Here is a 111,744-nt window from a genome sequence, read left to right as displayed (position 1 = left end):
GCCGCAGGTTCAAATCCTGCCCCCGCAACCAAATCAGAAATAGCCCCGTCTCCGACGGGGCTTTTTGCGTTTAAAGCAAACCAAATCTAAAGCCCACTAATCAATAAAAAACCGCTAGCACGAAACGGATCTTAAACCGAATACTGAAAATCATGTGGGAGGGAAAAGGGTCAACTCCAAGCCCCCCATGTAACAAAGGTTACTGTCTCTAGAGCGCCAGATGCCAAAATATCAACGCCGACAATGATGGCAGTCCGAGGAAACAGGTCCCCGCCACCATAAAGAAAAGCCCCGGCAACAATTGTTGGCCGGGGCTAAGCTATTGGAAACCTGCATAGGGCAAGTCCAGGAGGCGACGTTAAAGGGCGATAAAACTAAACGGTTTCGGTGACTTTGCTGAGATTCATAGGCTTATCGGGATCAAAGCCGCGGGCTAGTGCAACGCGTTCAATCAAACCGTAATAAGCCCCTAGACCTACAAGCGGATCAATCAAACCCTGTCCCGTTGGCGTGATCCCGATAGCTTTATGTTGAGCGCTTCGAGCGCCAATCGCTATAACATCAGCACCAAGACCAACCAGGCGGTCGACTGCCTGTTTGCTGGCGCTGAATGCTTCGTCTTCATTCAAAAATGCCAAGACTGGAAAGCCGCTGTGAACCAGACGAATGGGGCCATGCATAACTTCGGCCAACGAAAAAGCCTCTGCGTGAATGCCACAGGTCTCCTTGGCCTTAAGGGCAGCTTCCAATGCGACTGCAAACCCAGTGCCTCGTCCGACGACATACATTCCTTCAATTGAGGCGAGTTTTGTAATCAATGCTTCATCGATTGGAGCACTCGTCGTTGCGTCCAATGCCTGCGGCAGTCTGGTGAGCGCCGCTTGCAACGCACTGTCGTCGCTGATTGCTGCTGTGATGGCGGCAAGTGCGGTAGCGCCCGCGATGCAGGATTTGGTTGCAGCTACGCTCTGTTCTTTGCCTGCGTGTAACCCCAGCACAATATCGGCCTGTTGCGCCAAAGGACTGTCGGTTACGTTGACGAGAGCCACGGTAATCGCTCCGCCCTGTTTGGCCGCCCTCTGCAACGCAACAATGTCGGGGCTGGCGCCGGACTGCGAAACCGTAAAGTGCAACCCATCCTGCAGCTGCAAGCGGCTGTTATAAACCGATGTCACCGAAGGACCTATTGAAGTCACCGGCAAGCCAACGCTGATCTCGAACAGATATTTGAAGAAGGATGCAGCGTGATCGGATGAGCCGCGGGCAGCCGTCGTAATCACACGTGGCTTACGCTCTGCATAGAGACGTTTGATTGCCGCGATCGTTGCGGCTTCTTCAGTCAGCAAACGCGAAACAACGGCCGAGGCCTCAATTGTCTCTTTGCGCATAAATGATGTCGTGACCATGAAAGACCCCGTGCTGAAATAGTTGAGTGATTTTCTGCCAGCTTAACTCTGCAGGATGGAAGCCCCACCTGCGGCCTGAACCGCCAGGCTACCGCTTTTGACACCCGCAGCCAGACAGTCGGCCGGACTACATCCGTCAATCCATGAGTCGATGAAACCAGCATTGAAAGCATCGCCTGCACCGGTCGTGTCTATAACGTCTACCTTGTCAGCAGGAATATGCATCTCCATCGACCCGGTGCTCAGCCATGCTCCTTCTTCGCCCGCCTTCAGAGCGACGATTGGAAAGCGCTTCGATAGAACACCGATTGCTTTGCGGGGATCTCGATCTCCGGTAATGGCTTCCGCTTCCTCGCTGTTAGGCAGGAAGATATCCACGCCTTCACAGCTTTTCAGAAAGTCCTGGCTATAGATGAGGGTTTCATCCCAACTTGGATCCAGTGAAACGGTCAGCCCGGCAGCTTTAGCTTTAGCAATCAAATCCGGTATTTCGTGCAATGTCGCATATTCTGCGATGTGGAGATGTTTCGCATTGTTCCATGTCAAAGCGTCATCAAGGGTGGATGGCCGTGCGGAGCCCGCACGGCGCGAAAGAAACGCGCGGTCGTTGCCGATAACACTGGCCACAGTCACTTGAGGCCCAGCCTCAGTTGAAGTTTCCAGAAAGCGTAGATCAAGACCATCGATGGCCAAGTCCTTAGAAATGCCCTTTGAGAGGCTGTCCGTTCCAAGTCGTGCGACCAACGCCACTGAGCGGCCAACATGAGCAAAATGGGCGGCGGAAATAAAGGCGCCGCCGCCGGCTACGATTTTCATGTCGCCTGCAAAAACTTCTCTGCCTGGCTGCGGTAAAGCATCAAGGCCAGTGAAAATCAGGTCGCAATAAATCCGTCCTATGCTAAGGACCGCAGGGGTTTTGAATTGTTTTGACATTATAGGCGACCGAGGCTCTTTTCTGTCTTGGCATCAAACAGATACAGGCTACCAGCAGGCGCAAAGACGCTCAGTGTCGTGCCAGACTTTGGAACGGTTTTGCCCGGTGCTGTCGCAATAACAGCATCACCATTTACATCAAGATGAACCAGAGTTTCTGCTCCGAGCGGCTCAACCGCCGTTACCACACCTTGCAGCGATATACCGCCTTCAGTGCCGGTTTCACCGACGGTCAATTCATGTGGGCGAATACCGATCAACATGTCGCCATCAGCACCGAACTCGACCGTATCGCCTTTGCGGCGGCCTTTGAGCAGGTTCATCGACGGGCTTCCGATAAAGCGTGCTGTAAACACATCCACCGGATGCTCATAAAGCTCGGTCGGCGTGCCGGTTTGCAAAATATTACCATCGCGCATCACCACAATACGGTCGGCCATAGTCATGGCTTCAACCTGATCATGGGTCACGTAAACTGTGGTTGTCTTGAGGCTCTGGTGCAGGCGTTTGATTTCAATGCGCATCTGTGCGCGCAATTGCGCGTCAAGGTTCGACAATGGTTCATCAAACAAGAACGCTGAAGGATTACGAACCATTGCACGGCCAATTGCCACACGCTGACGCTGCCCACCGGACAGAGCCGCAGGACGACGATCAAGATAGGGTGTCAGCCCCAATGATGCACCAACATCCTCAATCCGCTTGGCCTTTTCCGCCTTTGAAAGTTTTGAGGTGTAAAGGCCGAAACCAATATTCTGGCGTACGCTCATATGCGGATAAATCGCATAATTCTGGAATACCATTGCAATATTGCGCTGTTTCGGATCGCGTTCGTTGACGACTTCGCCACCGATTTTCAACTGTCCCCCGGAAATATCTTCCAGACCGGCAATCATACGCAGAGTTGTCGACTTACCGCAGCCGGAAGGGCCAACGAAAACGACAAATTCTCCGTCTTCGATCTGCAGATCGATTGCGCGAACTGCTTCGACCTTGCCGTAACGTTTGACAAGTTTTTCGAGTTCAATGGTTGCCATTAACGTGTCTCCGCAAGTGCGCTGAATTTTTCATTAAGTTCTTGATTGGCTTTAGCTTCATAAGCTTCGTGCTCTGCAGCGCGTGCTGTTAAACCCGCAACGTTTGTTCGGTAACGCGCGAGGGCCTCGCGCATTGGCTCTGGTGCCGGACCGCCTAAACGGCCACGCACAGCAACGAAATGCTGCGGCGAAACCAGTTCTTCAAATTTGACCTGATCGAAGGATGGTTCGCGTCCGGTTGCTTCATGGAATGCTGCAAGGAAAGGCGCAAAGCCATCTTGCTCAAGCCCGCCACCTTGAGCCACCACCGCGCGTGCTACGGTCGCTGCAATCTCATGCGCCTGACGGAACGACAGGCCTTCAATACGCACCAGTGAATCGGCAAGTTCCGTGATCGTAATGCACGAACGACGGATATTTTCAGCAACTCGTGCCGGATCGATACGAATGGCTTCGATGAAGGCCGCCAGCAGATCAAGCACACGACCGGCAGAGGCAAAAGCCTCATAGCCCATTTGCTGGGTTTCGCCTTCACTGTCATTCATATCGGTGAAAGGCGTATTGTGCATCACATCCAGCACAGTGCGGGCACGCCCCATTGTCTGGCTCGACAAATGACGCATATGTTCAATCGGCACCGGATTGCGCTTTTGCGGCATGATTGAAGAAATCTGCACAAAGGCATTCGGCACATAAATCTGGCCAACTTCAAAGCTCGTCCAGAACTGGAAGTCCTGAATGAGCCTTCCTAGATGAATGAACATCAGTTCCAGCGCGGAATAGGTCGAGGTGATGTAATCCACCGCTGCGATACAGCTGTAGGAATTGTTTAAGGGGGCAGCAAAGCCCAACAGCTCCGAGACGCGCTTGCGGTCAATCGGAAAGCCGGAGGTGGTGATGGCTGCTGCCCCCATCGGGGACTGGTTTACAATCGCGCGGGCGGCTTCAAGGCGTTCGATATCCCTGATTAGTACTTCCGTAGCCGCAGCGAGATAATGCCCGAATGTGGTCGGCTGTGCCGGTTGCCCATGGGTATAGGCAACGATCAATGTTGCCTGTTCACGTTCAACAGCTGCAACCAGCACATCAAGCATGTGCCGTGACTTGGCCAGCAACGCATCAATGTGCTTTTTTAGGCCAAGTTTGAACAGCGTGTGGTCAATATCATTACGCGAACGAGCAGTATGCAAGCGCCCCGCAACATCGGCACCGATACGGGCCTTAAGTTCCTTCTCGATGAGGAAGAAGAAGTCTTCTACCTCACCGGTATAGGTCAGCTCTGCCGGATTGATTTCCTGATCAATTGCTTCAAGCGCGCAGGCAATCTGTGCCGCCTGTTCGCGATCCAGAATACCGGTTTCAACCAGCATCACCAGATGAGCGCGGTCAATGCGACGGAAACCATCAACATGGTGTGTCTTGGCACCATCAAACAGCGGACGAAGCACGGTTTCTTTATAAACCGGATTTGGAAACACGCTGTTGTCGGACAATTTTGGGTCGAGATCAGACATGGTTCAACCTTTCAGACCTGCCAGCATAACACCGCGTACGATGTAGCGCTGAAGCAGCATGAAAACGATAAGCGTAGGCAATGTAGCGATCGCTGCGCCGGTCATGATCATTTCCCACTGGATCGATTGCTCAACTGCAAAGCTCGATAGTCCCACCGGCAGCGTATAAAGCTCCGGACTGGTTGAAACGATCAGTGGCCAGAAGAAAGCGGTCCAGTTACCGAGGAAGGTAAAGATCGCCAGCGCCGACAGAGCCGGGGTGACCAATGGCATGGCAATTTTCCACCAGATCTGGAACTCGTTAAGCCCGTCTACACGTGCGGCTTCGAGGAAATCATTTGGCACGCCTTCAAAGAACTGTTTCATCAGGAAGGTACCAAAAGCAGTCATCATACCGGGGAACATGATGCCCCAATAGCTGTCCAGCCAGCCGAGCTTGCTCGACATCAGATACCAAGGAATAACCAGCATTTCGGTCGGGATCATCAGGGTCGAGAGGATCGCGAGGAAGATGAAATAGCGGCCTCGGAACTGGAATTTTGCCAACGTATAACCGACCAGACTGTCGAAAAATACGTTCGACAAGGTTACGACCACGGCCACGATCATCGAATTCATGAACCAGCGCAGAAAGCGCCCGTCAGCAAGAATGGTGGCATAGTTTTGAAGCGTGGGCTCCGTGGGAATGAGCCTCAAATCATAGACCTGACTTGCAGTTTTCAACGAGGTTGAAAACATGAAAACAAGTGGCGTGATCATGATCAGACCGCCGATGAACAGCAAAGTCCATGTGATGACGCGGCCGGGCTTCAGATTCTGGAACGGGAGGGATTTGGTTTGTGCAGGCGCGGTCATTTCTTTTCCCTCAGAATCCAGAGCTGTAACAGGGAGACGCAAAGCAGAATGATGAAGAGAATGATCGTTTGCGCAGCCGCATAGCCCATTGCATAGGACGAAAACGCCGTCTGATAGATCATCAGTACCAGTGGTTTTGTCGAACCCAGCGGACCACCCGGATCGTTGGTGGTCATGTTGTAGACCTGATCGAAGATGCGCAGGAAACCGATTGAGGAAAACACCACCAGAAACACAGTTGTTGGCTTTAGCAACGGGATGGTGATTTTGCGCAGAATGGCCCATTCGCCGAGGCCATCAATGCGCGCCGCCTCATAAAATGTGCCGGGAACCGCGCGCAAACCCGCCATGAAGATGATGATCTGAAAGCCAAGTCCTGCCCAGATTGAGGTTGCCATGATGGCATAAAGCCCCTGATCAACCGAGCGCAGAAAACCTTGTTGCGGCAAGCCAAGGGAACTCAGAATATTATTGATGAAGCCGATTGGTGCAGGCTGGTAAAACCAGCGCCATACCCATGCCATTGCTGCCGCTGTGGTCAGATAAGGCAGGAAATACAAGGCTCGAATGAAACCGTGCATAAGCCTGACACGGTCCAGATAGTAAGCGATGACAAAAGCCAGAACCAGACTGATGGGCGTGCCGACCAACAGGTAGATGAAAGTGTTTTTGAACACTTTCCAGAATTCAGGATCGGCAAAAAGCTTCTGATAGTTGGCGATACCGATAAATTCCGGCGGGCTCATCAGATCCCAGTTGGTGAAAGACAACCAGAATGCTTCAATCGTCGGATAAAAGCGGATGACGCTATAGAAAAGGATGGGCAGAGCCAGAAAGCTCCACACCCAAATCAATCTTCTGGTTTTCATCGACAGGCGATCTGTCAGTCGCGAGCCGAAAGGTCTGCGCGCTGTATGACCGGGTTCAGCCGTCATTGTCATAATAAAAATCCTTCGGCCAGCCGATGCGTTGCAGGGCAGCCACGGTCGGAAACGATTGCTTCCAAAACAGAGCCGTATTGTTCAAAGCAGCACGAAAGCTGCTGAAAATCGGAAGCGGGCGGTCCGCGAGAACCGCCCAACCGAACGCAGTTCTACTTCGCAGTGTCCAGAATGGCTTGTTCAGCCTTGGCAGCTTCATCAAGGGATTCCTTGACTGGCTGGTTCTGCAGGATCACGCGGTTAGACATATCGACGACGATCTGGCGCTGCTTCAGCTCATCGGTGAACATGGTTGTGTGGGCATATTCCAGACCTTTGAGGAATGGTCCATAAACCGGATCAGCCAGATTAGTTTCCGTCAAAGCCGCCGAACGGCGCGCAGGCAGTTCGCCTACACCCTTCAGCCAGATTTCCATGGCTTCAGGTGACGTAATGTAGTTCAGGAACTTTGAAGCCGCTTCCAGCTTTTCGCCCTTTGCCGATGCACTGATGCCGTTGGCAAAATAGCTGGCATAGTTTGAACGCACGCCCTCAGCATTAGCTGGCAACTCAGTCACGCCCCACTCGAAGTCCTTGATGGTGTTAAAAGCGGCGAGACGGAATGTTCCATCCACAGTCATTGCCGCCTTACCGGAACGGAATGCTGCATGGCCTTCATCCATGAACTTCACTTCGCCGACCTTATATTTGGTCTGCAGGTCGGTGTAGAACTGCAATGCCTTTTCGCCGGCAGCGTCGTCATAGGCAACCTTGCGATAATCATCGCTATATGGCTTGCCGCCGAACTGGCGAACCAGCACTTCGCGCCACCAATGCAGATCTTGACCCGGCATATCCAACGTGATGCCTTCGCTCAACAGATTGCCGGAAGCATCGCGCTTAGTCGCTTTCTCGGCATAAGCCAGCAGTTCTTCGAGATTTTTCGGCGGATTGTTCGGGTCAAGGCCAGCTTCTTCGAAAAGCTTCTTGTTGTAGAACAGCGCCAGAGAACGCACAGCAGTGGGCAAGCCGTAATATTCATCGCCGCGCTTCATAGCGCTTACGATTGGGAAGAATTCGCTTTCGATCTTGTCGTGCGGAAAAGCCTCCTGTGGCAGCGGCTGCAAAATGCCACCGGCAGCGAATTTATCAAGCCAGCCGTAGAACAGCTGCATCACGTCCGGGCTTTTTCCCGCCATCTTCGCCGCAATAACGCGGGTCTGATAATCGTCATAAGGGAACGTGACCTGCTTGACCTTGATATCAGGATTGGCTTTTTCGAAATTGTCGATCAGCTTGTCCATCGTCTTGACACGCGATTCAAAGACATACTGCCAATATTCGATTTCAACTGCTTGTGCAGCGTTGATTGCGATAGAGCTCAGACCGGCCACAAGACCCGCAAGCAGCAACTTACCCATTTTCATAAGACCTCCCCGTTGCTCAGCCCCTCTGGTGCCCGAGCAAGGTATGTGCAGGTCAATGACCTGCCGGTTCCACCATTGCTGCACTTTTCGTGCAGCATCCTCACCGTCAGCATGTTCGGCCAGGCGCCGTTCGAATACCGACAGGGCAATTATTTGCCCCTTCATAGGCTTCAATTTTGTAAGTCATTTGTCAATAAGATAATTTAGTTGAATTAATATATTGCTGTTAAAAGTCGCGTGCGCTATCTAATTTGAGGCATTTGGGAGAGGGCATGAAATCGAAGGCGGCGAACTCACGAACCATGGCGCATCCGGACACGCAACCGATCACTTTGGGTAAAAATCCTGAGCGAATTCGGGATCATAACCGCCGTGTGGTGTTAGATGTTGTTCGCCGTCATGGCCCGGTGGGTCGTATGCATATTGCCCGTTTGACGCATCTGACGGCGCAGGCTATCGCCAATATTGTTGATGAGCTGGTTGCTGAAAATCTTCTGATGCAGCTTGGCAGATTAAAGACCGGGCGCGGCCAGCCGCCGATTCAATTTGCTGTTAATCCGTCTGGTGCGATGACAATCGGAATTGAAATGGGTTCGACCCATATGGTGACGACGGTTCTTGACCTTTCTGGCGTCCCACGCAAGCAACAGGTGCATCTGGTAAGCGACACGCGGCCCGAGGCGCTTTGCGCCCAGCTTCGCATCGAGATCGACAAGATCAGGTCTGAGTTTGATGCGCGTCTTCTTGGGATAGGTGTTGTGATGCCGGGTCCGTTTGGCATCGAAGGCATGACCTCGGTCGGCCCGACGACACTGCCGGGTTGGGCTGGCATTGACGCCGCGGCTGTTCTAAGTGCTGCCTTTGGTGAACCTGTCATCGTCGAAAATGATGCAAATGCTGCGGCAGTGGGCGAGCGATTGTTCGGGGCCGGGCGTGCTATTTCAAACTTTGCGATGATCTATTTCGGTGCCGGTATCGGTCTCGGTATGATCCAGGATGGCTCGCCGTTTCGCGGTGCTTTCGGCAATGCGGGTGAAATCGGGCATATCTCGATTGTACCAGGAGGGCGGCTCTGCTCCTGCGGTCAGCATGGTTGTCTGGAAACTTATTCATCAGTTCATGTTCTCAAAGAGAAATTAGTGAATGCGGGGCTTTTCGATGTCAGCTTCGAGAAGCTTGAAGAGCTGCTGCAGGACAGAAATCCCGTGGTCTTGGATTGGGTGGCGGACGCTGCAAAACACCTTGCGCAAATGATTGCGATTATCGAAAACATTCTTGATCCTGAGACCGTGGTTCTTGGAGGAATGCTGCCAAATCCCGTCATCGACGCGCTGATTTCGCATATGGATGAGCTGCCGATATCGGTCGCAAACAGAAGTGCACGCACGCTTGCCCGTGTGCTTCGCGGACAGACGGGTCAGTTTACGGCGGCTCTGGGGGCGGCCTCGCTGCCCATGTTTGAGGTCATGACACCCAAGCTTGATATGAGTCTATAGTCCGCCAAAGTATCTTGAATGATGCGAGTTGTAGGCCCTGAATTCAGTGTCCGGATTGTCTTGCGAGCGTTTTGTTAAGCCGTGATCACAAAGTCGTCGTGATATTCGCACCCTAATTGCTCGTCGTTTATCCCAAGAAATATATAATTATTACAATATGTTATGATTATTACGGTTGATGCGCACTGTCGCTGATGCTGGATGGATTTTTATACCCTGAAGTGAATTTTGACAAAAGACGATGATTGCTAATCAAATGTAAAATCCGCGTATTGACATATGTCGATCAATAAGTGATTTTTGTCGTGCGTGGTCAAGGAGGATACCGTGCAGACGCTATTGAAAGTAGAGAGCCTGAAAAAATCGTTCGGCGGTGTTGCGGCACTTCGCGATGGCCAGCTGGAACTGCGTGCAGGCTCGGTCCATGCCCTGTGTGGCGGCAATGGCGCAGGCAAATCCACATTTCTCTCCATTTTGATGGGTATTCAGCAGCGCGACGGCGGCAAGATATGGCTGCGTGGTGAAGAGGTTCAATATTCGACGCCTGCGGAAGCGCTTAAATCCGGTATCGCGATTATCGAGCAGGAGCTAAGCCCAGTTCCGCATATGAGTGTTGCAGAGAATATCTTTCTCGGTCGCGAACCTTCAACGCGATTTGGCGGCATTGATTTCAAGAAGATGAACAGTGAAGCGCAGGCGCTTCTGGATCGTCTGGAGTTCGACATTCGTGCCACCCAGGTGATGAGCCAGTTGTCGGTTGCGCAGATGCAGCTCGTGGAAATCGCCAAAGCGTTCAGCCACAATGCCGATGTGATCTTCATGGACGAGCCGACATCGGCCATCGGTGAAAAGGAAGCGCAGCATCTGTTCAAGGCGGTTGAGCGCCTCAAGGCTGAGGGCAAGGGCATTGTCTATGTCTCGCATCGCCTGTCCGAGATTTTCCAGATTGCAGATTCCTATACGGTTTTCCGTGATGGCGGTTATGTCGGTTCGGGCGCGCTGAGCGATATCGACCGTCCCGAACTGATCCGCTTGATCGTTGGGCGCGAGCTTGGCGAAGAATTCATCAAGACCAACGAGCCGACAGATGAGATCGGTTTCGAGGTTTCCGATCTCGAACTGCCTGGCAAGATCGAAGACATTTCCTTCTCGGTCCGCAAAGGCGAAATCTTTGGCATTTACGGCCTGATGGGTTCTGGTCGCTCTGAGATATTCAACTGTGTTTTCGGCCTCGACAAGGCGAGCAAGGGTGACATTCGTCTTGAAGGCCGCCAGCTGAAAGTTGGCAAGCCCGCCGATGCGATGGCTGAAGGCATTGCCTTTGTGACAGAAGACCGCAAGCTGACCGGGCTTAACCTCACAGACAGCGTGCGCGCCAATATCTGCCTTGCAAGCTTGCCTGAAATGAGCCCGGCATTTGCCATGCGTCAGCGCGAAGAAGCTGAAGCAAGCGCTAAGATGATCAAGCATTTCGGCATCAAGGCAGCGCGCGATACGATGCCGGTTTCCGGTCTTTCGGGCGGCAACCAGCAGAAAGTCGTGCTCGGCAAGTGGTTTCTGCGCAATCCGCGCCTGTTGTTGCTCGATGAGCCGACACGCGGTGTGGATGTGGGCGCAAAACGCGAAATCTATCGCATCATCTGCGAATTCACTGCGTCAGGCGGCACCGTCGTAATGATTTCATCTGAAATCGACGAGGTTCTGGGCATGTCCGACCGTATCCTCGTGATGCGGCAGGGTCGGTCGGCTGGCGTCTATGACAGGGCCGACACTGACGCACAAAAGCTGGTGCATCTGTCAACCTGATGGCTAGGCGTTGATCTAAGCGCATCCCAAAAAGCGGGAACCGGTTTTCGGGATGCGCGTAATGCAATGCTCTGCACGCTTGATTGAGATTAGGCCTGACACTGGCAGGCTGGGAAGAGGCTGGAAAACGTGAGCAATATCGAGAAAACACAAACGAACAGCTGGTTCGCTTCCGAGAAGCGCCGGTTGATCATTCAGGAATACGGCATTTTCCTAGCCTTTCTGCTTCTGGTCTTCATTCTGTCGGTGTCGAATCCATACTTCCTGACAACGGGCAATATTTCAAACGTCCTCCTGCAGACCTCGATCAACGGTGTACTGGCGATCGGTATGACGTTTGTTATTCTGACGCGGGGCATTGACCTATCTGTCGGCTCAGTTGCAGCGCTCACAGGTATTGTTGCAGCGAGCCTCGCCACGACATCTGCCGCTGCAAGCGTTGCGGGCGGCCCTTATCCGGCAATCGTCGCCATTGCTGCCGGTCTTGCAGTCGGTTGTGCCTGCGGCGCACTGGTTGGCTGGATTGTTTCGCGTTTCTCGGTGCCTGCATTCGTTGCAACGCTCGGTATGCTCTCGGCTGCACGCGGCATGACGCTTATCTATGGTGGCGGTAAGCCTGTGCCTGCACTGATCCCGGATTTCCGCTGGATCGGAACTGCCAAGATCATGGGCATCCCGATGCCTGTCATTATTCTGGCGATCGTCTTCATTGGCGCATGGTGGGTTCTCACCCGCACGCGCTTTGGCCGCTATGTCTATGCCGTTGGCGGTAACCCGCATGCAGCAAAGACATCGGGTATCAATGTCACCCGCGTCCGCTTCTCTGTCTATGTCATCTCCGGCGCACTTTCCGGTCTTGCAGGCATGATGCTTGCTGCCCGCACCGGTTCCGCGCTGCCACAGGCCGGTATTGCCTACGAACTGGATGCAATTGCTGCGGTTGTTATCGGCGGCACCAGTCTTTCTGGCGGCGTAGGCCGTGTCACGGGAACGCTGATTGGCGCGCTCATCATCGGCGTCATGAACAATGGTCTCGATCTGATGGGCATCGAATCTTACTACCAGCAGGTTCTTAAAGGCGCGTTGATCGTCGGTGCAGTCATGCTCGATCAGAAACGTAACCAGAGCGCCTGATTTCTAGAAGTTTCCAATTGCCAGTCACATGGCGCAACCAAAGCCGCACATTCAATAATTGCGGATAATGTGGAGGAGAATACCGATGAAGAAATTGCTGATTGCCCTGGCATCGGCTACGGCCTTACTCGCAGGCGCTGCAAATGCTCAGGAAAAGCTGAAGATTGGCGCAGCCCCTTACGGCCTTAATGCTGAATTCATGCAGATATGGTCTGAAGCGCTGAAGGAGCACCCAGCGGTCAAGAGCGGTGAAGTTTCGCTGACGGTTTTCGACGGGCGCTATGATGCGCTCGTTCAGCAAGAACAATTCAATACCATGATCACCCAGCAGTTCGACGCGATCATTTTCGTGCCGATCGATGTTGAAGCCGGTGCGACCGCTGTTCAGGCAGCCGCAGATGCAAACATCCCGGTTGTGGGTTCCAACACCCGCGTAAACTCTGATCTTCTGGCTTCTTATGTCGGTTCTGATGATGCGGTTTCCGGCTACATGGAAGCCAAGACCGTTCTCGACAAGATTGGCTGCAAGGGCAATGTCGTCATCATCGAAGGCCCGATTGGTCAGTCGTCGCAGGTTTCGCGCCTCGAAGGCAACAAGAAGGCGCTTGCTGAATGCCCGGACGTGAAGGTTCTTGAACAGCAGACCGCAAACTGGTCGCGCGCTGAAGCACAGACGCTGATGGAGAACTGGTTGACCGCACACAAGGGCGAAATCAACGGTGTGATCGGCCAGAACGACGAAATGGCTCTCGGCGCGATTGAAGCCATCAAGTCGGCAGGCCTCAAGGTTGACGACTTTGCTATCGCAGGTATCGACGGTGTGACCGACGCTCTTAACGCAGTTAAGGCTGGCACGATGACGTCGATTCTGCAGGATGCGCGCGCTCAGGCGCAGGGAGCTATGGACCTTGCAATCTTCCATGCGAAGAAAGGCGATTACAAGCCACAGTCCGATATCTGGGCTCAGTATCCTGATATGCCGTTCAACGACGGCAAGGACAAGGAATACAATGTTCCTTGGACGCCAGTAACTGCCGACAATGTCGATAAGTTGCTGGAAACACGTAAGTAATAGAGAACTGCGGGATGGGCATCCGGCTCATCCCGCAACCCAAACATTCCGCTACCCTCAACACCGAGGATCAAACCATGTCCGACCAATCTCCCCAAATCGACCTGAACTTCCCACTTGACGGTAAAGTTGCTCTGGTAACTGGTGCTGCATCCGGTATTGGCGCGGCTGTGGCTGAGGCCTTTGCTGCGAAAGGTGCAAAGGTTGCGGTGCTTGATATCAATGCTGATCAGGCGCGCGCCAAGGCTGAAGCGCTTGGAGATGCTGCAAAGCCTTTTGTCTGTGATGTATCTGATCCTGGTTCGGTAAAGGCCGCGGTGTCAGGTGTGGTCGAGACATTCGGACAGATTGATATTGCTGTAAACAGTGCAGGAGTTGTTTTTCTCGCTCCTGCTGAAGATCTGACTATTTCCGATTGGGATCGCACGATTGCAATCAATCTCAAGGGTAGCTTCCTCGTCACGCAGGAAGTGGGCCGCGCCATGATCTCTGCGGGCAAGGGTGGCAAGATCGTCAATCTTGCTTCGCAGGCTGGCACTGTAGCCATTGAAGACCACGTTGCTTATTGCGCGTCGAAGTTCGGCGTCATCGGTATGTCCAAAACCTTTGCTGCCGAATGGGGCAAATACGGCATCACCGTCAACACGATCTCGCCGACCATTGTTCTCACGGAACTTGGCAAGAAGGCCTGGAATGGTGAAAAGGGCGAAGCTGCCAAGAAGCGCATTCCAACCGGACGCTTCGCGTTTCCCGAAGAAATTGCAGCCGCCGCAGTCTTTCTGGCATCAAGCGGCGCGAACATGATAAATGGTGCCGACCTTCTGATCGATGGTGGCTACACAATTCTTTAACAAAGCGAACGGTCTGACGATTGTTCGGGGCCGAAAATACGGCTTTAAAATTACAGAGCGGGAACTCATCTCTCGCCTTCGATAGGTGCAAAATGCAAAGATTTATCAATAACCCGGATGAAGTCGTCGAAGACACCGTCAAGGGTTTCATCAAAGCTCATAACGATCTCGTGCGGCTATCGACGGAAAACCCTCGCGTGGTTGTAGCGAAAGACGCACCTGTCGAAGGGAAAGTCGGCGTTATCACCGGGGGTGGCTCGGGCCACGAGCCTGCGTTCATCGGCTATACCGGCAAGAACCTGCTCGATGCTGTTGCTGTTGGCGAGCTCTTCTCTTCGCCGACCGCCAAGAGTTTTTACGATGCCGCGCGTGAAGCAAATGGTGGCAAGGGTGTTGTCTGTCTCTATGGAAATTATGCCGGAGACAACATGAATGTGAAAATGGCAGTGAAGCTCGCCGCCAAAGTCGGAATTGAAGTTCTGACCGTAGTTGCCAATGACGACGTCTGCTCGGCTCCCATCGAAGAACGTGAAAAGCGCCGCGGCGTTGCTGGCGAAATCTTCATGTGGAAAGTTGGTGGCGCAAAGGCTGCTTCGGGTGCAAACCTTCATGAAGTACAGGCAACCGCACAGAAGGCTATCGACAATTGCCGTTCCATCGGTGTGGGTCTTGGTCCGTGCACGCTGCCATCGGTTGGTCATCCAAACTTCACTATTGAACCGGGCACGATGGAAGTCGGTATCGGCCATCATGGAGAACCAGGCGTTCGCGTTGAGCCGCTAAAGCGTGCCGACGAAGTTGCCAAGGACATGACCAAGATCGTTCTCGACGACCATGATCTTTCAGAAGGCACTGAAGTGGCTGTTCTGGTGTCTGGTTTGGGTGCAACACCGCTCAACGAACTCTATATCCTCAATGATACAATTGAGCAGGAAATCACTGGGCGTGGTCTTAAGATTTACCGCACCTATGTGGGCAACTACTTTACCTCACTCGAAATGGTTGGAGCCACGCTGACTGTCATGGCGCTTGATGACGAGCTCAAGACGCTGCTGGATGTCGAAGCCCGCTGCACGACAGTTTTGTAAGAAAGAGGTGTATCATGCAGACATTCAAGAATGCAGGATCGGGTGAGATCGTACTTTCGCTTGCGGAGCGGATCATCGAAAACAAAGCCTATCTGAGCGAGATCGACGGCAAGATCGGCGATGGCGATCACGGCGTGAATATGGCCAAGGGTTTCGGCCTTGCAGCAGAACGCCTGAGAGGCAAGGATGTGTCTCTTGCAGAAGGTCTCGACACACTCGGAACAGTTCTGCTCACCGAAATTGGCGGTTCCATGGGCCCGCTTTATGGCGTGATGTTCAACGAGTTCGCGGAGAAGCTGGAAGGCATCGAGAATATCGACGCAGCCACTTTCAGCACGATGCTCCATGCCGGTCTGGAAGGCATCCAGTCAATTGGCTCGGCAAAGCTCGGTGACAAGACACTGCTCGACGCGCTAATCCCGGCCATCAATGCTTTTGACGAGGCAAACGGCAAAGGTCAGCCCTTTGCTGAAAGTCTGGATGCTCTATCGGCTGCAGCCGAAACAGGCCGTGACTCAACGCTCAATCTGGTTGCAAAGATTGGCCGGGCAAGTCGCCTTGGCGAGCGCTCGCTGGGCGTACTTGATGCAGGCGCAACATCTTGCGCGCTGATTCTGACAGACCTTTCGGCACAGGCAAAGAGCCGCTTGCAGTAAGCTCTTTGCTTTGATTTTGAATTTGGCGTCTGAAAACTGTGTGGGCCCACACGTTCAGGCGCCAAATTCGATTGATCGTGTTGCAATTGCGTTCGACTGCTTTCATGTTTGCGGGTGGAACAGAGGCAACAGAAAATCGCATGACGCTTAAGCCCAACACATCGCGCAAGGCTGGCAAGCCGAAGGCCAATTCCAGCGAAAATTCGCTTGCGATTCCCATGCGTTATGGTGACGATCCCTACGTATGGGCCTGCTGGCTTTATTACGAAGACGGTCTGACGCAGAGCGAGATTGCCGATGTCATGGGCATTTCACGCGCGACCGTAAACAGCTATCTGGCCGAAGCACGTGAAAAGGGTATCGTCAATATTTCCATTGAAGGTGGGCGCCTTGAATCGCTGTCTATTGCTCAAGAACTAAAGCGCCATTTCGGGCTGACTGACTGCCTTATCATTCCCCACGACGACAATGCTCGGCCTTTGATCGATCGGCTGGGTGGAGCTGGTGCTCATGCGCTTAACAAGATCCTGAAATCAGGTGACACACTAGCTGTCGCCTGGGGCCGTACTGTGCTTTCGGTGGGTGAGCAGACCGCCATCGGTACTTTGCAGGATATGACGGTTGTGCAAGCGACGGGTGGGACGACTGCATCATTTCCTTATACGCCTGAACGTTGTGCGACCGTTCTTGCGGAAGCAGTCTCGGCGCGCTGCGTCAACATCATGGCGCCTGCGATGGTTCGTTCGCAGCAGACGCGGGATGTGATGCTGGATGAGCCATTGTTGCAGGAACAATTCGCCACGCTTGAGAATGCCAATCGTATTCTGTTTGGCGTCTCATCGCTTCGCTCCAATTCTACCATTCACACAAGCGGCTTTTTTGAATCCGTATCTCTGCAACAATATCTCGCAGCAGGTGCGGTCGGTGTCGTGGCAGGTCGTTTTATCGACGAGCGTGGGAAGCCGGTTGCGGGGCCACTTGATGAGCGGACCATAGGCATCTCGCTCGACAAATTACGCCAGATCCACACGCGTATCGCGGTTGCGGGTGGATTTGACAAAGTGCCAGCGCTTCTGGCAGCCCTCCGCGGCGGTTTCATCAATGTGCTGGTCACAGATGCTGCGACGGGGCTTGGTATTTTGCGCGCTGATGGCGTTATTGACCTTGATGCGCGGCTTTCGCAGAAGCCTAAGACAAACCAGATTCCGGCAGCCTTTCGCGTGCGTGTAAAGAAACTTCTCAACAACCCCAATGAGGTGGTTGAGGAAATGCTTGATGGCGTTGTCCGCGCGCATGGAAAATTTCTGCGACCGATCGGCGGCTCCAATCGTGCGCTGGTCGCATGTGATGGCCCACGTCCCGGGAAGGTCGGCTTGGTGATTGGCGGAGGAGCAGGGCATGAGCCATGTTTCCTTGGCTATGTTGGTAAGGGACTGGCAGATGCAGTTGCTGTGGGTAACGTCTTCTCGTCTCCTCCACCAGATCCGATTGTTCAGTGCGCGCTTGCCGCTTCCAATGGCGAGGGCGTGCTCTTCGTCTATGGTAACTACGCAGGCGACGTCATGAACTTCGAGATGGCGGCCGAAATGGCCGAGGAGAAGGGCATCCGGATCAGGACCGTTCTGACCACCGACGATATTGCCTCATCGCCGATAGATGACAAGGACGGGCGGCGTGGTGTGGCAGGCAACTTCTTTGTCTTTAAAGTGGCAGGCGCTGCCTGCGACAAAGGACTTTCACTCGAAGCCTGCGAGATCGCGACACGCAAAGCCAATGCGCGCACTTACACCATAGGTGTGGCGCTGGAACCGGGCTCATTGCCGCAAACTGGTCGGCACAATTTCGAGATTGGTCCCGAAGACATGGAAATAGGCGTCGGCATTCATGGCGAGCCGGGCGTTTCGCGTGACCGCATCCGACAGGCTGATGAAATCGTCGACAGCATCATGGACAGGATTTTCAATGAAATGAAGGCTGTATCAGGTGATCGCGTCGCAGTCTTGGTCAATTCATTCGGAGCGACGCCGTTGATGGAACTCTATGTTCTTTATAGGCGCGTGGCACAGCGGCTTGAAGCGAAGAATATTCACATTGAAGCCAACTGGATCGGACACTATTGCACGTCTCTGGATATGGTTGGGGCGTCGATATCCATCATGCACCTTGATCAGGAATTGACGGATTTGTTGCTGCATCCTTGTGAAACGGCGAGCCTCAAAATCAGCTAAACGCTGTGTTTGAGTTCTATCGTTTCACTCTGCCTGAAAGTAAATTAGCATACGCCTTATGATGAGCGACGCGCGTTGCAGTTGTAAGGTTTGAGGAGAAAATCCATGTCGGAAACTGCTGCTCGTCGTCTTGCCCATATGTTTGATGCTGTTTCTGCAGCTATAGAAGCTGACCGTGATCGGCTGTCTGAACTCGACGGTGCAATCGGCGACGGCGATCATGGAACGACAATGGCACTGGGCTTTCAAACTGTGCGGAGCGAGTTGTCCAAGCTCAATCTGGATGACACAGATATTTCGACAGTTCTCAATACGGCAGCAACGGCCTTCATCAATGCGGTCGGCGCATCGACGGGGCCGCTTTATGCCACGGGTTTTCGTCGTGCAGCGCGAGCAACAGCAGGCCATAATGATCTCGATCTTGCCACTTCTGCGGCCATTATTGAAGCTATCGGGGTGGGTATTCGCGAGCGTGGTCACGGTCAACGTGGTGACAAGACAATGCTTGACGCTTGGTTGCCAGCCGCTGAGGCCGCTCAAGCGGCAGTCGCCGAAAATAGAAGTTCTACTGAATTCTGGGACAAGGTTGTGGCAGCTGCCACGGCTGGCGCCAATACGACCCGCTCGATGATTGCCACCAAGGGCCGTGCCGCGCGCTTGCGCGAACGCTCGCTCGGTCACATGGACCCCGGTGCGGCATCGACGGTCATCATTTTGCAGGCAATGGCCAGATCAGCAAAAAACTGATGACAGTTTTAAAGTTGAAAAAGCAGGCATGTGCTCGTCGAGCATCGTTCCGGCCTTTTGAACCTTATCAGTATCTGTTCGACGAGTGCCTCGATAAAAACCTGTCGAGTTCCCTTTGCTGTGGTGTTTGGCCGGTGAAGGCTTCTACATAATGTGGAATGCGCGCGAGACGCACCTCAGTTTCTTCCTGCGTCCGCATTGAAATAAAGCCGATCTGCACGAGATAGATCGTGCGTGCGCGAACATCTGCGATAGCTTTATCAAACCCGAAACGCTCAAACATGCGGGTCAGACCTTCAAGCCGAGAGGCGTCGGCTTCGCGCACCTCCTCCTCGACGTGTACAGATTGTAGAGCCCAGCTTCTAATGGCAAATTCGAACGCTGTATCAAACAAATCGCGGTTCAGCCAACAGTCAAAGACGTTCAAAACAGCTTCTTCGATGGTTTCCGCATAGGCGTCAGTCTGGCGCAAAAGGGCGCCCGTATTTTTATCGCGCCAGCGTGCGATGAGAGCGTCGAGCAGCTCTTCGCGATCTTTGAAGAACCAATAAAAACTCGTGCGCGAAATATCGAGTGTCTTTGCAAGCGGTAGAATGCGGACAGCGTCAACGCCGTTTTCAATCAGCGCATCATAGGCTGCCTGAAGCCATAAATCCGGCGAGCCGCGCCATCCTGCATCACTCGTTGTGACCTGTTCCATTGTTGAGTTCTTACCAGACAACACTGGTTTGGCAAGAGCAATGTACATCTATGATTATTAAATTGACAGTTATGTACATTTATACTTAGCTCATAAAAAATCATAAAATGGGAACTTTTGATATGTCAGTCGATCCGCTGCTGCAGCCGCTTCAGATCAAGCATCTGACGCTTCGCAATCGCATCATGCTTACCTCTCATGAACCAGCCTATGCCGAAGATGGCATGCCCAAGGAGCGTTATCGTGCCTATCATGTCGAGCGTGCCAAAGCTGGCATCGCGTTGACGATGACGGCCGGTTCGGCAGCCGTTTCAAGGGATAGTCCGCCGGCGTTTAACAACGTGCTTGCTTATAAGGATGAGGTGGTGCCGTGGCTGCGCGATCTCGCTGATGAGTGCCATGAGCATGGCGCGGCAGTAATGATCCAGTTCACCCATCTTGGTCGTCGCACGCGTTGGGATAAGGGTGATTGGTTGCCTTCACTTTCCGCGACAAGCAAGCATGAGCCGGCTCATCGTGCCTATCCCAAGAAGGCCGAGGATTGGGATATTGAGCGTATTATCGGCAACTATGCCGACGCCGCAGAACGGATGAAGGCTGCGGGTCTCGATGGGCTGGAACTCGAAGCCTATGGTCATTTGCTGGACCAGTTCTGGTCGCCACTAACCAATGAGCTTGATGGCGATTATGGTGGCTCGCTAGATAATCGTATGCGCTTTTCGTTACAGGTATTGAATGCCATTCGGGAGCGTGTTGGTCCTGATTTTTTGATCGGCATTCGCTATGTTGCCGATGAAGTTCTCGAGGGTGGGCTGACGAAATCCGATGGTCTTGAGATATCGCGCAAGTTGAAGGAAAGCGGCCTTGTCGATTTTCTCAACGTTATTCGCGGGCATATCGAAACCGATGCCGGATTGACGGATGTTATCCCCATTCAGGGAATGCCAAGTGCACCACATCTTGATTTCGCGGGCGAAATTCGCGCAAGCACTGGAATGGCAACCTTTCATGCTGCGAAAATTCAGGATGTAGCTACAGCCCGTCATGCGATTGCATCTGGCAAGCTCGACATGGTGGGTATGACGCGGGCGCATATGACCGACCCGCATATCGTGCGCAAGATTATCGAAAAGCGGGAAGAGGAAATTCGCCCCTGTGTGGGTGCCAATTATTGTCTGGATCGCATCTATCAGGGTGGTTCTGCCTATTGCATTCATAATCCGTCGACAGGGCGTGAACTGACCATGCCGCATTTGGTGCAGAAAGCGGATCAAAGCCGTCGTGTCATCGTTGTTGGTGCTGGGCCAGCGGGTTTGGAAGTGGCTCGCGTGAGCGCTGAACGCGGTCACAGGGTTACGGTGTTTGAGGCTGCAAACCATCCTGGCGGACAGGTGCGACTAACGGCTCAAAGCCCGCGTCGTCGTGAAATGATGGGCATTATCGACTGGCGCATGGCTCAATGCGAAAAACTTGGCGTCGAATTCCATTTCAATACATGGGCAGAAGCCGATGTCGTACTGGGTGAAACACCCGATGTGGCCGTTATCGCCACAGGTGGCATGCCTGATGTGCAAATCCTGTGTGAGGGTAACGAATTAGCGGTTTCTGCCTGGGACATAATCTCAGGAGATGTGCGGCCGGGCGTAAATGTGCTGGTATTCGATGAAGCAGGTGATCATGCCGGGCTACAGGCTTCCGAGTTCATCGCGAACTCAGGTGGGAAAGTAGAGATCATGACCGCAGATCGCACCTTTGCGCCAGAGGTAATGGGCATGAATCTCGTGCCCTATATGCGCAGCCTGCAGAAAAAGAATGTGATATTTACTGTGGCCTATCGTCTGGAGGCAATCCGTCGAGACAATAACAGGTTGATGGCTCAGATTGGCAGCGACTATGGCGGTGTCAGTTTTGAGCGCGAATTTGACCAGATCGTTGTCAATGACGGTACAAGACCGATGGATGATCTGTATTTTGACCTTAAACCGCTTTCCCGGAACATGGGTGCAGTAGACTACGACGCGCTTATAGATAGAAGGTCGCAAAAACTGGTCAGAAACCCGGAAAGTGCCTTTGAACTCTATCGGATTGGTGATGCAGTTTCTGCGCGCAATACACATGCAGCAATTTATGACGGATTGCGGCTTGGCCAAGTGCTGTAGCCTGACATAAGGCGGCATTACTTCAGGTTATGACTGTGCGGATATTTTTTGTATTTGTAATCTGTTGGGTCGGAACTATCGTGACTAACCAAGGGAACACTGACGGCAAAAAAATATGAAACAGCCGTTAGAACAATAAATACTTCAGCACCTGCTGCAGGAATTCGAAATCTGCACGTCGCGGAATGATGGGACAATCGTGATGAACGATCAAAATGGGGAGTTTTCTTGTTGAACGCAATGCGGCCGACACTGGTGTCTGACACGGCGACTTCGACCGCTCTCTCACCAAAACTTATTCGCCTTGAAGGGCTTAGAAAGCATTTCGGCGCACATCGCGTTCTCGAAAATATCGATCTGGATGTTGCACAGGGCGAGGTCCTTGCAATCATCGGTCCCAGCGGTTCAGGCAAAAGTACGTTGTTGCGCTGCATCAATTATCTGGAGCAGCCAGACGGCGGCTTGATTACGGTTGGCAAGGTGAAGCTTGATGCCACGCAACAGCCACGTAAGGCCCAGCTGAAAGAGTTGCGTAACACGGTTGGGATGGTGTTCCAGTCGTTCAACTTATTTCCGCATATGAGCGTTCTACGCAATGTCAGCTTGCCGCAGGAGCGCGTGTTGGGACGTAGCCGTGCCGAGGCTGAAGAAAGGGCGCTTCAACTGCTGGAGCGTGTCGGACTTGCCGATAAAGCAACTCAATATCCGGGGCGTTGTTCTGGCGGACAGCAGCAGCGTATCGCGATTGCGCGCTCGCTGGCGCTTGATCCGCAGGTGATGCTGTTCGATGAGCCGACTTCCGCACTTGATCCTGAACTCGGCCTCGAAGTTTTGGCCGTGATGCGTGAATTGGCTGAAAGCGGCATGACCATGCTGGTTGTCACGCATGAAATGGGTTTTGCCGAAAATGTTTCGGACACTGTCATGATCATGGCCGACGGTAAGATCATAGAAAAAGGTGCGTCGAAAGAAATTATGCGCAATCCGCAAGAGGAGCGCACGAAGCGATTTCTTCGTGCGGTGCATGACAGATGACGGCAGACAATGTTCTTCTCATCCTGAGTGGCTTGCCCTGGACACTTGCTTTAACGCTAGGTTCGTTTGGGATCGGCTGTATTCTCGGTGTGCCATTACTGGCTGCACGCAGAGCCAGCTTCGCACCTATACGCTGGATTGCGGCGTTTCTCATTCAGATCGTGCGCGCTCTTCCGCCCATTCTGTGGCTCTTCATTATTTTCTTCGGCATCGGTATGGGCATCATGCCGATCAATCCTTTTGTCGCGGCGTTGATCGGCCTTGGCCTGATTGCATCAGCCAATATGGCTGAAATCTATCGCGGTGCGCTGACGTCACTCCATCATGGTCAGTGGGAGGCGGCAACGGCTCTCAATCTCGGCACCAGATTTACGCTGATCGACGTAGTGGCTCCGCAGGCATTTCGGGTCGCTCTGCCTTCGGCTGCGAGCTATCTGATAGGGCTGATGAAGGAAACGGCTGTCGCATCGACCATCGGCGTTGCTGATCTGGCTTTTCGCGGTAATCAGGTATCGCAGCTTACCTTCAAGGGCATTGAAGTTTTCGCGCTAGTTGGCCTGTTCTACATTTTCCTGAGCCTTCCGGTTGCGTGGTTGTCGCGTTCTGCTGACAGCTATTTGAGAGCAAAGGTGGCACGCTGATGTTTCCCACCCTGGATGAGTTTTACGAATGGATGCCAGCGCTTCTTGGTGGCCTGAAAATCAGTCTGCAGGTTGCCGCTTTAAGTCTCGCTATCGGCATTCCGCTTGGACTTGGTTTGGCGCTCGGTGTTGGTGCCAAGTTTCGTGCTGCGCGTTATGTAAGCCTGTTTCTGGTTGAAATTGGCCGTGGCGCGCCCGCATTGGTTCTTCTGCAGTTCATGTATTTCGGCCTGCCCTCAACAGGACTGACAATGACGTCTTTTGCGGCGGCGGTTGTAGCTCTGGCCTGGAATACCGGCGCCTATACGAGTGAAATCATCCGCGCCAGCCTGCAATCGATCCATCATGGTCAGCGGGAAGCGGCTGAAGCAATGGGTTTCAGTATGCTGGATGAGTTGCGCTTTGTTTTATTGCCACAGGCCCTGCGAGTAGCGCTGCCTGCGCTGTTGGGCTTTGCCATTCTGATCTTTCAGAGCACCTCGCTCTGTTTCACCATCGCGCTGCCAGAACTCGTGAGCAATGCCTATGAAATTGGCGCCAACACATTCCGCTATATGCCCGCGCTGATGTTGGCAGGGTTGCTCTATGCCACGATCTGCGTTCCGGCGGCATGGATCGTATCTTACGTGGAGAAGCGGTCATCCGCTTATGCCGCGCGATAATTCACAATGACAAAAGGGGAGTCGCACATGAATAACGGGATCATTCGCAAAAGTATTATCAGTGTTGCCATTCTGATGGGGCTGTCAGCAACAGCCTTAGCGCAGGATTGTAAGCCGAAGCATGAGTTCAAAACCATTACGCCAGGAACATTGACGATTGCCGTCACTACCTATGCGCCGCATTCATTCATGGATGAAAGCGGCAAAATGAGTGGGCTGGATGGCGACATCGCGACAGAATTCGCCAAACGCGAATGTCTGACATTGAAGCCTGTTGCGGTCGATCCGGCTGCGGCAATTCAGTATGTGCTGTCTGGTCAGGCCGATATTACCACCGGTGACTGGTATCGCACAGCCGAGCGCGCCAAGGTGATGAACCTTTCCTATCCGCTTTATAAGGATCAGATGGGCCTTTATTCCAAGGATGGGATCAAGACCGTCGAAGAACTGGTTGGCAAGAATGTCGGCACTGTTCAGGGCTATCTCTGGGTGACAGATGCCAAAAAACTGCTGGGTGCCAATCTTCGGCTTTATCCGAATTCGGTGAACATGCACCAGGATCTTGCCTCCGGTCGTATTGATGTCGGTATCGACGGTTATTCGACAGGTGCTTATGCTGCCAAGAATGGCAACTTGAAAGACATCAAAGTTGAGATTGCGCAGCCTGATGATCGCATTCGAGCCACTAAGGAAGCGGCGCAAGCAAGCTTGCCTTACGCCAAAAGTGCAACGGATTTTGGCGCTGCGCTCGATGCGAATATCGAAGAGATGCACAAGGATGGCACGATTGCCAAAATCCTGAAATCCTATGGTCTTGATGAAAGCATTGGGGACACTGGCGCTCCGAAGCTTATCGAATAGTCGATAAGATTACGACTTCATGCAGCGGATTGCCGCTGCATCCACCTCAACCAAATTCATATCGGAGACTGCAACGATGACTGTTTACGCGGTCAGCCGAAACAGCCAGTCGTGGTATGGGGAACAGGTCGGCATCCTCATTCTGGATGCCGCCTATCCCTGCGTGCCCGGCAATGTCGGCAATGCGACTACATATAAATACCCGGTGCGTTATCAGGAGGTGCGCGGCGCGTCCATTGATCGTCTGCTGAACCAGCGTGATCCGGCGCTGCGCGAAGCTTTCGTGGAAGCGGCACTTGAGCTGCAAGGACGCGGTGTCAAAGCCATTACAGGTGCCTGTGGGTTCATGGCATATTTTCAGGAAGAGGTTGCCGAAGCTGTCGATATTCCGGTCTTTCTGTCGAGCCTGATGCAGATCCCATTCATGCATGCAGTGGCGCGTGGCACTGTAGGCGTTATTACTGCCAATGCAGAACGCCTGACACCCCGCCATTTCGCTGCGAGTGGCATCCCGGATACGATCCCGGTTGTGTTGGCTGGAATGGAAGATCAGGCCGAGTTTCGCGAAGCGATCCTTGAAGAAAAAGGAACTCTTGATTCAGCAGCAATCGAACACGAAGTTTGTGAAGTTGCCAAAAAACTGGTTCGCGATAATCCGGAAGTACGCTCCATTCTGCTCGAATGCAGTGATCTGCCACCCTATGCACATGCCGTGCAGAAGGTGACGGGTAGGCCAGTTTTCGATTTTATCTCAATGATCAATTATGTCCAGCAGACTGTTGCTTGTCGTCCCTATCAAGGCTTCATGTAATCCGCTTGATAAAGAGGAGCTTCCCGATGTCGCTTGATCACTATTTCCTCCTTGGCCGATCCGGGCTGCGCGTAAGCCGTCTTGCGCTCGGCGCGATGACGTTTGGCAATGGGGGCGTGAGAGGGATCGGCGGCTCTTGGGGCACAGATGAAGACAATGCCCGCACCATCTTCAATCGCTATCTGGAGGTGGGTGGCAATTTCATCGATACTGCGGACTCCTATGGCGCGGGTCTCAGCGAAACTCTGGTTGGCAAGTTCGTCACGGAAACTGCAAATCGTGATCAGGTAGTGATTGCGACCAAATATTCGAACAATCTGCAGCCCGGCAATGCCAATGCGGGTGGCAATAGTCGCAAGAACATGATGCGTGCTGTTGACCAGTCGCTGAAACGTCTGAAGACCGATTACATTGATCTTTATATGGTACACACATGGGACGGTATGACCCCTGTGGAAGAAGTGATGCGCGGCTTCGATGATCTGATACGCGCTGGTAAAATCCGTTATTGTGGCCTGTCCGATGTGCCGTCCTGGTATGCGGCGCGGGCGCAAACATGGGCGGAAGCACATGCACTTTCGCAACCGATCAGCCTGCAGCTGCCGTATTCGCTGGTCGAACGCAGCATTGAACAGGAATTTGTACCACTCGGACAGAATCTTGGAATGGGCATTACCGCCTGGAGTCCATTGGCTATGGGGCTTCTGTCTGGCAAATACCGTGCGGGCGGTGAGGGGCGTCTCAATCGCAATAATGCTGAGGGGTTAGGGCTCTTCACTGAGCGCAATATGCGTATCGTAGCTGCACTTTCTGAAGCGTCCGACGCTATGGGAAAATCAATGGCTCAGATCGCACTTAACTGGGTCGTCACTCAGCCCGGTATTGGCGCCGCTATCATCGGCGCAAGCAAGCTTACCCAGCTGGATGATAATCTCGGTGCGCTTGCGTTTACGATCCCCGACGAACTGCGCATGAAGTTGGATGAGGCAAGTGCGATCCAACCGACTTATCCGTACTCACTGTTTGTCCCAGATTATCAGGCGGGTATCCTCAATACGGGTGTTTCAGTTGGCGATAAGCCGCACGGTTATATGCCTTCGAAATTCGTACCCAAGGTCGGTGACTACGCTTTCGGCAAATCCACCAAAGACTCTTGAAATTTCAGAAAGAACAATCATGAATGACATGCCAGTCAAGGTGCGACCCGTGGCCTGCATCGATCCTACACTTTTTGTTCTGACGCTGGATTGTGATGACAAGCCTGGTATCGTGGCGGCAATCACAACGGAACTTGCCGCAGTGGGGGGCAATATTGCCGAAAGCAATCAGTTCCGTGACAAGCTGACCAACCGCTTTTTCATGCGCATCGCTTTCACTGCTCCGCTTGGCATGTCACGCGATGCCATAGAGCACGCATTGAAGCCGGCCGGCGAACGATTTGGTATGAAATTCACGGTTGCTGACGCGAACCGCAAACCAAAGATCGTGCTTATGGTGTCGAAGTTCGACCATGCCATGTTGCATCTTCTCTATCAGATCAGGGTGGGTTGGCTGAATGCCGAGATTGTCGCGGTGGTGTCCAACCACGAAGATAGTCGAGAGACTGCCGAAAGCGCTCAAATTCCATATCATTATTGGGCCGTGAATAAAGATAACAAAGCTGAGCAAGAGGCGCGGTTGCTTGATCTCGTGCGGGAAAGCCAGGCTGATCTCGTTGTGCTCGCCCGCTATATGCAGGTGCTCTCAGATAATCTTTCGAACCGTCTGTTCGGCAAAATCATCAATATCCATCATTCGTTTTTGCCGTCCTTCAAGGGTGCCAAGCCGTATCATCAGGCATTCGAACGCGGCGTGAAACTGATTGGTGCGACCGCGCATTATGTAACACCAGACCTTGATGAAGGCCCTATCATCGAACAGGAAACCGAGCGGGTGACGCACTCCATGAGTGCTGAGGATTTTGTGGCAACGGGTCGCGATATCGAGAGTCGTGTTCTGGCGCGCGCGGTAAAGATGCATGCAGAAAACCGCGTTATGCTGAATGGGCATAAAACCGTTGTGTTTGCACAATAACCAAAGCGTTCCCAGCAAAAGTTCGAAGCGATTTTCGGGATAGGTTTTAAATGCCAAATTCGGCATCTGCGCCTTGTTCCAGCAACCAGTCGCGAAACAGTTCAGCGCCTCGTTTTGGTGGGCGCTGGGCTGGCATGACAAGATGAATAATATCGCCGGATCGGTTGAAAATATCGATTGCGGGGACGAGACGACCGGCCGCGATGTGGTCACGAACGAGATGCTTCCAGCCAAGTGCGATGCCCTGTCCAAATACTGCAGCTTCAATGGAACTAAGCGCGTCGGTGAAGACAAAGTCTTGCTCTATACGCGGGTTGGGCACACCGCTTCGTTCAAGCCATTCCCGCCATCCAAGCCGCGACCGATGCCGTTCCTCGAAATGCAATAATGTGTGGTTGAGGAGATCCTGCGGGGATTTGATTGCTCCGTGTTCTTCCAGATAGGACGGGCTGCAAACAAGCCATACTTCTTCGGTCACAAAAGGCCATGAATGGATGCCGGGCCACTTACCATTCCCTAGCCGGGCCGAAACGTCGATGTCTTCTTCAAGCATATCCTGATCGTCACGGCTGCTTTCCTCGATGCGAAGGGCCACATCGGGATGTTTTTCCTTGAAGCTTTTCAAACGCGGCAGCAACCAGAGCTGCACAAAAGACGACGAGAACGACACCCGAATAATGTCGCGCGAATGCTTCTTGCGCATGGAAGAGATGACCATGTGCAGATGATCGAACGCTTCCTGCGTTTCGCGATAAAGCCTTTGCCCCTCAGCTGTCAGCTCCAGACGACTGCGGTCGCGCCTGAAAAGCTTCAGACCGGTCGCTTCCTCTAACAATTTGATGGTCTTGCTCACCGCAGGCTGGCTGACGTTCAGCTCTTCTGCCGCCGCCGTGAAGCTTAGACGGCGAGCCGCCGCCTCAAACACGAAAAGATAGTTGGCAGAGGGGATCAGAGAGCGGAGTCTATGCATAATCTGAAGTTATACCTATGCGGATTTTTTATCAAGCTCACAGCGTCGAGAACCCTCTGTAATGTAATGCCAAACGGGACTGTCTGGCTGCTCAGTCTGATCGCTGGTCATCCCCACAAAATATGACATGGAAGGGAACTTGGAATGCAGACTCATGCACGCGCGGTGGTCATCGGGGGAGGGTGCGTTGGTGCCTCAATTCTATATGGTCTGGCAAAAAGAGGTTGGTCAGACGTCGTTCTGTTGGAACGTACCCAGCTTACCGCCGGTTCGACATGGCACGCCGCGGGCCTGATCCCTTCTTATGCACGTAACATCAATATCGGTCGAATGATCAACAAGTCGATCGAGATTTATGAAGGGTTGGAAGCTGAGACAGGACAACATGTTGGCTGGCACAAATGCGGACAGCTGCGCATTGCCAACACGCGTGACCGGCTTGACGAATATAAAAGCTATATGAGTGTCGCCGAGGTGCAGGGCATTCGGGCAGAACTCGTGTCTCCGACTCGTGCTCGTGAGTTATGGCCTTTGCTTGAAAACAATCCTGATATGCTTGGCGCGCTCTATCATCCTGACGATGGCCATATCGCGCCTGCTGACGTGACCATGGCGCTTGCCAAGGGTGCACGCGACAATGGTGCCAAGATTTACCTCAACACACAGGTAAATGGCTTCGAGCGTCTGCCGAGCGGCGAGTGGAAGGTGAAAACCAATAATGGTGACATCATCTGCGAGCACATCATTTCAGCCACCGGTAACTATGCTCGTCAGACCGGCGCGATGCTTGGGCTTGATATTCCGGCAATTCCGATTGTCCATCAGTACTGGATCACCGATGCCGTACCCGAAGTGATTGAGCGCAAGCGTCAGGGCTTGCCGGAAATGCCGATCCTGCGTGATGAAGGTTTTGAAGGCTACCTGCGCGAAGAGGGCGATGGCCTGATGTTTGGCCCTTATGAAAAGACCGAACATCTGAAGTTGTTTGCTGAAAACGGTGTGCCTGAGTGGTTTGGTGCCGATCTGCTGGAAGAGGATTTTGATTCCGTTTCGTGGAATTGGGAACGGGCGATGGAACTTGTGCCAACGCTTGGCCGCGTTGGCATTAAGGCCAATGTGCGCGGACCATTCCAGATGACAGCCGACGAGTTGCCGCTGGTCGGGCCTGCTTGGGGGTTGGATAATGTCTGGCTCGCAGAAGGTGTACCAGGCGGCATTTTGTGGGGTGGCGCTATCGGCTACTATCTCTCTGAGCGCATCGTTGAAGGAAGCAACAGTATCGATACGAGCGAACTCGACCCGCGCCGCTTCGGTGATTATGCCAACAAGAACTGGACACGTGAAAAGGTGCGAGAAGCATGGGGCACTCATGCGGATCAACAGTATCCGGGTCAGGATATGCCTGCAGCGCGTCCGCAGAAGACTGCCCCGTCCTATGATCGGTTGACGGAACTGGGTGCGGTCTGGGGCTGCCTCAACGGCTGGGAAATGCCGAACTGGTTTGCACCGAAGGGCGTGGAAGCCAAGGATCAGTACAGCTGGCGTTGGACCGAAAAGGGCAAATATGTTGGCGAGGAAGTCGAAGCGGTGCGCAATGCGGTCGGCCTTGTTGAAATGACGCCGATGACCAAGTTTGAAGTCAGTGGTCCGGGCGCAGAAGCGTGGCTTGACAGTATTCTTGCTAATCGACTGCCGAAAGTGGGTCGTGTTAATCTCGCCCATCATCTGACGAAAACGGGCGGAGTGCAGGCAGAATATGTCGTAGCTCGCATGGATGATGACAACTTTTATATGATTTCCACACCGCGTGCCGAACGCTGGAATTTCGATGACCTGTCAAAGCTTCTGCCAAAAGACGGCAGCGTGAGCTTGCGCAACGTCACCAATGATCGTGGCTGTTTCACGATTGTTGGGCCGAAAGCCCGCGAGGTTCTGCAATCGCTGACAGAGATCGATCTGTCCAACGAGGCATTTCCGTGGTTTGGCATCAAGTCGGGAACGGTCGGGCTTGCCAGTGACGTGCGTCTGTTGCGCGTTAATTACGAAGGCGAACTCGGTTGGGAACTCTATCATCCGCTCGCTTATCAGCGGCATTTGCTGGAAGCATTGCTGGTTGCAGGTAAAGAGCATGGCTTGCGTCTCATCGGCCTGCATGCACTGGAGTCGCTGCGTCTCGATAAATCCTATCGTGCGATGTATCGCGACATGAATCCTGAGTTAAGTGCTTGGGAGAGCGGTCTAGAACGCTTTATCCGTCTCGACAAGGGCGATTTCATCGGTAAACAAGCCCTGCTTGCAGAAAAGGAGCGCGGTATCAAACTGCGCTCCGTGACGCTTGCCGTCGAAACAGATGGTGCCAGCACGCTGACCTCGGAAGGCTTGTATCATGACGGCAAGCTCGTCGGCCGTGTTACATCGGGCAGTTATTCGTACACTTTCAAACATGATATCGCGCTGGCGCTGCTACCTTTGGAACTGGGTGTGCCGGGAACTGAACTTGAGATCCCGGTTCTGGGTGAAATGCGCAAGGCTCGCGTAATTGAAGATTCGCCTTACGATCCGGAAGCCAAGCGTGCACGCGTTTAACATGCAGATGACGCAAAACCATGTTTCTATTTGAATGAAAGGTTAGCCTTATGAAGGTAGTCGTCGCAGTAAAGCGGGTTGTAGATTACAACGTAAAGATCCGTGTTAAGGGTGATGGTTCGGGCGTTGAGCTATCGAACGTGAAGATGTCGATGAACCCTTTTGACGAGATTGCAGTTGAAGAAGCGATCCGTCTTAAGGAAGCAGGCAAGGTGACGGAAATCATCGCGGTTTCGGTTGGCCCGGCACAGGCACAGGAAACGCTGCGCACGGCGCTTGCCATGGGTGCGGATCGTGCCATTCTGGTCAAGGTTGACGAAGCTGTCGAGCCGCTTGGTGTTGCCAAGGTGCTGAAAGGCGTTGTCGAGGCTGAACAGCCAGACCTCGTGTTCCTGGGCAAGCAGGCGATTGATGACGACGCCAACCAGACTGGTCAGATGCTTTCGGCGCTTCTCAACTGGAGCCAGGCGACTTTTGCATCGAAAGTTGAACTGGGTGACGGTTCGGCCAAGGTGACCCGCGAAGTTGACGGCGGTCTTCAGACCATTGATGTGAAGCTTCCAGCCATTGTGACGGTTGATCTTCGTTTGAACCAGCCGCGTTATGCATCGCTGCCAAACATCATGAAGGCCAAGAAGAAGCCACTTGATGAAAAGTCGCCTGCCGATTTCGGTGCTGATATTGCGCCGCGTCTTAAGGTTTTGAAGACCGAAGAACCGGGTGGCCGCAAGGCGGGCGTCAAGGTCGGTTCGGTTTCCGAACTGGTCGAGAAGCTCAAGGCCGATGGCGTATTGTAAGAAATCGGAAGGGACAAGATAAATGGCTATTCTTCTTATTGCCGAACATGACAATGCAAGCCTTTCCGATCAGACAGCAAAGGCACTGACGGCTGCCGGTAAAATCGGTGGCGATGTGGACGTGCTGGTTGCAGGCAAGGGTGCGAAAGCTGCGGCTGACGCAGCTGCAAAGCTTTCCGGTGTGCGCAAGGTTCTGCTGGCTGAAAGCGATGCGCTGGAAAACCGCCTGGCTGAGCCATTGGCAGCACTCATTGTTGAACTTGCAGGCCAGTACGACACGATCATCGCACCAGCAACCACTTCAGCCAAGAACGTGCTTCCACGCGTTGCAGCACTTCTCGATGTGATGCAGCTGTCTGAAATCATGGAAGTGGTGTCCGCTGATACGTTCAAGCGTCCGATCTATGCAGGCAATGCAATCCAGACTGTGCAGTCAACTGATGCCAAGAAGGTCATCACCGTTCGTACGGCTTCGTTCCAGGCTACCGGCGAAGGTGGTTCGGCTGCGGTTGAAAGCGTGAATGCTGCGAGCGATCCGGCACTGTCGAGCTTTGTTGAGAACGCGCTTTCGGGTGGGGATCGTCCGGAGCTGACCTCTGCCAAGATCATTATCTCGGGCGGTCGTGCACTTGGTTCATCGGAAAAATTCCAGGAAGTGATCCTGCCTGTTGCTGACAAGCTTGGTGCTGCGGTTGGTGCCAGCCGTGCGGCAGTTGATGCGGGCTATGCACCAAACGACTGGCAGGTTGGCCAGACCGGCAAGGTGGTTGCACCTGATCTTTACATCGCAGTTGGTATCTCGGGCGCGATCCAGCATCTTGCAGGCATGAAAGACAGCCGCGTGATCGTTGCGATCAACAAGGACGAGGAAGCTCCGATCTTCCAGGTTGCCGATTACGGCCTCGTCGGGGATCTCTTCACCGTGTTGCCGGAAATGGAAAAGGCTTCATTCTAGATATGCAACAGGTCGCCAGACGTTTAGTCTGGCGACCTGTTTAGCTCAAGCTGTCTCAAAATTGTTCAGAAACGTCGATACTGTCTTCATGCAAAGATCGCGTTCTTCCACATGTGGCATGTGGCTCGATTCCTCAAAAAGCACCCATTCACTACCCGGGACATTGTCGACGTAAGGTTTCACCACCAAAGGGGTAGCCTCGTCATAACGACCGGAGATGACAAGCGTTGGTGCTTGAATTCGGTTGAGACGGTCTTCAATCGTCCAGTCCTTCATCGTGCCAATCACATGGAATTCGGTCGGGCCATTCATGTTGCGATAGACGGTATTGTCTTCATCCATGATGGCGAAGGTTCGCGCGACTTCCTTTGGCCATGGGCTTACGCGGCAGACATGACGATCGTAAAATACCCGCGAAGCGGCGATATATTCAGGATCGGTCAGACTGCCTTCTTCTTCATGTTTCAACAAAGTTTGTTGTACTTCGGAAGGGAGTTCAAGCCGTAAGCGGTTGGCCTCCGCGACCCAAGTTCGCATGTTGGCAGGTGAGTTGGCGATCACCAGTGCTTTGAGGCCAGCCGGTTTTCGCACGGCATGTTCGGCACCCAATATTCCACCCCATGATTGTCCCAGATAGGCATAGCGATCCTGAATGCCGAGATGTGTCAGAAGGTTATCCAGCTCTTCCAGAAACAAATCCACGGTCCAGAAATCGGGGCCTTTATCTGGAAGACGTGTGGAGTTTCCGTTGCCGAGTTGGTCATAGTGAATGACCGCACGATCATCGAGCGATGCAATGTCCTTGAAAGCATCGACATAGTCATGCGTGCAGCCGGGGCCGCCATGAGCGACGACGAGCGGGAGTTTTTCTGAATCTAGTGAGCCGGTAATGCGGTACCAAGTCTGATAATCGCGGAAAGTGGCGAAGCCTTCCGTCTGATTGATTGAAGCCAATTGGTCCTCCATTTGTGCGTTTTTAGAGAACCATAGCGCCGCTTTTGGGGTGGCGGCAGCTATCATAACTTATAGGTCTAGTGGATTGAACCTGACATATGATCGACGTCTGTGTCTTAGGGATGCAAATATCGGAAACAGACCGCCAGGCCGCAATCAGGCATCAAGCAGTCGCGCACGTGTCGCTCGAACAACGGCCTGAGTGCGGTTCTTTGCCCCCAGTTTTTTGGCGGCGGCGTTGAGATGCATCACAACTGTCGGAACAGACCTGTCGATGATACGGGAGATTTCTTTCGCTGAGAGGCCTTCAGCTGCATAGCGCAGGCACTCGCGTTCGCGAACTGTGAGGTGCACCTTCCCAATGCCGCGAGTATGTTCGTCAAAAAGCTCATATGCGCTTTGATGGAAAATCTGTGCCATCAGATTGAAATCGGCCACATAGCGCAAAGCGCGCTGTCTGAAATCGGATCGTGGGCCAGAAAATACACCTGTGACGGTCGCATAATCGCCATGTGGCATATGAATGGGAACGGTGACGCCTGCAGATATATCGCGCTCATGAAGATAGTGTGCGACGGGTGCCGTGTCTTCCGTCATGAACTCCTGCAGCAGCGATTCAGCCCGCTCATCATAATTCCAGAAGAATGGTACAGATGCCCTACACGCGAGGCGCTGAACCGGATCAATGCGGAAATAGCCTTTTTCGGCCCAAAATTCGAGCATATCATCACTGATATTGCGCAGTTTCATCAGCGACGGTCCCATCATGTCGCCATTCATGTCGAAAGCGGATGGAGTGTAATCGTAGATGAGGGCTTCGAAGCCAAGCGGTTTCATAGCCTGAAATATCTCATCAATGCGCCCATCGAGCGTTTGGTGAGCAGTAAAGTTCTGTCTGAAGGTCTCAATCTCGTCTCGCATCACGGTCTCCGAAACCTACCTCCCAATTGCATCCTATCACTTCTTATAGCTGGTGTAGTTTAGTTATTCGGTCCAAAATCAAAAGAAAAATGATGCCGACAATTCGACGCGGGAAACGGGTCGATGCGGTGATCGGGGAACAGATGTGGCGTGAGATGAAACCGGACAACCGGTATGAAGTGTCTGTCGGCACTCATAAGGTGGTGGCGTATAGTTTTGGAACCGGAGACGAGGTGGTTTTCTGCCTCAACGGCGGACCCGGTTTGCCGTGCGACTATTTAAGAGATGCGCATTCGTGTCTGGTCGACGACGGCTACCGCGTGGTGGCTTTCGATCAGCTTGGCACGGGGGCGTCTGATCGGCCAATTGATCCTGCATTGTGGACAATCGCGCGCTATGTCGAGGAAACTGAAACCGTTCGTCAGGCGCTTGGTCTTGGTAAGGTGCATCTTGTTGGTCATTCCTGGGGCGGTTGGCTTGGAATTGATTATGCACTGACTTATCCGCAAAATCTGAAGACGCTTATTCTCGAAGATACAGTCGCGGACATGCCGCATCTGGTGAGTGAACTGGAGCGGTTACGCAGTGCGCTGGGGTCAGAAACTGTTGCGATGATGCAGAAGCATGAAGCGCAGGGAAGGCTCGATCACCCGGAATATGCGGCGGCGATCACGATCCTCAATTATCGCCACGTCTGCCGCCTGTCGGATTGGCCAGCACCCGTAAGGCGTTCGCTCGATGATTGGAACATGGGGCCATACGGCACGATGCAAGGTCCGAATGAGTTTCTCTATACGGGTAATCTGAAAGACTGGAACCGTCTGCCTGATCTCGGCAAGATCGAGGTTCCGGTGCTGATCACGGTTGGTGAGCATGATGAGCTGACGCCTGCCTGCGCGCTGCGCATGAAGCTTGCCTTGAAAAATGCCGAACTGCATGTGGTGCCAAATGCCAGCCATATGCCGTTTTACGAGAACCCGACTTATTACTACCCGGCCCTTACCAGCTTTCTCAATCGACATCGTTCCTCTCGATAGATCAGAATATTAGGGAGAAACTCCGCAGCTCATGCATCGCTTCCAGTTTGTACTCCGTCGCCCCTTTCAGTTGCTGCCGGTTCTGTTCGGCATCAGTGTCATCACATTCGTACTGGTCCGGCTTATTCCGGGTGATCCGGCACGTGTGCTTCTAGGCACGCGCGCGACGCCCGCAGCCATTGCCAATATTCGTGCGCAGTATGGCCTCGATGAACCCATGTGGCTTCAATATCTCTATTTCCTGCGCAACATCGCGAATGGCGAAATGGGCAAGTCGATCCTTTATAAAATTGACGTTCTGAAGCTGATTGCGACACGCATCGAACCCACTTTGATGCTGGTTATTTGTAGTGTCATTCTTTCGATCCTGATAGCGGTTCCTTTAGCGGCGATCGCTGCACGGCGTAACAGTAAACTCAGCGATCATGTGATACGCACGGTGTCGACATTCGGGATCGGCTTTCCGCCTTTCTGGCTCGCTCTGATGCTGATTATCCTCTTTAGCGTGAAGCTCGATCTGCTGCCGGTATCAGGCTATGGCAACACGTTGAAAGAGAAGCTGGCGCATCTGGTTCTGCCGAGTCTGACGATAGCCCTTTCACTCTCAACTGTACTTGCGCGCAGCCTGCGCGCTGCGATGATCCAGTCACTCAATTCGGATGTTGCCACAGCTGCCAGAGCTCGCGGAATGCCTGAAAGCATTGTTTTCTGGCGACACGTTTTACCCAACTCTCTTGTACCGACTGTCAATTTGCTTGCCGTCAACATCGGCTGGCTGATCGGCAGCACAGTGGTCGTCGAGAGCGTGTTTGCGCTTCCGGGCATGGGGCAGTTGCTTGTGCGCGCGATCTTCTCCCGCGATTATATGGTTGTGCAGGGTGTAGCCATGGTCTTTGCCTGCGCAACGGTTATGGTCAATTTCATGGCCGACATTGCCACTGTCGCCCTTGATCCAAGGGTGAAGCTATGAGTGCGCGTCTTATCCCCATCACCTTGATCAACTGGCGTCGCTTTCTGAGCCAGCGGACCACGCTTGCCATCGGAATCGGTGTTCTTGCCTTCTTTGTACTGCTGGCTTTTGGCGCACCGTTGATCGCGCCTTTTGATCCAGTTGTTCAAAATGCCGACGTTCGTCTGCAGCCACCGTCATGGTTGCATCCGTTCGGGACCGATAATTTCGGACGGGATATTCTCTCACGCGTTATCTGGGGTGCACGTATCGATCTTCAGATCGCAGTCTTCGGCGTTATATTCCCCTTTGCCATTGGAACCGTCGTCGGTACGGTTGCCGGTTTTTTTGGTGGCATCGTTGATACGATCTTCATGCGTCTGATCGATATCATTCTGGCATTCCCATTTCTGGTTCTGATGCTGTCGATCATTGCCATTCTAGGGCCGGGCCTGACGAGTTTCTATATAGCCATGGCACTGGTTGGATGGGTTTCATACGCCCGCCTTGTTCGGGCACAGATACTGGTTTTGAAATCCACAGACTATGCCGTTGCTGCGGAAAGCCTTGGGTTCAGCCGTTTCCGCATCATGTTTCGCCATCTTCTGCCGAATGCGATTGCCGGTTCGCTGGTTTTCGTAATGTCGGATGCGGTTCTCGTGCTGCTGAATGGTGCAGCAATCAGCTATCTCGGGCTCGGCGTACAGCCGCCGGTTGCCGAATGGGGCGTCATGGTTGCCGAAGGCCAGCCGTTTGTAACGACTGCCTGGTGGATCACGTTGTTTCCGGGGCTCTCTATCGTGTTTCTGGCTTTTGGTTTTAGCATGCTCGGCGATGGACTGGGTGAAGCGCTGGGAGTGCATGAATGACAAAGTCAGTTCTTTCGATCCGCAATCTTCAGGTTGATGCTTACTTGCCGGATGAAACCAGGCGCTTGATCGATGACGTTTCTCTCACGCTCAACCAGGGTGAAATTCTTGGCTTGGTCGGTGAAAGCGGATCGGGGAAAAGTTTACTTTGCCGCTCGATAGTCAGGCTTTTGCCATCATCGATTTTAAAGATCACCGCAGGTTCGGTCATGCTCGGCGGCACGGATTTGGCACAGGCGAGCAAAGCTGAATTGCTTGCGGTGCGTGGTGGCAAGATTGGTATGATTTTCCAGAATCCGACCAGCCATCTTGATCCCGTAATGAGTGTTGGCGACCAGATCGCAGAAGGCATACGCTTTCATAAGGGGCTGGATAAGATTAAAGCCCGCACAGCAGCAATCGAAATCATGGCGCAGGTCGGGTTTACAGACCCGACGCGCCAATATGGCAGCTATCCGCATGAGTTTTCAGGCGGGATGCGTCAACGTGCGATGATTGCGGTGGCTCTTTCCTGCGACCCTGAAATTCTCATCGCTGATGAGCCGACAACTGCGCTTGATGTCACCATTCAAGCGCAGATACTCCAGCTTTTGATGGACATTCGTGATCAACGCGGGCTCTCTATTATTCTCATCACGCATGATCTTGGGGTGGTCGCGCAGACTTGTGATCGTATTGCAGTGATGCGCAATGGGAAGGTGCTGGAACAGGGACTGAAGAGCGAAGTTCTCAGCAATCCCCGCGATCCCTACACACGCAATCTCATAGCCAGCCATCCGTCGTTGCCTGAAACGGCCTCATTGCGTCTCGTTCCTCAGTTGGGGGAGCCGCCGCTGTTGCAGGTCAATGATCTGCACGTTCGTTACGCTGTCGCTGGGGGATTCCTCAAGGCCCGGAAAACGAGCGCGTTAAAGGGTGTCAGTCTTGAAGTTCAGGCTGGTGAGACGATCGGAATCGTTGGGGAATCTGGCAGCGGGAAAAGTACACTTGCCCGTGCGATTTTAGGCCTGACACCAATCGCCGAAGGCAGCATTACATTCGACGGATTGACGCTCAGCCCTGATCGTAAGGAAGCTCTGGCGGCACTGCGTCGTGATGCGGCCATGGTATTTCAGGACCCGTTCAATTCGCTCAATCCGCGCATGACGGTTGGTGAAACCTTAGCCGAAGTGCTGCGGGTACAAGGCAAGGTCGACGCCAAGAATATACCTCCGCGCATTGCCGAGCTGCTGGATCTCGTTGGGCTAGATCAAAGCTTTGCCGCGCGCAAGCCACGCAGCCTGAGCGGCGGACAATGTCAGCGCGCCGGTATAGCGCGCGCTTTGGCAGTGGAGCCAAAAATGATCATCGCCGACGAGTGTATCGCAGCACTCGACGTCACCATTCAGGCACAGATCGTTGATTTGTTTCGCGAGCTCAAAAGCAAGATGCAGCTGACCTTGCTTTTCATCGCCCATGACCTTGCTGTCGTGCGCAATCTCTGTGAGCGCGTGGTCGTTATGTATCATGGTGAGATCGTTGAAGAGGGATTAAGCGCCGAGGTTTTTGCGCATCCGAAAGAGACTTATACGGCGGCACTCATCAGCGCGATACCAGATATTGATCCCACGAAATCGCTGTTTGAAGAAAGAATTCTTGCTGAAGCATCCTGAACAAGCATCGAAAACGATGTGCAACTAACCAAAAAATATGAGGGGAAATACACATGCTTAAAAAATGGATGAAGATCGGTTTCGTCACCGTCATGACGAGCATGACATTTGGTGCGGCACTTGCCGAAGCAGCGGGTGTTTTGACAATCGGACGACGCGAGGACTCCTCCACTTTCGATCCAATCAAAACCGCCCAGAACATCGACAACTGGGTGTTCTCAAACGTCTATGACGTGTTGGTGCGAGTCGACAAGACAGGCACGAAACTTGAGCCCGGTCTTGCTGAAAGTTGGACGATTTCGGATGACGGTCTCACTTATACGTTCAAACTACGCGATGCGAAATTCTCGGACGGATCGCCGATTACTGCCGAAGACGCTGCTTTCTCACTTCTGCGTATTCGTGACAATCCAGCTTCTCTGTGGAGTGACTCTTATAAGGTCGTGGACACAGCCGAAGCTGCTGATCCACATACGCTGGTCGTTAAACTGAAAACGCCGTCGGCACCATTCCTGTCCACGCTAGCGCTCCCCAATGTCTCGGTTCTTTCTAAGAAGGGACTGGAAGAGCTGGGAGAGGATGGTTACGCTGAAAAGCCAGTGGCATCTGGTGCGTTTGTGGTGGATGAATGGCGTCGTGGTGACCGTGTCATTCTGAAAAAGAATCCGAATTTCTGGGAGGCGGATCGCGTCAAGCTTGATGGTGTCGAGTGGATTTCGGTCCCCGACGATAATACGCGGATGCTCAACGTGCAGGCAGGTCAGCTGGATGCCGCGATCTTCGTACCGTTCTCGCGCGTGGCCGAGCTGAAAAAAGACCCCAATTTGAAGGTCCATGAAGATACGTCCACACGCGAAGATCATCTGTTGATCAATCATGAGCACGGTGCACTTGCGAAGAAGGAAGTCCGTCAGGCGCTGGACATGGCCATCGACAAGCAGTCGATTGTCGATACCGTGACATTCGGTATTGGTCAGGTTGCGAATTCCTACATACCGAAGGGTGCTCTGTATCATTACGCGGATAATCTCAAGCGTCCGTATGATCCGGAAAAGGCCAAGCAGATGCTGGCCGATGCTGGCGCATCGGACTTGTCGCTCAATTATATCGTCAATGCTGGCAACGAAACGGACGAACAGATCGCAGTTCTTCTACAACAACAGCTTCAGAAGGCAGGCGTCACCGTTAATCTCCAGAAAGTCGACCCCAGCCAGAGCTGGGATATGCTGATTGCGGGTGATTACGATATCTCTGTCATGTACTGGACCAATGATGTTCTTGACCCGGACCAGAAGACCACATTCGTTTTGGGTCACGATACCAATATGAATTACATGACCCGATACAATAATGAGAAGGTAAAAGACCTTGTCGCAGCGGCGCGTCTGGAGCTTGATCCGAAGAAGCGTGAAGCGATGTATATCGATCTCCAGAAAATGGCGAAGGACGACGTCAACTGGATCGACCTCTATTACAGCCCTTATATCAATGTCACGGGCAAGAACATTGAGAATTTCTACCAGAACCCGCTCGGACGCTTCTTTCTCGAAGATACTGTGAAGAACTAAATTTGTCAGGCTAAGGCGAAAATGTAGCGGCGGGCTTTGCCCGCCACTTTATTGTCATCACTTGCGCAAGTGATAATTGACCTCGAAAAATTCAAATTCGAGACGGACAGCACGCTGGAAGAAGTCGTGACATATCTCAGATTGCGCCGGGCCAATCCGATCCAGCTCGACTTGGAGAAAGCTTACAAACTCTCGGAAAGAAGGATTGTCATGTAGTGTGATCCATTCTGCATGAACGAAATTTTCAGGACGTGGCGATTGCGCGCGGGATGCCCAATCGAGATAAAGACCTTCAGCCACGTTGAGAACCGAGAGTATTGCACCATAGGAGCGCGTGTCAGCGGCTTCACGCATGATTGCTTTGAACCCGATGGTCGGTTCGGTATCGGGGATATTTGCGCGTTGTTCTTCGCTTACATTGAGTGCTGTGAAAGCGCGAAGAAAATAGGTGTTTTCTTCTCCTGAGACCATGCCGGCGAAACGTCCAAAGCGCAGCCGCGCCTCAATCGTGTCGGCTGTGGCCATTGCTGCGCCCAGCAAAGTGAGGAAGCTGTCTAGAAAACGATGGTCCTGAACCAGATAGGATGCCATAGACGCATCCGAAAGAGTGCCCGCGCAGAGCTCTTTGACGAAAGAATGCTCAACCGCCTGCGTCCACAATGGTTCGCTTTCTTGCTTTAATATTTGAAAGAAATGCTTGGTCATAAAGCTACCTTTTTGCTGGCAGCGAGACCGTGTGAATTTGGCATTATACGGCCTCGCAGTGAGACCGGCAAAAGGCTGGCTTAAACTTCCCCATCCCTTCGCCGGCATGATCCGGATCAGGTTCGAAGGGTCACGGCGCTGCGCTTGCCAGCCGTATCTCAGCCCCTTGCGGGACTCCCCTTGGTGTCAAAAGTCTTAATCGAGACTCTCGCCAACGTCGAGCCATCGGGGAGTCGATGAATTACATACAACCAAATTGAAATCGTCGCTTGATGATACGTCAGTCAGTCGGCCTTATCGGATTGTGCAAGTTCAAGCTCTCTGCGTCTCAACATCTCAAACATGGATGTAGTACGCAGATTTGTCTTGCGATCAATCTCGCCGCCCTTCTGCCAGATGCCATATTTCTCACGGAAATAATCGACGACAAGCAGATCAGCCTCAATACGGTCATGTCCTTCCTGAACCAGATTAAGCAGCGCATCTACTCTGCTTCCTTTGCCTTCACGAAGGTGGCGTCGTTTTCCGGTATTCCAGATTGGAATGCCCACACGTTCCAAATGCCCGGAAATCCACGGGTCGTCGACTGTCCACATGACATCTGGAATATCGTAAAAAAGCTCGTCAAACCATTCGGGGCGAACAAGCACGCCGGCAAAGCCGGAAATCTGATCGACATACCCCGGAGTGGCTAGGTTGGGTTTAATTGTGAAAAGGCAGAGTATCCGTTTCACTCTATATATAGAGCCTTTGTGTTTCCAACGGCTGCGCGGAAGCCTGTCTGATGGACGGCAATTATCGGATATATCCGGAAATGTTTCGCCCACTTCGATAATACACGTATTCGGTTTTTGGGCCGTTTCGCTTTTAAAGCGTGCATGCCAGCCACGATCGTAAATCTTATCATCGTCGCAGAATAGAATGTCGACATCCTGACCCTTCAGATCCCTGGCTGCTGGAAGGACTTTCGTCGCAGGGCCATAGTCCTGATCACAACGGCAGATGGTTACACCCTTCGGCACAACCGGCAGTGTTCCATCCCAATCGGGAAAGCGGCGGTATGTCTCCGGTATATAAAGCCTAATTTCGTGGGCTTTTAAGTTCTGAGATAAAAGAGACTTTAAGGTCGGCTGTATCAGATGAAAGCGCGAGGGTATCGATGATAAGCTGATGATCGTCGGTCTATTCAATTTCGAACCCTTTGAGCAATCTGGTCTGTTGAAACGTGATTCCACGCGCTCCGATTAAATGTGTTGTTAGCGTTGATTTTATCAAATGAAAAGTTATACGGACTAACGAATAGCCATGCATATATCATATGCTTTGACCCAAGCGCGAAAGCATGAACGTTAGAGCGGCGAACCCGACAATGCAGGTCGCAAAAGCCGTCAGAGAAACATTGAACCAGTACATGATATATAACTTTCGCAGCCCTGCATTGCAAAAAGTTTACTATTATACTCATGTTTAAATTGCAAGAGCTCTTATATGCACCGCAAGAATTTTGCACTGTCTTAGCAGGCGGAGTGTTTCATGCTGCACGAACATAGCAAGCTAATCGACGTGTTGCGCTTCGTTCAACGAGGACTGGCGGGATTTGATGGCATTCAGCAACGGCAATAGGGCATCGTGTGGAAAAGCCACAGCCCTTTGGTGGATTGGCAGGGCTTGGCAGGTCGCCACGTAAAACGATCCGTTTACGTTGCCGCTGGGCCAGAGGATCAGGCAGTGGAATGGCCGATATCAAAGCCTCCGTATAAGGATGTTCTGGCCGGTTGAAGACCTCGGAGGTTTTACCTGTTTCGACGATCCGTCCAAGATACATGACCGCTACACGATCCGCGAAATGCCGGACGACCGAGAGATCATGGCTGATGAACAGATAGGACAGTCCGAATTGTCGTTGAAGATCGAGCAGCAGGTTGAGTATTTGCGAACGGATCGAAACATCGAGCGCTGAAACAGGTTCATCCAAAATCATGAGTTTGGGATTGAGTGCCAGCGCTCTAGCGATCACGATGCGCTGTCTCTGCCCCCCTGAAAACGCACTTGGCCTTCTCGCTGCATGTTCTGCATGCAGGCCTACAAGCTTGAGCAGTTCTACCACGCGCGCACGTCGTTCAGACGCTGTGCCGATATTGTGGATAGCTAGCGGCTCAGCGATGCTTTCTCCGATCGTCAGTTTCGGATTGAGTGCCGAGGCAGGATCTTGAAACACGATCTGAATATCACGTGAAAGTCCGCGTATTGTTTCAGACAGACCATGCGTGACTGGCTTGCCGTCGAAGCTGATGTTGCCGGATGTCGCTCTGGTCATCCCGAGGATTGCCGTGCCGAGCGTGGATTTACCACAGCCGGATTCGCCGACTAGTGCCACACTTTCCCCGTGGCCAATCTCAAGATCGACGCCATCAACCGCTTTTACAAACTTGACGGCTCGACCTAGAAGACCGCCACGAATGGGATAATGAACTTTAAGATTTTTAACGGAAAGCAGCATGTCGCTCATACCAGTGATCCCACTTGTTGCGAACGCCAGCAAGCCGCAGCACCAACATTGATGCGCGCTGAAAGCGGCGGTACATGCTTCCTGCATTGATCTTCCGAGATCGGGCAGCGGGGCGCGAAGCGGCAACCATCAGGCCATGAGCCGATGTCAGGCACAATGCCTTCGATAGTTGGTAGATAGGTTTTCGGTTCGCCTTCGAGACGTGGAATGGTTGAGAGCAACAGCTTTGTATAAGGATGCTCTTGGCCAGAGAAAATTGCATCGACCGGTGCCTGCTCAATGACGCGACCTGCATACATCACAGCCACGCGGTCGGCCATATCGGCGACGACGCCCATGTCATGCGTGATGAGCAGGATTGCCGTTCCGGTCTCATCGCGAAGCTTTTTCATGAGATCGAGTATTTGCGCCTGAATAGTCACGTCGAGCGCCGTTGTCGGTTCATCGGCGATCAGAAGGCGAGGACGGCAGATCAAGGCCATGGCGATCATTGCCCGCTGGCACATCCCACCGGAAAGCTCGAAAGGATATTGCCCAAAACGAATTTCAGGTTCAGGAATTCCCACTTCTTCAAGCATGGCAATGGCAGCGTGACGCGCTTTCTTTCCACTCAAATTGCGATGAACAACAAGGCTTTCCTCAATCTGCCTACCGATTTTCATCAGGGGATTGAGAGATGCGACCGGCTCCTGAAAGATCATCGCGAGATCATTGCCACGCAAATTGCGCTTGATCTTTTCGGATGTGCTAACAAAATCGTACTCGCCGAACATAATGCGCCCAGATGCAATATTGGCTACCTTGGGCAATAGTCCCATTACGGAGAAGGCTGTCAGCGATTTTCCGCAGCCGGACTCGCCGACAACAGACAGGATTTCGCTTTCATTGACCTGAAAGCTGACTCCATCCACCACCGGTTGGCCTGCAATATGAACGACAAGCTCATCGACTATAAGCACAGGTTTTGTCATTCTGCCTCCGTGCGTACCGCTGCCCATGGATGGTAGGGATGAGCCATTCCGATATTGTGGCCATCTTCGCGCATCACAACAGAGGGGATGGAGAAGTTCACCGGATAGAGCGTGTCGGCGATGATTTCGACCGGAAACTCTTCGCTTAAACGTGATGCAACATCGGGCTGCGCACGTTCACTGACGCGAAGCTTTACGCCACTTGCATCGATGCGTGGCGCATGAAATGCCTCTTCGGGCGACATGCCGAATGCATCGATATAGGACAATATCTGCGTGATTGCTGGCATGATCTGACGTCCACCTGCAGCGCCAAGGGCGATATATGGCAGGCCGCTTTTGTTCGCAATAATTGGGCACATATTTGCAAGCGGCTTCACGCCCGCCGCAATGGAATTTGGTTGGCCGGGACGAGGGTCGAACCACATCATGCCATTGTTCATGAGAAGATCGAGCGACGGCGCAACTACTTTCGAGCCGAAGCGCGACAACAGCGTGTTGGTCAGCGAAACCATGATTCCATCACGGTCAACAACGCTGATATGTGTGGTGCAGCTTTCGCCGCTGCTGCCATGACCGAGTGTACGAAGCCGTTCTTCAGATGCACGGCGGATGGCGCGCGCAAAGGAGAGCGCGGTTTTTCCGGAACATGCGTCTTCGTTCGGCAATGTCCTGCCGAGTTCCTCGAGAGCGCGCGCGAGTGTTGGCCCACCGGAAAGTCCCGGCATAGCGTGAACAGTGGTGCCGCGATAATCAATAGTGAGCGGCTTTTTCCACTCAGGCTGGAAGCCGCGCAGATCGTCCTTTTCGATGTGGCTGCCGCCAGCGCGCAAATCCGCAATCAGCTTTTCGGCGATTTCGCCTTCGTAGAAGTCGCGTGCGCCTGCCTGTGCCAGTCGCTCCAGCATGGCAGCTTTCTTCGGCATTGGAATGCTGCGTGGCGCCCCTGTTTCAGGAACACGCGGCGCGCGGCCATTGTCAAGAAATAGCGCGCTTGAGGCAGGAAAGCGGTTCAGCCCTTCGGTGTCGATAGCGAGGCAAAGTGTGGTGAACCAGTCAATTTGCAGCCCATTTCGTGCATGGTCGATTGCCGGTTGTAGCGCATCGGCGAAGCTGATCGAGCCAAAGCGTTCCAGTGCAGATGCGAGGCCAGCAATAGCGCCCGGCACACATATGGAGCTGTAACCTATGAGATTTCGGTCTTCGGCAACTTTGGGCCAGTTGAACCAGTCGCCGTCACTCCCGGGTGCCAATGGATAGTCATTTGGGTCAAGCCGGCACGGGGATACTACGTTGAAATCTAGCGCATCCACGTTTCCGTCTTTGCCACCAGCGCGCAGGAGAAAACCACCACCGCCGACACCTGAAAGCCAGGGCTCCACCACACTCAAGACGAGTGCCGTCGTGACTGCTGCATCCATTGCGTTGCCGCCGCGGCGCAAGACCGCTGCGCCCGCTTCAGCGGCAAGCCAGTTCTGGCAGGCGACCATGCCGCCTTCACTCAGGGTTTGCTTTTTTTGGATAGCCCAGCTTTCAGCCATTCGTCTGTCCAAATCTGCGAATACCGATAGGGTCGGGTATTTTCGCTTCGACAGCAAAGCGCCCTACATTGGTGGATGAAGCATGGTGTGCGGCAATCTCAGCCGCCGTTGCGACCCACGCATCTTTCTGGTTGGTGATGTTGTCCAGCAGTTCCTCCAGAAGGGCGATGCGCTGCGCACGGCCTGAAATCCAGTCATGTACGGTCAGCGTAAACAACCCACCGAAACGGTGCAGTGTGCGCCACTCCGAAATCCAGTCATTCAATATTGCCTGCCCGGATTGAAGCGGCCACTTGTCCCGTCCGCCACCTTCAAACTTGAAGAAAATCGCGTCGTCAGTGGCCCATTGAACGGGGATCTCCGTGATGCCGTCGATCTCGTAGGGATGATCGAAGCCGGATAGTGATGTGTCATAAGCCAGTCCAACACGCTTGATCTCGCGCAGCATATGCGGCGTGATTTCCCATGCGGGTGACCGAAAGCCGACTGGCGTCTTGCCGGTTTGTTTGACGAACAGCTCTATACTTGCTTCAAGCGCACCGGTGAACTCTGCATCCGACACATCGGCGACGATCTCATGAAAATAGCCATGAAGGCCGACCTCATGCCCGGCTTCAATGAGGGCTGGCAGGATTTCCGGGTTGGTTTCGGCAGTCAGTCCGGGGACATAGAAACTGGCTTTCACGTTGTATCGCGCGAAAAGGTCAATCAGCCGATAAAGCCCGGTGCGCGGGCCGAAGCTACGGATTTCGAGCGTTGCCAGCCGATCAGGAAGGCCATCGCGATGCGCCCACATGAACGGCACCTGCGCGTCCACATCGACGGATAGAAGCGTTGCTGACTGCTTTCCAGATGGCCACTGATAGTGGGGCCAGGGCGATTTGACGTTTATCCTTTCGGTCATAGCGCCTTCTTCTTTTGCTGAAATACGGCAAGCGAACCGATGGAGTTGCCGCCGTCTACAGTCAGTGTAGCGCCGGTGACATAAGCGGCTGCCGATGATGTGACATAAAGAACGGCGGATGCGACATCTGGAGCGGAAGAAGCACGGCCAAGCGGTATTGATGAAGTTACGGTCTTAACGTGCTCATCAGACAAAGCGCTGACATCGCTTCCGGCGGCAAAACCCGGTTCGACCGCATTGACGCGAATACCATATTCGGCCAGCTCCAGCGCGAAGCCTTTTGTCAGGCGATCGAGCGCGGTTTTGGAGGTGCAATAGGGGACGACCGTGGTGCGCATTTTGCGTGCTGCACCTGACGAGATATTGACGATTGAACCTACTGTTTCCATATTGATCATCTGTTTCGCGAAAAGCTGAGATAGCAGGAATGGAGCGCGCAGATTGATACCCATGATGCGGTCCCAGTCTCCGAGCGAAATGTCGAGCAGGAAGCCTGACGGATATATGCCTGCGTTGTTGACGAGAATATCTGGCGCGTCCCAGCGTGTCGCTACTGTGTCCGCAAAGCTGGTGATAGAAGCTGCATCGATAAGGTCTGAGACAATGCCGAAATGGCCTTCGCCGGGAAGTTCCGCAATGCGCTCATCAAGCTTTGTCTGATCCTGATCGGTAAGGCAGAGGATTGCGCCTTCCTGCGCAAAAGCGGCGGCGATCCATCCGCCGATGATGCCGCCAGCGCCCGTTACGATAACTTTTTTGCCTTTGAATTCATTCTCGAAATTCACGGATAAAACTCCTATCTTCCGCGCGGGTCGAGCCGGTCGCGGATATGGTCGCCGATAAGGTTGATGGAGAGGACAAGCAGAAACAAAGCGACGCCCGGAAATGTCGCGATCCACCATGCGGAAGCGACGTAATTGCGTCCGGTTGAAAGCATCGCACCCCAACTCGCGGTTGGTGGCTGCACGCCCAGTCCAAGGAAGGATAGTCCAGCCTCGAACAGCACCATCAACCCGAATTCAAGCGTGGCAACGACAATAAGCGCACCTGCGATATTAGGGAGAATATGCCGCCACAAAAGGCGCAGCCATCCCGCACCCATGAAACGTGACAGGCGAACATAAGGCATATTGGCGACCGAAAGCGTTTGCCCATAGGCGACACGCGCGTAGCGCGGCCATCGCGTGAGGGCGAGAACGATGACGACATTCGCAAGGCTCGGTCCAAGAATGGCAACAGTGATGATCGCCAGAAGAATGGCCGGAACCGACAGGACCATATCGACCAGCCGCATAATGATGGTTTCAGTCCAGCCACGATAGAATGCAGCCAGCATACCAAGAATACTTCCCAGAATGCCCGAAAGAACGACCGAGGAAACAGCAACCAATAGCGAAATACGCGCGCCATAAATCAGGCGGCTTAAAACATCGCGGCCCAGTTCATCGGAGCCAAGATAATAAACGATACCACGGCTTTCAAAGCCTGGCGCTTTGAGGCGAGCTAGGAGGTTCTGCTTGTTTGGATCCATGGGAGCAAACAAGGGCGCAAAAATCGCGATCAGGAGCAAGAGAACCAAGATCGCAAGAAAAGGGGAAACCGTAAGCGGCAGCTTTTTCGACCATTTGACAAATGCACCGGATGATGAAGTGAGGGACGTCATACCGGACCTCCCATCCGAATGCGCGGGTCGATGATGCTGTAAAGCACATCGGCAACAAGATTGAGTGCAATTGCGGTGACAGCACCCAGCAGAACAACCCCTTGAACGAGCATGAAATCCCGCGCGGCGATTGCCTGTACGGTCAATTGTCCGAGACCCGGCCATGCGAAAACAGTTTCGACGATCACAGCTCCGGCCAGAAGATTGGCAATTTCAAGTGCTGCGACAGTCACAACCGGAATGGAAGCGTTGCGCAACAAATGACGAATAACGATGCGCGTTATGGGAACGCCCTTGGCATGAGCGGTGCGCACATAATCTTTTTCCAGTTCATCAAGAACTGCTGTACGGGCTACCCGCGCAAATGTTGCCATCGACAAAATCCCAAGCGCGATGGACGGCATAATCAGGCTTGGCCAGTCACGGGCACCTGAAGGCGGCAACCATCCAAGCCAGACCGCGAAGACCATGATCATCAGGATCGCGCTCCAGAATGTTGGCATGGATTGCCCGGCCAAGACAAAGCCCATAATGGCTTTTGATTCAGCCCGTCCTCGACGTACAGCCATGATAACGCCAAGTGGAATACCAAGACCGATCGCCACGAGAAGGGCACCTCCGGCAAGCATGAGAGTGTAGGGCAGGCGGCTTGCTATAAGTGTCCAGACCGACACATTTTGCACGTAGGAACGGCCGAGATCGAAAGTGAGCAAACCACGCAAATATTCGAGGTATTGAACGGCAAGAGGCTGATCAAAGCCCAGCGCTGTGCGCATCGCTTCGATATCGGCCTGCGTTGCATTCTGTGGAACGAGCAACAGAACGGGGTCTCCTGCAAGGCGTTGCAGAAAGAAAATGAGTGTCATTACGCCTAGAATGGCGATCAATGCCTGCACAATGCGGGTCAGAAAAAAGGCTGGCACTGCGTGTATCGTTCCCTTGCTATTTTTATTGCAGGTCGGCGCATAACTGCGCCGACCTTTGGTTTTTTAGTCCTGCCAGCTCATACGGTTCAGGAAGAGGCTTTCATTGGCCGTTGGCTTCCACTGGAGCTGCTTTGCCGCGCCATAGATTATTGCGGCCTGATAAAGCGGCACGAGGGGGACGTCTTCGGCAACGAAAGTGCTGACAGTTTTGTAGTTCTCAAGGCGGGTTTTCTCGTCCAGCGTGCCGCGTGCGGCTTCCAGCGCTTTGTTGATTTCAGGGTTGCTTGTGGACGACCACGAGCTTGACGAATGCAGAAGTGGGAAAAGCACACCGTCTGCATCCTGACAGGCGCAAGACCAACGACCGAAAGCGATAGCAGGCTGGCTTTTCGGCTCACTCTGCGCGCTCTTCAAGTACGTTGCCATATCGGTCATCACGATATTGACCGTCAGTCCCGTTTCGCCAATCATTTGCGCCACGGCCTGCACAATGCGCTGGTCGAATGTTGGGGCGGTGGCAAAGCTTACAGCTTTGCCGGTTGCGCCCGCATCCTTGATAAGCTGCTTGGCCTTTTCCAGATCATAGGCATAACCTTCAATGCCTTCGACATAGCCGAAATGCGCAGGCGTCGCCATTTGCGCCACGGGTTTGTCAACGCCGCCAAGGAGCCCCTCGGTGATAGCTTCCTTGTCGATGGCGCGAGCGACGGCTTCCCGCACGCGCTTGTCATCAAAAGGTGGCAGGTTCGGATTGAGCTTCACGTAGCCCACGCGCTCTGTCAGCACCGATAGTGGTTTGGCATTTGCCGATCCTTCGATCTGAGCTGCGAGATCGGCATCAAGGCCAACCGCAAGATCCGTCGTGGCCGATTGGAGATTGGCAACACGGGTTGCAGCGTCGGGAACCGCACGGAACTCGGCTGTTTTGAATGCACCCTTTTCGCCCCAATAGTCATCATTGCGGTCCAGCTTAACAGCAACACCGCGCTGCCAGTTCGCGAATTTATATGGGCCGGAGCCGACAGGTGCTGCATTGAAGGCATCGTCGCCCTTCGCTTCGACGACCTTCTCTGGAACGATGGAAAGCTTGACGAGCTGTGCCAGAAGTGCCGGATAAGCGCCGTCGGTCTTCACCGTGACTTCGTTGGCGCCTGTGGCTTTGGCCGATACAATCTTATTGAACTGTCCCAGCTGCGGGCTTGCGAAGGTCGGGTTGATAATACGATTGATGCTGAATGCAACGTCTTTTGCGGTCAGCGGCGAACCGTCATGAAATTTCACATCGGAGCGCAGCTTGAAGACGATTTCCGTATCGGAGTTATATTTCCAATCAGTAGCAATCTGCGGCGCGATTTCACCAGCATCATTGCGCGTAACCAGATTGTCGAAAATATTGCGATAAACGTAGTAGCTGTCCGGGTTCCACTGCTTATGCGGATCAAGCGATGATGGCTCGTTCACAAGATCAATGACGAGCTGATCCTTGGCAAAGACTGCCGTCGTTGTAAGCGGTGAGCAGGCCAGAACGAGGCCTGCAATGGCGGAATGGATCGAACGGCTCGCTACTTTCATATCTATAATGCCCCTGGTTTATCCAAATGCGGTTCTGGACGAGATTGTTTCTCGGTTTTGCTTTTGCCCGCGTTGCGGCGGGCGGGTTTCGCGCCGACCATTGCTTCTGATTCAAGGAAGCGGTCGAGCAGATAGGTTTCGAGCGCGGTGTTGGCCGCGCCAAACAGTTCCAGTGCTTCGCTCTTTCGCCCCTCGATAATCGCGCTGATCAATAGCGAACGTTTGGCGGGGATCAGTCTGACGCGTCCGGTTTTCTCGAAGAAGTTGACCAGACGCACGGCACGATCCCAAAGATCGGTCAGCCAGCCTGCAACAATCGGCATGTTGAGCCGGGTGGCGAGTAACTCCAAAATTTCGCGCTCATAGCGGCGGATGGTTGGAAGGATATCGCCACCAAGTTCGTTGCGTTGGGTGAGCGCCAGATGCATTTCACCCAGCGCGTTCAGTCGTTGAATAGACGCCTCGTCCAGCACCGCTGCAAAAAGCAAAGGTTCCAGGTGCCGTCTAGCTGCGCTCAATTCGCGGATTTCGCCTGCCGAAATTGGCGTAACGACCCAGCCGCTGCGTGCGGATGACGATACCAGCCCGCTCGCTTTAAGGCGTGCAAGTGCTGCGCGCAGTGCGCCGCGGCCCAATGCGAATTCGGTTGCGAGTGCGGATTCCGACAGCCGTTCACCTGGTGCCAGAACGCAGTTCACAATCGCATTTCGCAGTGCCTTTTCCGCCAGATCCCCCTTGCCTTCGAGCGACATGGGCGATGTGTAGGTATCGTTATCCAACATTTATAACTGACCTCTTAGTTTTATATTTTGAAATCTCTTTGATCTAAAGAAAAGAACAGATTTTCTTTTCCATATCGCTTGAGTGAAGAATTTATCTCCGTATAGCTCTCCAGAGGAAACAGAAGCATGTTGCCTTCACAATTCCCATAAATCAACTGTTTCTCTTCGGTGCGCAAAATTGAAATGGCATTTTTCAATTGCGTGTAGATTTAGAAAATGCGCTGGTTGCGCTGGTTTTTATAAGGTGACAGTATCGCTTATTAATATTGCAAAGATATAAACTGAGATGTCAATAATTCAGTTTGGCTTGCGATTACTTCATTCGACCGGAATTCCGGTGCCCCGTTGGGAGAGAATTCGATGCGCTTTAGAAATGCAATATTTGCTGCACTGCTGGCCGCGACCGCACTTGCTTCACAGGTGAACAGTTCAAACGCCAAGGATTTGCTGGCTGTGGATTTTATTGCAGAGCCGAGCTCGCTTGATCCGCATGTTCAGTGGAACACCGATAGCTTCAATGTCTATCGCAACATTTTCGACAATCTGCTGACGCGTGACGACAAGGGCGAGATCGTTCCGCAGATCGCCACTGAGTGGAAATATTTCTCCGATGCGGAAATTGAATTCAAAATTCGCGATGATGTGAAATTCCATGACGGCACGCCGCTGACGGCCAAAGACGTTGCCTTCAGCATCAAGCGTATCATCGATCCGGCATTCGCCAGCCCGCAGGTTGGCCAGTTCAATCAGATCAGCGATGCCGTTGCTAAAGATGATACGACTGTCGTCGTAACCACAAAAGGCCCATACCCGGTCCTGCTTGCGCAGCTGACCAAGCTTTCCATTGTGCCAGAGCATGTGGTGGAAAAGCTCAGCAAAGATGAGTTCAACATCAAGCCTGTGGGCTCTGGTCCATATAAGCTTGAGAACTGGAACCGAGGCGTTGAAGTGCTGCTCGCGCGCAATGATGATTATTGGGGCAAGAAGGGCGAATTCCCGAAAGTGGCTTTCCGGGCTGTTCCAGATGGTTCAACGCGCATTGCGAATTTGCAGGCGGGAACGGCCGATCTCGCCAGCAACCTCGATAATGACCTTGCCGCGCAACTGGAAGCGTCGGGACAGGGTAAGGTTTTGCCGGTTCGTGGCGAACGCATTGCATTCTTCTCGCTCAATATCAACAAAGCGCCGCTTGATGATCCGCGCATTCGTCTGGCAATCGCCCATGCCATTGATAAGCAGGGTATTGTTGAGGGCATTCTGGGTGGGTATGATGCTCCGATTGACGAGCTCACGTCCCCGGTTTCATTTGGGTTTGTCGAGGGTATAAAGGCTCCAGAATATAATCCAGAGAAAGCTAAGGAGCTGGTGGCGGAAGTCGGCGATGCTGCCAAAACCGAAATCACCCTGCTGACGACGCCGACCTACGATCAGCGCGTCGTGCAGGCGATCCAGCAAATGCTCAATGATGTTGGCCTCAACGTCAAAATCGATACCACCGATATGGGCAACTGGATGCAACAGATGCAGTCTGGTTCCAGCACGATTCCTTCCGCTGCCTTTGGCCGCTGGAGCTGTGGCTGTCAGGATGCTGACGGTACGCTTTATCCGCTTCTGCATTCTTCCAGCAGCTGGTCTACCGTCAAGGATGAACGTCTGGACAAAGCACTCGACGAGGCACGAACCAACATCAATCCAGAACGACGTCTCGAACTCTACAAGTCGGTCCATGAGATAGTAGCGGAGGAGAATTACATCATTCCGCTCTATCAGGCTTCGGTGCTTTACGGGGCGGCAAAAAATGTTGAGTTTACGCCGCTGCCAAACGAGAACCTCTTCCTCAACCGCGTTGGTTGGTCGGAAAAGTAAATTGATCGAAAAAGCCCTCAAGCCGGACTGTTGTGCAGTCCGGCTTTTGCCGTTTCCAAGTTTGATCACAGGAACAGATTGCAGTGATTACAATTCTCGAAAATGCCAATGTTGTTGATGTTGAGAGCGGTACGGTGCTCGCTGATCAAAACCTCGTTCTAGAAAACGGTTTTATCCGCGAACTGAGCGAAGCAAAGACGCCGTATTCCGAAGCGAACAGAGTTGACCTTAAAGGCGCCTTCGTCATTCCGGGGCTGATCGACGCCCATGTTCACGCAACAGCTTATACCGCCAATCTGGGCGAATTGCCGCGCCAGTCACCGATGTATGTTGCAGCACGTGCGGCAAAGGTACTGGACGGAATGCTTTCGCGTGGCTTTACGACCGTGCGTGATGTCGGCGGCGCTGATTTTGGCCTTGCGCAATCAGTCGAGGAAGGACTGATTTCGGGGCCCCGACTTCTTTACGGGGGCAAGGCGCTTTCTGCGAGTGGCGGCCATGGCGACCATCGCGGCATGGGCGTGGACCGCACTGATGAGACTTATGCGCAAGTCAGCCTCGGCCGTCGCTGCGATGGTGTCGATGAAGTGCGTCGTGCTGCACGTGATGAGATCAGACGCGGCGCACACCACATCAAGATCATGGCCAATGGCGGAATTTCTTCGCCTACCGACCGCATCACTTCGGATCAGTTTTCGGAAGAGGAAATTGCGGCAATCGTCGATGAAGCCAATATGGCCGACCTCTATGTGGTGTCGCATACCTATACTGCGCGTTCGGTTGCGCGCGCTGTGCGTAACGGTGTGCGCTCTATTGAGCACGGCAATCTGCTTGATGCAGAGACAGTCGCGCTCATGAAACAGGCCGCGAGTTTCCTGACGCCGACGCTCTCTTGCTTTCGAGCATTGGCCGAAGTCGGCGCAGAAAGTGGGTTTCCTAAAGACCGGATGGACAAAATCAAGCTGGTGCTCGACTCGGGACTTTATGCTGTTGAACTTGCCTATCGCGCAGGTGTGCCTATGGCATATGGCACCGATTTGATCGGGCCGATGCATTCACGCCAGCTGCATGAGTTTGCTTTGCGTGCCGACGTCGTTCCGCCGCTTGATCTGCTTCGTGCAGCAACAAGCACCGCGGCGCAGCTGGTGCGTCTTGAGAATGAAATCGGCTATGTTAAGGAAAATTACCGCGCCGATCTCAATGTTCTCTCAGCCAACCCGCTTGATAAAGGAGTTCTGGAGGGCTTCGCCGATCACCTGCAGTTTGTTATCAAATGCGGCAAAATCGTCAAAAACTATTCTTCATAAAATCTGAAATGCAATTTCGCATTCTTCTGCGACCTGACGGTCCCATTCGCTCTTGTTGAGTGACGCAAGCGGAAGAATGCGGGTAGCGCGCTTTGTGAATGGAAACTTAGCTGCGTCCGTCGAAGCATAGCCACCGCTATCGACGATAAAAACGCCTTGCTCTGCGAGCGGCGTAAATGACGTGCGGAAGTGATTGCTCGATTTGACGTGAATGATCGCCTTGCTTTCCAGATTGATGCCCAGACTACGAAATGCTTGCGTGTCATAGGCCTGAATGCGCTCAGTGACGAGAACGATATGACCGTGATCGCGGACACGAAGAACAGCGCCCAAACCTCCTTCGAGCAATTCGCCATATAGGTTGGCGCCTTCATTGCGATAGTTCACCTCCGTGACGCGTTCCACAAGCGTATCGACGACAAACGGCTCGCCGTTTTGCAAACGCCCCATGGCAATTTCACCACGATTGCCTTCGCCGATTGCTTGCGCTGCCAACACTGCTTCGCCATCAACCATAAAACCGGCAGCAAACGGCAAGTCTTGCGCAGAAAGATTTGCGAAAATATCGGCGGCATTGGCAACGCCGCCCGAACCCGGATTATCGCCCGCGTCACCAATAACCACACGCCCTTTGGAGGCACGCGCATAGATTTCCGGCGCGATGGCATTGAATGAAGGTGCGGGACGGGTGATTGCTTCGCGTTGTTGCCAGATTATCTCCGCCATGTCGCGATAGGCCTGTTTCATGGCTTCATCATTGGTGCCGGTTACGAGAACCGAGCTTCCAACATCATCGGAATCCACATAGGGAAAGCCACCCATAACAACTACATCGGAAAGCCCTTCGCGGCGCTCGACTTCGTTGGAAAGTGCAACCAGACTTTTGAATGGCTCTGCATCGCTGGTTTGCGCACTCATGGGGGCGGCCACGGGCAAGCGGAAGCGCCGTGTACACCAGCTCACAGGATCGAGTGTGAGCTGCATCAGCTTTTTGCCGCGCGCATGTGTGTCTGCATGGGGGTATAATTTACCTCCGATCACAACGTCCACGACATGCGGCAACATCGGCTCGACATTGGCGTGAAAATCGAGCGGGACGGCGATGCGGACATCAGGGCCAACAATTGCGCGTACTTTTCGGGCAAGATCGGTCTCAGGTGTAGCCACGCCCTCAACCACCAAAGCCCCGTGCAACAAAAGCGCTACGACGTCTACAGGGCCTGTAGCTGCAATATCTTCAAGTGACTGAATGATTTCCGCCACGAGACGGTGATAGCTTTCAGCCTCGAGCATACCTCCTGGAAGGCATCCGGTGCAGACGCCGTAAGCAATGTCATAACCCGCTTCATCAAGAGCTTCTGTTACTCCGCCCAGCCAGTTGCCGGTTGAGCCGAATTCCCGTCGCACATCTTCGTCCTGGAAATATTGAGCGGAGAGAAACCCCTCGTAATTCGCCTTAACGGGCGTAAATGCGTTGGCTTCATGAAAGAGCTGAATAACGGCGGCGCGAGGCATGGAGTTTCCTTGGAACTATGGTCAGACTTCGCGGCCATCTTGCCACCGCATATAGGGCAGGATGATGCGCGCTGTTCGGCTAACAATCGGGTGAAATGCGATCTGTGAAACAGGGGTTGGCTGCAATGCGAGTTGTTCGTCGGCGACACCACAGACTGCATCGGCAACAACATCCGCCATCGCGCACGAGAGGGCGAGGCCGCGTCCATTACAGCCGATCCAACTGTAAAGACCGTCGTCGCGTTTATGCAGATGCGGTAGCCGATCAACTGTCATTGCGATGGGCCCGCCCCAGAACGTATTCATTGTTCCGCGAGGCAGCTCAGGAAAGAGCTCGCGCAACCGACTCTCCACCATTGCAGGCAAACGATATGCCGCACCTGCCTGAACAGCGAGTGCACCGCCAGAAACCAGCCGTCCCTCGCGATCCTTGCGAAAATAGCGAAGGTCAAACCGGGTGTCTGATGATGCTTCATTGCCGGGCAGGATTGTATGCGCCAGATCACCCAGCGGTTCTGTTGCTGCCTGATAGGAGGTAACAGGGACAATGGAACGGCGCAGTTCTGGCCAAAGATTGCCGGTGTGGGCTGCGGTAGCAAGCACGACTTTTTCCGCGTGAAGTTCACCGTCGGGAGTTTTGATCCGCCAGCCTGTTGGCGTTCGCGTGAGATTGAGCGCAGGACTTTGTTCGAAGATTACAACACCTTCTGACACCGCTCCGCGTGCAAGGCCTACCGTGAAAGCATAAGGATTAATGTGGCCACCGCCGTGATGCTCCCATCCTCCATGATAGGCATTGGTGCCTAAGCGAGCGGCCATATCTCCTGAAGAAATGACGGCAGTTGGCGCGCCAACTTCCGCCCATTGTGCGGCGAGAGCAGAAACGCGTTTGAAACGGCCTGTGCTATGCGCTGGTTGCAACCAGCCAGAGCGGTTTAAATCGCAGTCAATCTTGTAACGGTCGGCTAAGGCATAAAGTTTGTCGGCCGCGCCTTTTACAAGTTCTATAAACCGATCCGCTTGTTCTCCCGGCCAAATATTTCTCAAGGCATTCGGACCATGACGTGTCAGCGCTGAAATAACCTGCCCATTGGCGCGCCCTGATGCTCCGTAGCCGACTTTTACGGCTTCAAGCACTGTGACTTTGCGTCCACGCCTTGCAAGTTCGGTAGCTGCCGCAAGCCCGGCAATACCACCGCCGATGATTGCAACTTCGGTCTTTACGATACCTTCAAGAACGTTACCTTCAAATGTCTCGCGCGAAAGCGACATCCACAGGGGCGAAGGCTTACTAGATGGCCAGGATTTCATGCGCGAACCATCGTGATTTCCAGTCCGCAACTTTCGCGCAAATCGAAAATAGCTTCACTGTTTCCGCTGATTGTTAGGCAATCCTGACCGATGTCGACCGCTATATTTGAAGAGCTATCACTGCTTAGCGCCGCAAGTTCAGACGCGTTTGGCGTGAAGAATGATATCAGACGCTTCGCACCGTTGGGGTGTTCTATTACGTCAGATGTCCAGAGAAGTTCAGGTGTGTGGTGCTGACAGAGCAAACATTGATAGGCTGGAGTAACGCAATCTTTGAAACGGCTTATCGAAAACCGTAACTCGCCAGCTTCGATTTGTCGTGAAAAGTGCCTTACCGCTTCAGTCTCGATGTTCTCATCATTATAGGCTCTTGCATCGGCCTCGACATCTTTGCTGCGCAGCGCAATCCCGCGCAATCCAGATCCATTTTCGAGAAGCTTGCGCCATTTAGCATTGGCTTCTGTTTTCCCAATGATTGCAAGGATCTCGATATAGGTGTCATTGAGCATGACACATCGATTGGCAGTGCCCATTGCGGCGCTGTGTTTTGCGATTGATGTGACATGGAATCCGACATTTTCAAATGCAGTGCCCGTACTATCGAGATCGTTTGTTAGAACAACGACATGGTCGATGGGTAAGTGAAATGTCATGCGGCCACTGTCATTTTTCTGATGCCATATATGCGGTCGACAATGATGAGCGTCGCAACTGCCATAAGAAGCTGCAACGTGCTGAGAGCGGCGATTGTTGGGTCGAACTGGTGTTCGAGATAGCTTAGCATTACGACCGGCAAGGTGTTCGTGCTTGCGCTTGCAAAGAAATAACTCACCGGCAAATTGTCGAATGAGGTGAGAAAGGAGAATAGCGATCCCGCCATGATGCCGGGGCGGATGAGGGGTAATGTGACATGCCAGAAAACTTGCAGGGGATTAGCTCCCAGAATGGCTGCGGCTTCTTCATAGCTTTTTGGCATGCTGCCATAAACGCCTGCAACTGTGCGAACAACATAGGGAAGACAGACGATAGTATGGGTGATCAACAGAGCGCTGAATGAAATTCCCAGTCCAAGCCTGCTCATGAAAAACAGAGACGCGAAACCAATCACAATCATGGGCATCGACAACGGTGATAGTAGAAACGCCATAACAGCGCTTGCCCAGCCTGTGTGTGAACGCGCCAGATAGAGGCAGGCGGGGATGCCGATCAGACAGGAGAGAATGGTGGCGCCGATCCCGATCTTAAAGCTGACGATGAGCGCATCCACAAATGGTTGATAAGCGAAAATATTCGCAAACCATTTGAGCGACCAGCCGGGGATGGGAAAGGCCACATAGCCCGCAGACGTGAAGGACACGAGTACAACAACTAGAATGGGAGCCAGCATAAAAATGAAGAACACCACGACGAACATGGTCAATGCAATGTCTGCCCAGTCTTTTCCAAAGAGTTTCATCGATTAAACTCCCCGACGGCGCACGAGACGCAATTGCAGGAAGAGACAGGCAATTGCGATCACCAGAAGGATCGAACTCATTGCACTCGCCATGCCAAAATCGCGTGTAGTGTTGAATTGTTGGTAGATGAGCAATGGCAAGGTCTGAAGGCCACCACCCAGCATAACTAGGGTAACGAAGCTTCCATTGGCAATCATGAACACCAAAATTGCTCCGGTTCCGATGCCGTCGATTGAGAGCGGGAAAGTCACCTCCCAGAAGGTGCGAAAACGACCGGCTCCGAGAATTTTGGCGGACTCCTCCAGACGGCGATCAATACCTTGCAGAACTGTGCTGATCGACAAAACCATGACGGGTACGAGCACATGCACGAGAGCGGCGATGGTGATTTCCGGCGAGTTTGTGAAGCGCAATGGCGTTGCAATGATCCCGAGTTGATCGACAAGCAGATTGTTGATCAGGCCGCGGCGCGCAAAAAGAACTTGCCAGCCGAAGGTCCGCATGATGATTGACGTCAAAAGTGGGGCGATAAGCAAAAAGACGATCAAGCCAGCCCAGCGGCCTGCTTTGCGCACCAGAAAATAGGCGACTGGATATCCGATGATGACGCAAATCAGCGTCACACCACCCGAAAGTAAAATCGTCTCACCGATGACACGCAGATAGAAGGGATCGGTGAGCAGCGTGACGTAGCGTGCGAAAGTCAAACCGCCTTCGGTGTCGACAAAGCTGCGCATGCTATTGTCAAAAAGAGGCAGGACGAAAAAAGCCAGAAGGAACGCCAGAGCAGGCAAGATGAGCAGCCAGCCCGGTAAAGCCAGCCCTGTTCTTGCATTAGCGTTTGATGTTTCTGACTGGCTCATCGTTATGCTCCGCGACCTTACTGACCGATTTCCCGGTTCCAGCGATCCACCCATTCATTTCGGACTTGAGCAATTTGCTCATATGGAGGGAAGGCCGTTTTCTGCCACGGCGTGATGCGTGGCTTTAGCTTTTCGCTGTAGACAACATCAACGTTGGTGACGCCGTAGTTCATAATGTCGGCAAATTGTGTCTGGTTGGCTGCGTCGAGCACTTCGTTGATATAGTCCCAAGCGAGCGGATTGGCATTTTTTGCCTTCTGGACTGCCAAACCGTTGAGTGAACCGCCTTCTTCCGGGTTGATGAAGTCGATCCAGGTTGCGCCGGCATCATAATGGTTCCAAGTGCGACCATCGAAATAAATGCCGATATCGGCTTCGCCAGAAGAAAGATGATTGAAAAAATCATTCGGTCCGGCCCAATAGATGAGATTATCCTTCATCCGCTCAACTGCCTTGAAGAACGGATCGACGTTGTCGGCGCCGCCGCCAAATGCCTTGGCCATGGCCCAGATCAGCATGATCGGTGTGACGGCGTAACTGATGGACGGGATCGAGGCTACGAACTCACCAGCGGCAACTCTGTCGGCAAATTCGGCAAAAGACTTTGGAGGGTTTTTTACCCTGTCTTTATTGTAGGTTATGCCAGCTACACCATAGTCGAACAGCGTACCTTTGCCTTCAACTGAATCCGTCAGTTGCTGCGGGATTTTTGCGAGGTTCGGCAGCTTTTCGACTGTAAAGTCGTCAACCAGACCTGATCTGGCTGCGGTCAAAGCAAGGTCTGGCGTCATAATGAGCACATCGACCGGTGGCTTCGCAGTTGATGCTTCGACCTGCGCCAGCCATTGAGGCGGGCCACCGAGCGAGACATTGGCTTTTGCACCGGTCCTGGCTTCAAATGGTGCCACAAAGCACTTGCGAACAGCTTCTTCCCATATGCCACCGAAGGCGGTCACGGTGATTTCTTTTGCGGCCTGCGCATTGGCGATACGCGGCAACCCGCCTGCGGCAAGACCCAGACCAAGCATGGCGCCCGAGCCGAGGAGGTTGCGTCTGGTAATTAATGTCATTGCGATACTCCGTATCTGGAACAATCAGGCGTTTGCGGAATTGGAAATTGCGACGAGGTTTTGAACAGCCGTTCGCAACGCGATACCCGCTGCAAGCACGCTTTCGACCTTTGCATTTGCTCTTGGAAAGTCTTCGGGAAGCTCAGGTAAAACAGCGTCAAAAACAGCTTTGCGCTGGCGCTGCCTTACTGATCCCGGAAGCTGCACGAGTGCGCGGTTCAGGCTGTCCATCAACGCCGGTTCAAACACTTCGTCCCAGCGCTTTCGCTCAGGCCCAAATCCATCGGCGGGCTCGCTTTCTGACAGCGTTAGGCGGTGTGTGGTTGTGGCCTCTTTATCGATCGTGCCATTGTTTATCACCACGCCATAATGGGTTTGAGCTGCGGCGAGCGAGACGAAACCATCAAGGACATCACGCAGCACGGCATTGGGGTCTCGTTCAAGTGGATTGCCCCAGCCACCTGCGCCGGGTGTCAGGAAGGTGACCGTATCGCCCGCGTTGACGTTGAGCACGTCGATCTTGCCAAGCCTGCGCTCATCACTTCGCCCTCGATTGACGAACAGCGCACCTGGAAGACCCGCCTGACCACCATAGGAACCCCATGGCCGGAACAGCAGACGTTCCATGCCACGGCCGAGCACATTGGTGTCATCGGTTAATGCGCGAAAGGTCAGTTCCATGCCGCAACCACCGCGCCATTGGCCGGAACCGCCGGAATCCGGACGCAGGCCATAATGCAGGATTTCAACACCAAGCTCGGCTTCCACCGTTTCGACCGGATTGTTGGCGAGATTTGAGATGCCGCTATCACGACCGTCCACGCCATCGCGACCAAAGCGTGCGCCCGTGCCGCCGATCATCGGTTCGATGACCTGTACGCGCCGTCCGCCCTTGCCATCTGGTTCCGCCATTACGACGGGAATAACTGTGCCAGATGATGCAGCAGGCATGACATCAGGCAATGCCTTTCCGAAGGCGCCATTCAAAACATCATTGACACGAATGGCGGCGGCATGACGGACACCTGTTGCGGCAGGTTCCTGCGGATTGACCAGACTTCCCTCAGGTGCGGTTATACGAACCGTATCGAGAAGGCCAACATTTAAGGGTACTGTTGGATCGAGCGTGTTGACCAATGCGAGTACCCGCAGTGTCAGCCAAGCATGGGGCCGTCCGCGCGAAGGAATGTTCATGGCGGTGGCCACTTGCGGATCAGTTCCGGTGAAATCCAGATGCACTTCTCCGTCTTCGAATGTCACCGTCAGCGCAATGCGAACTGGCAAGTTACCAGCTGCATCATCATCAAGATAATCCGAAAACGTATAGGAGCCAGCGGGAACCTTTCGCAGAACGGATCGCGCCTTTTCGGCTGCATATGAAACAAGATCAGTGCTTGCTGCCGAAACCTCATCTGCTCCGTGCTGGGCAACCGCCTGTTCGAAGCGACGACGACCGGCAGCAAGAGCTGCCAGCATGGCGCGAATATCGCCCATATTGGCTTCAGGTGTACGGCTGTTTGCTTCCAGAAACAGGCGCACTTCTGGAGAGATCTCTCCGCGTTTCATCAGTTTGACAGGCGGAATACGCAAGCCTTCCTGAAAGATTTCTGTGTTCATAGGAGAGATGCTGGACGGCACACGTCCACCGACATCAGAGCAGTGTACAAAACACCAGCCATAAGCAACCACGCGGCCCTCATGGAAATAGGGCTCGATCATATGAAGGTCGGGCAGATGTGTGGCGAGACCTTCTGAACGATAGGGATCGTTGGTTAGGATGACGTCGCCGGGTTCGAGCGGCCCCACTGCTTCAATCGTTGGCCCGCATTCAAGGCCTACAAATCCTGAAACACCAATAGAACGCGGATAGGCGAAAAAGCGTCCGTCCAGTCCGGCAAGCGCACAGGCAAAATCAGCAGTTTCTTTGACATAAAGCGTGCGGCCCGTGCGCTGCAGCGTCAGGCACATTTCTTCGCTGATAGCTGCAAGCTTGTTGCCGAGAATGGCAAGCGTGACTGGGTTGAGTTTCATTGTGCCAGCCTTTCAAGATGCAGATTTCCTGCTTTGTCGCAGTTGGCTATCCAGCCCGGTAGCAGAATAGTGGTGGTATCATCTTGCTCGATAATTGCAGGACCACAGACCTGATCATTTGCCCGGAAACTGAGGCGGTCGTAAATATCTGCATCAAGCCATGCACCTTTGTGGAACAGGCGGCGGTTGCCTTTGATCTCAGGTTTGCCGTCCCCTGTCGGAAATTCTTGCGCGGCGAGGTCTGGCGTGACGCCGATAACGGCGAGACGAGCCGTCCCCAGTTCAACTTCCGCTGTGCTGTCGCGGAAACCATAGATGCGCTCATGTTCGCGGTGAAAAGCCTCGGAAATGGCATCAACGTCTGTGTCGACATCGTTCAATGCCACCCGCAATTCATAAGCCTGACCGACATAACGCATGTCGGCAGCCTTTTCGAAAAGGCGTCCGATACTTTGTTCGCCTTCTTGATCCAGCCAGTCATTTCCTTCGATGGCAAGGGTTTCGAATGTTTCGGCAAGGGTCGCGGCGGTCGCTTCATCAAGCTCTTTGCGCAGACTGCGAACGAAATCGCGCCGTAAGTCTGCTGCTGCGGCACCCAGCGCACAAAATGTTCCTGCTGCTGGAGGGACGACGATGCGGGCAATGCCCACTTCTTCGGCGAGAAGGTTGGCGTGTGTTGGGCCTGCGCCGCCAAATGGAACAAGCGCAAAGGCTGCCGGATCAAGGCCTCGAGCTGCGAGCGTTTTATAGAGTTCTGTCGCCATGCCAGCCGTGGTGACTGCAAGCGCCCCCTGGGCTGCTTCTGCAGCAGCATTCTCACCGTGATATCCGATCCGATTGCCTATCTGGGCAAGAACTGCAGCTGCAGGCTCGCTCTCAAGCTGCATACGTCCACCAAGGAAACCGGCCGGATCGATATAGCCAAGCGTCAGATAACAATCGGTGACGGTTGGCTCTGTGCCGCCGCGACCGTAAGAGATGGGGCCGGGCATTGCGCCAGCACTGCGAGGGCCGACTTTTAGCACGCCATGATCATCAACCCATACGATAGAGCCGCCACCTGCACCGATGGCCGAGACATCCACAACCGGCAAAACCAGAGGCAAGCCGCCAATATCGGTTTTGGTGGCGAGCGCAGCAGAACCATCTTGTGCGACGGCGATGTCTGATGACGTGCCGCCCATATCAAATGTGATGATTGCGCGCACGCCTGATGTTGCAGCCAACCGCGCGGCCGCCATGACACCGGAGGCTGGTCCGGAGAGGATGGTTTCGACCGGACGCTCCTGTGCTGAGCCGATGCTCAGGGAACCGCCATTGGAGGCTGTGACGAGGATTGGAGCATGAACTCCATCGCGAGCAAGGCCGGTTTTCAGCCCTTCAAAATAGCGCTGCATCAATGGCTGGATATAGGCATTCAGACAGGCGATCAGCGTGCGTTCATATTCGCGGATTTCCGGCCAGATTGCTGCGGCAGATGTAATGGAAAGCCCATTCGTCTTTTCGGATATTTTCTGCGCCAGCTCTTTTTCAACCGAAGGGTCGGTATAGCCATTGATCAATACAAGTGCTGCCGCATCGACGTCGAGCGCGTTGAGTTGTGCCGCAATTTCTTCAAGAGCCGCATCGTTGGGAAGTTGGGTTGTTGTGCCGTTTGCCGCAAGTCTCGCACCTATTTCGATGATGCGATGGCGCGGCACCAGGGGTTCTTCCTTGCTTGCATGAAAATCAAAGGAAGAGGGCATGCGGCTGCGTGCGATTTCCAGAATATCGCGATAACCTTCGCTGACGATGAGTGCGATCTTTGCACCGCGCCTCTGGATAACGGCATTGAGACCGATTGTTGTGCCATGCATAAGCGTGTCGATCTGGTCTGCGCCAAGATCAGCTTTCCTGAGCAGCGACTGCAAGCCCACGATCAGCGCCTGAGACGGATCTTCCGGCGTCGATGGTTCCTTGTAATGGATCAGGCTTTTGCGGTCGGGATCGAACAGAACAAAGTCGGTAAATGTTCCGCCCACGTCGATGCCGATACGTGCGCCATTCTTCTGCATAATCTGAGCTTTCAGTTCATTCTGATGTTACGACGACCGCATCCTGTGGGTTCCAGCCGAGCGTGATTTCCTGATTGAGATGATAGGTGAGTTCGCCAAGGCGGCTTTCCGCTTGCCGGTAGATGAATATTTCCCGGCCAAGCGCCGGAACATCGATCTGATAAGCCGCGTAGTTTCCACGGAACACTGCGCCGACGACCCGGCCATTCAATAGGCCATTGCCATCTGCGACCGGCGCGATGCGCTCTGGCCGCACCGAAAGCGTAAGGGGCTGTGATGAGGGTTGCAGAGTGGGTAGGGGAAGAGCCACGCTTCCCTGCTTTCCACCGACTAAGAGGGATGCACCGTCTGGTGATGCTTGGCCCTCGAAAATGTTCGAGGCCCCAAGAAACTCGGCAACAAAACGGCTCTGCGGTTTGTCGTAAATCTCGCCCGGTGTTCCAAGTTGGAGAATACGCCCCTTGTTCATGACAGCGACTTCGTCGGCCATGGAAAGCGCTTCTTCCTGATCGTGCGTCACAAGAAGAGTGGTAATGCCAAGGCGAGCCTGCATGGCGCGGATTTCAAACTGCATGCTTTCGCGCAAGGATTTATCGAGTGCACTTAAGGGCTCATCAAGCAGCAAAACTTTGGGATTCACCACCAACGAACGCGCAAGAGCCACGCGCTGCTGCTGACCGCCCGAAAGTTGGGAGGGAAAAGCATCGCCACGGCCAGACAACTGGATGAGATCGAGCATCGACCTGATGCGTTCATAGCGTTCTGCTCTTGCCGCGCCCTGCATCTTTAAACCGAAGCCAATATTTTCCGCGACCGTTCTATGTGGAAACAGGCTGTAGTTCTGGAAAACCATGCCGAGACGGCGGCGATGAGGCGGAAGATTGGTCACATTGGTTCCGCCGATGTGGATTGTACCTGAATCTGCACCCTCAAATCCCGCAACCATACGCAAGGTCGTTGTCTTGCCGCATCCAGATGGACCGAGCAGTGAAACGAGTTTTCCTGCATCGATGGTTAGATCAAGACTGTCGACAGCAATATTGGCGCCGAAACGCTTCGTGACGGCTTTCAGCACGAGGGCGCTTGCTCCGTCTTGCGAATGCAAGCTCATGAGCGCATCTCGCGATTTGCCCCGATGTCTGTAAGAAAGATCATGTGCATTTCCAGCATTACAATATATTGTAGCGCTACAATCGACCTTGAAACCGATTTCGTCAAGGATAGGTTTTCTGCGTTTCGTTTGTTTCAGAGTATATAAAACCTTGCGAAGTAACATTTATGAGAATATTTGGTGCGTTAGACCATGAATAGCTTTGTTCGCAGCAAAAATGTCATAACGATGCAGTCGGTCGCACAGGCCGCTGGCGTATCGCCTATGACCGTATCCAATGCGTTCCGTTATCCTGAGCGAGTACTAGAGGAAACGCGGTTGCGCGTGTTTCAGGTCGCGGCGGAACTTGGTTATGTTCCGAACCATTCTGCAGGCATCCTTTCCTCCGGGCAGAGCCGGGTTATTGGCGCAGTCATTCCGTCGATGAAGAACTCGAGCTTCTATAAGTATGTGCGTGGGATGCAGGATCGCGCCAGCGAGAGCGGCTATGAGTTGATACTCAAACTTGCGGAAACCAGACAGGACGAAACCGCTGCAATTCAGACATTCATCGGTCTGCGTGTCGCAGGCATTTCACTGGTAGGCAACCAGCATTCAGAAGAAGCCATTGATCTGATCAGGAAGACCGAGACACCAGTCGTAGAGGGCTGGGTCACTGACAATGTCCTCGACATGGCGGTAGGTTACTCCATGACAGATGCAACACGGACAATGGCGTGTCTTCTCGTCGAACGAGGTTGCCGTCGTATCGGGTTTGTCGGATATGGTGGTGCATCCGCACGTCGATATAGCGACCGTCTGCCAGCTTTCGAGGAGACTATGGCCGCAGCAGGTCTGGAGCATCACCGGGTCTGCATTGTGGATGAGGCAGATGGTTTTGGCGCTGGTCCTAAGGCGCTTGAAGCCCTGCGCCGTATCGATCCTGATATCGATGGTGTGATTTGCCCTACGGATATCGTGGCGGCTGGTGTGATATTCGAATGCACGCGTCTAGGATGGAAAGTGCCGGAACGTCTTGCTGTCACAGGATGGGGTGACTACGAAATCGCGTCGGAAATAACGCCGGGTCTATCGACGATCCAGCCGAACGCCTACGAAATGGGCGTAAAGAGCATGGCAATGATTGTTGATCGTGTCTCTGGCGTGAGCGCAGCTGATGCAATCGTCGATATCGGGTATGATGTGGTGAAGCGCGAGAGTGCATAAAGCATTCGGCCTCAATGCACGTTTATGTGGTCTCTTTTTTCCGGAATGAAGAAGCATCGATGCCGAGACGTTGTAGTCGGGCATAGAGACTGCGACGCGGTAGCTGCAACAATTCGGCAGCGTCCCCGACATCACCATTCAGGCGTGCAAGCGTGTCTTGCAGGATTTTGGCTTCAAACTGATCTATCTGTTCCGTGAGCGGGAGAGAACAGGGTTTACCTGCTGCGTCGTAACTTAATCCCAGTACCACTTGCTTGGCGAAATTTCGCAACTCGCGCACATTACCCAACCATTCATCGGCGTTGAGCCGGGCCTCTATGGTTGCATTAATATCTGGGCGCGGTTGGCCAAACTGGTTTGCAGCCTCATCGAGAAAATAAGCGAATAATAGCCCAATATCTTTACGGCGCTCACGCAAAGGCGGGATGCGGAGCCGCACGGTTTCGAGTCTGTAGAAAAGATCTGAGCGGAAACGTCCGGCATTTACGGCACCTTCGAGATCGCCCTTGGCGGCAGCGATAATGCGCAGATTGACGGCGCGAGGTTCGCCCGTCATGGACGGCAATTCACGTTCTTCGACGACACGCAAGAGCTTGCCCTGCAAGCTTGCTGACATGCTGTCGATTTCATCTAAGAACAGGGTGCCGCGGTCAGCATCGGCTATACGCCCACGCTGAATCCTGTTGCCGAAAAGCACTTCATCGGCAATCGCGTCAGGTAGGGCCGCACAGTCGATTGCCACAAAGCCGCGAGCATGGCGGGCGCTCCAACGATGAAGCAGTCGCGCAACAAGTTCTTTTCCGGTGCCCGTTTCGCCTTCTATCAGTACATCTACGTCGACACTTGCGAGTTGGCGGATGGTTTCGCGTAATCGCACCATGACAGGCGTTTCGCCCAACAGTGGGAAATCCTGCTCAGCTTCTGCAGCAGCCTTGCGAAGGCGGCGGTTTTCCAAAACCAGACGGCGCATTTCCAATGCGCGTCGAACACTCGAAATCATGTGATCGGCAGCGAAGGGTTTCGCGATGAAATCAAACGCGCCTTTTTTGAGTGCCGCCACCGCCAAGCTAATGTCGCCGTGTCCGGTCATCAGAATGACCGGTAACTCAGGGTCGCGTGTTAGCAGCGCTTCCATCACCGCATGACCATCAATGCGTGGCATCCGGATATCTGTGACGACAATGCCGGGAAAGTCGGCACTCAGATTGGCTAGTGCCGATTGTCCATCACCATAGGTCTCTATATCCAGTCCAGCGATTTCGAAAGAATCCGCTAGCGCTGTGCGGAAGGCCGCGTCATCGTCGATCAACATGATGCGGAGTGGTTCAGTGCCTGTCATGTTTGTTGTACTCGCTTTGCGGTAGCAGAGAAGGCTGCGCCGCCCAATGGGGAAGACACGATACGCAATGTGCCTTCGAGTTCTGTCATGATGTCGCGGGCAATACCCAACCCAAGGCCCAAGCCGTCCGGCTTTCCCGTTACGAAGGGGCTAAACACTTCATCACCCAATGCCGGATCAATGCCGGGTCCATTATCGGCAACGATCAGGGATACCAATTGGTCCTCTTCCGATATGAACAAGGCGACGCGCCGTTCAGATTGTCCGGCAACGGCATCAAGCGCGTTTTGCAGGAGATTGACCAATACTTGTTCCAATCTCACGCGATTTGCGAGAACCCAAAAATTAGATCCATTGGGCATTTCAAGCGTCACGCCAGCATTGCGAAAGCGGTCGCCCATCAGAAGAAGCGTACCTTCTATCAACTCATCAAGACGGACCGAAGCCAAATCACGGTGCCCGCGTCTTGCGAAGCGCCGCATTTCCTGTGTGATGGAACCAATACGGGAAGTGAGTTCAATGGATGTGGAAAGATTGGCTGCGACTTTGTCCAGCTTACCTTTCGCCAGATGGTGCTGTGCGTTTTCTGTAAGTGTTTGAATGGTCGCGACCGGTTGGTTGATCTCATGGACGAGACCCGCAGTGATAGACCCCAGTGAGGCGAGCCTGTTTGCTTGTCCCAGTTCCTCGCGTGCTTCCCGAAAGCGTTTATCGGCGCGCTCGCGCTTGGCCATTTCGGCACTCAGTTCGGCTGTGCGTTCTGCAACTGCGGTTTCAAGGGCCGCTCGGTCTGCAGCCAGGCGTGCCGCGCGCGTTACTCGCCAATAAACCGCACCGGCAATCGCCATGAGGATCAGTAGCGCTGCCACAGTGATAAGTCTCGCCAGATCATTTGCTGCTCGAATTGATGGGCCTACGGCTTCAACGTGGAGAAGCCTCAACTCTGTTCCGGCAATTGGTTCGCTCACAGTGAGAAATTTTGCACCTGAAGGTCCGCGCATCATGTTTTCAGGCTCAAGAGCATAGTGGCTTGGTTGTAAGTCTGCGACGCTGAACTGTCCGCTTTGGCTTATCTTGGTGCGCTCTGCTTCGGCGATGGGTTGAAACGAGCGAAGGTCTTCTGCCTTATCCGTGGATGCCAATATGATACCACGGGGATCAACGACGAATGTCTGGCCGGGATCGTTCGACCACGTTTGAACAAGCCGGTGAAATTCAAATTTGACGACCACCACACCAACGGGATTGGCTTCATCGCCAAGGCGCCTTGCTAGGAATAGACCGAAACGCCCGCTGAGATCGCCTATCGCGTAATATTCAGCAGCTCCTGCGGCCATTGCGCCTTGAAAATAGGGACGATAGTCGTAATTGCGGCCAACAAAACTTTCGGGCGTGTTAGCATTGGAAGAAGCAATGACGGTGCCATCGCGTTTGATGACATAAATTATCGGCGAGCCTATTTCATAAGCGAGGAATTCCAGCTTCTCGTTTAGTCGCGCTGTCGCTGTTCGCGTTTCACCAGCGAGGACGTCGTGAAGATCGCCATACTCTTTTAGAACAACCGGAAGCAGACGGAATTTGGCAAGCTCGCTATCGATAAGACGGGTTTGCTGACGCGCAACAAGTGTCGCGTCGTCGCTCAAACGATCAAGCGCGTTTGTCTCCGTCCATGACCGCGCAGCCGTCCAGAGGCCGACAGTCATCACAAAGACAATTACAATGATCAGGATTCTGCTGAGTTTCTGAGATCCTTCCATTTGTGCAGGATTATGCATTTATTCAGAGAATGTCACGCAGAATTTTGCGCAAAATTCATAATTCAAATGTGTCAGAATTTAGATTCTGCGAGTTAATTCAACAAACTAAACTTTTTAATCCGTTCCTCTGGCGGTCGGCAGCTATGTCCCGCATTTTAGCACTACTTCGAAAATGGGAGTTTCGTAGGGAGGAGCTAATCCGTGCAACCACAAGAATTTATCTTTGTTCTCACCCAATTTTTTTGAAAGTGACCTGGGTGTCGCGATGCAGGCGCAGGAAACTGAAGGCCAGCCTGACCAAGGGGTGCGGATCTAGAACCGATCATTCAAACCCATTTTCCAACCCGGGTTCTCGCGTGTTTAAGCCCTTTTGGGGCGCTGTAGCGACAATCCTGAAGGCAATCAAAAACACCCGGAAATATGCGCAGCTTATGGCGCGCTCATGCCGGGTGAACCTCAAAAATCGTGAGATTTGAAGGAGTGACCGCATGGTCTCAATAACGTCCGAACGGAGTGATGCGCCGAGCACCAATAGCCGACTGAAATCCATTATTGGTGGATCGACCGGTAATCTGGTCGAATGGTTCGACTGGTATGTGTACGCAGCTTTCACGCTCTATTTCGCACCGCATTTCTTTCCGTCGGAGAGCCAGACCGCGCAGTTGTTGAGCGCTGCTGCAGTTTTTGCCGTTGGTTTCATCATGCGCCCGATCGGTGCGTGGATCATGGGCATCTATGCTGATCGCAAGGGCCGCAAGGCGGGTCTGGCGCTGTCCGTGACGCTAATGTGCGCAGGCTCGCTTATTATTGCCCTTACACCTGGTTATGAAAGTATCGGCCTTGTCGCCCCGGCGCTTCTGGTTCTTGCACGCCTGATGCAGGGTTTGTCAGTTGGTGGTGAATATGGTGCCAGCGCGACCTATCTTTCTGAAATGGCTGGCAAGAGCCGTCGTGGCTTCTTCTCATCCTTCCAATATGTGACGCTGATCTCCGGTCAGCTTCTGGCAATTCTGCTGCTGATCGTGCTTCAGAGCACAATGGAAACTTCTGCCCTTGAATCTTGGGGCTGGCGTATTCCGTTCTTCATCGGTGCATTGCTTGCCGTTGTTGTCTTCTGGCTGCGTCGTGGTCTTGCTGAAACCGAGAGCTTCAAGAATGCGAAAACCAAAGATGCACCGAAGTCTGGCTTCTGGACACTGATCAAGTATCATCCGAAGGAAACCGCACTGGTCATGCTTCTGACGGCTGGCGGTACGCTCGCCTTCTACGCATACTCGATTTACATGCAGAAGTTTCTGGTCAACACATCTGGCTTCAGCCGTGAAGTGGCCAGTCAGATCAACGCGGTTACGCTGTTCATCTTCATGTGCCTGCAGCCTATTGCGGGTGCTCTATCGGACAAGATTGGCCGCAAGCCACTGATGATTGCCTTCGGTACGGCGGGTGTACTGTTTACCTATCCGATCTTTGCGACACTTGAGCAGACGCGTGACCCATGGGTTGCCGGAATGCTGGTTATGGGGGCCCTGATCATTGTAACTGGGTATACCTCGATCAACGCGGTGGTGAAGGCGGAACTCTTCCCGGCTCATATCCGGGCCCTTGGTGTGGCGTTGCCATACGCCCTTGCAAACACCCTGTTCGGCGGGACAGCTGAATATGTAGCGCTGAGCTTCAAGAACGGTGGCTGGGAGCGTGGCTTCTACTGGTACGTAACCGTTATGATCGGTATTTCGCTGATCGTCTATCTGAGAATGCGCGATACCAGCAAAGACAGCATGATCAAGGAAGACTAATCGACACAAATACCGGGCTATTAGCCCGGTATTTTTATTCCTCTTCTGTTCTTCTGTTGTCAAAAGGAGAGGATTTTTCTGAAATTGTTTGGGCTGCATTCTGAATGAGCGGCCCAAAACTTTCGCTGAAGCCTTCGGCTGTCCATTCCTGCAGGCTACCCGCCACATGGATTGCGCCAACAGGGGCGCCTTTCCAATCTAGGATGGGCGCGCCAATGACAACTTCATGATTGAGAAGCTGTTTGCATAACAGGGAATGTCCGCGTTCGCGCGTGGCGCGAACATATTCCATCACGCCTTCAAGATCGCGGACAGTATGCTGCGTGAAAGGTGTCATATCCGACCGATTGACGATGTCGGCAATCGTCGTGTCTGGCAGCCGCGAGAGAATGGCCACGCCACCCGCCGTGCAATAGGTGGGAACAGCATTTCCAACAATGGTTGCACTGAAGACTTCATGTTTTGAAGGCATACGCAGGGCGTAGATAACGCGAACGTCGTCAAAAAGAGACAGATCAACACGCTCGCTGACACGGCGTCGCAGTTCCAGCATAACTGGATTTGCGCGCTGCAACATGGGGTTGAGCCGCAACAAATCGTGGGTCATGTCGAGAATGCGCAAGCCGGGCAGATAACCACGATCTTCCGGGTCGCGAGCCAGCAAATTCAACTTCAGAAGCGAGTGAACAATGCGCTGGGCAGCACTGCGATCAATGCCTGCTGCGGTTGCAACCTGACTGAGTGACAAGGGATGTCGCGCGCTTTGAAATGCAGACATGACTGCAACAGTTCGTGCGACCGAGCGCAGAAACAACGGGTCATCCTTAAAAGCTTCTGCTTCATCCGGATCGAAACTGGATATGCCGCGCAGGTCTCGAAATGTGTTCATGGGAAAAAGCTTTAATCCAGATCCAAGGATTGACAAGGATCAAATTTGATCCCTATCATGAAAAATCAATATAGATGTATCGCTGACAGATACACATTGCAGCCCGAGGGGGCAAATCAGGAAAATGGGAGTACGCTCGTGTCAAAACGCGTGGCTGTAGCTGGCTTTTTGCATGAAACGAACACTTTTGCTGCCGCTCCGGCAACCATGAAAGCGTTCGTTCAGGGTGGCGGATATATCCCCCTTTCGCGTGGTGACGCGATTATCGAGAATGCTCAAAACGTCAATCTAGGCATTGCTGGTGCACTCAAATTTGCACAGGAAGCGGGCTGGGAAGTCGTGCCGATCTTGTGGGCTGGGGCTATTCCATCTGCACCGGTCACCAAAGATGCTTACGAAACAATCGTTTCCGAGATTGTTGCGGGATTGAAGGATTGCGGTTCGCTCGATGGCATTTTCATCGACTTACATGGCGCGATGGTTGCCGAACATGTGGACGACGGCGAGGGCGAACTTCTTGAGCGCGTGCGTGCTGTTCGTGCAAGTGAACCGCTGTCGGTAGCGCTTGACCTGCACGGCAACATCACGCGTCGTATGTTCGAATATGCCGACGTCATGGTCGGATTCCGCACTTATCCGCATGTCGATATGGCCGAGACCGGCTATCGGTCAGCTAAAGCCTTACAGGCATTGATGGACAAGTCCGATGGCTGGCACAAGGCGATGCGGCAAGGTGATTATCTCATTCCTATCGCATGGCAATGCACGGATGAAGAACCCGCCAAAGACCTGTATGGCTTGACGGTCGATGTACCTGAAAAAGTGCTGACAGCGTCTCTTTTCATGGGCTTTCCCGCCGCCGATTTCGCGGAATGCGGTCCTTCTGTCTTTGCTTACGGATGGGATAAGCAGGCGGTTGAGAACTGTGCAGATGACATTATGGCTGCACTTTCCGCAGCTGAGGCGTCTTTCGCAGGTACCTCTTATCAGCCGGAAGAGGGAGTTGAGAGAGCAATCGAGCTGGCGCGAGATGCATCTCGTCCTATCATCATTGCCGATACGCAGGACAACCCCGGCGCAGGCGGTAGCTCTGATACGACAGGGATGCTTCGCGCGCTAATAGCCTGCGATGCAAAACGAGCCGCCATTGGTTGTATCCACGATCCTGAAGCGGCAAACATCGCGCATCAGGCAGGCGAGGGTGCGGAGGTTGAAATCTCACTTGGCGGCAAGTCGGGAATTGATGGCGATGAGCCATTCGTGGCCACGTTTACTGTAGAAAAGCTCTCCGACGGCAAGGTACATGCGACCGGGCCTTATTACGGTGGCACCTGGTTAAATATGGGGCCATCTGCCTGCCTGCGGCTTGGCGGGACACGCGTCGTTGTAACAACCAATCTCGCGCAGATGGCGGATCGCGCGCTCTATCGCATGGTTGGCATTGAACCGGAACAGCAAGCCATTCTGGTCAATAAGAGCTCTGTGCATTTCCGCGCCGACTTCGCACCTATTGCTGAAAAGCTCCTTGTTTGCACCGCGCCGGGTGCAATGCCGCTTAGCCCGGCACAATTATCATGGAAGAATTTGCGCTCAGGTATTCGCCTTGAGCCGTTGGGAGAAGAATTCAAATAAAACAATAATAACAACCTTCAGAGGAACCAAGTAGATGCAGTTTTTCAAATCACCACAGCCTGGCCCCATCCTCCGTAAACTGAAATACGGGGTAGCTGTTTCCCTGATTGCGCTTGGCGCAGGCAATGCATGGGCGGAAACAACGCTCACTGCCGTTATGCATTCTGATTTGCGTATTCTCGATCCGATCATCACCACAGCCCATATCACTCGGGATCATGGATATATGATCTATGATGTGTTGATTGCAGTTGATGAAAATTTCAAGCCACAGCCTCAGATGGCAGATTGGGCCGTTTCGGACGACGGTAAGACTTATACATTCACGCTGCGCGATGGCCTGAAATTCCATGATGGGGCGCCGGTAACGGCAGCAGATGCGGTGGCTTCACTTGAACGCTGGGCCAAGCGCGATGCCGGTGGCCAGTTGATCATGGATATCACTGACTCTCTGAAAGCCACCGACGACAAGACTCTCGTCTGGACACTAAAAGAGCCGTTCGCTCCCTTCCTCGATACGCTTTCCAAGCAGGCGGCTTTGCCACCGTTCATTATGCCAGCGCGGATTGCAGCAACCTCGGCAGATACTGCGATTACGGAACATATCGGCTCCGGCCCGTTCAAGTTTGTACCGGCAGAATTCCAGCCCGGTGTCGGCGTCAGCTATCTTAAGAATGAAGATTATGTCCCGCGCAGCGAGCCAGCCAGCTGGATGGCAGGCGGCAAGGTCGTCAATGTCGACAAAGTGCGCTGGGTTACAATGACAGACGCCCAAACTGCCGTGAATGCGCTGACGAGTGGCGAAATCGACTATGTTGAACAGATCCCGGTTGATCTTGTGCCGCTGTTTGATGGCGACGATTCCGTTGTTCTTGAACAGCGTGATCCGCTCGGTTATCAGACGATGGGACGCCTCAATTTCAAGCATCCACCTTTCGATAATCCCGACATTCGTCGCGCGGCCTTCCTAGCCATGTCGCAGGAGCCAGTGCTTGCGGCGTTGATGGCTGACCCGAATTACTACCAGGTTTGTGGTGCGATTTTTGGCTGCGGTACCCCTAACGCTACCAATGTCGGCGCAGACAGCATCACCGCGCAGGGTAATGTTGAAGAGGCGAAGGAACTGCTCAAGAAGGCCGGTTATGATGGTAAGCCGGTTGTGTTGATGCAGCCGACTGATGTTACCAGTCTGTCGCCTCAACCCGTTGTCGCGGCACAGCAACTGCGTGCCGCTGGCTTCACCGTCGATATGCAACCGATGGACTGGCAGACGCTCGTCGGTCGTCGCGCGTCAAAAGATGAGCCGTCGAAAGGTGGTTGGAACATCTTCTTCACCAACTGGCAGATTCCAGAAATTGCCACACCGCTTAACTCCGTGATGCTGAATGGGCGTGGCGATCAGGGTTGGTTCGGCTGGCCGAAGGATGACAAGATTGAAGAGCTGAAGAAGGAATATATCGCCGCCAAGACGCCTGAAGAGCAGAAGGCCGTTGTCGAAAAGATACAGGCTCATACGTTGGAGAACGTGCTTTATATTCCACTTGGCGAGTATAACCCACCACAGGCACGCCGCTCCAACGTCGTTGATATGCTCGGCTCTCCCGTTCCGGTCTTCTGGAATGTGAAAAAGACCGAGGAATAAACTGCCCGCCGCTATCGCGCTGATCGCGGTAGCTCCCAGTACAATGCGGAGCCGGATATATACCGGTTCCGCCTCAAGCGGGACGTGCATATGGCTGTCTATCTGTTAAAACGTATCTTTTCGCTCGTACCGGTGCTGTTGCTGGTATCGGTTTTCGTGTTCCTCCTCCTTAGACTGACGCCGGGTGATCCGGCAGCAATTCTGGCGGGAGATGCCGCTACCACCGAACAGCTCGAAGGCATTCGCGAGGCAATGGGTCTTAATGAGCCGATCCTCACTCAGTACTTCACCTGGATGGGTAAGATCTTGCAGGGTGATCTCGGCGTTTCGCTGATTTCGGGCGTGCCTGTGCTTGATATGGTTTCACAACGTATTGGACCGACGATTTCGATCGCTGTTCTCACCATCATCATTGCTGTTGTTGTCGCAATTCCGATGGGAGTCATTGCCGCTTGGCGTCATCGTTCATGGATCGATTATCTCGTCATGAGCTTTTCGGTGCTCGGGTTCTCCGTGCCGGTCTTTCTGGTTGGCTATGTGCTGTTGCTTATTTTTGCCGTCAATCTCGGTTGGCTGCCGGTGCAGGGTTTTAGGCCAATTTCCGCGGGCTTTGGTGGCTTTCTTGAGAGGGCAATACTGCCCGCGCTGACACTGGCTTCGATTTACATCGCACTCATTGCCCGTATGACCCGTGCTGCGATGCTGGATGTGCTGGGCGAGGACTATATCCGCACTGCGCGCGCGAAGGGTGTCAGTGACCGCCGTCTTCTTTTTGTTCATGCCCTGAAAAATGCAGCCGTGCCTGTTGTCACCATTATCGGCACAGGCTTTGCGCTGTTGATTTCCGGCGTGGTCGTGACAGAGAGCATCTTCAATATTCCGGGGATTGGACGCCTGACTGTGGATGCAGTGCTGGCGCGTGACTATCCGGTTATTCAGGCCATGATCCTGCTGACGAGTGCGCTTTATGTCTTCGTCAACCTTCTGATCGACCTTTCCTACACAGTGTTCGACCCAAGGATACGCTATTGATGCGCTCAGAACCGACATCGGCAGGCATGCACTGGATGCTCCGCCTGTTCTCGCTGCCGCGCGTTACACGTGTTGGTATCGGTCCACTGATTGCTGCCTTTCTTCTCGCCGCAATCCTCCTTCTAACTCTTGTTTCCCCCTGGATCGCTCCCCACGATCCGTTGGCAATGAATCCGTTGATGCGGCTCAAACCGCCTTCCGATGAATATCTGCTTGGAACTGATAATTACGGGAGGGATCTCTTCTCGCGCATGATCCTGGGTGGCCGCATTTCATTGCTGATCGGATTGTTTGCTGCTGGCGCTTCAATTGGCGTTGGCGTGTTTATCGGGTTGATTGCGGGCTTCTTCCGCACTGCTGATGCAATCATTATGCGCATGATGGATGCCTTGATGGCCATGCCATCGATCCTGATCGCTATTGCGCTGGTCGCGTTGAATGGACCTTCCATTGGCTCAGTCATCGTCGCCATCACAATCCCGGAAATCCCGCGCGTGGTGCGCCTCGTACGTTCTGTCATTTTGACTGCGCGTGAAGAGCCTTATGTGGAAGCGGCACTGGCACTCGGTTCAAGCACCCCGAAGATCCTGTTCCGGCATCTTCTGCCCAATACGATGGCACCACTCATCGTGCAGGGCACTTATATTGTTGCTTCTGCGATCCTCACAGAAGCGATCCTGTCGTTTCTCGGTGCTGGCATCAGCACGGAAATTCCAACCTGGGGGAACATCATGGCCGAAGGTCGTCAGTTCTTCCGCATCAAGCCATCAATCGTGCTTTGGCCGGGTCTGTTGCTGACACTTTGTGTTCTTTCGATCAATCTGCTGGGCGATGCTGCACGCGACACACTCGACCCACGTCTGAAAAAGCGGGAGGGCTGATATGGAACTGCGCAACCGTGATTTCACGGCAGAACCTGTCGTGTTGGAAGTCGAAAATCTCGTCGTGGCTCTACCCGGTGGCACGCCAGTGCTTCGTAGCGTGAGCTTTGATATTCGCAAAGGTGAGACGGTTTGCCTCGTGGGCGAGTCAGGATCAGGAAAGTCTGTGACTTCGCTCACAGCAATGGGACTTTTGCCGAAGGATGCGCTGTTAGTAAAAGCAGGCTCAATCAGGCTGGATGGCAAGGATCTGCTGAAGCTTTCGCCAGCGGATATGAAGAAGATGCGCGCGACACGCATCTCCATGATCTTTCAGGAGCCGATGACAGCACTCAATCCGGTTATGCGGGTGGGTGAACAGATCACGGAGGTTCTGGACGTTCATACAAGCCTTTCGGCCGAGGCCAAACGGGCCAAAGTCATCAACATCATGGAGCAGGTGCATCTGCCCGATGTGGAGCGCATTTATCAAAGCTATCCGCATCAGCTTTCTGGCGGTCAACGTCAACGCATCATGATCGCTATGGCGCTTATTCTTGAACCTGTCGTGCTGATTGCTGACGAACCAACTACGGCACTAGACGTGACGACGCAAAAGCAAATCCTGTCGCTTATTGCAGAATTACAGGAAAAGCACGGCACCGCGGTTCTGTTTATCACGCACGATATGGGCGTGGTGGCGGAAATAGCCGACCGTGTCTGTGTCATGCGTAACGGCGAAATTGTGGAGCGCGGGACAATCCGGGAAGTTCTGGCTTCACCGCAGCAACAATATACCAAAGACCTGCTGGGGTCAGTTCCAAGTCTTATCCCACGTCTGGCGCGCGAGCCGCAGGGTCGGGAGGCGGTGATCCGCGTTCGCGATCTTGGCATGACTTATCGCAGTGGTGGGATCTTCAGCACAAAACCGGGAGTCAATGCATCGCGCGAGGTGAATTTCGAGCTTCAGCCGGGACGCACACTTGGCATTGTAGGAGAATCCGGCTCGGGTAAGACCACCGTTGCCCGCTCGATCATGCGATTGATCGAGCCGACTGAAGGTCAGATTGTCGTGGATGGCCGAGACATTGCTCATCTTGGGAAACGCGAGATGAAGCCGTTTCGCAAGAAGCTTCAGGTTGTGTTTCAGGACCCGTTTCGCTCATTGAACCCCCGCTGGACGATTGAGCAAAGCTTGACAGAGGGGCCGCTTAATTACGGGGTACCTTACGAAGAGGCCGTGGCTGAGGCGAAGCGTTTGTTGAAGATTGTTTCGTTGCCGGAGGATTCACTGAAGCGATACCCGCATCAGTTTTCGGGTGGGCAGCGTCAGCGTATCGCCATCGCACGTGCAGTAGCGCTCAGACCCGACATTCTTGTGGCTGACGAGGCCGTGTCTGCGCTCGATGTTTCGGTTCAGGCGCAGGTTCTTGAGCTTCTTGCCGAGCTGCAGCGCGATACCGGCATCGCGATCATCTTCATCACGCACGACCTGCGTGTTGCCGCACAGATTTGCGATGAAGTGCTGGTGATGAAACGCGGACAGGTGGTTGAACAAGGCGATGCCGCCGATGTGCTTGGTAATCCATCGCATGAATATACGCGTTCGTTGATTGAAGCGGCTCCGGGGCGCTTCTGGGACTTTGCGGCTGGACGTCCAGCCGCCTGATCGAAGGGCCGCAAGTTGTGGCCCCGGTTATCTTCGATGTTTCAAACAGGAATGAAAACATGCCCATCATACCGTTAATTGAGGAAAAAGCCGGCGAGATGCGCGCGGTTTTCGAAGACCTTCATCGTCACCCGGAAATCGGGTTCGAGGAACACCACGCTTCCGGTGTTGTCGCTGAACTATTGGAAAAATGGGGCTTCGATGAAGTTCATACCGGCATCGCCAAGACCGGCGTTGTAGGCATATTGAGGGGTCAAAATGCAGGTAACCGCCGTGTTGGTCTGCGCGCCGATATGGATGCGCTGCCGATTGATGAGATTTCCGGTGTTCCTTATACATCGCAAAATCCGGGCCGAATGCATGCCTGCGGTCATGATGGCCATACGACCATGTTGCTGGGTGCTGCGCAGTATCTTGCAGCGACACGCAACTTCGAAGGGACAGCGGTTTTCGTCTTCCAACCAGCTGAGGAAGGTCTGGGCGGCGCGCGCGGCATGATTGCCGAAGGTCTGTTCGAGCGCTTTCCTTGCGATGAAATCTACGGGATGCACAACCAGCCGCTTGGCACACTTGGCAAGGCGGTCATTCGTAAAGGTGCCGCTATGGCTGGTGCCAGCTTCTTTGATATCAAGCTGACTGGCAAAGGCAGCCACGCAGCGCAGCCGCACAATTCGCGTGATGTCCTGGTGATTGGTGCAGATCTGGTGGGGCAATTGCAGACGATCGTTTCACGCAACATTCCGGCAACAGATGCTTGTGTGGTTTCCTGCACGCAGTTCCACACGGGTAGCGCTTACAATATCGTGCCAGAAGTGGCGACGATAACCGGCACAATCCGCTATTTCGAGCAGCGCGTCTGCGATCTCGCAGAAAGTCGTCTGCGTGAGATTTGCGCAGGAGTGGCTGCAGGCTATGGCATCAAGGTGGATGTCGACCTACGCAACGTTTTCGATGTCCTTCGCAATGATAGTGAACTTTCTGATGCTTATATCGCGGCTGCGCGTGATGTGTTGGGCGAGGAAAATGTAACCGACGACTGCCCGGCTTTTATGGGCAGTGAGGATTTTGCCGACATGCTGGCGCGGGTGCCTGGCGCATACATCAATGTATTACACGGCGGCAAAGCAGCCTTGCACAATCCTGCCTTTATGCTCGAACCGGAAACGCTGCCAATTGGCGCGTCGATCTATGCCCGGATTGTGGAAACTCGCCTGCCATTAAACAAGGACTTAGCTGCATGAGCGCGCATGAATTGCCATTTGACCTTGATGACATGATCGCGCGCCTGCGCCCATGGATCGAAACCGAAAGCCCGACATTTGATGCAGCCGCTGTCAATCGTATGGTGGATGCAGCCGCTTACGACTTCGCGGCTGCGGGCGCCAGTATTGAGTTTATTCCGGGACGTATGGGCTTCGGCGGTTCGTTGCGCGCACGCTTCCCGCACAAAGATCAGGGCAAACCCGGCATTCTGGTATCCGGCCATCTTGATACAGTTCATCCGCTCGGCGTAATCGATATCAATCCGTATCGACGTGAGGGTGGAAAGCTTTACGGCCCCGGCATTCAGGATATGAAGGGTGGTAATTTCGTAGCCCTTGAAGCCATGCGGCAGATTGCAAGAAGTGGGCTTGCGACCAAGCTTCCAGTCACTTTTCTGCTGACACCAGATGAAGAAGTGGGAACGCCGTCGACGCGTGATTTGATTGAACAGGAAGCACTCAAGAACAAATATGTGCTGGTGCCCGAACCTGCGCGCCGTGATGGTGGTGCTGTTGTCGGGCGCTATGCGATTGCGCGTTATAATCTTGAGACAGTTGGCAAACCAAGCCATGCGGGCTGGTTGCTGAAGGAAGGGCGCTCCGCAATCCGGCGTATGGCGGAAAATATTATCGACATCGAAGCACTCACGACCGATGATTGTACCTTCTCAGTTGGCGTAATCCGGGCTGGTCAATGGGTCAACTGCGTTTCATCGAGCTGCAATGCCGAGGCACTCAGCATGGCCAAAACCCAGAAAGATCTGGAAGACGGTGTTGCGCGCATCATGGCTCTTGCCGGAACCAAAGATGATGTCGAGTTGATCGTCACGCGTGGTGTGACGAGGCCTGTTTGGGAACCGGGACAACCAAAGGATATGAAGCTTTTCGACTTTGCCAATGGGGTCGCAAAGGAAATCGGTTTCACCATGACGGCTCAGAGTTCGGGCGGCGGCTCAGACGGTAACTTCACCGGTGCGCTTGGTGTCCCAACGCTCGATTCAATCGGTGTGCGGGGCGAAGGCTTGCATACATTGGGCGAGCATATTTTCGAAGACAGTCTGGTTGAACGTGCGCGTCTTCACGCAGGTTTATTTCTGGGGCTGGAATAAATTGTAAAGGAGCGGCTCCCGATAACACACAATCATCGGAGCTGCTCTGCCCGTTTGTTTTGCATATTTTCAGGAAATGCCTGAGGTGGGGCTATGTCCGATTCAACGAGATTAACAGCAGCCCGCGTTGCGGGCTTGCAGAACGATGTCACAATCAACGTCGATCAATGGGGTGTGGCTCATATCAGGGCAGACAACCAGCACGATCTCTTTTTTGCGCAGGGTTGGAACGCTGCACGTGATCGTCTCTGGCAGATCGATATTGCCCGTAAGCGCGGGCTTGGTCTGCTGGCGCGGGATTTCGGTCCCGGTTATCTTGAGCAGGACAAAGCGGCTCGGTTGCTTCTCTATCGGGGTGATATGGCTCTGGAATGGAAAGCATACGGGCCGGATTCCGAAGAAATCTGCGCGGCATTTGCTAAAGGCATCAATGCCTATGTTGACGCCTGTAATTCGGGTGAGATACCGCTTCCACCTGAGTTTACGCTGCTCGGTCACAAGCCTGATCGATGGGCGCCTGACGACGTGGTGCGTGTCCGCACTCACTCGCTGACACGCAATGCGTCGTCCGAGTTACTCCGCTCCAAGGTCATGGCAATCGCGGGTGTGGAGTTGGGTGCAAAACTTGATCTGCTGCGTAAGGAGTTATCGCATGGTGTAGTGCCAAATCCGGTCGAGGGGTTTGATCCCAGCATCATGACCGACAGTGTATTGCGCGATTTCTTGCTTGCTGTCAGTCCGGTGACTTTTTCTAAGGAACGTCTCGCTGCAACCTTGGACGAGGCTGATCAATGGACCACGATCACTTCATCCGGTGAGATCGTTCGGGCGTCTTTTGAAGAAGGTTCAAACAATTGGGCCGTATCGGCAGAGAAGACGACAACTGGTCGTCCCATACTGGCGCTTGATCCCCATCGCACACATGCTTTGCCGTCAATCCGTTATGTGGTTCACTTGACCATGCCGGGTCTTGACGTGATTGGCGCAGGCGAACCCATGGCGCCCGGAATATCCATGGGCCATAACGGCACTGCTGCTTTCGGGCTCACCATTTTCGGCGCAGATCAGGAAGACATTTATGTCTACCAGACTGATGTAAGCGATCCGGATCAGTATGCTTATCATGATGGTTGGGAGAACGTCAAAACGATCACAGAGACAATTCCTGTCAAAGGACATCCTGATCAGAAGGTTGAACTGAAGTTTACGCGCCACGGGCCAATTCTTTTTGAGGATAAGGAGAACAATCGGGCATTTGGTTTAAGGACTGTCTGGATGGATGCAGGCATGGCGCCATATATGGCGAGCCTGTCCGTGATGAGGGCTGCGACTTATGCCGATTATGCAAGTGCGCTGGAAGGCTGGGGCTGCCCTTCCGTCAATCACATCTATGCTGATACGGGCAACACCATTGCATGGAAGCCATCGGGCGCCACACCTGTTCGGAACAATTGGGACGGCCTTTTGCCGGTTCCCGGTGACGGGCGTTACGAATGGCAGGGCTACCAGTCTCCAGAAACAGGGCCGTATGAAATCAATCCATCGCGTGGTTTTGTAGCGACGGCCAACGCCATGAATGTGCCGGATGACTGGACTGCCTCAAATCCGGCGATCGGTTATGAGTGGCTGGATAGCAGCCGTCATGACACGCTTCATAGGGAATTGTCTCGCCAGGAACCCATTTCTCTTGAAGATTGTGTACGACTGCAATGCTCAACATTTTCACCTATCGCCGCCCGCGTGTTGAAATGTCTCAGCGCGTTGCTGGCTTCCGAGAATGAAGCCGCGCCTTGGAGGCTTCTTCAGAACTGGGATGGTAATCTCTCTGTAAATTCAGCAGCCGCCGCACTTTTCGAAATATGGTTCAGCAAACATCTGGGCCTGCTTGCAGCAAGGTCACAAGGCGCGGTGCCCGAGGTCATCCCGTTGCTGGTGCCATTTGATGCACCAAGCATCGCTTCATGGTTAGAAAACTCCGCTGGGACAGCTGAGCATATTGATGCTGTTCGCCAAAGTCTTGTTGATGCATGGGCGGAAACTGTTTCATTGATGGGAACGGATTCAGAGAAATGGGCCTGGGGAAGCATTCATAAGCTTACGCTGCGTCATCCTCTTCAATTACTGACGAATCATAACTGGTCAATGGAACCCGCTGCATTGGGAGGCAGTAGCTCTACACTCAATTATGCAAATTATCGATTGAGTGATTTCTCGGTTGTCGTGGGGCCATCGGTACGAATCGTTATCGATGTCGGGGCATGGGACAACAGTCTGTTTGTCAATAATCCGGGGCAGTCGGGATTGCCACTGTCACGGCACAATTCCGACCTTCTGGAGAACTGGCGCGAAGGAAAACATGTTCCTTTGCTCTATTCGAAAGAACGCATTGATGAGGCGACGGTCACGAAAATAATGTTGAGCGCGGGCTGATAAAGCCCGCCTCTCACTAGGATTACTTCAGTGTAATGATGACATAGGTCGGATAGACCTCGACGAAAATCAACGGTGTTGCGTTGATGATCGTTGCCTGATCGATGGGAGAAATACGGAGATTGACGAGCATGTTCTCGAGCTTGGCACGGTTGTCTTTGCTGCTGAAGAACTTGTCTTTTTCATCTTCTGCATCGACTTTGCCAAACTGGTGAACATTGGCGCGGTCCTGCCGGACGATACCCGCAACTTTCGTGAGGCGCTGACCGGATGAGCTATAATGATCGCGCTCGCTTAAACGGGCGTAATAAGTGTCGATTGGCTTCTCAGCGGCTGTTGCCGTTCCCGTAACCGCCAGCACCATAGCTGCCATGATAGTCGAGCGCATGATATCTCCTTATATCCACCCCAACCACTAGCAGTTTCAGGCGTGTTATTCAGTCTATTCGTGGCGTTTTACCCGAATTTTTATAGCAACTCAGCAACAGGCGAGTAATCAACGCCATGGTACGTCGTTGCATGTCAGATTATTACGCCAGTACTGTTTCGAATGATCAATGGAGAGGCGATTATCGATTGTTGATTGGTATCTGACAGCTTTCGGGGCTCACTTTCGGAAAGAATCTCTATAGCTCGCTCGACCATCTGTTGGCCATCATGAACCAATGTGGTCAAATTGTAGGATGCCCATCCAGCTTCGGCGATATTATCATAGCCGCCTATGAGAATATCGCCGGGAACATTGATCTGGAACTCATGACGCAACGCATCCATGGCCCCGAGCGCAATAAGATCATTAGCGCAGAAAATTGCGTCCGGAAGGACTTTGGTTGAGCCGTTGGTATCGTGAAGTTTTTTTATCGCCTGATAGCCCGATTCATAGCGAAAATTTCCTTCGAGAATAAGCGGTTGATCCAATCCTTCCTCTTCAATTGCGCAGAAGAATCCGAGCTTGCGATCTATGTTCGCCTGGCTGTCTGTCGGGCCCGTAATATAGCCAAATTTGGTTGCGCCGCGCTCAATGAAGTGCTCCGCCATGGTGCGGGAACCACCGATGTTGTCGCAATTGATGGAATGAACCCAGCCGTCCGAGAATGGCGTATTGAATGAAATCACAGGCACACGTAACTGCGATAATTGTTCGGCGGCTTCTTGCGACAGGACGGCCAGTGCGCTGACAATAGCATCGACACGATAACCGGCAAGCATTGGCACGATGTCATCGAATGTGTGGCCGCTATTTGCGTGCACCAAAAGCACGCGCCAGCCTTCGTCCTGTAGCCGTTGGGAAAATGTTTCCAGAACAGTTGAATAGAATGGATTATACAGCCCACCAATAACAACCGCCACAAGGCGCGAGCGATGGCTGAGCATAATGCTGGGAATGAAACTTGGGCGATAGCCAAGCTCTTCAGCCGCAGCCATCACCTTCTTGCGTGTCTCCGGTGAAACACTGGCTCCGGGCTTGTATGTTCTGGAAACAGCGGATTGAGAAACGCCTGCCAGTCTCGCCACATCTGTGGAGGATGCGTAGGGCTTGTCACGTTTCATTCCATATCCTTCGCGTTTTTTGTCCCGTTTTTTGAACAATCATCAGTTTTTGTTTTGCCATTATGTTCAAAGGCTTTCAAGGATTTGGGAAGACTTCCCGCCTGCAAGATCACATTTCCTGAAAATTTCCTATTGACGACATAGCTCCACTTTGCATAGCTATGCAACGCAAATGACTAGCTAGTCAATGCGTGTTTTGGGAGGAAACACATGAACCATATCCGTACAAAGCCATTCAGCAGACGCGCCTTTATGAAGGGTGCCGCAGGTCTTGGCGCGCTTTCAGCTTTCAGTGGCATGTCTTCACTGCGCGCACTTGCCGAGCAGAAGCCGACGCTCGTGAACGCGATCCGTTCGCTGTCAAATCCATATCATGCTGCTTGGAATAAGGGCGGCGAAGCTTTTGCCAAGTCGCTTGGTCTTGATTATGTAACGCTTGTGACCGAAGGCGACAGCGAGAAGGGTATTGCCGATATCCGGGCAATCCTCGCACGCACCGGCGGCAATGCGATTATCAATGTTGATCCAAATGATGCAGCCGATGCGCGCCCCATCGTGGAGGCCTGCGCTGCAGCAAAGGCCCACGTGCTGACGCAGTGGAACAAGCCTGCCGATCTGCATCCGTGGGATCACGATCCATATTATGTTGCGCATGTAAGCTTCGACGGCCAGCGCTATGGCGCAGAAACCGCTGAAATTCTGATCAAGGCCATTGGTGGCAAGGGCGGTATTCTGGGGCTTGGCGGCACGCTCTCCAATACCGTTGCAATCGACCGCCGAGCAGGTTTTGAGAAGGCCCTTGCAGCCCATCCAGATGTTCAGCTTCTCGATTTTCAGGTTGCTGATTGGCAGTCGAGCAAAGCGTTCGATGTCGTGAGCGCATGGCTCACGCGCTTTGGCGATGATATCAAGGGCATCTGGTGCGCCAATGACGACATGGGCATCGGCGCTTTGGAAGCATTGCGCGCGGAAGGTCTTGCCGGACAGATACCAATCACAGGCGTTGATGGCATTGGAACGGCAGTTGAGGCCGTCAAAAACGGTGAATTTGCCGCAACCGTTTCGTCCGATCCATTCTGGCAGGGCGCAATGGGGCTTGCAATTCCTTACAGCGCACGCGCCGGTGTCTTCGATCCAGCGAAAGAGCCGAAAGACCACCGCGAGTTTTACGGTACGGCTTTGGTCGTGACGAAAGACAACGTCGATGACTTCTACGAAAACAACATCAAGAACACACCGAACCTTGATTTCAAGGATCTCTGGGGACGTGCGAGCGGACAGATCCGCGAAGGCTGATAAGCCCGTCGCGGTCTGAAGCCTCCCGCTATAAGCGGCGGAATAATGCCTGACAGGAAAAGCATATGAGAGTTGCGAGCCAGGATGTCACTCCGGCTGACGCTAAAGGCGTAGCTATATCAAAAAACGGTCTACAAAGCCGATTGCCGGAGCTGATGCGCCGGTTCGCACCGCTCATCGTGCTGGCTGTATTGTGTGTGTGGCTTGGACTGTTAAGCCCGAACTTCTTCTCAGTGAATAATTTCATCCGTATTGCATCAGCATCGGCCATACCTGTTGTTCTGACGCTCGGCGCGACCTTCGTAATCCTGCTTGGCAGTATCGATCTTTCCGTCGAAGGCGTCATGGCGATTGCAGCTGTGGTGCTGGCGTCCATGGTTGCGGCTGATAGCTCATGGCTTGGCAGTGTGCTTGGAGTGATTGCGGCGATTGCCGTTGGTGCTGCAATGGGAGCATTTTCCGGCTTGCTGCATGTCATCCTGCGCATACCATCCTTCATGGTAACGCTCGGTATGTGGTTCATTGGGCTTGGCATTGCCACTTTGATGGTTGGCGGCGGGACAATTGCCATTCGTGAAGCGGCAGTGCGCAGTTTCGCGCTCGAACGTTTCGCTGGGCTCCCTTTCTCTGTCTGGATTGCACTTGCCGCTCTGTTTATCGCTTGGGTGGTACAGAATCATACACGTCTCGGTCGCCACATTTATGCACTTGGTGGTGGCGAAGACATTGCAGTGCTTTCGGGCGTATCGGTGCTGCGCACCAAGTTGCTCGTTTTTGCAATGGCAGGTGCGTTTTATGGTCTTGGTGCCGTGCTTGCCGCAGCCCAGCTTGGTCAGGGCAATGCCGATATTGGCACCGGGCGGCTCTTCACCACGATTACGGCTGTTGTTGTTGGCGGAACCTCGCTTTTGGGCGGGCAGGGCGGCGTGCTGCAATCGCTTATCGGCGTTCTCATCGTTTCCGTTCTGGCTAACGGCATGGTTTTGCTTGGCATTCCGCCATATTTGCAACAGGCATTTCTTGGCCTGATGATCATCGGAGCTGTTGCCTATGCCACGCGCCGCACCCGCTTCAAGATTGTGAAATAAGCCATGTTGACGATCAGTGGACTGACAAAATCATTTGGCAGTGTTCATGCTCTCAAGGGCGTGGATCTTGAAATTCGCCCCGGCGAAGTGGTTGGGCTTGTGGGCGAAAACGGCGCGGGTAAATCCACGCTCATGCGCATTCTCGCCGGTACCCAACGTCCAAGCGCTGGCACGATCACGCGCAACGGAAAGTCTTTTGCCATCAGCTCGCCGCAACAGGCGAATGAGCAGGGCGTTGCAATGGTGTTTCAGGAGCAGTCGTTGCTGCTGAATCTCTCCATCGCGCAGAATATCTTCTTGGGGCAGGAACAGCGCTTCATTCGCTTTGGTCTGGTCAATTGGCGCAAGATGAATGCAGCCGCATCCAAGCATTTGAAACAGGTCGGTATTCATGCCGATCCCGCGACGCTAGCAGGCGATCTTTCTTTTGCCGAACGACAGATGGTGGAACTCGCCAAGGCTCTGTCATTGGCGGATCGCGTTGATGGTGATCTGATCATTTTGCTTGATGAGCCGACATCGGTTCTGGAGCAGTCAGAAATCGACATTCTATTTGAGCGTGTTCGTTCGCTTAAATCCCGTGCAAGCTTTGTCTTTGTCTCCCATCGTCTCGATGAGGTCCTGGAAATCAGCGACCGCATTTATGTGATGAAGGACGGGCAGGGCGTCGCTACGATGGATGCGGAGGGTGTCAATGGTGCTGATCTTCACCGCATTATGGTGGGTCGCGAGATGCACACCGAATATTATCTTGAGTCTGAACAGGCAGAGCCGAGCGAAAAGATTGCACTTGAAGCACGTAATCTGTCCTGCACTGGTAAGTATCATAATATCGATCTGACGCTGCGCGACGGTGAGATACTAGGCATTGCAGGCGTCATTGGCTCCGGGCGCGAAGAACTTATCCGTAGCTTCTTCGGCTTTGAGACGCCGACATCGGGCGAAATGTTCCTCAATGGCAAGGCGGTTAAACTCGCAAATCCTACCGAGGCCGTGGCGCGGGGCATTGGCTATATTCCAAGCGAGCGCAGACTTGAAGGCCTCGTCATGATGATGCCGATTGCGTCCAACATTACGCTGTCGCGTCTTGATGTTGTCGAAGGTCCCATCGGTATTCAACATAATCTTGAAACGGTTCTGGCCGAAGACTGGATCAAGAAACTCTCAATCCGTGCGCCGGGGCCTCATGCTTTGTGTCAGGCACTGAGCGGCGGTAATCAGCAGAAGGTGGTTCTGGCCAAGTGGCTGACGGCTGGTTCGCGCATTTTGATCCTTGATCATCCAACGCGCGGTGTCGATGTGGGCGCGAAGGAAGAAATCTTCCGCCTGATGCGTCAGTTAAGCCGCGAGGGCTATGCGATCATTCTCATCGCCGACACTCTCGAAGAGACTATCGGCCTGTCGCACAACATTCTTGTCATGCGCGATGGTGAAGTCACCGCCCGCATTCCTGCTCCGACTGGCGCGAAGCCGTCTCAGGTGCAGCTCGTTGAACATATGGTGTGATCATGAACGAGAAAACCGCTTTCCCCAACGTTTCCGGCGCGTCCCCTATGTTTAGCGCTGCACAACTTCGCCAATATGCTCCGCTTGGCTTTCTGATCGTTATGGTGGTGCTTATCTCGGCCTATTCTCCGGGATTTGCCAGCGTCAATACAGGCTTGATCCTGCTTGCAGATACTATGGCGCTGTTCACACTTGCGGCCGGTTTATCCTTTGTCATCGTGATTGGCGGCATCGATCTGAGCTTGCCTGCGGTAGCGTCACTTGCAAGCGTGGTGACAGCGATGCTGTTACCGGAAGTTGGATTGCTTGCCTTTCCAATAGCGCTTCTTTGTGGTGTTGCAGCTGGGCTTTTCAGTGGCCTTGTTCATGTGCGGTTGAAAATTCCGTCGTTCATCGCAACACTTGCGACCGGCGGCGTGGTATCCGGTATCGCGCTTTATATCTCCAAAGCGCGCAGCATCGGCATCAGCGCGGCTGACCGTCCAATGCTCAACTGGATTGCGGGCTCAACGCTTGGAGTTCCGAACATCATTCTTGTCGGGCTGCTGATGTGCCTGATTGGCATTTATATCCAGCGCTATACCCGCTTTGGTCGATATTGCTATGCCATTGGTGCGGGCGAACCCGCCGCAATTGCCGCGGGTATTCATGTTGATCGTCAGAAGGTTTTGGCCTTCGTATTGTCGGCGCTTTTTGCCGCTGTTGCAGGCATCATGCTTGCAGCCCGCATGACCAGTGGTTCGCCAACGGGCGCCAGCCAGTTGCTTCTACCAGCCATCGCCGCAGTCCTCGTTGGCGGTACGCCCATCACCGGCGGGCTTGGCGGCGTAGGGCGCACATTGGTCGGCGCGCTCATCGTATCGGTGGTGCGGATTGGCATGACATTTGTCGGCATCGATATCTTTGCACAACAGATCGTGTTCGGCGCTGTTCTCATTCTCACCGTCGCCGTCACCATGGACCGCGACAATATCCTCATCGCAAAATAGGCAGCCTTGCGGCTGTATCGCAGGAGTTATTATGGATCTGCAGTTGAAGGGAAAGACCGCCGTGATTACCGGCGCGTCGGTCGGGATTGGTTTGGCCATTGCTGAGGGCTTGGCCGCAGAAGGTACAAATCTTGTGCTGGTAGCGCGTGGCAAAGAACGCGTAGAGGCTGAGGCTCTGCGTATTGCTGAAAAATATGGCGTTGCGGCTATCGGCGTTGCCGCGGACGTGGCAACCGTGGAAGGTACGGATGCCGTTATTGCTGCTGCGGCATCCGCAGGCGGTGCAGATATTCTCATCAACAATGCTGGCACCGGCTCTAATGAGACGATCATGGAGGCAACGGATGACAAGTGGCAGTTCTATTGGGATCTGCATGTCATGGCGGCAGTGCGTCTTGCGCGTGGACTGGTGCCACAAATGAAGGCCAAAGGCGGCGGTGTTGTTCTGCACAATGCTTCGATCTGCGCAGTCCAGCCGCTCTGGTATGAGCCGATCTATAACGTCACTAAGTCTGCTTTGATGATGTTCTCCAAAACGCTTTCGACGGAAGTTATTGGCGATAATATTCGCGTCAACTGCGTTAACCCGGGACTGATCCTGACCCCTGACTGGGTGAAGACGGCCAAGCAGCTCACAGCCGATAAGGGTGGTAACTGGGAAGGTTATCTTCAGGATGTTGCCAACGAACATGCAGCGGCCAAGCGCTTCGGTACGCCGGAAGAGCTAGCGCATTTCTTCGTCTTCCTTTGCTCCCCACGCGCAAGCTACAGTGTCGGCTCGACCTATTTTGTCGATGGCGGAATGCTCAAGACCCTGTGATGGTTTAGGAGGAATTTATCATGACGGATCATCAGGGCTTTAGCGGTGCTGTCGGTCGTTCTTATGGTGGGCCGGGGCGCTATGTGCAGCGTGCTGGCGAGATTGATCGTTTGCATGAGCAGATGCAGGGCATCGGTTCCAATGCGTTTATTCTGATCGACGGTTTTATCTTCGATCGTTTCAGCGACCGCATTTTGAAGTCGGTAACGGCTAGCGGCATTGCAGGCCGGACTGAAAAGTTTGGCGGTGAGTGCTGTTCGACGGAAATCGAGCGCGTGACGGAACTGGCGCGCACAGCCGGTGCCGATGTTGTTGTCGCGGTTGGTGGTGGTAAAACCATCGACACTGCCAAGCTTGCAGCAATTGCAAACAATGCCCGTATCGTTGTGGTGCCGACTATTGCCTCGACCGACGCGCCGTGCAGCGCGATTGCCGTGCGCTATAACGAGCATGGTGTTTATCAGGAATCGCATCATCTGCCGCGCAATCCCGATCTTGTTATTGTCGATAGCGCCGTGGTGGTTGCAGCTCCCGCACGGTTTCTCGTGGCGGGTATTGGCGATGCGCTTTCGACGTGGTTCGAGGCGCGGTCAAATCTGGAATCCCGCAGCAGCAATTTTGTGCGTCCTGAGCTTCCTGCCCCGCTGGCCGGTGTAGCGCTCGCCAAAGCGTGTCATGAAGTTCTCATGCGTGATGGTCTGGCTGCAAAACTAGCCGTTGAACGCGGAGCACTGACGCAAGCCGTCGAGAATATTATTGAAGTCAATACGCTATTGAGCGGTCTTGGTTTTGAGAATTGTGCAGTTTCGGCAGCCCATGGCATTCACGATGGCCTGACGGTTCTCGATAATGTGCACGGCTTTTATCATGGCGAAAAAGTCGCGTTCGGCGTGCTTTGTCTGCTCATGCTTGAAGGACGGCCATTGGCTGAAATCGAAGAAATAGCACGCTTCTGCCGCTCGGTCGGATTGCCGACGCGTCTTGCGGATCTCAACCTTGCAGACGCAACTAAAGAAGATATTGCGCGTGTCGCTGAAGCCGCTCTCAAGCCCGGCTCTGTCACCTATCGCGTTGCGGTGCCGGTATCGGTGGAAATCGTGCGCGACGCCATTCTGGCGCTCGATGCATTCACGTCCAGCCTGAACTAAGCATTCTCTACCTGGAGAACAACTAGCCGGAATTGCTCCTACAATTCCGGCATTTTTTTATGCTAAATTCAGATTGGCTGCATTTTGCGCATGTCGCTGAGCAAGCGCTTCATGCGGTGAATGCGGTCATGCTGGTCTGTTGGGCGACGCATAGCAACGCTGGTCGAAAGAATATCGATGACGACCAAAGCGGCGATGCGCGAAATGGTCGGCGTGTACATGTTGGTATTTTCGAGCGTTTCCACGATGAGCGAAACATCACAATAACTGGTGAGTGGCGAGTCCGAGCCGGTCATCCCAATCACGGATGCGCCATTCTCGCGCGCAATGCGTGCGATCTCGATAATGGACCGCGTCGTGCCGGTATTGGAAATGACGAAAGCGACATTGCCGGGCTTCATCATGGATGCGACCATGAGCTGCTGGTGTGAATCCAGTTCGGCGGCGCAAGGCACTCCGAATAGTGGAAATTTTTGCTGCGCATCGCGCGCAACAATTCCCGACGCGCCGAAACCGAAAAACACAATTGAATTGCATTTTGTCAGGATATTGATTGCTTTGTGAAGGGCGTCCTTGTCCAACCGGGACCGCGCCCAGTCGAGGCTGGTCATCGTGTAGTCGAAGATCTTTTCGGCGACCACTTCCGGCTCGTCCGTCTCTACCAGAACCGAATGTGTTGCCGGGGTGCCGAGCGCAAGGCTTTGCGCGAGTCTGATTTTCAGATCCTGAAAGCCTGAACAGCCGATGGCAGTCGCAAAACGCAAAACTGTTGGCTGACTGACCTCGGCAAGCGTTGCTGTTTCGCTAACGGTTGCATTCATAATGCGGTGAGGGTCGTCAAGAACGACATCGGCTACCTTGCGATCCGACTTGCGCAGTTCAGGCCGCATCGTGCGGATGACTTCGATAACATTACGACCATTCAGGCCACGCGTCTCACTGCGCGCATCAGTATCCATACAAGAAAATCCCTCTCGCGGCTCGTGATCCGGGTCGCATTCTCAATATGTTATAGCATCGGTTCCAAAATCGGAATCGATTTTTGGCAAACACAGTGCGTAGTTTCAATAGGTTAGAGCGCGGCTCAGAAAAGCAATTTCCGTGCGTGCCCTGTGCACCGAAAGATCATTTGTTGCACTCACTGCAGCGTCAATATTTTCTGGCGCTTCGGTATTGAAGTCAAACATGCCGTAGTGATGCGCGACCAGATCGGTGGCGCCAACATATCTCACAAGCGCAATGGCTTCTGTAAGCGTGAAGTTTCCCGGAACACCATTGCTCGACAGTTCAGGACGACGGCCATTTACTGGCAACAAAGCTACATCGGGTTTGAGTGCCGCTACCTCGGCTTCCTGTCCTTTATATGGAATGCAGTCGCCTGAATGCCAGATGCGCAATGCACCGCAATCAAAAACATAGCCTAGAAATTTGTGATTGCCATTTGCGTCTGTTTCTAGCGCTTCATGGGCGGCTCGGGTGGCCGTGATTTTGATTGGTTCGAGTTCGTATGTTTCACAAGCGCCGATCAAAACCAGCCGGTCTTCGGTGACGCCTGAGCGGATCAACGCCTGTTCTTTCATAGCGCGCGGTGCAAGCAATAATGCGTTTGGGTTTCGCGCAAGTAGCGTCGGCAAGGTGCCAGGATCCATATGATCGGTATGCGCATGTGTGCATGCGACGAGATCAACAAAATAAATGCCATCAGGCGCAACAGGGGGCGGCATCATGCGCGTATGAGGGCGCGGTGTGCCTTTGTATTTCTCGGCAAGGCTGTCAGATAGGTAGGGGTCGATAATGATGCGCTTCTCCTGCGCTTCGAGCACAAAGCCTGCTTGCCCAAGCCAGAAAAGGCGAATGCCGGGTTGCGGCGGTTTACGCAGATACACTTCCAATGGAAGCATCTCGGCAATTTCCTGCAAACATCCCGGCATATCGAAGTCCTTTAATTTTTAAGCGCAGCTATGAGGTTGTCAGCTGCGATTTTTGTTGCCCTGTCAACGCTTTCGGCCGTGAACCCGCCAATATGGCTGGTTGCAATTACGGCAGGGTGCGAAGCGAGTTCTAGTGAAAGCGGGGGCTCTTGCTCGAACACGTCCGTTGCGTAGTTCGACAACAGGCCGCTGTTCAGTGCCTCAATAATGGCTTTGTCATCGACAAGCTTTGCGCGAGCAGTGTTGACGAGAATAAGCCCCGGCTTTGCCGTTGCTAATCGTTCGCGCGAGATCAGCGTAGAACCATCGCGAGGGGCCGGGCAGTGCAATGACACAATATCAGCCTGAGCGATGATGTCGTCAACTTCTGCGAAGCTGAACCTATCTTCGGGCAGGCCAAGATCAGGCTTAAGTGGGTCATAGCCAAGCACATTTGCGCCGACAGCCACCAGCATCCGGGCGACTTCGCGGCCAATGGCACCGCAGCCGATAACGCCAACGGTACGACCGCGAATTTCGATACCGCGCTGGCGCGGCCAGCCACCGGCCTTGATGCCGGTGTCGGCCTGCGGGATGGAGCGTAGTGCGCTGAAAATCAGCCCAATCGCAAGTTCGGCAACGCCCAGCGAGTTTGCACCTTCCGCAATCAGCACTTTGATACCACGCTCGGTGAGCAGTTCGACCGGCAGATTGTCAGTGCCCACACCGTTGCGGCTTATAGCTTTTAGCGAGCGGGCCGCTTCGATGACGCGTGGCGATACGGGTTCGACACCGGCAAGCCAGCCGGAAATATCGCCAATCAGACGCACAAGCTCTTCCTCGTCGGGCGTTTTGCCCGGCGTGGAATAGACGATTTCGAAGCCTGCATTACGCAGGCTTTCGATATGCGGATGCGGCTCGGCAGTGAGCGAGCGCGGCGTAACAAGAATACGCTGTCCCATCATTACCGTCCTGCTGCCTCAATGGCGATTTCCGAAATGCGATCGAAAGCTGGGCCGCTTGTTGGAATGTCGATATGGAAGACTTCCGCGATCACTTGCGTCCAGCCGTGGATGAAATAGGTCCAGCCATCTACAACCTGTAACGACTTTGCCTGTTTCTGTGCACGTGCTTGATCGAGGAACACGAGATTGCCGCGATAGTTGAGATCCCAGACTACAGACTTTTCCGGGAAGACGGCTGCATCGGACAAAGGCGAACCCGGCGCATCTTTACCGAGGCCGGTCGCATTGATAATGAATGAACCGGGCTTAAGGCTGTTGAGTACAGCATCATTATCTTCCGGGCGTGGTGCCAGGATATATTCAACCGCAACATCGCTTGCTACTTCCGCATGAATACGCTTGATTTCATCCAGGCGATGTTGGCTGCGGTTGGAAACGATGATGCGGCCCGGTACGTTTTTACCACGCGACTGGCGCATCAGATGCCATGTGATGGCAATGGTTGAGCCGCCTGCACCCATCGAGAAAAGGTCAGCACCCGTGCGCTCGAAATAATCTACACCAAGGAAACCATCGATAGAGAGGCCCGATGAAATCGGGTCTTTCGCATGGCAGATAAGCTTGCCGTCTTTTTTGGAGATGCAGCTTGTTTCATCCATCAGCAGCGCATGCGGATCGATCACATCGAACATATCACGGCAGGCGTGGAAGAGATCAATTTTGTGCGTAGTGACCAGCGCGCCCATTGAAAGCGGATCATTACGGATGAACTCAACCGCTTCACGGTAGGCTTCCGGGTCATCATGCAGTTTGAAATCGATACCCTTTATGACGGCATCCTTCAGGCCAAGATATTCAGCCCATGCCGGGAAAACCTTCATGATCGAGCTTTTGCCCGTTGTCACGCCGATAAAATAGAGCGTCGGCTGGGTCGCTGGCTGATACCTGCTCATGCACGCTTCTCCAGAGCTTCGCGAGAGACTTTCACGGCGCTGGCAGCATTTTTCTTGATTTCGTCAAAGCGGCCTTCGCGAATGTCTTCAGTCTTGGCAATCCAAGTGCCGCCGACCGCTACAACTTGACGAATTGCAAGCCATTCGCCGATTGTGCATTCTGTAACGCCGCCGGTTGGAATAAAGCGAACGCCCAAGTGTGCGAAAGGTGCGGCAATGCTGGAAAGTGCCTTCGGGCCACCGGCAATACCAGCCGGAAAGAACTTTGCCAAACGCACGCCTTGCGCTGTTGCGAGCGTCAGGTCGGTTGGCGTCATGATGCCGGGGCAGAATGGCAGGTTGGCTTTGGATGCGGCGTCCAAGATGCGCGGATCATAGCCCGGTGCCAGACCAAAACGTGCGCCACTTTCGATGGCTTTATCGAGATTGGCGGTGTCGAGAATTGTGCCCGCGCCAATGCATAGTTCGGGGCGTGCATCGCGAATTGCCGCCAGTACATCTGCCGCAGCTTCGGTGCGGAAGGTAATTTCCGCAACCGGCAGGCCACCTTCAAGCAGTGCATCAGCCAGAGGAACCGCATCTTCTACGCGCTCAATCGCGATAACAGGAACGACGCCAAGGCTGGCGATCAGGTCAATAGGATTGCTCATGGCAATGTCTTTCAAGTTTGAATTTTCAGGCGATTATTTTCCGCGCACTCAGGCATATTCGCGCATAAGAGCGTCAATGGTTGCTGCGTCGCGCGGCTTGTAAATCGGGTTTTCTATCAGCTCCCAGCCGCCGTCTGCCTTTGCGATGACGCGATGACGCATGCCATTCGACTGCTCGATGATTCCATAATCCTGCCCGCTGTCGGACGGATAGGCGAAGACCATGACGAGATCGGTGTCGCCAACGTTGATGGACCGATGGATCCAGAATGGGGGCACATAACAGATGGTCTGTGCGGTAATCTCAACGATACGGGTATCGCCTGCTGGCGATTCGAGCTGCATCAGACCTTGGCCGCTCTGGCCGTAATAGATTTCCGGGCGATCTGCCTTGGCATGGATATGGCCACGCGTGAGGAAGAATTCGTTTCCAATGCGGCCCGGATTCATGCGGGTGATACCGTAAATCAGATCACCGCTCTGGTCGCCAGGTTTGAAGTCTTCGACGTCGTAAACAACGGTTCCCCCGTGTGTTTTGCGAAGGCTTTCAAAGGCCTCCTCATCACCATACAGCCCGACAAGATCGTTCAGGCGTTTTTCATAGCGGCCAGTATTGCCGCTCATGCCACCATTTTTCGGATCGACGACACTCGCTACAGGTTCGCGTAACATTTATTCCTCCATTTCGTAGTGAAATTACATAAAATATGATAAGAAGACAATCAAGTGGGTCACAGCAGATAAAATATCAGCAAAAACGTTACATAAATGTCGTTAATTTTGTTGACGTGGAATTTTCGCGTAATTATGCTACCCAAATTCGCATAAGATCGGTAGGAGCCGATTATTCACCAGGAGGAGAAACCCGTATGCAGGCCTTGAAATCCGTCACGCTGAAACTTTCGCTTGCTGTGGCAACGTCATTCGTTGCGCTTGCGGCTGCGGAGGCTGCCGATTGCAAAATCGGTATTTCCATGAAGACGCTCGATGCGCCTTACTTTGCTGCACAGGAAGTTTCGGCGAAAAAGCGCGCTCAGGAGCTGGGTTGTGAAGTATTGACCGCCGACGGCCAGAATGACCTCAATAAACAGGTCTCGGACGTTGAAGATATGGTCGCGCAGGGTATTAATGCGCTTATCATCAATCCGCGTGACAGCAAGGGCCTCGTTCCAGCTGTCAATGCAGCTGCAGCTGCTGGCGTAAAAGTTTTTGTTGTCGATTCGACGCTTGATCCATCGGCAAACTTTGTAACGCTCGTTCAGTCGTCGAATGCAAACAACGGTCAGCTCGTTGGTCAGTGGCTTGCCAATCAGACCAAGGGTAAAGATCTCAAGATTGCTCTGATTTCAGGCGATAAGGGCAATGAAGTTGGTCAGGAACGTCGCCTTGGCGTGCTTGCCGGTCTCGTTGAAGGCCAGCTGCGCAATGAAGGCCGCGTGCGCTTCGAAGTTGTGGGTCAGGGCTGGGGCATGTGGAACAATGAAGGCGGCCTCAAGGCTATGGAAGACCTTTTGACTGCAAACCCTGACATTAATGTTGTTCTGGGCGAAAACGACTCGATGGTGCTCGGCGCTCGCAAGGCGCTTGAACAGTCCAGTCAGCTTGATGGCGTCATTCTTCTTGCTGCTGCCGATGGTCAGAAAGAAGCCATGGCGATGATCAAGGAAGGCAAATACGGCGCAACTGGTCTCAATGATCCCGCACTCGTGGCTGCAACAGCTGTTGATCTTGCCAAGAAGGCAATTGATGGCACGCTGCCAGCAGATACATCGAAAACCACTTATACGACACCAGTCGCGATCACCAAGGACAACGTAGACCAGTATTACAAGCCGGACGCTGTGTTCTAAGAATATCCAAGTTCATGGTGTGGCCAGTCTGGAAGTGAAGGGCTGGCTGCATTATGAGAATGTCCGAGGAGGTGATCGAGGCTGATGCCATGCATTAGACTGGGTCACAGCGGTCGAAAGTTGACCATTTCTTTCGGGCTGAAATGCAATGCGGTGGAGCGTCCTGGGTCGTGATGATCTGGAATGATTGAAATGGAAAATCTTGTAGAGCTGACCGGCATAGCGAAGTCATTTGGCGGTGTTCATGCGCTTCGAGGCGTTGACTTTGAGCTTCGTTCTGGTGAGGTTCATGCCTTGCTGGGTGAAAACGGTGCTGGCAAGTCCACCCTGATGCGCGTTCTCGGCGGCGAGTTTTCGCCCACTCGCGGCGAAGTCAAAGTTGCGGATGCGGCGCAGCATTTTCGTGGTCCAATGGACGCCATGTCCAAAGGCATAGCCGTCATCCATCAGGAAATGGCGCTGGCAACGGATCTTACCGTTGCTGAAAACATCTTTATGTGGATGCTGCCTTCGGTTATCTCGTGGCCGGAACTTAATAAGCGCGCCAAAGAGCTGATCACAAGCCTCGGATTTTCTATCGCGCCAAATGCTATTGTTGGCGATCTTCCTATCGCACATCAGCAGGTTGTCGAAATTGCGAAAGCATTGTCGCGCAATGCGCAAGTTATGGTGTTTGACGAGCCGACTGCCGTACTGTCCGCCCGCGATGCAAACCGTCTTCTGGATATTATTCGCACGCTGCGTGAGCGCGGTGTCGGTATCATCTATATCTCGCATCGTCTCGATGAAGTTTTCAGCATTGCTGATCGCATCACGATCATGAAGGACGGCGCTTCTGTCACGACGACGGAATGTGCGTCTGTGACGATTGACGATGTTATCCGGCTGATGGTCGGACGTCCGTTGAAGGCGCTTTTCGGTGAGGATGTTGAGCGCAAAGTCGGCAATGAGGTTCTGCGTCTTGAGGAACTGTCTGACGGTTCACGCATCAAGGGCGTGTCGCTGACGGTCAAAGCTGGTGAGATCATCGGTTTTGGAGGTCTTGTCGGGGCAGGGCGCACAGAACTGATGCGATTGGTTTTTGGTGCAGAGCGCGCCAAATCCGGACGTATTTTCATTCACGGCAAAGAAAAGACTATCCGTAATCCGCGCGATGGCGTGAAGGCGGGTATCGGTCTTGTGCCGGAAAGCCGCAAAGATCAGGGCTTAATCCTCGACTTCCCGATCCGCGTGAATTCCACCATGGCGAAACTGTCGCCATTGGTGAATATTTTTGGGTTCGTGAAGGGGCAGGCCGAGCGTTCAACCGTTGAATCGTTGTCCAAGCGTCTTCGCCTGAAAGCTGGCAGCATCGAAGATCCAGCATCCAGCCTTTCGGGCGGCAATCAGCAAAAAGTCGTGCTCGCCAAGTGGTTTCATGCTGATGGCGATGTGCTGATTTTCGATGAGCCGACCCGTGGCGTCGATGTTGGTGCGAAGACAGAAATCTATTCGCTGATCAAATCGCTTGCGGCTGAAGGCCGGGCGGTTGTGGTCATCTCCTCCGAGCATCTTGAGCTTTTTGGTCTGTGCGACCGCATTCTGGTCATGCGTGAAGGCGCTGTGACTGGCTCATTGCAGCCAGAGGAATACTCTGAAGAAAATTTGCTGAAGCTTGCCATGGTCAATACGGCCAGCACTGATCCTTCCGCATTAGCTAATTGATTGGGTAAAACCGTGACCGAAGTTGTTGAAACGCCGAAGAAAACTTTCAATGCCGGAGCTCTTCTCCATCGTTATGGCACGGTTGCCATTCTGATTGCTGTTCTGATCGTGGCTACCTCATTGTCGGATGTGTTTCTGACTGAACGCAATATCATGAACGTGTTGCGTCAGGTCGCGGGGCCAAGCCTTATGGCTGTTGGCATGCTGTTTGTCATTCTGACGCGCGGTATTGATCTTTCGGTCGGCTCTGTTGCCGCACTTGGCAGTGTTCTGTCGGCAATCCTTATACAGCAATACGGAACCGGCATGGCCATTGGCGGTGTACTGCTGGCCGGTGCCGCTTGTGGTCTGGTTTCCGGTATTCTGGTTGCCTATCTCAAGCTGCCGCCTTTCGTAACCACACTCGCGGTTATGACTATTGCGCGTGGGCTTTCCTTCATCTTCTCGTCCGGTCAACCGATCATGATGGGCGACGCCGGCGCATCTGTTGCGGCTTTTGGTTCGGGCACGCTTGGCAGCGTACCGTACCCGGTTATTCTGATGATCGTTGTTTTCCTGATCGCCGGTGCGGTGCTGACTTTCACCCGCTTTGGTCGTCTCGTTAAGGCAATCGGCTCGAATTCCGAAGCGGTGCGCCTATCGGGTATTTCGGTGTCTTACTACACGCTCGCGGTTTACGTTATCTCGGGTGTATTGGCAGCCGCCGCCGGTATCATTTCGACCAGCCGCACAGGTATCGGCTCGGCCAATATCAGTGTTGGCGCAGAACTTGATGCAATCGCCGCTGTCGTTATCGGCGGTGCAAGCCTGATGGGTGGTCGCGGTGGTGCATTCAACACCTTCATAGGCGTCATTATTCTTGGCATTATCGCCAATATGATGAACCTTGCGCGCGTTCCGGGCTATCATCAGCAGGTCTTCATGGGCTGCATCATCATCGGCGCGATGCTTCTGCAATATGCATCAACCTGGCTGCGTAAGAACTAAGTCTAGATAGCGCCCCCCAAACCTGATGACGTGCTCCATGCCAAATGAACTCTCACTAGCAATTGACGTCGGAACGGGCAGCGTGCGCGCTGCCCTCATGGATGGCCGCGGCAATATAGTAGCCGTTGCAGCCCGCGAGCACGAGCAGATCGTGCCGCAGTTTGGCTGGTCCGAACAGCGTCCGGCAGACTGGTGGCAGGGTGTTGCAGCTTCGATCCGTGACGTGTTGAACAAGGTTCCAGACGCGCGTGACAGGATCATAGCTGTTGCAGCTTGCGGTCAGATGCACGGCACCGTTTTGGTTGGTGACAAGGGTGAGTTGGTACGTGAAACCGCGCCATTGTGGAATGATAAGCGCACGGTTGATTATGTGACGGCTTTTGAAGCCAAGCATCGTCCGGCGGACTATCTGGAGCACAGCGCCAATCCGGCAGCACCGTCCTGGCCGGGGTTTAAGTTGCAATGGCTGCGCGATCACGATGCGCAAGCCTTTGCACGCACTGCCGCCGTGCTGATGCCGAAGGATTACATCAACCTCAAGCTCACCGGCGAAATTGCAATGGATCGCAATGACGGCGGCGCAAGCTTCATCATGGATCCACGTACCGGCGACTGGTCGCAGCATATGGTGGATTTGCTTGGGCTTGAGCGCAAGCAACTGGCACCGTTGCGTAATCCAACTGAAATCCTTGGAAATATCACGGCAGAAGCTGCACGCGAGACAGGTCTGCGCGAAGGAACACCCGTGCTGGTTGGTGGAGCTGATTATCCGGTTGCGCTGCTTGGCTCCGGTGTTTGTCGTCCGGGTGTTGGCTCGGAAGTGATGGGCACTTCTGCAATCATCACAGCGATTACCGAAAAGCCATTGCTTGATGCATCCGTTTGCAATGTCGGGACTGTTGAAGGCAATTGGGGCGCGTTTATGCTGCTGGAATCCGGCGGCGATGCAATGCGCTGGGCGCGTCGTGCTTTCCATGACAAGCAGGTTTCCTATGAGGAAATCGTGGCGAAAGCCGCTGAAGCGCCTGCGGGTTCGGAGCGTCTTTTCTTCATGCCTTATCTGACTGGCGAGCGCCTTGGCGAACATCGCAATGCGCGTGCGCAATATTTCGGTATCGGAGCGGCGCATGGGATTTCGCATCTGCATCGCTCGGTGCTTGAGGGCGTAGCCTTTGCCGTTAAACGCCATATCAATATTCTCGACAGTATTTCCGGTTCCAAGCTTGAGCGTGTTATCGCTTCTGGCGGTGGCGCAAAGACGGAATTGTGGTTGAAAATCAAAGCCAGCGTCTATGGCATACCTATCCTCGTGCCGAAGGAATCGGAATGCGGTCTGGTCGGTTGTGCGATCATGACTGCCGCCGCTACGGGACGTTATTCGAGCGTTGAAGATGCAGCCGACGCGCTCGTGCAATATTCAACCGAGATCAAGCCCGATCCTCGTTGGGCGGAAATCTATGCGCCGATGCAGACATTCTTCGAGAAGCTCTATACGCATAGCCAGTCGCTTTATGACGATCTCGACAGGTTGCCGCAATGAGTGCTCGCGCAGTTCTTTTCGACATGGATGGTACGCTCGTTGATAGCGAGCCATTGCATTATGAAACGCTTTTGGAGGCTATTGCTGCCTTTTCTGGCACGGTGCCGGATGATTTCGAAAACCGCGTAACCGGCACGACCATTGCCGATTGCCACACCATGCTGCGCAATGAGACCGGCTTTACTGCTGATCTTGATGCTTTCGTTAAAGCGAAATATGCGGCCTATGTAAGTGGGGCAATTAGGCTCAAATTGCGCCCGAGTGCTGCGGAAGTGCTCTCCTACCTCGATAAGGCTGGCATTCCCTACGCCATCGTTTCCAATTCAGACCGTATACTGGTGGATGCAAATCTGCGTGCTGTTGGTCTTCAGCGCCCAGATTTCTTCAGTGTCTCGCGCAATGACGTGCGCAAAGGTAAGCCTGATGCCGAGCCATATCTACGCGGTGCTTACCTGCTTGGTGTTGAGCCATCGCATTGCATTGTCGTTGAAGACAGCGTGCCGGGCGCACGTGCTGGCCTTGCGGCAGGCATGACCGTTATAGGCTGGCCGGAGCCGCATCGCACTGATCTCACTTTCCCGGATGGCGTTGTAATTGCCGATCCCGAAAATCTTCTTTCCAGTTTGCAGCCGCTTTTAAGCGCGGTCGCTCAATAGCAAGTCAGACAAGGATAGCATTTCCATGTTTCTCGAAAAGTTCAGAATTGACGGCAAGATTGCAGTCGTCACGGGTGCCGCGCGCGGCATTGGTCTTTCCGCCTCCGAGGCTCTGGCAGAAGCTGGCGCCAAGGTAATCCTTACCGACATGAGCCAGGAATTGCTGGACAAGGCATTGGCTGAACTCACCGCCAAGGGCTATAGCGTCGAAGGCGAACTGCTTGACGTGACTGATGTTGAAGGCGTTCAGCGTGTGCATGATGCGGTTATTGCACGCCATGGCCGCGTCGATATTCTCGTCAACAATGCCGGCATTGCAATCAGCAATCATCCAGCCGAAACCATGGCCGATAATGTCTGGAACAAGGTCATTGATGTCAATCTAAATGGCGTCTTCTGGTGCTGCCGCGCATTTGGCAAGACGATGCTGGAAAATGGCTCGGGCAACATCGTCAATGTTGGCTCTATGTCCGGTTTTGTAGTCAACCGTCCGCAGGAGCAGGCAAATTACAACGCGTCAAAAGCAGCCGTCCATCATTTGACGCGTTCGCTGGCGGCTGAATGGGGTGCGCGCGGTGTTCGCGTTAACTCGGTCGCGCCAACCTATATCGACACCGAAATGAACAAATACGTCTATGAAGACCCTGAAATGTACCGCCATTGGGTGGGGGGCACCCCAATGAACCGCCTTGGACGCACGGATGAAGTAGCGTCCGTCATTCTATTCCTTGCAAGTGAAGCCTCAAGCCTGATGACCGGCTCGATCGTTCTGGCCGATGGAGGCTATGTATGCTGGTAAATGCTGATACCATCGTTCGCGGTGCACGTTTTCCGGGTCGATATATTCAGGGTGCTGGCGTCATTGCCCGCCTTGGCGAAGAGGCTGCAAGCTTTGGCGATAAAGCTGTGGTGCTTCTTGATAACGGCATTTTTGATATTCTGAAGCCAAAGGTAGATGCTGCATTTGCATCTGGTCCGGAGGCACGGATTGTGCGCCATGGCGGCGAATGTTCAGAAAGCCAGATCGCAGCACTGGTTGCTCAGGCACGCGAAGCCGGTGCGAAAGTCGTGATCGGTGTTGGTGGTGGCAAGGCGCTTGATACTGCAAAGGCTGCGGCGCGTGATCTTGGTCTGCCATCAATCATTTTCCCAACCATTGCTGCATCAGACGCACCATGCAGTGCGCTTGCTGTGGTCTATAACGACGATGGCTCGGTGGCTTACGATACGTTTCTGCCAAGCAACCCTAATCTCGTTCTGGTGGATACTGCGCTGATCGCACAGGCACCGGCACGCTTCCTCGCTGCCGGTATTGGTGACGCGCTTGCAACTTTCTATGAGGCGAATTCCTGCCGCCAGTCTGGCGCATTTAACTGCATGAAAATGCAGGGCGTTAGCCTTGCTTATGAAGTTGCACGTTTCTGCCGCGATACGATCTTTGAATTTGGTGCAGCATCGCTCAAGGAATGTGATGCCAAGCAGGCTGGCCCTGCGATTGAACGTGTGATTGAAGCGAACATCCTGCTATCAGGCGTGGGCTTTGAATCCGGTGGTGTCGCAGCAGCGCATGCGATCCATCATGGCCTTTGCGAGCTGGATGATGTTCATCATCATCTGCATGGTGAAAAAGTTGCCATTGGTGTACTCGCTGGCCTCAAGTTGCATGGTCAGGAGGAAGAATTCCAGAAGGTGCGTGAATTCTGCCTTTCTGTCCGTCTTCCAACCCGCCTTGCCGATATCGGCATTGAAGACGCAACGGACGAGAAGCTTGAAATCGTTGCCAAACGTGCGTGCCGCGCAGGTGAAATCATTCACAATGAGCCGATCAAGGTAACGCCAGACATGGTCGTCGCAGCGCTGAAGCAGCTCATCTAAAATTCTAATATTTATCGGGAGGTTATTATGCAGGAAGTTATTTCGTCTTTCGCCAAGGACTTGTTCGCAGGCAAGCGCGTGCTGGTTTCGGGTGCAACGAGCGGCATTGGTCTTGAAATGGCGCGCGGCTTTGCTGCTCTTGGCGCGTCGGTTGCCGCAAGCGGCAGCTCGGTTGCTAAGATCGAAAAGGCAGTGAAGGACGAAGCCAACAAAGGCATCGAGTTTTATGAACTCGACGTGCGTAGCAACGAAGACGCTATTGCGTTCATGGACAAGCAATCGCGCATCGACGTGCTGATCAATGCACAGGGTGTCGCACGCGATCAGACGGAATGGGAAAACGACGTGTTCAACGATGTCATGGACATCAATCTGAACAGCGTGTTTCGCCTCACTATGGCGGCTTATCCAAAGCTGAAAGAAAGCAAGGGTTCGGTCATCGCCATTGCATCGATGCTGAGCTATCTGGCTGACGTGGGTGTGCCATCCTACACCGCCAGCAAAACCGGTATTCTCGGCCTAACCCGTGTTCTGGCGCATAAGTTTGGCCCGGATGGCGTACGCGTTAATGCAATCGGACCCGGCTATCACCGCACCGATATGACGCGCGGTTTGTGGGAAAATCCGGCAACGGAACAGCCAATTGCACAACGCGCCGCCTTGAAGCGTTGGGGCGAAACGGATGATCTGGTTGGCGCGGCTTTGTTTCTAGCTTCGCCAGCGGCAAACTTCATCACTGGCGTGACATTGCCGGTTGATGGTGGTTTCCATAGCGGGTGCCTGTAGTGATATTTGAGGCGGCTTTCGGCTGATTTGCCTCACCAAGGCCGCCTTTAGTTTCCGAAAATAGTGATAATAAGCCGATTAGCGGTATTCTCGTTATGCGGGAATTTCTTCTCATGTCTTGATAGCGCCATTAGTGAAAGCTTATGGCGCTTAATCTGTTTGTATGTACGGCTTTATTGTGTAATTTTATTACATAATACCTATGAGAAAAGTTTAAATATCGTCGAAGTTCGACTTATCCTTAAAAATTAATACATAATATGAAATTGACATTGTCATAAATGTATATTTACTACCGATTAGAGGAGTCTGTTGGTTATCGCAGTTTCGCGCTGAGGCGACAGAGGACAATACAGAAAACAACAATGGGAGGTTGTTATGAGACTGTTTTCGCGCAGTTTGGCTCGGGGGCTTTTTACCATCGCAGCGACAGCATTCGCAGTGAGTGGCTTTACTGCCGTCAGTGCCAATGCTCAAGCGCAGGTCAGTGCCTGCGTTATCACGAAAACGGACACCAATCCGTTTTTTATCACCATGAAAAATGCGGCGATCGAAGAAGCCAAAAGGCAGAACATCAAGCTTTCCATGTATGCTGGACGTGACGATGGCGACAGCATCAGCCAGATCGAAGCGCTCGAAACCTGTATTCTGGCGGGCGTCAAAGGTATCTTGATTGATCCGTCAGATAGCAAGGCGGTGGTCCCTGCAATCGAAAAGGCGCGTGCGGCGGGGATTATGGTCGTGGCTTTCGACAGCCCGGTTGAGCCGTTTGATGCTGTTGATGCGACATTTGCCACTGATAATTTTAAGGCCGGCGAGTTGATTGGCAAATGGGTTAAGGCGAAACTCAGCGATGACGCTGCGAATGCTCGCATTGCCTTCCTTGATCTCAATGCTTCGCAACCGACGTTGGACGTTCAGCGCGATCAGGGTTTCATGACCGGCTTTGGCATCGATACCAAAAACGTCAATGTCATTGGTGACGAGGACGATAAGCGGATTATCGGCCACGACGTAACGAACGGTAATGAAGAGGGCGGCCGTTCAGCCATGGAGAATCTGCTTCAGCGCGACCATACAGTCAATGTCGTCTATACGATCAATGAACCTGCCGCTGCTGGTGCATTTGAGACACTGAAGTCGCTCGGCATGTCCGACAAGGTTTTGCTCGTTTCCATTGATGGCGGGTGTCAGGGTGTGAAGAACATCAAGGCAGGAACGCTCGCCGCAACCTCGCAGCAATATCCTAGCCAGATGTCTGTTCTAGGTATCCAGGCCATTCGCAAGTGGGTCGATACTGGTGAAAAGCCTAAGCTGGAAAACGGCGCGCATTTCTTCGATACAGGTGTTTCGCTCGTGACCGATGATCCGGTTGAAGGTGTTCCATCCATCAGTGTCGATGAAGGTCTGGAGAAGTGCTGGGGCTAATCGGGCTCTGGTTACTGTAAGAGCGGTTTCAGGTGCATTAACGCTGATGAAATCGCTCTAACCAATCGTTTTGACGCATTATCCAACGCAAATCCACGGCTCATTTTTAGCGGAAATGTATGCGCTAGACCTTTACCGGACATCTGGCCACCGGTCGTTGAAAATCTGCAGATGCAGATTGGTATTCGCTGGAAGAGTTCACAGGCAAGACCATGACACAAGTTGACGACTATGAGAGTGTAATACGCAACAGCGATACACGCGTTGTGCAATTTCAATCAAAACGATCCATCGGGCGCCGCATACAGGAGAGTATTCATGGCAATCCTGCAATCATTCCGCTTCTCATCCTGCTGTTGACGGTGATCGGCTTTGGCCTGCTCACAAGCGGTCGCTTTTTCTCCGCTTTCACCCTGACGCTTATTCTCCAGCAGGTGGCAATTGTGGGGATTGTGGCGGCGGCGCAGAGTCTGGTTATTCTCACCAAGGGTATTGACCTGTCGGTGGGTGCAATCATGGTTCTGGCATCCGTTGTGATAGGCGCGTGTGTATTTCGTTACGGCCTTCCAGCACCGCTGGCAATTGCTATTGGTCTTGCGCTCGGCGCATTTTGCGGCTTCATCAATGGCGTTCTTGTATCGGTTGTGAAGCTGCCTGCGTTTATCGTCACGCTCGGCACATGGCAGATATTTCTGGCCAGTAATTTCATTTATTCCGGCAACGAGACAATTCCAAGCGCCCGTATTTCCGAAACGGCGCCGCTACTGCAGTTTTTTGGCCAGTCGATGCAGTTCGGCGGCGCCGTCCTCACCTATGGCGTAATTGCGATGGTGCTGCTGATTGGTGTGCTCTGGTACGTGCTCAATCACACCGCCTGGGGTCGACATGTTTATGCGGTGGGTGATGACGCGGCGGCAGCTGAACTTGCGGGCGTTCGGGTGCGGCATATGTTGATCAGTGTCTATGTGCTCTCCGGCGTCATCTGCGCATTTGCAGGCTGGGTTCTGATTGGTCGCCTTGGTTCAGTCACACCGACTGCTGGCCAGTTCACCAATATCGAATCCATCACAGCCGTGGTGATCGGGGGTACGTCCCTGTTTGGCGGCCGCGGTTCAATTCTGGGCACGATTTTCGGGGCGGTGACTGTGGGCTGTTTTTCTCTGGGGCTGCGTCTGGTTGGTGCCGATCCGCAATGGACCTATCTGCTCATCGGCGTCTTGTCGATTGTGGCAGTTGCCATTGATCAGGGGCTAAGGAAGGTCAATCTATAATGTCTGTAAATCCAATCTTAAAAGCTCGTGGTTTGACAAAGCGCTATGGCCATGTTGTGGCGCTCGATGGTGCCGACTTCGACCTGTACCCAAATGAAATCCTTGCGGTCATTGGCGACAATGGTGCTGGAAAATCATCGCTGATCAAAGTCTTGTCAGGCGCTACAAAGCCTGACTCCGGTAATATCGAGTTGATGGGCAAGCCTGTGCATTTTCGCTCGGCACTTGAAGCGCGGGAAGCTGGCGTCGAAACGGTTTATCAGAACCTTGCTTTGTCTCCTGCTCTCTCGATTGTCGATAATATGTTTCTTGGGCGTGAAATCCGCAAACCAGGTTTTGCAGGCAAAGTGCTGCGTGGATTGGATCGCAAGAAAATGCGCGAGGTTGCGCGCGACAAGCTTTCTGAACTGGGCCTAATGACAATTCAGAATATCGATCAGCCGGTCGAAGGACTTTCCGGTGGCCAGCGGCAGGGTATTGCTGTCGCACGCTCCGTTGCTTTCGCTTCGCAGGTCATCATTCTCGATGAGCCGACAGCGGCTCTCGGAGTGAAAGAATCACGCAAAGTGCTCGATTTGTTGCTGGATGTGAAAAAACGCGGTCTGCCGATTGTGCTCATT

Annotated in this window: 96 protein-coding genes and 1 riboswitch (1 of these 97 running past the window's edge); of the genes, 54 read left to right on the top strand and 42 right to left on the bottom strand. The window is 53.4% G+C overall.

Going from position 1 to position 111,744, the window contains the following annotated elements:
• Nucleotides 1-374 precede the first annotated feature (374 nt).
• The 7 genes from QBD00_RS15430 to QBD00_RS15400 form a co-directional block, all read right to left on the bottom strand.
• Nucleotides 375-1,406: an SIS domain-containing protein gene (locus QBD00_RS15430; RefSeq protein WP_318579959.1), complete on the bottom strand. Its 1,032-nt coding sequence runs from the start codon at nt 1,404-1,406 to the stop codon at nt 375-377.
• A 42-nt stretch (nt 1,407-1,448) separates the two neighbouring features.
• Entirely contained in the window at nt 1,449-2,339 is an 891-nt protein-coding gene (locus QBD00_RS15425; RefSeq protein ID WP_151095865.1) for a carbohydrate kinase family protein, read from the bottom strand.
• Nucleotides 2,339-3,376 carry an ABC transporter ATP-binding protein gene (locus tag QBD00_RS15420; RefSeq protein ID WP_151095862.1) on the bottom strand — a complete coding sequence of 346 codons (1,038 nt, stop codon included), beginning with the start codon at nt 3,374-3,376 and terminating at the stop codon, nt 2,339-2,341. Before QBD00_RS15420 ends, QBD00_RS15425 begins: the two co-directional genes overlap by 1 nt.
• Nucleotides 3,376-4,890 (bottom strand): argininosuccinate lyase, encoded by a 1,515-nt coding sequence (gene argH / locus QBD00_RS15415; protein WP_318579958.1) that lies wholly within the window; start codon nt 4,888-4,890, stop codon nt 3,376-3,378. The genes QBD00_RS15420 and argH overlap by 1 nt, the downstream gene beginning before the upstream one ends.
• 3 nt (nt 4,891-4,893) lie before the next feature.
• The gene (locus QBD00_RS15410) at nt 4,894-5,745 is read right to left on the bottom strand and encodes a carbohydrate ABC transporter permease (RefSeq protein ID WP_318579957.1); all 852 of its coding nucleotides are present in this window, start codon (nt 5,743-5,745) and stop codon (nt 4,894-4,896) included.
• On the bottom strand, nt 5,742-6,686 hold the full coding sequence (locus QBD00_RS15405) for a sugar ABC transporter permease (RefSeq protein WP_318579956.1): 945 nt from the start codon (nt 6,684-6,686) through the stop codon (nt 5,742-5,744). Before QBD00_RS15405 ends, QBD00_RS15410 begins: the two co-directional genes overlap by 4 nt.
• A gap of 152 nt (nt 6,687-6,838) precedes the next feature.
• The gene (locus tag QBD00_RS15400) at nt 6,839-8,086 is read right to left on the bottom strand and encodes an extracellular solute-binding protein (protein ID WP_318579967.1); all 1,248 of its coding nucleotides are present in this window, start codon (nt 8,084-8,086) and stop codon (nt 6,839-6,841) included.
• A 278-nt stretch (nt 8,087-8,364) separates the two neighbouring features.
• Between QBD00_RS15400 and QBD00_RS15395 the strand changes: the two genes are divergently transcribed.
• The 9 genes from QBD00_RS15395 (at nt 8,365) to dhaL (QBD00_RS15355) (ending at nt 19,170) form a co-directional block, all read left to right on the top strand.
• On the top strand, nt 8,365-9,588 hold the full coding sequence (locus tag QBD00_RS15395) for an ROK family protein (RefSeq protein ID WP_264233966.1): 1,224 nt from the start codon (nt 8,365-8,367) through the stop codon (nt 9,586-9,588).
• A gap of 327 nt (nt 9,589-9,915) precedes the next feature.
• Nucleotides 9,916-11,394, top strand: coding sequence for a sugar ABC transporter ATP-binding protein (locus tag QBD00_RS15390; RefSeq protein ID WP_318579955.1), 1,479 nt, complete (start codon nt 9,916-9,918; stop codon nt 11,392-11,394).
• A 129-nt stretch (nt 11,395-11,523) separates the two neighbouring features.
• The gene (locus tag QBD00_RS15385; protein ID WP_007880217.1) at nt 11,524-12,528 is read left to right on the top strand and encodes an ABC transporter permease; all 1,005 of its coding nucleotides are present in this window, start codon (nt 11,524-11,526) and stop codon (nt 12,526-12,528) included.
• Between the two features lie 85 nt (nt 12,529-12,613).
• Nucleotides 12,614-13,600, top strand: coding sequence for a substrate-binding domain-containing protein (locus tag QBD00_RS15380; RefSeq protein ID WP_095444834.1), 987 nt, complete (start codon nt 12,614-12,616; stop codon nt 13,598-13,600).
• A 77-nt stretch (nt 13,601-13,677) separates the two neighbouring features.
• Entirely contained in the window at nt 13,678-14,451 is a 774-nt protein-coding gene (locus tag QBD00_RS15375) for an SDR family oxidoreductase (RefSeq protein ID WP_151095847.1), read from the top strand.
• Between the two features lie 92 nt (nt 14,452-14,543).
• Nucleotides 14,544-15,539 (top strand): dihydroxyacetone kinase subunit DhaK, encoded by a 996-nt coding sequence (locus QBD00_RS15370; RefSeq protein WP_151095844.1) that lies wholly within the window; start codon nt 14,544-14,546, stop codon nt 15,537-15,539.
• A 14-nt stretch (nt 15,540-15,553) separates the two neighbouring features.
• The gene (gene dhaL, locus QBD00_RS15365) at nt 15,554-16,195 is read left to right on the top strand and encodes a dihydroxyacetone kinase subunit DhaL (protein WP_318579954.1); all 642 of its coding nucleotides are present in this window, start codon (nt 15,554-15,556) and stop codon (nt 16,193-16,195) included.
• A 140-nt stretch (nt 16,196-16,335) separates the two neighbouring features.
• The gene (locus tag QBD00_RS15360) at nt 16,336-18,423 is read left to right on the top strand and encodes a bifunctional sugar-binding transcriptional regulator/dihydroxyacetone kinase subunit DhaK (RefSeq protein WP_318579966.1); all 2,088 of its coding nucleotides are present in this window, start codon (nt 16,336-16,338) and stop codon (nt 18,421-18,423) included.
• Between the two features lie 105 nt (nt 18,424-18,528).
• Complete coding sequence (gene dhaL / locus QBD00_RS15355; protein ID WP_264233955.1) at nt 18,529-19,170, top strand: dihydroxyacetone kinase subunit DhaL; 642 nt, start codon at nt 18,529-18,531, stop codon at nt 19,168-19,170.
• A 67-nt stretch (nt 19,171-19,237) separates the two neighbouring features.
• On the opposite strand, the gene QBD00_RS15350 is transcribed toward dhaL (QBD00_RS15355), so the two are convergent.
• Nucleotides 19,238-19,870, bottom strand: a complete 633-nt coding sequence (locus QBD00_RS15350) for a TetR/AcrR family transcriptional regulator (RefSeq protein WP_264233953.1) — start codon at nt 19,868-19,870, stop codon at nt 19,238-19,240.
• Nucleotides 19,871-19,992: 122 nt separating this feature from the next.
• On the opposite strand from QBD00_RS15350, the gene QBD00_RS15345 reads away from it, so the two are divergent.
• From QBD00_RS15345 to purU, 8 genes are all read left to right on the top strand, one after another.
• Nucleotides 19,993-22,029: an NADH:flavin oxidoreductase gene (locus QBD00_RS15345; protein WP_318579953.1), complete on the top strand. Its 2,037-nt coding sequence runs from the start codon at nt 19,993-19,995 to the stop codon at nt 22,027-22,029.
• 240 nt (nt 22,030-22,269) lie between these two features.
• Complete coding sequence (locus QBD00_RS15340; protein ID WP_264233974.1) at nt 22,270-23,064, top strand: amino acid ABC transporter ATP-binding protein; 795 nt, start codon at nt 22,270-22,272, stop codon at nt 23,062-23,064.
• Complete coding sequence (locus tag QBD00_RS15335; protein WP_264233949.1) at nt 23,061-23,705, top strand: amino acid ABC transporter permease; 645 nt, start codon at nt 23,061-23,063, stop codon at nt 23,703-23,705. The genes QBD00_RS15340 and QBD00_RS15335 overlap by 4 nt, the downstream gene beginning before the upstream one ends.
• Nucleotides 23,705-24,367 (top strand): amino acid ABC transporter permease, encoded by a 663-nt coding sequence (locus QBD00_RS15330; RefSeq protein ID WP_318579952.1) that lies wholly within the window; start codon nt 23,705-23,707, stop codon nt 24,365-24,367. Before QBD00_RS15335 ends, QBD00_RS15330 begins: the two co-directional genes overlap by 1 nt.
• A gap of 27 nt (nt 24,368-24,394) precedes the next feature.
• Entirely contained in the window at nt 24,395-25,228 is an 834-nt protein-coding gene (locus QBD00_RS15325) for a substrate-binding periplasmic protein (protein ID WP_151095824.1), read from the top strand.
• Between the two features lie 76 nt (nt 25,229-25,304).
• A complete protein-coding gene (locus tag QBD00_RS15320) occupies nt 25,305-26,039 on the top strand; it encodes an aspartate/glutamate racemase family protein (protein ID WP_095445697.1) in 735 nt (244 codons plus the stop codon).
• Between the two features lie 26 nt (nt 26,040-26,065).
• Nucleotides 26,066-27,196, top strand: coding sequence for an aldo/keto reductase (locus QBD00_RS15315; protein WP_151095821.1), 1,131 nt, complete (start codon nt 26,066-26,068; stop codon nt 27,194-27,196).
• A gap of 19 nt (nt 27,197-27,215) precedes the next feature.
• Nucleotides 27,216-28,112, top strand: a complete 897-nt coding sequence (purU, locus tag QBD00_RS15310) for a formyltetrahydrofolate deformylase (protein WP_318579951.1) — start codon at nt 27,216-27,218, stop codon at nt 28,110-28,112.
• 46 nt (nt 28,113-28,158) lie between these two features.
• Here purU and QBD00_RS15305 read toward each other — a convergent pair whose 3' ends face one another.
• Nucleotides 28,159-29,082, bottom strand: a complete 924-nt coding sequence (locus tag QBD00_RS15305) for a LysR substrate-binding domain-containing protein (RefSeq protein WP_095444822.1) — start codon at nt 29,080-29,082, stop codon at nt 28,159-28,161.
• Nucleotides 29,083-29,226: 144 nt separating this feature from the next.
• On the opposite strand from QBD00_RS15305, the gene QBD00_RS15300 reads away from it, so the two are divergent.
• Genes QBD00_RS15300 through QBD00_RS15290 form a run of 3 tightly spaced genes read left to right on the top strand, consistent with a single transcriptional unit; the run spans nt 29,227 to nt 33,420 of the window.
• Entirely contained in the window at nt 29,227-31,668 is a 2,442-nt protein-coding gene (locus tag QBD00_RS15300; RefSeq protein WP_318579950.1) for an FAD-dependent oxidoreductase, read from the top strand.
• Nucleotides 31,669-31,718: 50 nt separating this feature from the next.
• Complete coding sequence (locus tag QBD00_RS15295) at nt 31,719-32,465, top strand: electron transfer flavoprotein subunit beta/FixA family protein (RefSeq protein ID WP_095444820.1); 747 nt, start codon at nt 31,719-31,721, stop codon at nt 32,463-32,465.
• Nucleotides 32,466-32,487: 22 nt separating this feature from the next.
• Nucleotides 32,488-33,420: an electron transfer flavoprotein subunit alpha/FixB family protein gene (locus QBD00_RS15290; RefSeq protein ID WP_095444819.1), complete on the top strand. Its 933-nt coding sequence runs from the start codon at nt 32,488-32,490 to the stop codon at nt 33,418-33,420.
• Nucleotides 33,421-33,465: 45 nt separating this feature from the next.
• Here the strand turns inward: QBD00_RS15290 and QBD00_RS15285 are convergent, their stop codons facing one another.
• Together QBD00_RS15285 and QBD00_RS15280 are read right to left on the bottom strand one after the other, a co-directional pair.
• On the bottom strand, nt 33,466-34,374 hold the full coding sequence (locus QBD00_RS15285; RefSeq protein WP_412535033.1) for a proline iminopeptidase-family hydrolase: 909 nt from the start codon (nt 34,372-34,374) through the stop codon (nt 33,466-33,468).
• Between the two features lie 156 nt (nt 34,375-34,530).
• Nucleotides 34,531-35,295 (bottom strand): helix-turn-helix transcriptional regulator, encoded by a 765-nt coding sequence (locus QBD00_RS15280; RefSeq protein ID WP_151094552.1) that lies wholly within the window; start codon nt 35,293-35,295, stop codon nt 34,531-34,533.
• A gap of 143 nt (nt 35,296-35,438) precedes the next feature.
• On the opposite strand from QBD00_RS15280, the gene QBD00_RS15275 reads away from it, so the two are divergent.
• The 5 genes from QBD00_RS15275 to QBD00_RS15255 are packed head-to-tail and all read left to right on the top strand — an operon-like array spanning nt 35,439 to nt 41,370.
• On the top strand, nt 35,439-36,332 hold the full coding sequence (locus QBD00_RS15275) for a proline iminopeptidase-family hydrolase (RefSeq protein ID WP_318579965.1): 894 nt from the start codon (nt 35,439-35,441) through the stop codon (nt 36,330-36,332).
• 31 nt (nt 36,333-36,363) lie between these two features.
• Nucleotides 36,364-37,302, top strand: a complete 939-nt coding sequence (locus QBD00_RS15270; protein WP_318579948.1) for an ABC transporter permease — start codon at nt 36,364-36,366, stop codon at nt 37,300-37,302.
• Nucleotides 37,299-38,150 carry an ABC transporter permease gene (locus tag QBD00_RS15265; RefSeq protein WP_151094558.1) on the top strand — a complete coding sequence of 284 codons (852 nt, stop codon included), beginning with the start codon at nt 37,299-37,301 and terminating at the stop codon, nt 38,148-38,150. The genes QBD00_RS15270 and QBD00_RS15265 overlap by 4 nt, the downstream gene beginning before the upstream one ends.
• Nucleotides 38,147-39,802, top strand: a complete 1,656-nt coding sequence (locus QBD00_RS15260) for an ABC transporter ATP-binding protein (protein ID WP_318579947.1) — start codon at nt 38,147-38,149, stop codon at nt 39,800-39,802. Before QBD00_RS15265 ends, QBD00_RS15260 begins: the two co-directional genes overlap by 4 nt.
• A 53-nt stretch (nt 39,803-39,855) precedes the next feature.
• Nucleotides 39,856-41,370: an ABC transporter substrate-binding protein gene (locus QBD00_RS15255; protein WP_412535032.1), complete on the top strand. Its 1,515-nt coding sequence runs from the start codon at nt 39,856-39,858 to the stop codon at nt 41,368-41,370.
• Nucleotides 41,371-41,427: 57 nt separating this feature from the next.
• Here QBD00_RS15255 and QBD00_RS15250 read toward each other — a convergent pair whose 3' ends face one another.
• From QBD00_RS15250 to QBD00_RS15200, 11 genes are all read right to left on the bottom strand, one after another.
• Nucleotides 41,428-42,075 carry a TenA family protein gene (locus tag QBD00_RS15250; RefSeq protein ID WP_151094567.1) on the bottom strand — a complete coding sequence of 216 codons (648 nt, stop codon included), beginning with the start codon at nt 42,073-42,075 and terminating at the stop codon, nt 41,428-41,430.
• Between the two features lie 76 nt (nt 42,076-42,151).
• Nucleotides 42,152-42,266, bottom strand: a riboswitch (TPP riboswitch).
• A 93-nt stretch (nt 42,267-42,359) separates the two neighbouring features.
• On the bottom strand, nt 42,360-43,265 hold the full coding sequence (locus QBD00_RS15245; RefSeq protein WP_151094570.1) for a glycosyltransferase family 2 protein: 906 nt from the start codon (nt 43,263-43,265) through the stop codon (nt 42,360-42,362).
• Between the two features lie 341 nt (nt 43,266-43,606).
• A complete protein-coding gene (locus tag QBD00_RS15240) occupies nt 43,607-44,584 on the bottom strand; it encodes an ABC transporter ATP-binding protein (protein WP_191792601.1) in 978 nt (325 codons plus the stop codon).
• Complete coding sequence (locus QBD00_RS15235; RefSeq protein WP_318579946.1) at nt 44,581-45,555, bottom strand: ABC transporter ATP-binding protein; 975 nt, start codon at nt 45,553-45,555, stop codon at nt 44,581-44,583. Before QBD00_RS15235 ends, QBD00_RS15240 begins: the two co-directional genes overlap by 4 nt.
• Nucleotides 45,552-47,096, bottom strand: coding sequence for a gamma-glutamyltransferase family protein (locus tag QBD00_RS15230; protein ID WP_318579945.1), 1,545 nt, complete (start codon nt 47,094-47,096; stop codon nt 45,552-45,554). The genes QBD00_RS15235 and QBD00_RS15230 overlap by 4 nt, the downstream gene beginning before the upstream one ends.
• Nucleotides 47,089-48,000 (bottom strand): polysaccharide deacetylase, encoded by a 912-nt coding sequence (locus tag QBD00_RS15225; RefSeq protein WP_318579944.1) that lies wholly within the window; start codon nt 47,998-48,000, stop codon nt 47,089-47,091. Before QBD00_RS15225 ends, QBD00_RS15230 begins: the two co-directional genes overlap by 8 nt.
• Nucleotides 47,997-48,785, bottom strand: a complete 789-nt coding sequence (locus tag QBD00_RS15220; RefSeq protein ID WP_151094585.1) for an SDR family NAD(P)-dependent oxidoreductase — start codon at nt 48,783-48,785, stop codon at nt 47,997-47,999. The genes QBD00_RS15225 and QBD00_RS15220 overlap by 4 nt, the downstream gene beginning before the upstream one ends.
• A gap of 11 nt (nt 48,786-48,796) precedes the next feature.
• Complete coding sequence (locus QBD00_RS15215; RefSeq protein WP_151094588.1) at nt 48,797-49,663, bottom strand: ABC transporter permease; 867 nt, start codon at nt 49,661-49,663, stop codon at nt 48,797-48,799.
• Nucleotides 49,660-50,586 (bottom strand): ABC transporter permease, encoded by a 927-nt coding sequence (locus QBD00_RS15210; RefSeq protein ID WP_151094591.1) that lies wholly within the window; start codon nt 50,584-50,586, stop codon nt 49,660-49,662. The genes QBD00_RS15215 and QBD00_RS15210 overlap by 4 nt, the downstream gene beginning before the upstream one ends.
• A gap of 66 nt (nt 50,587-50,652) precedes the next feature.
• Entirely contained in the window at nt 50,653-52,161 is a 1,509-nt protein-coding gene (locus QBD00_RS15205) for an ABC transporter substrate-binding protein (RefSeq protein WP_151094594.1), read from the bottom strand.
• A 2-nt stretch (nt 52,162-52,163) separates the two neighbouring features.
• Nucleotides 52,164-52,943, bottom strand: a complete 780-nt coding sequence (locus QBD00_RS15200) for a GntR family transcriptional regulator (protein ID WP_151094597.1) — start codon at nt 52,941-52,943, stop codon at nt 52,164-52,166.
• Between the two features lie 360 nt (nt 52,944-53,303).
• On the opposite strand from QBD00_RS15200, the gene QBD00_RS15195 reads away from it, so the two are divergent.
• Both QBD00_RS15195 and QBD00_RS15190 read left to right on the top strand, forming a co-directional pair.
• Nucleotides 53,304-54,809 (top strand): ABC transporter substrate-binding protein, encoded by a 1,506-nt coding sequence (locus tag QBD00_RS15195; RefSeq protein ID WP_318579943.1) that lies wholly within the window; start codon nt 53,304-53,306, stop codon nt 54,807-54,809.
• 83 nt (nt 54,810-54,892) lie between these two features.
• The gene (locus tag QBD00_RS15190; protein ID WP_151094603.1) at nt 54,893-56,116 is read left to right on the top strand and encodes a metal-dependent hydrolase family protein; all 1,224 of its coding nucleotides are present in this window, start codon (nt 54,893-54,895) and stop codon (nt 56,114-56,116) included.
• On the opposite strand, the gene QBD00_RS15185 is transcribed toward QBD00_RS15190, so the two are convergent.
• The 9 genes from QBD00_RS15185 to QBD00_RS15145 are packed head-to-tail and all read right to left on the bottom strand — an operon-like array spanning nt 56,111 to nt 67,528.
• Nucleotides 56,111-57,631, bottom strand: a complete 1,521-nt coding sequence (locus QBD00_RS15185) for a M81 family metallopeptidase (protein ID WP_318579942.1) — start codon at nt 57,629-57,631, stop codon at nt 56,111-56,113. The two genes, QBD00_RS15190 and QBD00_RS15185, sit on opposite strands and share 6 nt — an antisense overlap.
• A gap of 21 nt (nt 57,632-57,652) precedes the next feature.
• Nucleotides 57,653-58,942, bottom strand: a complete 1,290-nt coding sequence (locus tag QBD00_RS15180) for an FAD-dependent oxidoreductase (protein ID WP_318579941.1) — start codon at nt 58,940-58,942, stop codon at nt 57,653-57,655.
• Entirely contained in the window at nt 58,939-59,595 is a 657-nt protein-coding gene (locus QBD00_RS15175; protein WP_151094609.1) for a VOC family protein, read from the bottom strand. The genes QBD00_RS15180 and QBD00_RS15175 overlap by 4 nt, the downstream gene beginning before the upstream one ends.
• Nucleotides 59,592-60,398, bottom strand: a complete 807-nt coding sequence (locus tag QBD00_RS15170; RefSeq protein WP_151094611.1) for an ABC transporter permease — start codon at nt 60,396-60,398, stop codon at nt 59,592-59,594. Before QBD00_RS15170 ends, QBD00_RS15175 begins: the two co-directional genes overlap by 4 nt.
• 3 nt (nt 60,399-60,401) lie before the next feature.
• On the bottom strand, nt 60,402-61,262 hold the full coding sequence (locus QBD00_RS15165) for an ABC transporter permease (RefSeq protein WP_318579940.1): 861 nt from the start codon (nt 61,260-61,262) through the stop codon (nt 60,402-60,404).
• Nucleotides 61,263-61,279: 17 nt separating this feature from the next.
• Complete coding sequence (locus tag QBD00_RS15160; protein ID WP_318579939.1) at nt 61,280-62,332, bottom strand: extracellular solute-binding protein; 1,053 nt, start codon at nt 62,330-62,332, stop codon at nt 61,280-61,282.
• Between the two features lie 24 nt (nt 62,333-62,356).
• Nucleotides 62,357-64,363 carry a hydantoinase B/oxoprolinase family protein gene (locus QBD00_RS15155; protein ID WP_318579938.1) on the bottom strand — a complete coding sequence of 669 codons (2,007 nt, stop codon included), beginning with the start codon at nt 64,361-64,363 and terminating at the stop codon, nt 62,357-62,359.
• Nucleotides 64,360-66,417, bottom strand: coding sequence for a hydantoinase/oxoprolinase family protein (locus QBD00_RS15150; RefSeq protein WP_318579937.1), 2,058 nt, complete (start codon nt 66,415-66,417; stop codon nt 64,360-64,362). The genes QBD00_RS15155 and QBD00_RS15150 overlap by 4 nt, the downstream gene beginning before the upstream one ends.
• A gap of 16 nt (nt 66,418-66,433) precedes the next feature.
• Nucleotides 66,434-67,528, bottom strand: coding sequence for an ABC transporter ATP-binding protein (locus tag QBD00_RS15145; protein ID WP_318579936.1), 1,095 nt, complete (start codon nt 67,526-67,528; stop codon nt 66,434-66,436).
• A gap of 192 nt (nt 67,529-67,720) precedes the next feature.
• On the opposite strand from QBD00_RS15145, the gene QBD00_RS15140 reads away from it, so the two are divergent.
• Nucleotides 67,721-68,734 (top strand): LacI family DNA-binding transcriptional regulator, encoded by a 1,014-nt coding sequence (locus tag QBD00_RS15140; RefSeq protein ID WP_318579935.1) that lies wholly within the window; start codon nt 67,721-67,723, stop codon nt 68,732-68,734.
• Between the two features lie 22 nt (nt 68,735-68,756).
• Here the strand turns inward: QBD00_RS15140 and QBD00_RS15135 are convergent, their stop codons facing one another.
• Nucleotides 68,757-70,073: a sigma-54 dependent transcriptional regulator gene (locus QBD00_RS15135; protein ID WP_318579934.1), complete on the bottom strand. Its 1,317-nt coding sequence runs from the start codon at nt 70,071-70,073 to the stop codon at nt 68,757-68,759.
• Nucleotides 70,070-71,776: a sensor histidine kinase gene (locus QBD00_RS15130; protein ID WP_412535037.1), complete on the bottom strand. Its 1,707-nt coding sequence runs from the start codon at nt 71,774-71,776 to the stop codon at nt 70,070-70,072. The genes QBD00_RS15135 and QBD00_RS15130 overlap by 4 nt, the downstream gene beginning before the upstream one ends.
• Nucleotides 71,777-72,318: 542 nt before the next feature.
• On the opposite strand from QBD00_RS15130, the gene QBD00_RS15125 reads away from it, so the two are divergent.
• Nucleotides 72,319-73,626, top strand: a complete 1,308-nt coding sequence (locus QBD00_RS15125) for an MFS transporter (RefSeq protein WP_151094624.1) — start codon at nt 72,319-72,321, stop codon at nt 73,624-73,626.
• Nucleotides 73,627-73,660: 34 nt separating this feature from the next.
• Here QBD00_RS15125 and QBD00_RS15120 read toward each other — a convergent pair whose 3' ends face one another.
• Nucleotides 73,661-74,515, bottom strand: a complete 855-nt coding sequence (locus QBD00_RS15120) for an IclR family transcriptional regulator (protein WP_318579932.1) — start codon at nt 74,513-74,515, stop codon at nt 73,661-73,663.
• 138 nt (nt 74,516-74,653) lie between these two features.
• Between QBD00_RS15120 and QBD00_RS15115 the strand changes: the two genes are divergently transcribed.
• From QBD00_RS15115 to QBD00_RS15080, 8 genes are all read left to right on the top strand, one after another.
• Nucleotides 74,654-76,147, top strand: a complete 1,494-nt coding sequence (locus QBD00_RS15115) for a M81 family metallopeptidase (RefSeq protein ID WP_318579931.1) — start codon at nt 74,654-74,656, stop codon at nt 76,145-76,147.
• A 34-nt stretch (nt 76,148-76,181) separates the two neighbouring features.
• Nucleotides 76,182-77,789 carry an ABC transporter substrate-binding protein gene (locus QBD00_RS15110; protein ID WP_318579930.1) on the top strand — a complete coding sequence of 536 codons (1,608 nt, stop codon included), beginning with the start codon at nt 76,182-76,184 and terminating at the stop codon, nt 77,787-77,789.
• A gap of 90 nt (nt 77,790-77,879) precedes the next feature.
• A complete protein-coding gene (locus QBD00_RS15105; RefSeq protein WP_318579929.1) occupies nt 77,880-78,821 on the top strand; it encodes an ABC transporter permease in 942 nt (313 codons plus the stop codon).
• 35 nt (nt 78,822-78,856) lie between these two features.
• Entirely contained in the window at nt 78,857-79,702 is an 846-nt protein-coding gene (locus QBD00_RS15100) for an ABC transporter permease (protein WP_412535036.1), read from the top strand.
• A gap of 1 nt (nt 79,703) precedes the next feature.
• Nucleotides 79,704-81,350: an ABC transporter ATP-binding protein gene (locus QBD00_RS15095; RefSeq protein WP_318579928.1), complete on the top strand. Its 1,647-nt coding sequence runs from the start codon at nt 79,704-79,706 to the stop codon at nt 81,348-81,350.
• Nucleotides 81,351-81,409: 59 nt separating this feature from the next.
• Nucleotides 81,410-82,591, top strand: a complete 1,182-nt coding sequence (locus QBD00_RS15090) for a M20 aminoacylase family protein (RefSeq protein WP_318579927.1) — start codon at nt 81,410-81,412, stop codon at nt 82,589-82,591.
• Nucleotides 82,588-83,721, top strand: coding sequence for a M20/M25/M40 family metallo-hydrolase (locus QBD00_RS15085; RefSeq protein ID WP_318579926.1), 1,134 nt, complete (start codon nt 82,588-82,590; stop codon nt 83,719-83,721). Before QBD00_RS15090 ends, QBD00_RS15085 begins: the two co-directional genes overlap by 4 nt.
• A 93-nt stretch (nt 83,722-83,814) precedes the next feature.
• Nucleotides 83,815-86,151, top strand: a complete 2,337-nt coding sequence (locus QBD00_RS15080; RefSeq protein ID WP_318579925.1) for a penicillin acylase family protein — start codon at nt 83,815-83,817, stop codon at nt 86,149-86,151.
• A 22-nt stretch (nt 86,152-86,173) separates the two neighbouring features.
• Here the strand turns inward: QBD00_RS15080 and QBD00_RS15075 are convergent, their stop codons facing one another.
• Nucleotides 86,174-86,539 carry a hypothetical protein gene (locus QBD00_RS15075; RefSeq protein WP_264231507.1) on the bottom strand — a complete coding sequence of 122 codons (366 nt, stop codon included), beginning with the start codon at nt 86,537-86,539 and terminating at the stop codon, nt 86,174-86,176.
• A 134-nt stretch (nt 86,540-86,673) separates the two neighbouring features.
• Complete coding sequence (locus QBD00_RS15070; protein ID WP_318579924.1) at nt 86,674-87,702, bottom strand: LacI family DNA-binding transcriptional regulator; 1,029 nt, start codon at nt 87,700-87,702, stop codon at nt 86,674-86,676.
• Nucleotides 87,703-87,912: 210 nt separating this feature from the next.
• Here QBD00_RS15070 and QBD00_RS15065 point away from each other — a divergent pair, with 210 nt between their 5' ends.
• The 6 genes from QBD00_RS15065 to QBD00_RS15040 all read left to right on the top strand — a co-directional run bounded on the left by QBD00_RS15065 (nt 87,913) and on the right by QBD00_RS15040 (nt 94,549).
• Nucleotides 87,913-88,998: a sugar ABC transporter substrate-binding protein gene (locus QBD00_RS15065; protein ID WP_318579923.1), complete on the top strand. Its 1,086-nt coding sequence runs from the start codon at nt 87,913-87,915 to the stop codon at nt 88,996-88,998.
• Between the two features lie 65 nt (nt 88,999-89,063).
• Nucleotides 89,064-90,086 (top strand): ABC transporter permease, encoded by a 1,023-nt coding sequence (locus QBD00_RS15060; RefSeq protein WP_318579922.1) that lies wholly within the window; start codon nt 89,064-89,066, stop codon nt 90,084-90,086.
• 3 nt (nt 90,087-90,089) lie between these two features.
• Nucleotides 90,090-91,592, top strand: a complete 1,503-nt coding sequence (locus QBD00_RS15055) for a sugar ABC transporter ATP-binding protein (RefSeq protein WP_318579921.1) — start codon at nt 90,090-90,092, stop codon at nt 91,590-91,592.
• A gap of 2 nt (nt 91,593-91,594) precedes the next feature.
• Complete coding sequence (locus tag QBD00_RS15050; RefSeq protein ID WP_318579920.1) at nt 91,595-92,581, top strand: ABC transporter permease; 987 nt, start codon at nt 91,595-91,597, stop codon at nt 92,579-92,581.
• Nucleotides 92,582-92,612: 31 nt separating this feature from the next.
• Nucleotides 92,613-93,401 (top strand): SDR family NAD(P)-dependent oxidoreductase, encoded by a 789-nt coding sequence (locus QBD00_RS15045; protein ID WP_318579919.1) that lies wholly within the window; start codon nt 92,613-92,615, stop codon nt 93,399-93,401.
• Between the two features lie 20 nt (nt 93,402-93,421).
• Complete coding sequence (locus tag QBD00_RS15040; protein WP_318579918.1) at nt 93,422-94,549, top strand: glycerol dehydrogenase; 1,128 nt, start codon at nt 93,422-93,424, stop codon at nt 94,547-94,549.
• 68 nt (nt 94,550-94,617) lie between these two features.
• Here QBD00_RS15040 and QBD00_RS15035 read toward each other — a convergent pair whose 3' ends face one another.
• The 6 genes from QBD00_RS15035 to QBD00_RS15010 form a co-directional block, all read right to left on the bottom strand.
• Complete coding sequence (locus tag QBD00_RS15035) at nt 94,618-95,508, bottom strand: SIS domain-containing protein (RefSeq protein WP_264231499.1); 891 nt, start codon at nt 95,506-95,508, stop codon at nt 94,618-94,620.
• Between the two features lie 105 nt (nt 95,509-95,613).
• Nucleotides 95,614-96,480 carry an MBL fold metallo-hydrolase gene (locus tag QBD00_RS15030; RefSeq protein ID WP_318579917.1) on the bottom strand — a complete coding sequence of 289 codons (867 nt, stop codon included), beginning with the start codon at nt 96,478-96,480 and terminating at the stop codon, nt 95,614-95,616.
• Between the two features lie 11 nt (nt 96,481-96,491).
• Nucleotides 96,492-97,424, bottom strand: coding sequence for a phosphoglycerate dehydrogenase (locus tag QBD00_RS15025; protein ID WP_318579916.1), 933 nt, complete (start codon nt 97,422-97,424; stop codon nt 96,492-96,494).
• Entirely contained in the window at nt 97,424-98,377 is a 954-nt protein-coding gene (locus QBD00_RS15020) for a shikimate dehydrogenase (protein WP_318579915.1), read from the bottom strand. Before QBD00_RS15020 ends, QBD00_RS15025 begins: the two co-directional genes overlap by 1 nt.
• Complete coding sequence (gene eda / locus QBD00_RS15015; protein ID WP_318579914.1) at nt 98,374-99,027, bottom strand: bifunctional 4-hydroxy-2-oxoglutarate aldolase/2-dehydro-3-deoxy-phosphogluconate aldolase; 654 nt, start codon at nt 99,025-99,027, stop codon at nt 98,374-98,376. Before eda ends, QBD00_RS15020 begins: the two co-directional genes overlap by 4 nt.
• 48 nt (nt 99,028-99,075) lie before the next feature.
• Nucleotides 99,076-99,699, bottom strand: a complete 624-nt coding sequence (locus tag QBD00_RS15010) for a glucose-6-phosphate isomerase (RefSeq protein ID WP_318579913.1) — start codon at nt 99,697-99,699, stop codon at nt 99,076-99,078.
• Between the two features lie 206 nt (nt 99,700-99,905).
• Here QBD00_RS15010 and QBD00_RS15005 point away from each other — a divergent pair, with 206 nt between their 5' ends.
• From QBD00_RS15005 to QBD00_RS14955, 11 genes are all read left to right on the top strand, one after another.
• The gene (locus QBD00_RS15005; RefSeq protein ID WP_412535035.1) at nt 99,906-100,877 is read left to right on the top strand and encodes a substrate-binding domain-containing protein; all 972 of its coding nucleotides are present in this window, start codon (nt 99,906-99,908) and stop codon (nt 100,875-100,877) included.
• 192 nt (nt 100,878-101,069) lie between these two features.
• Complete coding sequence (locus QBD00_RS15000) at nt 101,070-102,581, top strand: sugar ABC transporter ATP-binding protein (RefSeq protein ID WP_318579911.1); 1,512 nt, start codon at nt 101,070-101,072, stop codon at nt 102,579-102,581.
• 12 nt (nt 102,582-102,593) lie between these two features.
• Entirely contained in the window at nt 102,594-103,568 is a 975-nt protein-coding gene (locus tag QBD00_RS14995; RefSeq protein ID WP_264231491.1) for an ABC transporter permease, read from the top strand.
• Between the two features lie 37 nt (nt 103,569-103,605).
• The gene (locus tag QBD00_RS14990) at nt 103,606-105,108 is read left to right on the top strand and encodes a xylulokinase (RefSeq protein WP_318579910.1); all 1,503 of its coding nucleotides are present in this window, start codon (nt 103,606-103,608) and stop codon (nt 105,106-105,108) included.
• A complete protein-coding gene (locus QBD00_RS14985) occupies nt 105,105-105,764 on the top strand; it encodes an HAD family phosphatase (RefSeq protein WP_318579909.1) in 660 nt (219 codons plus the stop codon). The genes QBD00_RS14990 and QBD00_RS14985 overlap by 4 nt, the downstream gene beginning before the upstream one ends.
• A gap of 25 nt (nt 105,765-105,789) precedes the next feature.
• The gene (locus QBD00_RS14980) at nt 105,790-106,563 is read left to right on the top strand and encodes an SDR family NAD(P)-dependent oxidoreductase (protein ID WP_134151757.1); all 774 of its coding nucleotides are present in this window, start codon (nt 105,790-105,792) and stop codon (nt 106,561-106,563) included.
• Entirely contained in the window at nt 106,554-107,639 is a 1,086-nt protein-coding gene (locus QBD00_RS14975; RefSeq protein ID WP_318579908.1) for a glycerol dehydrogenase, read from the top strand. Before QBD00_RS14980 ends, QBD00_RS14975 begins: the two co-directional genes overlap by 10 nt.
• A 27-nt stretch (nt 107,640-107,666) precedes the next feature.
• Complete coding sequence (locus QBD00_RS14970) at nt 107,667-108,425, top strand: SDR family NAD(P)-dependent oxidoreductase (RefSeq protein WP_318579907.1); 759 nt, start codon at nt 107,667-107,669, stop codon at nt 108,423-108,425.
• Between the two features lie 378 nt (nt 108,426-108,803).
• Complete coding sequence (locus QBD00_RS14965; RefSeq protein ID WP_264231485.1) at nt 108,804-109,853, top strand: substrate-binding domain-containing protein; 1,050 nt, start codon at nt 108,804-108,806, stop codon at nt 109,851-109,853.
• A 212-nt stretch (nt 109,854-110,065) separates the two neighbouring features.
• Complete coding sequence (locus QBD00_RS14960) at nt 110,066-111,124, top strand: ABC transporter permease (RefSeq protein WP_318579906.1); 1,059 nt, start codon at nt 110,066-110,068, stop codon at nt 111,122-111,124.
• Nucleotides 111,124-111,744: the 5' portion of an ATP-binding cassette domain-containing protein gene (locus QBD00_RS14955; RefSeq protein WP_318579905.1), read on the top strand. Its footprint extends 141 nt past the window's final position; 621 of the gene's 762 nt are visible here — the first part of the coding sequence; the start codon lies at nt 111,124-111,126; its stop codon lies beyond the right edge, outside the window. The genes QBD00_RS14960 and QBD00_RS14955 overlap by 1 nt, the downstream gene beginning before the upstream one ends.

Source organism: Ochrobactrum sp. AN78, from assembly GCF_029909885.1.
GTDB lineage: Bacteria > Pseudomonadota > Alphaproteobacteria > Rhizobiales > Rhizobiaceae > Brucella > Brucella quorumnocens.
This window is presented reverse-complemented; position numbering and strand designations above follow the sequence as displayed.

Bases quoted from the DNA above. Each gene is read 5' to 3' on its own strand.
- purU (WP_318579951.1), top strand. From the start codon at position 27,216: ATGAATGACATGCCAGTCAAGGTGCGACCCGTGGCCTGCATCGATCCT.
- dhaL (WP_318579954.1), top strand. From the start codon at position 15,554: ATGCAGACATTCAAGAATGCAGGATCGGGTGAGATCGTACTTTCGCTT.
- QBD00_RS15030 (WP_318579917.1), bottom strand. From the start codon at position 96,480: ATGCCGGGATGTTTGCAGGAAATTGCCGAGATGCTTCCATTGGAAGTG.
- QBD00_RS15185 (WP_318579942.1), bottom strand. From the start codon at position 57,631: ATGCCTCGCGCCGCCGTTATTCAGCTCTTTCATGAAGCCAACGCATTT.
- QBD00_RS15335 (WP_264233949.1), top strand. From the start codon at position 23,061: ATGACGGCAGACAATGTTCTTCTCATCCTGAGTGGCTTGCCCTGGACA.
- QBD00_RS14960 (WP_318579906.1), top strand. From the start codon at position 110,066: ATGACACAAGTTGACGACTATGAGAGTGTAATACGCAACAGCGATACA.
- argH (WP_318579958.1), bottom strand. From the start codon at position 4,890: ATGTCTGATCTCGACCCAAAATTGTCCGACAACAGCGTGTTTCCAAAT.
- QBD00_RS14980 (WP_134151757.1), top strand. From the start codon at position 105,790: ATGTTTCTCGAAAAGTTCAGAATTGACGGCAAGATTGCAGTCGTCACG.
- QBD00_RS15150 (WP_318579937.1), bottom strand. From the start codon at position 66,417: ATGCAGAAGAATGGCGCACGTATCGGCATCGACGTGGGCGGAACATTT.
- QBD00_RS15095 (WP_318579928.1), top strand. From the start codon at position 79,704: ATGGAACTGCGCAACCGTGATTTCACGGCAGAACCTGTCGTGTTGGAA.
- eda (WP_318579914.1), bottom strand. From the start codon at position 99,027: ATGAGCAATCCTATTGACCTGATCGCCAGCCTTGGCGTCGTTCCTGTT.
- QBD00_RS15400 (WP_318579967.1), bottom strand. From the start codon at position 8,086: ATGGGTAAGTTGCTGCTTGCGGGTCTTGTGGCCGGTCTGAGCTCTATC.
- QBD00_RS15300 (WP_318579950.1), top strand. From the start codon at position 29,227: ATGCAGACTCATGCACGCGCGGTGGTCATCGGGGGAGGGTGCGTTGGT.
- QBD00_RS15180 (WP_318579941.1), bottom strand. From the start codon at position 58,942: ATGAAATCCTGGCCATCTAGTAAGCCTTCGCCCCTGTGGATGTCGCTT.
- QBD00_RS15195 (WP_318579943.1), top strand. From the start codon at position 53,304: ATGCGCTTTAGAAATGCAATATTTGCTGCACTGCTGGCCGCGACCGCA.
- QBD00_RS15155 (WP_318579938.1), bottom strand. From the start codon at position 64,363: ATGAAACTCAACCCAGTCACGCTTGCCATTCTCGGCAACAAGCTTGCA.
- QBD00_RS15160 (WP_318579939.1), bottom strand. From the start codon at position 62,332: ATGACATTAATTACCAGACGCAACCTCCTCGGCTCGGGCGCCATGCTT.
- QBD00_RS15340 (WP_264233974.1), top strand. From the start codon at position 22,270: ATGCGGCCGACACTGGTGTCTGACACGGCGACTTCGACCGCTCTCTCA.
- QBD00_RS15035 (WP_264231499.1), bottom strand. From the start codon at position 95,508: ATGGATACTGATGCGCGCAGTGAGACGCGTGGCCTGAATGGTCGTAAT.
- QBD00_RS15290 (WP_095444819.1), top strand. From the start codon at position 32,488: ATGGCTATTCTTCTTATTGCCGAACATGACAATGCAAGCCTTTCCGAT.
- QBD00_RS15430 (WP_318579959.1), bottom strand. From the start codon at position 1,406: ATGGTCACGACATCATTTATGCGCAAAGAGACAATTGAGGCCTCGGCC.
- QBD00_RS15085 (WP_318579926.1), top strand. From the start codon at position 82,588: ATGAGCGCGCATGAATTGCCATTTGACCTTGATGACATGATCGCGCGC.
- QBD00_RS15110 (WP_318579930.1), top strand. From the start codon at position 76,182: ATGCAGTTTTTCAAATCACCACAGCCTGGCCCCATCCTCCGTAAACTG.
- QBD00_RS15105 (WP_318579929.1), top strand. From the start codon at position 77,880: ATGGCTGTCTATCTGTTAAAACGTATCTTTTCGCTCGTACCGGTGCTG.
- QBD00_RS15125 (WP_151094624.1), top strand. From the start codon at position 72,319: ATGGTCTCAATAACGTCCGAACGGAGTGATGCGCCGAGCACCAATAGC.
- QBD00_RS15250 (WP_151094567.1), bottom strand. From the start codon at position 42,075: ATGACCAAGCATTTCTTTCAAATATTAAAGCAAGAAAGCGAACCATTG.
- QBD00_RS15380 (WP_095444834.1), top strand. From the start codon at position 12,614: ATGAAGAAATTGCTGATTGCCCTGGCATCGGCTACGGCCTTACTCGCA.
- QBD00_RS15170 (WP_151094611.1), bottom strand. From the start codon at position 60,398: ATGAAACTCTTTGGAAAAGACTGGGCAGACATTGCATTGACCATGTTC.
- QBD00_RS15090 (WP_318579927.1), top strand. From the start codon at position 81,410: ATGCCCATCATACCGTTAATTGAGGAAAAAGCCGGCGAGATGCGCGCG.
- QBD00_RS15350 (WP_264233953.1), bottom strand. From the start codon at position 19,870: ATGGAACAGGTCACAACGAGTGATGCAGGATGGCGCGGCTCGCCGGAT.
- QBD00_RS15060 (WP_318579922.1), top strand. From the start codon at position 89,064: ATGAGAGTTGCGAGCCAGGATGTCACTCCGGCTGACGCTAAAGGCGTA.
- QBD00_RS15050 (WP_318579920.1), top strand. From the start codon at position 91,595: ATGAACGAGAAAACCGCTTTCCCCAACGTTTCCGGCGCGTCCCCTATG.
- QBD00_RS15360 (WP_318579966.1), top strand. From the start codon at position 16,336: ATGACGCTTAAGCCCAACACATCGCGCAAGGCTGGCAAGCCGAAGGCC.
- dhaL (WP_264233955.1), top strand. From the start codon at position 18,529: ATGTCGGAAACTGCTGCTCGTCGTCTTGCCCATATGTTTGATGCTGTT.
- QBD00_RS15305 (WP_095444822.1), bottom strand. From the start codon at position 29,082: ATGCATAGACTCCGCTCTCTGATCCCCTCTGCCAACTATCTTTTCGTG.
- QBD00_RS15405 (WP_318579956.1), bottom strand. From the start codon at position 6,686: ATGACAATGACGGCTGAACCCGGTCATACAGCGCGCAGACCTTTCGGC.
- QBD00_RS15295 (WP_095444820.1), top strand. From the start codon at position 31,719: ATGAAGGTAGTCGTCGCAGTAAAGCGGGTTGTAGATTACAACGTAAAG.
- QBD00_RS15370 (WP_151095844.1), top strand. From the start codon at position 14,544: ATGCAAAGATTTATCAATAACCCGGATGAAGTCGTCGAAGACACCGTC.
- QBD00_RS15420 (WP_151095862.1), bottom strand. From the start codon at position 3,376: ATGGCAACCATTGAACTCGAAAAACTTGTCAAACGTTACGGCAAGGTC.
- QBD00_RS15280 (WP_151094552.1), bottom strand. From the start codon at position 35,295: ATGCGAGACGAGATTGAGACCTTCAGACAGAACTTTACTGCTCACCAA.
- QBD00_RS15065 (WP_318579923.1), top strand. From the start codon at position 87,913: ATGAACCATATCCGTACAAAGCCATTCAGCAGACGCGCCTTTATGAAG.
- QBD00_RS15235 (WP_318579946.1), bottom strand. From the start codon at position 45,555: ATGACAAAACCTGTGCTTATAGTCGATGAGCTTGTCGTTCATATTGCA.
- QBD00_RS15140 (WP_318579935.1), top strand. From the start codon at position 67,721: ATGAATAGCTTTGTTCGCAGCAAAAATGTCATAACGATGCAGTCGGTC.
- QBD00_RS15270 (WP_318579948.1), top strand. From the start codon at position 36,364: ATGCATCGCTTCCAGTTTGTACTCCGTCGCCCCTTTCAGTTGCTGCCG.
- QBD00_RS15130 (WP_412535037.1), bottom strand. From the start codon at position 71,776: ATGACTGTCGGCCTCTGGACGGCTGCGCGGTCATGGACGGAGACAAAC.
- QBD00_RS15010 (WP_318579913.1), bottom strand. From the start codon at position 99,699: ATGTTACGCGAACCTGTAGCGAGTGTCGTCGATCCGAAAAATGGTGGC.
- QBD00_RS15395 (WP_264233966.1), top strand. From the start codon at position 8,365: ATGAAATCGAAGGCGGCGAACTCACGAACCATGGCGCATCCGGACACG.
- QBD00_RS15375 (WP_151095847.1), top strand. From the start codon at position 13,678: ATGTCCGACCAATCTCCCCAAATCGACCTGAACTTCCCACTTGACGGT.
- QBD00_RS15100 (WP_412535036.1), top strand. From the start codon at position 78,857: ATGCTCCGCCTGTTCTCGCTGCCGCGCGTTACACGTGTTGGTATCGGT.
- QBD00_RS15000 (WP_318579911.1), top strand. From the start codon at position 101,070: ATGGAAAATCTTGTAGAGCTGACCGGCATAGCGAAGTCATTTGGCGGT.
- QBD00_RS15275 (WP_318579965.1), top strand. From the start codon at position 35,439: ATGTGGCGTGAGATGAAACCGGACAACCGGTATGAAGTGTCTGTCGGC.
- QBD00_RS15200 (WP_151094597.1), bottom strand. From the start codon at position 52,943: ATGTTGGATAACGATACCTACACATCGCCCATGTCGCTCGAAGGCAAG.
- QBD00_RS15425 (WP_151095865.1), bottom strand. From the start codon at position 2,339: ATGTCAAAACAATTCAAAACCCCTGCGGTCCTTAGCATAGGACGGATT.
- QBD00_RS15145 (WP_318579936.1), bottom strand. From the start codon at position 67,528: ATGAGCTTGCATTCGCAAGACGGAGCAAGCGCCCTCGTGCTGAAAGCC.
- QBD00_RS15175 (WP_151094609.1), bottom strand. From the start codon at position 59,595: ATGACATTTCACTTACCCATCGACCATGTCGTTGTTCTAACAAACGAT.
- QBD00_RS14970 (WP_318579907.1), top strand. From the start codon at position 107,667: ATGCAGGAAGTTATTTCGTCTTTCGCCAAGGACTTGTTCGCAGGCAAG.
- QBD00_RS15215 (WP_151094588.1), bottom strand. From the start codon at position 49,663: ATGACGTCCCTCACTTCATCATCCGGTGCATTTGTCAAATGGTCGAAA.
- QBD00_RS14965 (WP_264231485.1), top strand. From the start codon at position 108,804: ATGAGACTGTTTTCGCGCAGTTTGGCTCGGGGGCTTTTTACCATCGCA.
- QBD00_RS15265 (WP_151094558.1), top strand. From the start codon at position 37,299: ATGAGTGCGCGTCTTATCCCCATCACCTTGATCAACTGGCGTCGCTTT.
- QBD00_RS15055 (WP_318579921.1), top strand. From the start codon at position 90,090: ATGTTGACGATCAGTGGACTGACAAAATCATTTGGCAGTGTTCATGCT.
- QBD00_RS15135 (WP_318579934.1), bottom strand. From the start codon at position 70,073: ATGACAGGCACTGAACCACTCCGCATCATGTTGATCGACGATGACGCG.
- QBD00_RS15075 (WP_264231507.1), bottom strand. From the start codon at position 86,539: ATGCGCTCGACTATCATGGCAGCTATGGTGCTGGCGGTTACGGGAACG.
- QBD00_RS15165 (WP_318579940.1), bottom strand. From the start codon at position 61,262: ATGAGCCAGTCAGAAACATCAAACGCTAATGCAAGAACAGGGCTGGCT.
- QBD00_RS14990 (WP_318579910.1), top strand. From the start codon at position 103,606: ATGCCAAATGAACTCTCACTAGCAATTGACGTCGGAACGGGCAGCGTG.
- QBD00_RS15025 (WP_318579916.1), bottom strand. From the start codon at position 97,424: ATGATGGGACAGCGTATTCTTGTTACGCCGCGCTCGCTCACTGCCGAG.
- QBD00_RS15330 (WP_318579952.1), top strand. From the start codon at position 23,705: ATGTTTCCCACCCTGGATGAGTTTTACGAATGGATGCCAGCGCTTCTT.
- QBD00_RS15225 (WP_318579944.1), bottom strand. From the start codon at position 48,000: ATGACCGAAAGGATAAACGTCAAATCGCCCTGGCCCCACTATCAGTGG.
- QBD00_RS15040 (WP_318579918.1), top strand. From the start codon at position 93,422: ATGACGGATCATCAGGGCTTTAGCGGTGCTGTCGGTCGTTCTTATGGT.
- QBD00_RS15325 (WP_151095824.1), top strand. From the start codon at position 24,395: ATGAATAACGGGATCATTCGCAAAAGTATTATCAGTGTTGCCATTCTG.
- QBD00_RS15410 (WP_318579957.1), bottom strand. From the start codon at position 5,745: ATGACCGCGCCTGCACAAACCAAATCCCTCCCGTTCCAGAATCTGAAG.
- QBD00_RS15345 (WP_318579953.1), top strand. From the start codon at position 19,993: ATGTCAGTCGATCCGCTGCTGCAGCCGCTTCAGATCAAGCATCTGACG.
- QBD00_RS15045 (WP_318579919.1), top strand. From the start codon at position 92,613: ATGGATCTGCAGTTGAAGGGAAAGACCGCCGTGATTACCGGCGCGTCG.
- QBD00_RS14985 (WP_318579909.1), top strand. From the start codon at position 105,105: ATGAGTGCTCGCGCAGTTCTTTTCGACATGGATGGTACGCTCGTTGAT.
- QBD00_RS15315 (WP_151095821.1), top strand. From the start codon at position 26,066: ATGTCGCTTGATCACTATTTCCTCCTTGGCCGATCCGGGCTGCGCGTA.
- QBD00_RS15255 (WP_412535032.1), top strand. From the start codon at position 39,856: ATGCTTAAAAAATGGATGAAGATCGGTTTCGTCACCGTCATGACGAGC.
- QBD00_RS15320 (WP_095445697.1), top strand. From the start codon at position 25,305: ATGACTGTTTACGCGGTCAGCCGAAACAGCCAGTCGTGGTATGGGGAA.
- QBD00_RS15230 (WP_318579945.1), bottom strand. From the start codon at position 47,096: ATGGCTGAAAGCTGGGCTATCCAAAAAAAGCAAACCCTGAGTGAAGGC.
- QBD00_RS15070 (WP_318579924.1), bottom strand. From the start codon at position 87,702: ATGAAACGTGACAAGCCCTACGCATCCTCCACAGATGTGGCGAGACTG.
- QBD00_RS15080 (WP_318579925.1), top strand. From the start codon at position 83,815: ATGTCCGATTCAACGAGATTAACAGCAGCCCGCGTTGCGGGCTTGCAG.
- QBD00_RS14975 (WP_318579908.1), top strand. From the start codon at position 106,554: ATGCTGGTAAATGCTGATACCATCGTTCGCGGTGCACGTTTTCCGGGT.
- QBD00_RS15240 (WP_191792601.1), bottom strand. From the start codon at position 44,584: ATGAGCGACATGCTGCTTTCCGTTAAAAATCTTAAAGTTCATTATCCC.
- QBD00_RS15205 (WP_151094594.1), bottom strand. From the start codon at position 52,161: ATGAAAGTAGCGAGCCGTTCGATCCATTCCGCCATTGCAGGCCTCGTT.
- QBD00_RS15120 (WP_318579932.1), bottom strand. From the start codon at position 74,515: ATGAACACATTTCGAGACCTGCGCGGCATATCCAGTTTCGATCCGGAT.
- QBD00_RS15260 (WP_318579947.1), top strand. From the start codon at position 38,147: ATGACAAAGTCAGTTCTTTCGATCCGCAATCTTCAGGTTGATGCTTAC.
- QBD00_RS15020 (WP_318579915.1), bottom strand. From the start codon at position 98,377: ATGAGCAGGTATCAGCCAGCGACCCAGCCGACGCTCTATTTTATCGGC.